Origin of the sequence: Lysinibacillus fusiformis (assembly GCF_003049525.1) — a bacterium.
In the GTDB taxonomy this organism is placed as follows: Bacteria; Bacillota; Bacilli; order Bacillales_A; family Planococcaceae; genus Lysinibacillus; species Lysinibacillus fusiformis.
The window spans coordinates 115,343-230,685 of the sequence record NZ_PYWL01000003.1; the positions used below are offsets into that span (position 1 = coordinate 115,343).

The 115,343-nt window shown below is 37.6% G+C and carries 119 protein-coding genes, 1 other RNA gene, 3 pseudogenes, 1 riboswitch and 3 other annotated features (2 of these 127 running past the window's edge); of the genes and pseudogenes, 97 read left to right on the forward strand and 26 right to left on the reverse strand.

Features of this window, described 5'->3' with window-relative positions:
• Positions 1 to 149, reverse strand: the 5' end (the start) of a protein-coding gene (locus C9J29_RS09430) for a polysaccharide deacetylase family protein (protein WP_089986683.1). It extends 691 nt beyond the left edge of the window; only the first 149 of its 840 coding nucleotides appear in the window; it begins with the start codon at positions 147 to 149; its stop codon lies beyond the left edge, outside the window.
• Positions 150 to 317: 168 nt separating this feature from the next.
• Between C9J29_RS09430 and C9J29_RS09435 the strand changes: the two genes are divergently transcribed.
• On the forward strand, positions 318 to 953 hold the full coding sequence (locus C9J29_RS09435) for a DUF421 domain-containing protein (RefSeq protein WP_043990784.1): 636 nt from the start codon (positions 318 to 320) through the stop codon (positions 951 to 953).
• On the opposite strand, the gene C9J29_RS09440 is transcribed toward C9J29_RS09435, so the two are convergent.
• On the reverse strand, positions 950 to 2,467 hold the full coding sequence (locus tag C9J29_RS09440; protein ID WP_089986682.1) for a putative polysaccharide biosynthesis protein: 1,518 nt from the start codon (positions 2,465 to 2,467) through the stop codon (positions 950 to 952). The two genes, C9J29_RS09435 and C9J29_RS09440, sit on opposite strands and share 4 nt — an antisense overlap.
• A 93-nt stretch (positions 2,468 to 2,560) precedes the next feature.
• On the opposite strand from C9J29_RS09440, the gene C9J29_RS09445 reads away from it, so the two are divergent.
• Both C9J29_RS09445 and secDF read left to right on the forward strand, forming a co-directional pair.
• The gene (locus C9J29_RS09445) at positions 2,561 to 2,869 is read left to right on the forward strand and encodes a post-transcriptional regulator (protein ID WP_107922050.1); all 309 of its coding nucleotides are present in this window, start codon (positions 2,561 to 2,563) and stop codon (positions 2,867 to 2,869) included.
• Between the two features lie 346 nt (positions 2,870 to 3,215).
• A complete protein-coding gene (gene secDF, locus C9J29_RS09450; protein ID WP_107922051.1) occupies positions 3,216 to 5,483 on the forward strand; it encodes a protein translocase subunit SecDF in 2,268 nt (755 codons plus the stop codon).
• Positions 5,484 to 5,582: 99 nt separating this feature from the next.
• On the opposite strand, the gene C9J29_RS09455 is transcribed toward secDF, so the two are convergent.
• Complete coding sequence (locus C9J29_RS09455) at positions 5,583 to 7,271, reverse strand: methyl-accepting chemotaxis protein (protein ID WP_107922052.1); 1,689 nt, start codon at positions 7,269 to 7,271, stop codon at positions 5,583 to 5,585.
• A gap of 319 nt (positions 7,272 to 7,590) precedes the next feature.
• Positions 7,591 to 7,857 (forward strand) — a binding site (T-box leader).
• 116 nt (positions 7,858 to 7,973) lie between these two features.
• On the opposite strand from C9J29_RS09455, the gene C9J29_RS09460 reads away from it, so the two are divergent.
• Genes C9J29_RS09460 through C9J29_RS09500 form a run of 9 tightly spaced genes read left to right on the forward strand, consistent with a single transcriptional unit; the run spans position 7,974 to position 16,901 of the window.
• A complete protein-coding gene (locus tag C9J29_RS09460) occupies positions 7,974 to 9,344 on the forward strand; it encodes a chorismate-binding protein (RefSeq protein ID WP_107922053.1) in 1,371 nt (456 codons plus the stop codon).
• Positions 9,341 to 10,372 (forward strand): anthranilate phosphoribosyltransferase, encoded by a 1,032-nt coding sequence (gene trpD, locus C9J29_RS09465; RefSeq protein WP_107922054.1) that lies wholly within the window; start codon positions 9,341 to 9,343, stop codon positions 10,370 to 10,372. Before C9J29_RS09460 ends, trpD begins: the two co-directional genes overlap by 4 nt.
• Positions 10,369 to 11,160, forward strand: coding sequence for an indole-3-glycerol phosphate synthase TrpC (gene trpC, locus C9J29_RS09470; RefSeq protein ID WP_008181109.1), 792 nt, complete (start codon positions 10,369 to 10,371; stop codon positions 11,158 to 11,160). Before trpD ends, trpC begins: the two co-directional genes overlap by 4 nt.
• The gene (locus C9J29_RS09475; RefSeq protein ID WP_107922055.1) at positions 11,157 to 11,771 is read left to right on the forward strand and encodes a phosphoribosylanthranilate isomerase; all 615 of its coding nucleotides are present in this window, start codon (positions 11,157 to 11,159) and stop codon (positions 11,769 to 11,771) included. Before trpC ends, C9J29_RS09475 begins: the two co-directional genes overlap by 4 nt.
• Complete coding sequence (trpB, locus tag C9J29_RS09480) at positions 11,771 to 12,982, forward strand: tryptophan synthase subunit beta (protein WP_008181105.1); 1,212 nt, start codon at positions 11,771 to 11,773, stop codon at positions 12,980 to 12,982. The genes C9J29_RS09475 and trpB overlap by 1 nt, the downstream gene beginning before the upstream one ends.
• Positions 12,979 to 13,773 carry a tryptophan synthase subunit alpha gene (trpA, locus tag C9J29_RS09485; RefSeq protein ID WP_096365177.1) on the forward strand — a complete coding sequence of 265 codons (795 nt, stop codon included), beginning with the start codon at positions 12,979 to 12,981 and terminating at the stop codon, positions 13,771 to 13,773. The genes trpB and trpA overlap by 4 nt, the downstream gene beginning before the upstream one ends.
• 43 nt (positions 13,774 to 13,816) lie before the next feature.
• Complete coding sequence (locus C9J29_RS09490; protein ID WP_107922056.1) at positions 13,817 to 13,999, forward strand: hypothetical protein; 183 nt, start codon at positions 13,817 to 13,819, stop codon at positions 13,997 to 13,999.
• 37 nt (positions 14,000 to 14,036) lie between these two features.
• Positions 14,037 to 16,358 (forward strand): single-stranded-DNA-specific exonuclease RecJ, encoded by a 2,322-nt coding sequence (recJ, locus tag C9J29_RS09495; protein WP_090002907.1) that lies wholly within the window; start codon positions 14,037 to 14,039, stop codon positions 16,356 to 16,358.
• Between the two features lie 30 nt (positions 16,359 to 16,388).
• The gene (locus tag C9J29_RS09500; RefSeq protein ID WP_008181098.1) at positions 16,389 to 16,901 is read left to right on the forward strand and encodes an adenine phosphoribosyltransferase; all 513 of its coding nucleotides are present in this window, start codon (positions 16,389 to 16,391) and stop codon (positions 16,899 to 16,901) included.
• Between the two features lie 37 nt (positions 16,902 to 16,938).
• On the opposite strand, the gene C9J29_RS09505 is transcribed toward C9J29_RS09500, so the two are convergent.
• Positions 16,939 to 17,397 (reverse strand): MarR family winged helix-turn-helix transcriptional regulator, encoded by a 459-nt coding sequence (locus tag C9J29_RS09505; protein WP_008181096.1) that lies wholly within the window; start codon positions 17,395 to 17,397, stop codon positions 16,939 to 16,941.
• A 192-nt stretch (positions 17,398 to 17,589) separates the two neighbouring features.
• Here C9J29_RS09505 and C9J29_RS09510 point away from each other — a divergent pair, with 192 nt between their 5' ends.
• The 8 genes from C9J29_RS09510 to C9J29_RS09545 all read left to right on the forward strand — a co-directional run bounded on the left by C9J29_RS09510 (position 17,590) and on the right by C9J29_RS09545 (position 27,079).
• A complete protein-coding gene (locus C9J29_RS09510; protein WP_008181094.1) occupies positions 17,590 to 18,849 on the forward strand; it encodes an MFS transporter in 1,260 nt (419 codons plus the stop codon).
• A 99-nt stretch (positions 18,850 to 18,948) separates the two neighbouring features.
• Positions 18,949 to 20,040 carry a carbohydrate kinase gene (locus tag C9J29_RS09515; RefSeq protein WP_008181093.1) on the forward strand — a complete coding sequence of 364 codons (1,092 nt, stop codon included), beginning with the start codon at positions 18,949 to 18,951 and terminating at the stop codon, positions 20,038 to 20,040.
• A gap of 4 nt (positions 20,041 to 20,044) precedes the next feature.
• Complete coding sequence (locus C9J29_RS09520) at positions 20,045 to 20,959, forward strand: pseudouridine-5'-phosphate glycosidase (protein ID WP_025114648.1); 915 nt, start codon at positions 20,045 to 20,047, stop codon at positions 20,957 to 20,959.
• A gap of 205 nt (positions 20,960 to 21,164) precedes the next feature.
• Complete coding sequence (locus C9J29_RS09525) at positions 21,165 to 23,360, forward strand: RelA/SpoT family protein (RefSeq protein ID WP_107922057.1); 2,196 nt, start codon at positions 21,165 to 21,167, stop codon at positions 23,358 to 23,360.
• A gap of 29 nt (positions 23,361 to 23,389) precedes the next feature.
• A complete protein-coding gene (gene dtd / locus C9J29_RS09530) occupies positions 23,390 to 23,830 on the forward strand; it encodes a D-aminoacyl-tRNA deacylase (protein WP_008181087.1) in 441 nt (146 codons plus the stop codon).
• A 72-nt stretch (positions 23,831 to 23,902) separates the two neighbouring features.
• A complete protein-coding gene (locus C9J29_RS09535) occupies positions 23,903 to 24,118 on the forward strand; it encodes a DUF2642 domain-containing protein (protein ID WP_107922058.1) in 216 nt (71 codons plus the stop codon).
• Between the two features lie 106 nt (positions 24,119 to 24,224).
• Positions 24,225 to 25,532 (forward strand): MarR family transcriptional regulator, encoded by a 1,308-nt coding sequence (locus C9J29_RS09540; RefSeq protein ID WP_237068793.1) that lies wholly within the window; start codon positions 24,225 to 24,227, stop codon positions 25,530 to 25,532.
• A 140-nt stretch (positions 25,533 to 25,672) separates the two neighbouring features.
• Positions 25,673 to 27,079 carry a YfcC family protein gene (locus tag C9J29_RS09545; protein WP_008181082.1) on the forward strand — a complete coding sequence of 469 codons (1,407 nt, stop codon included), beginning with the start codon at positions 25,673 to 25,675 and terminating at the stop codon, positions 27,077 to 27,079.
• Between the two features lie 50 nt (positions 27,080 to 27,129).
• Here the strand turns inward: C9J29_RS09545 and C9J29_RS09550 are convergent, their stop codons facing one another.
• Positions 27,130 to 28,710: an N-acetylmuramoyl-L-alanine amidase family protein gene (locus C9J29_RS09550; RefSeq protein ID WP_089986674.1), complete on the reverse strand. Its 1,581-nt coding sequence runs from the start codon at positions 28,708 to 28,710 to the stop codon at positions 27,130 to 27,132.
• Between the two features lie 164 nt (positions 28,711 to 28,874).
• Positions 28,875 to 29,117 (forward strand) — a binding site (T-box leader).
• Positions 29,118 to 29,313: 196 nt separating this feature from the next.
• On the opposite strand from C9J29_RS09550, the gene hisS reads away from it, so the two are divergent.
• From hisS to C9J29_RS09630, 16 genes are all read left to right on the forward strand, one after another.
• Positions 29,314 to 30,582, forward strand: coding sequence for a histidine--tRNA ligase (hisS, locus tag C9J29_RS09555; protein WP_025114383.1), 1,269 nt, complete (start codon positions 29,314 to 29,316; stop codon positions 30,580 to 30,582).
• 64 nt (positions 30,583 to 30,646) lie between these two features.
• The gene (aspS, locus tag C9J29_RS09560) at positions 30,647 to 32,416 is read left to right on the forward strand and encodes an aspartate--tRNA ligase (protein ID WP_107922059.1); all 1,770 of its coding nucleotides are present in this window, start codon (positions 30,647 to 30,649) and stop codon (positions 32,414 to 32,416) included.
• Positions 32,417 to 32,555: 139 nt separating this feature from the next.
• A non-coding RNA gene (ssrS, locus tag C9J29_RS09565) (6S RNA) lies at positions 32,556 to 32,755 on the forward strand.
• Between the two features lie 213 nt (positions 32,756 to 32,968).
• Complete coding sequence (gene nagA, locus C9J29_RS09570) at positions 32,969 to 34,177, forward strand: N-acetylglucosamine-6-phosphate deacetylase (protein WP_008181151.1); 1,209 nt, start codon at positions 32,969 to 32,971, stop codon at positions 34,175 to 34,177.
• Between the two features lie 26 nt (positions 34,178 to 34,203).
• Positions 34,204 to 34,926 (forward strand): GntR family transcriptional regulator, encoded by a 723-nt coding sequence (locus tag C9J29_RS09575; RefSeq protein ID WP_025114380.1) that lies wholly within the window; start codon positions 34,204 to 34,206, stop codon positions 34,924 to 34,926.
• A gap of 4 nt (positions 34,927 to 34,930) precedes the next feature.
• Positions 34,931 to 35,656 carry a sugar isomerase domain-containing protein gene (locus C9J29_RS09580; protein ID WP_008181147.1) on the forward strand — a complete coding sequence of 242 codons (726 nt, stop codon included), beginning with the start codon at positions 34,931 to 34,933 and terminating at the stop codon, positions 35,654 to 35,656.
• A gap of 17 nt (positions 35,657 to 35,673) precedes the next feature.
• A complete protein-coding gene (locus tag C9J29_RS09585; protein WP_008181145.1) occupies positions 35,674 to 35,943 on the forward strand; it encodes an HPr family phosphocarrier protein in 270 nt (89 codons plus the stop codon).
• 105 nt (positions 35,944 to 36,048) lie between these two features.
• Positions 36,049 to 37,224, forward strand: a complete 1,176-nt coding sequence (locus C9J29_RS09590; RefSeq protein WP_089986671.1) for a GNAT family N-acetyltransferase — start codon at positions 36,049 to 36,051, stop codon at positions 37,222 to 37,224.
• 228 nt (positions 37,225 to 37,452) lie between these two features.
• Positions 37,453 to 37,764 carry a PTS sugar transporter subunit IIB gene (locus C9J29_RS09595; RefSeq protein WP_029986797.1) on the forward strand — a complete coding sequence of 104 codons (312 nt, stop codon included), beginning with the start codon at positions 37,453 to 37,455 and terminating at the stop codon, positions 37,762 to 37,764.
• 16 nt (positions 37,765 to 37,780) lie between these two features.
• Positions 37,781 to 38,101 (forward strand): PTS lactose/cellobiose transporter subunit IIA, encoded by a 321-nt coding sequence (locus C9J29_RS09600; RefSeq protein ID WP_008181140.1) that lies wholly within the window; start codon positions 37,781 to 37,783, stop codon positions 38,099 to 38,101.
• Between the two features lie 46 nt (positions 38,102 to 38,147).
• Positions 38,148 to 39,476: a PTS sugar transporter subunit IIC gene (locus C9J29_RS09605; RefSeq protein WP_008181138.1), complete on the forward strand. Its 1,329-nt coding sequence runs from the start codon at positions 38,148 to 38,150 to the stop codon at positions 39,474 to 39,476.
• A 24-nt stretch (positions 39,477 to 39,500) separates the two neighbouring features.
• Entirely contained in the window at positions 39,501 to 40,583 is a 1,083-nt protein-coding gene (locus tag C9J29_RS09610; RefSeq protein ID WP_008181136.1) for a DUF871 domain-containing protein, read from the forward strand.
• An 18-nt stretch (positions 40,584 to 40,601) separates the two neighbouring features.
• On the forward strand, positions 40,602 to 41,615 hold the full coding sequence (locus C9J29_RS09615) for an N-acetylglucosamine kinase (RefSeq protein ID WP_237068795.1): 1,014 nt from the start codon (positions 40,602 to 40,604) through the stop codon (positions 41,613 to 41,615).
• 156 nt (positions 41,616 to 41,771) lie between these two features.
• Positions 41,772 to 42,536 carry a tRNA threonylcarbamoyladenosine dehydratase gene (locus C9J29_RS09620; protein ID WP_008181132.1) on the forward strand — a complete coding sequence of 255 codons (765 nt, stop codon included), beginning with the start codon at positions 41,772 to 41,774 and terminating at the stop codon, positions 42,534 to 42,536.
• A gap of 124 nt (positions 42,537 to 42,660) precedes the next feature.
• Positions 42,661 to 43,047: a hypothetical protein gene (locus C9J29_RS09625; protein WP_008181131.1), complete on the forward strand. Its 387-nt coding sequence runs from the start codon at positions 42,661 to 42,663 to the stop codon at positions 43,045 to 43,047.
• Between the two features lie 212 nt (positions 43,048 to 43,259).
• Entirely contained in the window at positions 43,260 to 43,778 is a 519-nt protein-coding gene (locus C9J29_RS09630) for a hypothetical protein (protein ID WP_090002912.1), read from the forward strand.
• A gap of 209 nt (positions 43,779 to 43,987) precedes the next feature.
• Here C9J29_RS09630 and C9J29_RS09635 read toward each other — a convergent pair whose 3' ends face one another.
• Positions 43,988 to 45,277, reverse strand: a complete 1,290-nt coding sequence (locus C9J29_RS09635; RefSeq protein ID WP_043990780.1) for a replication-associated recombination protein A — start codon at positions 45,275 to 45,277, stop codon at positions 43,988 to 43,990.
• 205 nt (positions 45,278 to 45,482) lie between these two features.
• Between C9J29_RS09635 and cymR the strand changes: the two genes are divergently transcribed.
• The 5 genes from cymR to C9J29_RS09660 all read left to right on the forward strand — a co-directional run bounded on the left by cymR (position 45,483) and on the right by C9J29_RS09660 (position 50,788).
• Entirely contained in the window at positions 45,483 to 45,902 is a 420-nt protein-coding gene (cymR, locus tag C9J29_RS09640; protein WP_008181126.1) for a cysteine metabolism transcriptional regulator CymR, read from the forward strand.
• Positions 45,903 to 46,072: 170 nt separating this feature from the next.
• Positions 46,073 to 47,221 (forward strand): cysteine desulfurase family protein, encoded by a 1,149-nt coding sequence (locus tag C9J29_RS09645; RefSeq protein ID WP_089986669.1) that lies wholly within the window; start codon positions 46,073 to 46,075, stop codon positions 47,219 to 47,221.
• A 75-nt stretch (positions 47,222 to 47,296) separates the two neighbouring features.
• A complete protein-coding gene (gene mnmA, locus C9J29_RS09650; protein WP_089986668.1) occupies positions 47,297 to 48,421 on the forward strand; it encodes a tRNA 2-thiouridine(34) synthase MnmA in 1,125 nt (374 codons plus the stop codon).
• Between the two features lie 74 nt (positions 48,422 to 48,495).
• Positions 48,496 to 49,155 carry a tetratricopeptide repeat protein gene (locus C9J29_RS09655; RefSeq protein WP_008181529.1) on the forward strand — a complete coding sequence of 220 codons (660 nt, stop codon included), beginning with the start codon at positions 48,496 to 48,498 and terminating at the stop codon, positions 49,153 to 49,155.
• A gap of 190 nt (positions 49,156 to 49,345) precedes the next feature.
• Entirely contained in the window at positions 49,346 to 50,788 is a 1,443-nt protein-coding gene (locus C9J29_RS09660; protein ID WP_107922060.1) for an MDR family MFS transporter, read from the forward strand.
• 58 nt (positions 50,789 to 50,846) lie between these two features.
• Here C9J29_RS09660 and C9J29_RS09665 read toward each other — a convergent pair whose 3' ends face one another.
• The 3 genes from C9J29_RS09665 to hisA all read right to left on the reverse strand — a co-directional run bounded on the left by C9J29_RS09665 (position 50,847) and on the right by hisA (position 52,901).
• Positions 50,847 to 51,578, reverse strand: coding sequence for a GTP pyrophosphokinase (locus tag C9J29_RS09665; protein WP_089986666.1), 732 nt, complete (start codon positions 51,576 to 51,578; stop codon positions 50,847 to 50,849).
• Positions 51,579 to 51,849: 271 nt separating this feature from the next.
• Positions 51,850 to 52,137, reverse strand: coding sequence for a hypothetical protein (locus C9J29_RS09670; RefSeq protein WP_008181526.1), 288 nt, complete (start codon positions 52,135 to 52,137; stop codon positions 51,850 to 51,852).
• Positions 52,134 to 52,901, reverse strand: coding sequence for a phosphoribosylformimino-5-aminoimidazole carboxamide ribotide isomerase (gene hisA / locus C9J29_RS09675; RefSeq protein ID WP_107922061.1), 768 nt, complete (start codon positions 52,899 to 52,901; stop codon positions 52,134 to 52,136). The genes C9J29_RS09670 and hisA overlap by 4 nt, the downstream gene beginning before the upstream one ends.
• A gap of 189 nt (positions 52,902 to 53,090) precedes the next feature.
• Between hisA and recD2 the strand changes: the two genes are divergently transcribed.
• The 16 genes from recD2 to mtnN all read left to right on the forward strand — a co-directional run bounded on the left by recD2 (position 53,091) and on the right by mtnN (position 70,858).
• Entirely contained in the window at positions 53,091 to 55,523 is a 2,433-nt protein-coding gene (recD2, locus tag C9J29_RS09680) for an SF1B family DNA helicase RecD2 (RefSeq protein ID WP_096365187.1), read from the forward strand.
• A 125-nt stretch (positions 55,524 to 55,648) separates the two neighbouring features.
• Positions 55,649 to 57,082 (forward strand): 4-hydroxyphenylacetate 3-monooxygenase, oxygenase component, encoded by a 1,434-nt coding sequence (gene hpaB, locus C9J29_RS09685; RefSeq protein ID WP_107922062.1) that lies wholly within the window; start codon positions 55,649 to 55,651, stop codon positions 57,080 to 57,082.
• A 57-nt stretch (positions 57,083 to 57,139) separates the two neighbouring features.
• Positions 57,140 to 57,304: riboswitch (M-box (ykoK) riboswitch) on the forward strand.
• A gap of 244 nt (positions 57,305 to 57,548) precedes the next feature.
• Complete coding sequence (gene corA / locus C9J29_RS09690; protein ID WP_107922063.1) at positions 57,549 to 58,514, forward strand: magnesium/cobalt transporter CorA; 966 nt, start codon at positions 57,549 to 57,551, stop codon at positions 58,512 to 58,514.
• Positions 58,515 to 58,581: 67 nt separating this feature from the next.
• Positions 58,582 to 58,797: a binding site (T-box leader), on the forward strand.
• Positions 58,798 to 58,944: 147 nt separating this feature from the next.
• Positions 58,945 to 61,605 (forward strand): alanine--tRNA ligase, encoded by a 2,661-nt coding sequence (gene alaS / locus C9J29_RS09695; protein WP_096365189.1) that lies wholly within the window; start codon positions 58,945 to 58,947, stop codon positions 61,603 to 61,605.
• 88 nt (positions 61,606 to 61,693) lie between these two features.
• On the forward strand, positions 61,694 to 61,960 hold the full coding sequence (locus tag C9J29_RS09700; RefSeq protein WP_004226839.1) for an IreB family regulatory phosphoprotein: 267 nt from the start codon (positions 61,694 to 61,696) through the stop codon (positions 61,958 to 61,960).
• A 2-nt stretch (positions 61,961 to 61,962) separates the two neighbouring features.
• On the forward strand, positions 61,963 to 62,379 hold the full coding sequence (gene ruvX, locus C9J29_RS09705; RefSeq protein WP_008180957.1) for a Holliday junction resolvase RuvX: 417 nt from the start codon (positions 61,963 to 61,965) through the stop codon (positions 62,377 to 62,379).
• Between the two features lie 18 nt (positions 62,380 to 62,397).
• Positions 62,398 to 62,706, forward strand: coding sequence for a DUF1292 domain-containing protein (locus C9J29_RS09710; RefSeq protein WP_008180955.1), 309 nt, complete (start codon positions 62,398 to 62,400; stop codon positions 62,704 to 62,706).
• Positions 62,707 to 62,882: 176 nt separating this feature from the next.
• Positions 62,883 to 63,410 (forward strand): DUF1292 domain-containing protein, encoded by a 528-nt coding sequence (locus C9J29_RS09715; protein ID WP_008180953.1) that lies wholly within the window; start codon positions 62,883 to 62,885, stop codon positions 63,408 to 63,410.
• A 299-nt stretch (positions 63,411 to 63,709) separates the two neighbouring features.
• Positions 63,710 to 64,837: an endolytic transglycosylase MltG gene (gene mltG, locus C9J29_RS09720; protein WP_025114354.1), complete on the forward strand. Its 1,128-nt coding sequence runs from the start codon at positions 63,710 to 63,712 to the stop codon at positions 64,835 to 64,837.
• 286 nt (positions 64,838 to 65,123) lie between these two features.
• Positions 65,124 to 65,756 (forward strand): O-methyltransferase, encoded by a 633-nt coding sequence (locus C9J29_RS09725; RefSeq protein ID WP_036127267.1) that lies wholly within the window; start codon positions 65,124 to 65,126, stop codon positions 65,754 to 65,756.
• Positions 65,757 to 65,761: 5 nt separating this feature from the next.
• Positions 65,762 to 66,694, forward strand: a complete 933-nt coding sequence (locus C9J29_RS09730; protein ID WP_008180948.1) for a peptidase U32 family protein — start codon at positions 65,762 to 65,764, stop codon at positions 66,692 to 66,694.
• A gap of 14 nt (positions 66,695 to 66,708) precedes the next feature.
• A complete protein-coding gene (locus tag C9J29_RS09735) occupies positions 66,709 to 67,989 on the forward strand; it encodes a peptidase U32 family protein (RefSeq protein WP_008180945.1) in 1,281 nt (426 codons plus the stop codon).
• The gene (gene udk, locus C9J29_RS09740) at positions 67,989 to 68,627 is read left to right on the forward strand and encodes a uridine kinase (RefSeq protein WP_008180943.1); all 639 of its coding nucleotides are present in this window, start codon (positions 67,989 to 67,991) and stop codon (positions 68,625 to 68,627) included. Before C9J29_RS09735 ends, udk begins: the two co-directional genes overlap by 1 nt.
• Positions 68,628 to 68,803: 176 nt before the next feature.
• The gene (gene greA, locus C9J29_RS09745) at positions 68,804 to 69,292 is read left to right on the forward strand and encodes a transcription elongation factor GreA (RefSeq protein ID WP_008180941.1); all 489 of its coding nucleotides are present in this window, start codon (positions 68,804 to 68,806) and stop codon (positions 69,290 to 69,292) included.
• A 154-nt stretch (positions 69,293 to 69,446) separates the two neighbouring features.
• Entirely contained in the window at positions 69,447 to 70,106 is a 660-nt protein-coding gene (locus tag C9J29_RS09750; RefSeq protein WP_096365193.1) for a YrrS family protein, read from the forward strand.
• Positions 70,107 to 70,165: 59 nt separating this feature from the next.
• Positions 70,166 to 70,858, forward strand: a complete 693-nt coding sequence (gene mtnN / locus C9J29_RS09755) for a 5'-methylthioadenosine/S-adenosylhomocysteine nucleosidase (RefSeq protein WP_008180937.1) — start codon at positions 70,166 to 70,168, stop codon at positions 70,856 to 70,858.
• Positions 70,859 to 71,185: 327 nt separating this feature from the next.
• On the opposite strand, the gene sigK is transcribed toward mtnN, so the two are convergent.
• Together sigK and pssA are read right to left on the reverse strand one after the other, a co-directional pair.
• Entirely contained in the window at positions 71,186 to 71,893 is a 708-nt protein-coding gene (gene sigK, locus C9J29_RS09765; protein WP_008180932.1) for an RNA polymerase sporulation sigma factor SigK, read from the reverse strand.
• Between the two features lie 86 nt (positions 71,894 to 71,979).
• Positions 71,980 to 72,480, reverse strand: a complete 501-nt coding sequence (gene pssA, locus C9J29_RS09770; protein WP_008180930.1) for a CDP-diacylglycerol--serine O-phosphatidyltransferase — start codon at positions 72,478 to 72,480, stop codon at positions 71,980 to 71,982.
• A gap of 136 nt (positions 72,481 to 72,616) precedes the next feature.
• Between pssA and C9J29_RS09775 the strand changes: the two genes are divergently transcribed.
• The 13 genes from C9J29_RS09775 (at position 72,617) to C9J29_RS09830 (ending at position 82,422) form a co-directional block, all read left to right on the forward strand.
• Positions 72,617 to 73,399, forward strand: coding sequence for a phosphatidylserine decarboxylase (locus tag C9J29_RS09775; protein WP_008180928.1), 783 nt, complete (start codon positions 72,617 to 72,619; stop codon positions 73,397 to 73,399).
• Positions 73,400 to 73,435: 36 nt separating this feature from the next.
• The gene (locus C9J29_RS09780; protein ID WP_089986658.1) at positions 73,436 to 73,957 is read left to right on the forward strand and encodes a YqeG family HAD IIIA-type phosphatase; all 522 of its coding nucleotides are present in this window, start codon (positions 73,436 to 73,438) and stop codon (positions 73,955 to 73,957) included.
• Positions 73,954 to 75,057 (forward strand): ribosome biogenesis GTPase YqeH, encoded by a 1,104-nt coding sequence (gene yqeH / locus C9J29_RS09785; RefSeq protein ID WP_089986657.1) that lies wholly within the window; start codon positions 73,954 to 73,956, stop codon positions 75,055 to 75,057. The genes C9J29_RS09780 and yqeH overlap by 4 nt, the downstream gene beginning before the upstream one ends.
• A 36-nt stretch (positions 75,058 to 75,093) precedes the next feature.
• Positions 75,094 to 75,924 carry a shikimate dehydrogenase gene (gene aroE, locus C9J29_RS09790; RefSeq protein WP_008180923.1) on the forward strand — a complete coding sequence of 277 codons (831 nt, stop codon included), beginning with the start codon at positions 75,094 to 75,096 and terminating at the stop codon, positions 75,922 to 75,924.
• A gap of 5 nt (positions 75,925 to 75,929) precedes the next feature.
• On the forward strand, positions 75,930 to 76,232 hold the full coding sequence (yhbY, locus tag C9J29_RS09795; protein ID WP_008180921.1) for a ribosome assembly RNA-binding protein YhbY: 303 nt from the start codon (positions 75,930 to 75,932) through the stop codon (positions 76,230 to 76,232).
• Between the two features lie 9 nt (positions 76,233 to 76,241).
• On the forward strand, positions 76,242 to 76,832 hold the full coding sequence (locus C9J29_RS09800; RefSeq protein ID WP_089986656.1) for a nicotinate-nucleotide adenylyltransferase: 591 nt from the start codon (positions 76,242 to 76,244) through the stop codon (positions 76,830 to 76,832).
• Positions 76,801 to 77,373, forward strand: a complete 573-nt coding sequence (yqeK, locus tag C9J29_RS09805) for a bis(5'-nucleosyl)-tetraphosphatase (symmetrical) YqeK (RefSeq protein WP_089986655.1) — start codon at positions 76,801 to 76,803, stop codon at positions 77,371 to 77,373. The genes C9J29_RS09800 and yqeK overlap by 32 nt, the downstream gene beginning before the upstream one ends.
• Entirely contained in the window at positions 77,370 to 77,714 is a 345-nt protein-coding gene (gene rsfS / locus C9J29_RS09810; RefSeq protein WP_008180916.1) for a ribosome silencing factor, read from the forward strand. Before yqeK ends, rsfS begins: the two co-directional genes overlap by 4 nt.
• Entirely contained in the window at positions 77,715 to 78,455 is a 741-nt protein-coding gene (locus C9J29_RS09815) for a class I SAM-dependent DNA methyltransferase (RefSeq protein ID WP_089986654.1), read from the forward strand.
• A gap of 113 nt (positions 78,456 to 78,568) precedes the next feature.
• Complete coding sequence (locus C9J29_RS24295) at positions 78,569 to 78,718, forward strand: hypothetical protein (RefSeq protein WP_170110033.1); 150 nt, start codon at positions 78,569 to 78,571, stop codon at positions 78,716 to 78,718.
• Between the two features lie 99 nt (positions 78,719 to 78,817).
• The gene (locus C9J29_RS09820) at positions 78,818 to 79,453 is read left to right on the forward strand and encodes a helix-hairpin-helix domain-containing protein (protein WP_008180910.1); all 636 of its coding nucleotides are present in this window, start codon (positions 78,818 to 78,820) and stop codon (positions 79,451 to 79,453) included.
• Between the two features lie 108 nt (positions 79,454 to 79,561).
• Entirely contained in the window at positions 79,562 to 80,131 is a 570-nt protein-coding gene (locus C9J29_RS09825; protein ID WP_008180909.1) for a ComE operon protein 2, read from the forward strand.
• A 131-nt stretch (positions 80,132 to 80,262) separates the two neighbouring features.
• Positions 80,263 to 82,422 carry a DNA internalization-related competence protein ComEC/Rec2 gene (locus C9J29_RS09830; RefSeq protein WP_237068796.1) on the forward strand — a complete coding sequence of 720 codons (2,160 nt, stop codon included), beginning with the start codon at positions 80,263 to 80,265 and terminating at the stop codon, positions 82,420 to 82,422.
• Between the two features lie 32 nt (positions 82,423 to 82,454).
• On the opposite strand, the gene C9J29_RS09835 is transcribed toward C9J29_RS09830, so the two are convergent.
• Entirely contained in the window at positions 82,455 to 82,592 is a 138-nt protein-coding gene (locus tag C9J29_RS09835) for a YqzM family protein (RefSeq protein ID WP_004226902.1), read from the reverse strand.
• A gap of 275 nt (positions 82,593 to 82,867) precedes the next feature.
• On the opposite strand from C9J29_RS09835, the gene holA reads away from it, so the two are divergent.
• On the forward strand, positions 82,868 to 83,878 hold the full coding sequence (holA, locus tag C9J29_RS09840; RefSeq protein ID WP_096365201.1) for a DNA polymerase III subunit delta: 1,011 nt from the start codon (positions 82,868 to 82,870) through the stop codon (positions 83,876 to 83,878).
• Positions 83,879 to 83,972: 94 nt separating this feature from the next.
• On the opposite strand, the gene rpsT is transcribed toward holA, so the two are convergent.
• A complete protein-coding gene (gene rpsT / locus C9J29_RS09845; RefSeq protein ID WP_008180898.1) occupies positions 83,973 to 84,221 on the reverse strand; it encodes a 30S ribosomal protein S20 in 249 nt (82 codons plus the stop codon).
• 163 nt (positions 84,222 to 84,384) lie between these two features.
• Between rpsT and gpr the strand changes: the two genes are divergently transcribed.
• From gpr to lepA, 4 genes are all read left to right on the forward strand, one after another.
• Positions 84,385 to 85,401, forward strand: coding sequence for a GPR endopeptidase (gpr, locus tag C9J29_RS09850; RefSeq protein WP_008180896.1), 1,017 nt, complete (start codon positions 84,385 to 84,387; stop codon positions 85,399 to 85,401).
• Between the two features lie 85 nt (positions 85,402 to 85,486).
• On the forward strand, positions 85,487 to 86,329 hold the full coding sequence (gene spoIIP / locus C9J29_RS09855; protein WP_237068797.1) for a stage II sporulation protein P: 843 nt from the start codon (positions 85,487 to 85,489) through the stop codon (positions 86,327 to 86,329).
• Positions 86,330 to 86,743: 414 nt separating this feature from the next.
• Positions 86,744 to 88,627 (forward strand): acyltransferase family protein, encoded by a 1,884-nt coding sequence (locus C9J29_RS09860; protein WP_008179544.1) that lies wholly within the window; start codon positions 86,744 to 86,746, stop codon positions 88,625 to 88,627.
• 257 nt (positions 88,628 to 88,884) lie between these two features.
• A complete protein-coding gene (gene lepA, locus C9J29_RS09865) occupies positions 88,885 to 90,711 on the forward strand; it encodes a translation elongation factor 4 (protein ID WP_008179541.1) in 1,827 nt (608 codons plus the stop codon).
• 109 nt (positions 90,712 to 90,820) lie between these two features.
• On the opposite strand, the gene C9J29_RS09870 is transcribed toward lepA, so the two are convergent.
• On the reverse strand, positions 90,821 to 91,105 hold the full coding sequence (locus C9J29_RS09870) for a tyrosine-type recombinase/integrase (RefSeq protein ID WP_107922067.1): 285 nt from the start codon (positions 91,103 to 91,105) through the stop codon (positions 90,821 to 90,823).
• Positions 91,056 to 91,733 (reverse strand): tyrosine-type recombinase/integrase, encoded by a 678-nt coding sequence (locus C9J29_RS09875; protein WP_164908732.1) that lies wholly within the window; start codon positions 91,731 to 91,733, stop codon positions 91,056 to 91,058. Before C9J29_RS09875 ends, C9J29_RS09870 begins: the two co-directional genes overlap by 50 nt.
• A gap of 6 nt (positions 91,734 to 91,739) precedes the next feature.
• Between C9J29_RS09875 and C9J29_RS24300 the strand changes: the two genes are divergently transcribed.
• From C9J29_RS24300 to C9J29_RS09920, 11 genes and pseudogenes are all read left to right on the forward strand, one after another.
• Positions 91,740 to 92,039 carry a Gp37-like protein gene (locus C9J29_RS24300; RefSeq protein WP_115648617.1) on the forward strand — a complete coding sequence of 100 codons (300 nt, stop codon included), beginning with the start codon at positions 91,740 to 91,742 and terminating at the stop codon, positions 92,037 to 92,039.
• Positions 92,039 to 93,085 carry a hypothetical protein gene (locus C9J29_RS09880; protein WP_107922069.1) on the forward strand — a complete coding sequence of 349 codons (1,047 nt, stop codon included), beginning with the start codon at positions 92,039 to 92,041 and terminating at the stop codon, positions 93,083 to 93,085. The genes C9J29_RS24300 and C9J29_RS09880 overlap by 1 nt, the downstream gene beginning before the upstream one ends.
• Before the next feature lie 19 nt (positions 93,086 to 93,104).
• Positions 93,105 to 93,569 carry a hypothetical protein gene (locus C9J29_RS09885; protein WP_107922070.1) on the forward strand — a complete coding sequence of 155 codons (465 nt, stop codon included), beginning with the start codon at positions 93,105 to 93,107 and terminating at the stop codon, positions 93,567 to 93,569.
• A gap of 21 nt (positions 93,570 to 93,590) precedes the next feature.
• Complete coding sequence (locus C9J29_RS09890; protein ID WP_107922071.1) at positions 93,591 to 93,905, forward strand: hypothetical protein; 315 nt, start codon at positions 93,591 to 93,593, stop codon at positions 93,903 to 93,905.
• Between the two features lie 343 nt (positions 93,906 to 94,248).
• A pseudogene (locus C9J29_RS25115) lies at positions 94,249 to 94,467 on the forward strand (hypothetical protein); the annotation flags it as partial.
• Between the two features lie 27 nt (positions 94,468 to 94,494).
• Positions 94,495 to 94,815 (forward strand): hemoblobin-interacting domain-containing protein, encoded by a 321-nt coding sequence (locus tag C9J29_RS09895; RefSeq protein ID WP_107922072.1) that lies wholly within the window; start codon positions 94,495 to 94,497, stop codon positions 94,813 to 94,815.
• Between the two features lie 158 nt (positions 94,816 to 94,973).
• Positions 94,974 to 95,336: a phage holin family protein gene (locus C9J29_RS09900; RefSeq protein ID WP_107922073.1), complete on the forward strand. Its 363-nt coding sequence runs from the start codon at positions 94,974 to 94,976 to the stop codon at positions 95,334 to 95,336.
• A 37-nt stretch (positions 95,337 to 95,373) separates the two neighbouring features.
• Positions 95,374 to 96,051 (forward strand): M15 family metallopeptidase, encoded by a 678-nt coding sequence (locus tag C9J29_RS09905; protein ID WP_107922074.1) that lies wholly within the window; start codon positions 95,374 to 95,376, stop codon positions 96,049 to 96,051.
• Between the two features lie 123 nt (positions 96,052 to 96,174).
• Positions 96,175 to 97,209 carry an Ig-like domain-containing protein gene (locus C9J29_RS09910; protein ID WP_107922075.1) on the forward strand — a complete coding sequence of 345 codons (1,035 nt, stop codon included), beginning with the start codon at positions 96,175 to 96,177 and terminating at the stop codon, positions 97,207 to 97,209.
• A 236-nt stretch (positions 97,210 to 97,445) separates the two neighbouring features.
• Positions 97,446 to 97,607 (forward strand): hypothetical protein, encoded by a 162-nt coding sequence (locus tag C9J29_RS25220; RefSeq protein ID WP_473808333.1) that lies wholly within the window; start codon positions 97,446 to 97,448, stop codon positions 97,605 to 97,607.
• Positions 97,549 to 97,785, forward strand: a complete 237-nt coding sequence (locus C9J29_RS09920; RefSeq protein ID WP_307723775.1) for a hypothetical protein — start codon at positions 97,549 to 97,551, stop codon at positions 97,783 to 97,785. Before C9J29_RS25220 ends, C9J29_RS09920 begins: the two co-directional genes overlap by 59 nt.
• A gap of 260 nt (positions 97,786 to 98,045) precedes the next feature.
• Here C9J29_RS09920 and C9J29_RS09925 read toward each other — a convergent pair whose 3' ends face one another.
• Entirely contained in the window at positions 98,046 to 98,864 is an 819-nt protein-coding gene (locus tag C9J29_RS09925) for a DUF4393 domain-containing protein (RefSeq protein ID WP_107922077.1), read from the reverse strand.
• A 208-nt stretch (positions 98,865 to 99,072) separates the two neighbouring features.
• Here C9J29_RS09925 and C9J29_RS09930 point away from each other — a divergent pair, with 208 nt between their 5' ends.
• The 4 genes from C9J29_RS09930 to C9J29_RS09945 all read left to right on the forward strand — a co-directional run bounded on the left by C9J29_RS09930 (position 99,073) and on the right by C9J29_RS09945 (position 100,975).
• Positions 99,073 to 99,408 (forward strand): hypothetical protein, encoded by a 336-nt coding sequence (locus C9J29_RS09930; protein ID WP_107922078.1) that lies wholly within the window; start codon positions 99,073 to 99,075, stop codon positions 99,406 to 99,408.
• Between the two features lie 254 nt (positions 99,409 to 99,662).
• Positions 99,663 to 100,187 (forward strand): hypothetical protein, encoded by a 525-nt coding sequence (locus C9J29_RS09935; protein ID WP_107922079.1) that lies wholly within the window; start codon positions 99,663 to 99,665, stop codon positions 100,185 to 100,187.
• 88 nt (positions 100,188 to 100,275) lie between these two features.
• Complete coding sequence (locus tag C9J29_RS09940) at positions 100,276 to 100,566, forward strand: hypothetical protein (protein WP_107922080.1); 291 nt, start codon at positions 100,276 to 100,278, stop codon at positions 100,564 to 100,566.
• Between the two features lie 31 nt (positions 100,567 to 100,597).
• Positions 100,598 to 100,975, forward strand: coding sequence for a hypothetical protein (locus tag C9J29_RS09945; protein WP_107922081.1), 378 nt, complete (start codon positions 100,598 to 100,600; stop codon positions 100,973 to 100,975).
• Between the two features lie 328 nt (positions 100,976 to 101,303).
• On the opposite strand, the gene C9J29_RS09950 is transcribed toward C9J29_RS09945, so the two are convergent.
• The 6 genes and pseudogenes from C9J29_RS09950 to C9J29_RS09970 form a co-directional block, all read right to left on the reverse strand.
• A complete protein-coding gene (locus C9J29_RS09950) occupies positions 101,304 to 102,341 on the reverse strand; it encodes an Ig-like domain-containing protein (protein ID WP_164908731.1) in 1,038 nt (345 codons plus the stop codon).
• Between the two features lie 157 nt (positions 102,342 to 102,498).
• Positions 102,499 to 102,688, reverse strand: a pseudogene (locus C9J29_RS24620) (stress protein); the annotation flags it as partial.
• 103 nt (positions 102,689 to 102,791) lie between these two features.
• The gene (locus C9J29_RS09955) at positions 102,792 to 103,328 is read right to left on the reverse strand and encodes a hypothetical protein (protein WP_107922082.1); all 537 of its coding nucleotides are present in this window, start codon (positions 103,326 to 103,328) and stop codon (positions 102,792 to 102,794) included.
• A complete protein-coding gene (locus C9J29_RS09960) occupies positions 103,325 to 104,056 on the reverse strand; it encodes a YpjP family protein (protein WP_107922083.1) in 732 nt (243 codons plus the stop codon). The genes C9J29_RS09955 and C9J29_RS09960 overlap by 4 nt, the downstream gene beginning before the upstream one ends.
• A gap of 952 nt (positions 104,057 to 105,008) precedes the next feature.
• Positions 105,009 to 105,191, reverse strand: a complete 183-nt coding sequence (locus C9J29_RS09965; RefSeq protein WP_036149169.1) for a hypothetical protein — start codon at positions 105,189 to 105,191, stop codon at positions 105,009 to 105,011.
• A gap of 153 nt (positions 105,192 to 105,344) precedes the next feature.
• On the reverse strand, positions 105,345 to 105,629 hold the full coding sequence (locus C9J29_RS09970; RefSeq protein WP_107922084.1) for a hypothetical protein: 285 nt from the start codon (positions 105,627 to 105,629) through the stop codon (positions 105,345 to 105,347).
• 966 nt (positions 105,630 to 106,595) lie between these two features.
• Between C9J29_RS09970 and C9J29_RS09975 the strand changes: the two genes are divergently transcribed.
• The gene (locus C9J29_RS09975) at positions 106,596 to 107,018 is read left to right on the forward strand and encodes a hypothetical protein (protein ID WP_008179514.1); all 423 of its coding nucleotides are present in this window, start codon (positions 106,596 to 106,598) and stop codon (positions 107,016 to 107,018) included.
• A 49-nt stretch (positions 107,019 to 107,067) separates the two neighbouring features.
• Complete coding sequence (locus tag C9J29_RS09980; protein ID WP_128472300.1) at positions 107,068 to 108,651, forward strand: M20/M25/M40 family metallo-hydrolase; 1,584 nt, start codon at positions 107,068 to 107,070, stop codon at positions 108,649 to 108,651.
• 70 nt (positions 108,652 to 108,721) lie between these two features.
• On the opposite strand, the gene C9J29_RS24940 is transcribed toward C9J29_RS09980, so the two are convergent.
• The 3 genes from C9J29_RS24940 to C9J29_RS09990 all read right to left on the reverse strand — a co-directional run bounded on the left by C9J29_RS24940 (position 108,722) and on the right by C9J29_RS09990 (position 110,078).
• Entirely contained in the window at positions 108,722 to 108,856 is a 135-nt protein-coding gene (locus tag C9J29_RS24940; RefSeq protein ID WP_255250367.1) for a hypothetical protein, read from the reverse strand.
• A gap of 256 nt (positions 108,857 to 109,112) precedes the next feature.
• A complete protein-coding gene (locus C9J29_RS09985; RefSeq protein ID WP_107922086.1) occupies positions 109,113 to 109,520 on the reverse strand; it encodes a GNAT family N-acetyltransferase in 408 nt (135 codons plus the stop codon).
• A 3-nt stretch (positions 109,521 to 109,523) separates the two neighbouring features.
• The gene (locus tag C9J29_RS09990) at positions 109,524 to 110,078 is read right to left on the reverse strand and encodes a GNAT family N-acetyltransferase (protein WP_008179509.1); all 555 of its coding nucleotides are present in this window, start codon (positions 110,076 to 110,078) and stop codon (positions 109,524 to 109,526) included.
• A gap of 198 nt (positions 110,079 to 110,276) precedes the next feature.
• On the opposite strand from C9J29_RS09990, the gene C9J29_RS09995 reads away from it, so the two are divergent.
• From C9J29_RS09995 to C9J29_RS10020, 5 genes and pseudogenes are all read left to right on the forward strand, one after another.
• The gene (locus C9J29_RS09995) at positions 110,277 to 111,041 is read left to right on the forward strand and encodes an SMI1/KNR4 family protein (RefSeq protein ID WP_008179507.1); all 765 of its coding nucleotides are present in this window, start codon (positions 110,277 to 110,279) and stop codon (positions 111,039 to 111,041) included.
• Positions 111,042 to 111,300: 259 nt separating this feature from the next.
• The gene (locus tag C9J29_RS10005) at positions 111,301 to 111,981 is read left to right on the forward strand and encodes a VOC family protein (RefSeq protein WP_107922087.1); all 681 of its coding nucleotides are present in this window, start codon (positions 111,301 to 111,303) and stop codon (positions 111,979 to 111,981) included.
• A 174-nt stretch (positions 111,982 to 112,155) separates the two neighbouring features.
• A complete protein-coding gene (locus C9J29_RS24625) occupies positions 112,156 to 112,341 on the forward strand; it encodes a GNAT family N-acetyltransferase (protein WP_237068798.1) in 186 nt (61 codons plus the stop codon).
• Positions 112,342 to 112,372: 31 nt separating this feature from the next.
• Positions 112,373 to 113,358: pseudogene (locus C9J29_RS10015) on the forward strand (zinc-dependent alcohol dehydrogenase family protein).
• A gap of 233 nt (positions 113,359 to 113,591) precedes the next feature.
• Positions 113,592 to 114,020, forward strand: a complete 429-nt coding sequence (locus tag C9J29_RS10020; protein WP_107922088.1) for a GatB/YqeY domain-containing protein — start codon at positions 113,592 to 113,594, stop codon at positions 114,018 to 114,020.
• An 81-nt stretch (positions 114,021 to 114,101) separates the two neighbouring features.
• On the opposite strand, the gene C9J29_RS10025 is transcribed toward C9J29_RS10020, so the two are convergent.
• Positions 114,102 to 115,343, reverse strand: partial view of a methyl-accepting chemotaxis protein gene (locus C9J29_RS10025; RefSeq protein ID WP_107922089.1) — the 3' portion only. The gene runs 456 nt beyond the window's last position; 1,242 of the gene's 1,698 nt are visible here — the last part of the coding sequence; its start codon lies off the right edge, out of view — the gene reads right to left on this strand; the stop codon is at positions 114,102 to 114,104.

Genomic DNA, 115,343 nt, shown 5'->3' on the forward strand with positions numbered 1-115,343 from the left:
GGTGAAATAACCGTATTATTGTTTATATTGTCCGCTAAATGGTGGTACATAAGAACGGGTATAGTTTGTTCTTCGTATCCATAAGTAAGGAATGGATACGTGAACAGAACGATATAAACAACAACGAAAGCAATAATTTTCCTAATCATTTTCTCACCTTATTTGCTGTTTATAGTTTAAAGTATGTCGTTCTTTATATTTTGTACGAACAACTAAAGACTATTCCTTGAATAAAATCATTTTTCAGCAATATGACACCATCATTCTGTATAAAAAACAAAAATAAGGTCACCTTGATAGTATGGGGGTGTATGCTAATGGAAGAATATTTCCATATTATTTTTAGAACCTGTTTTTTATATGTGTTTATTATCATCGTCTTTCGATTGATGGGTAAACGAGAAGTGGGTGAGCTATCTGTCATCGATTTAGTTGTATTTGTTTTAATTGCAGAAGTGGCTGCCTTTGCATTAGATGATTATAAAAATCCTCTTTTTAATGCTATTCTACCCATTATTATTTTGCTTTGTATACAAATATTAAGTGCTTATTTATCGTTGAAATTCAAGGGAATCCGCGACCTAGTTGACGGTGATCCAGCATTACTAGTAAAAGACGGTGTGATTTTAGAGAGTGAAATGCGGAAACACCGTTATAATTTAGATGATTTATGTCAGCAATTACGAGAAAGTGGTATCGCCTCTGTCTCCGATGTTGCATTTGCCTATTTAGAACCTTCGGGCAATCTTTCCGTTTACAAAAAAGATGAAAAACCATTTGTTTATCCATTGATTATTGACGGAGATATTCAAGAAAGACATTTATTAACGATGCATAAAGATGTGGAATGGTTGAAGAATGAACTAGCTAAAAATAATATTACAGATAGTGAGACAGTGTTTTTTTGTATTTGGGAAGACGAGCGACTGTATATCCAATTAAAAGAAAGCTAAACTTTCTTTGCTAATTTACGGATATAGCGGAAATCCGTTATACGTAATTGATTGGTAAATAATAAACTCGTAAATAGTAAAAATAATGTGACACAGCTATTTAAAATAAATGGTAGTGATAGTAATGGCATAAGGAAGTACTGGGCGATACAAACGGCAATAAAGCAACTATAAGGTACGACAAACATTCTAAAGCCTGCTCGTAAGTTTTTCCGTTGTCTAACAGTTGCTATATGCAAGAAAGACGTCATTAAAACGCCAAAGCCAATAGCTACCACAGCCCCTTTTTCTTGAATACCGGGCTGAGAGGCAAGTACAAACATAACAAATAATTTTCCTAGGCCACCATAGATAGAGTTCATCATCGCAGCCCGAGCTTCGCCAATCGCCTGAAGGATGGAGTGTAAAGGGCTTTGAATATAATAAAAATAAAAAATGGGGGCTAAAATTTTTACGTAACCACGATTTTCTTCTAAATGGAAAAGCTTCATAGCCAATTCATCACCATGTACAAAGAAATATGTAGCGGCAAAACAGCCCACTAAAGAAGATAATCGTAAGGAAACCGAAATCCGCTCCTGTAGCAAAGAAGTGTGCTGACGAGCGACGGCATCACTGACCGCTGGAATAAGAACAATCGATAAAGCTGTTGACACAAACGCAGGAAATAGCAGTAATGGCACTAACACACCTGAGATGACACCGTATAGAATGGTAGCTGCAGATGCCGTTAAGCCTGCCACTGTTAAAGCTTTCAAAAAGATGATTGGTTCTAAAAACCAAGTGAAAGAACCAAAAAGCTTACTGCCTGCGGAAGGTAGTGCTATACGGAGCATTGGCGATGAAGGATACCCTTCGATTTTTGTTTTGCGCGGAATTAGTTTCTTTTTTGAAATTATATAGTGCAGCCATAAATAGAGGAATGCTACTACCTCTGCAGCAAGCGTAATACCCATTGCAGCAGCTGCCGTCACAGCAGCATTATTATAGTTAGCCACATATGGAAGCATTAGTGTAATAAAGCTAATACGCACCACTTGTTCAATCATTTGTGACCAAGCGGTCGGTGTAATTTTAGCGATTCCCTGTAAATAAGCGCGTAATAAACCAGATCCTACTGATACTGGTACGGCAAAGAGTGCAATCCATAAGGTGAAAGTTGTATGTTCATTATGTAAGAGTGTCGTAGAAATATATGGGATAGTAAGTGCAACGAGTGGCATAAAAACGATCATGCCAATAAATGACCAAAGAATAGCAGTACGCATGACGCCAAATATGCTTTCGCGTTTATTTTTTGCTAGTAATTCTGCCACAATTTTAGCTACAGCAATAGGTAGTCCAAGTTGAATGAGTGAGATGAAGAAAATAAAAGCTGGATAGACGGTCATATAAATGCCGACTGCCTCTTCACCAGCAATTCGCATAAATTGCATTCTATAAAAGAAGCCAAAAAGTTTAGATAAAAAAATGACAAACATTAAAAATAAAGTACCCCGTACAAAAGAACTCATGCCATCCGTCCCTTCTCAAGCCGCAAAAATTCATTTACACTATTTGTATGCAAGCATGTCTTACGTTACGACTTTGATTGGAGATGATTCAAAATGAGTATGCAATATGAGCAACTATTTGAAAAAATTCGTCCTGCAATTGATAGTAAGATAGCAGAGTTCAAGTATTTTCATTATGATGCTATAACGGCAGAAGAGCTTTGGCGGTACTGTGTTGAAAAAAAATGGCGGAAAAAGAAAGTAGATCAACTACGCTTATATGAGGTGATTGCGACCATATTCTCGGTATCATCATCTGATATCGTCTCATTTAATCAAGTAGAGTTTTTACAAAGTGATAATTGGTTTGAAGAACTGAATACAGAAGAATTACAATTACTGCTTGGTCCAGTCAGAACATAAATGACGATGTGTCAAATTTTGCAAGAATTCAAAGAAACCTATATGTGTTGAATTGACACCAAGCGCAACCTGTTTCATAATAAGTGTGTTGCGCTTTTTTTATTTTGAAAAACTGTTTACTTACATAAACCGCCCATGCGATGTTACTTGCATTAGGAAGGTTAGTACCTAATAATACAAAGATAAACTTGCGCGTTATGAACGAATGAAATAAGTGAAGCTACCTTTTTGAGACACAGGTAACATGATTCTAAGAAAAAGGAGGATTAATCGTTTCAAAAGGTATTGCTAGTTACTTGTTTGGCGTGTAAGGACAACCCTTACACCATTTCGAGGAGGATTTTCAATGAAACTAAAAAGTCGTATAGTTGCATTCCTATTAATTCTTGTGCTTTTGGTAGCAGGAATTAGTACGACTGTAAACGGCGTCTTAAAGGACATTAAGCTTGGTCTTGACTTACAAGGCGGGTTTGAGGTTCTTTACGAGGTAAATGAATTAAAAGAAGGACAAAAAATCACGCCGGAAGTTGTGGCTGCTACGGCAACAGCCCTTGGTAACCGTGTCAATGCGATTGGTGTTAGTGAACCAAGCATTCAGGTTGAGGGAGAAAACCGTATCCGTGTGCAATTAGCTGGTGTTGAAGATCAGGAATCTGCACGTAAGTTACTATCTACTTCTGCGAATTTAACATTCCGTGATGTGGATGATAATTTATTATTAGATGGGAATGATTTAGCGGAAAATGGAGCTAGTGCTTCCTTTGACCAGCAAAATCGCCCAATCGTATCTTTAAAATTAAAAGATGCGAAAAAATTTGCAGATGTAACAAGTAAAATTGCTGCGAAACCTGTAGGACAAAATTTATTAGTTGTATGGTTAGACTTTGAAGAGGGTGTTGATTCCTATAAAGCGGAATCACAAAAAGCGAAGCCTCGCTATTCATCAGCAGCAACAGTTAGTCAAACGTTAAATACTACAGACGTTATGATAAGTGGTAATTTCTCTGTTGATGAAACAAAAAATTTATCAGGAATTTTAAATGCAGGGGCACTACCTGTTAAGCTTGATGAAATTTACTCCACTTCTGTTGGTGCTCAGTTTGGTGATGAAGCACTGAAAAGTACCATTTTTGCAGGTATTGTCGGCGTAGTAATTATTTTCTTATTCATGTTATTTTACTATCGTTTACCAGGCTTTATTTCCATCATTACACTTGTTGTATTCACTTTCTTAGTCTTGGTTGTATTTGATTGGATAAACGCCGTATTAACGCTTCCGGGTATTGCTGCTATTGTACTCGGTATAGGGATGGCTGTGGACGCCAACATTCTAGCAGCAGAACGTATACGAGAAGAGCTTCGAGTAGGGTATTCTGCTAAACAGGCGTTCCAAATTGGGTCTAAACAATCTTTATCAGCGATTGTCGATGCACAGTTGACGACTCTATTAGCAGCGGGCATTCTATTTTACTTCGGGACAAGCTCTGTCAAAGGATTCGCAACTACATTAATTATTAGTATTTTATTGAGCTTCTTAACAGCAGTTTGGGGTTCTCGCGTTCTATTAGGAGTCCTTGTTAACAGTGGCTATTTCAATAATCCAGCATGGTATGGTATTGCCAAATCAAAACAACATAGTTTAGATGAAAACATTGGCACATTAGATTTATCAACGAAATTTGATCGTTTCGATTTTGTTCACAACCGTAAGAAATTTTATACATTCTCTTTAGCCATTTTAGTGGCTGGGATAGTGGTTATGGGTATTTTCCGTCTAAACCTTGGTATTGATTTCTCTAGTGGTACACGTATTCAAATTGAAGCAGAACAAACGTTAACACAAGAAGAAGTAGCAAAATTCGTTGATAGCATTGGTTTCCCTTCGGAGGATATTGTCCTTTCAGGAGAAAAGAGTACATCTGCAGTTGTACGTTATAAATCCGATTTATCACAAGCAGATATTTTAAAATTCCAAAAAGAAACAACTGATAAATATGGTCATAAACCTACTGTAAGTACGGTATCGCCAACAGTTGGTAAGGAATTGGTGAAAAATGCTATTAAAGCATTGGCACTTTCAGCACTAGGAATCATCATTTATGTAGCAATTCGTTTTGAATGGCGCATGGGCATTGGTGCAATTGTTTCATTATTGCATGATGTATTCTTAATCGTTGCCGTCTTTAGCTTCATGCGTTTAGAGGTAGATATTACATTTATTGCGGCTGTGTTAACCATTGTTGGTTACTCCATTAATGATACGATTGTTACCTTTGACCGTATGCGTGAAAACTTAGATCGTTATGATACAATTAATGACCGTGAAGTATTGGCGAACATTGTAAATAAATCATTACGCCAAACAATGGGACGTTCTGTTAATACAGTCCTAACAGTTATTATTGTTGTTATAGCTTTATTAATTTTTGGTGCACCATCTATTCAAAACTTCTCGATCGCGTTATTGATTGGTTTAATTACAGGTATGTATTCTTCCATCTGTATCGCAGCTCAAATCTGGTATTCATTAAAAATTCGTGAAATGAAAAAATCAGATGGGCAGCTACACAAGAAAGAGAAAAAACAATGGGGTACAGACGAACCTACTGTATAATTTAAATGGGCAGGGGTAGAAAACAAATTGTTTTCTATACCCTGCTTTTATGATGCAAAAAAATCTGCTGGCTTTCTAAAAAGCAGCAGATTTTCTTTCTTATATTTTAAATTGTTGAAGTAATGTTTGTAGCTGCTGGGCATGTTGACTTAACTCCTCAGCGACCGCGTTCACTTGCTGCATTGTTGCGACTTGTTCATCAACAGACTCACCAATTATTTGTGAATTGCTGGCTGATTGATTTGATACACTAGCTATTTCCGTGACAGAGGCTGCAACCTGTTCAGCACTGGCGGAAATTTCCTCAGATGTAGCAGATATTTCTTCAATTTGCTCAGTAAATGCAGTCACGGCTGATGTGATGGAGTAGAAAGCATCCCCTGCCTCGTGAATTTTATTTACGCCATCTTTTACAGACGCTAGTCCATGATCGACGGCAACTGCAACATTGCGTGTATCTGTCAGAATTTCTTTTGTAATGGCAACTATTTGATTGGCAGACTGATTAGATTCCTCAGCAAGTTTACGTACTTCATCAGCTACTACTGCAAAGCCCTTACCGTGTTCCCCAGCTCTTGCCGCTTCAATTGCCGCATTTAATGCCAGTAAATTTGTTTGCTCTGAAATGGCTGTGATAACGGTTGTAATTTGTCCAATTTCTTCTGATTGTTTACTTAACTTTTCGGTTAATGTAGCAATTTCAGAGGTAGCCACAGAAATGATAGACATTTGTTCTTTCGCTATGGAAATAGTTGTTCCTCCTGTTTGTGCGAGCTCAGTCATACTTTCTGCATTGGAATGAAGGCTTTGTGTCGCTTCTGCAATGCGTTGGACACCGGTTGCTGTTTCATCCATTGCTACAGCACTTTGCTGTGAAGCACTAGCGGATGAAACGATATGTGTTGAGTTTTCTTGAATTCGTTGGGCAATATCCTCAGAAGTCGCCGTCACTTCCTCCGTGCTAGCAGATAGCTCTTCAGAGACAGCTGATAGGTGGGAGGCACTATCTTGGATGTTTGACATTAATCCTGTTAGATTGTGCTTTAACGTATTGACAGCCACGGCTAGTGTACCAATTTCATCTTTTGATTGGTGAGTCAGCTCATCAATCGTTAAATCTCCTTGTGCTAATGTATCAGCCGCTCCAATAGCCTGACGCAATGGCTGAACAATCGACCTTTTAACAAAAAACATAAAGTATACGCCAATAACGACACTAGCCAATAGTAGCGTGATGGAAATAATAATTGCTCGTGCAACCGTTTGATTCACTTCAGCATCAACCTTTTGAAGCTGTTCATTATGATACTCTAACATTTCCTTCGTCAATTGGAAGATTTCCTTATTATCTTTTGTCACATCAGTATTTATGTAAGAGAGTGCTAAATCTACATTTCCATTATTGAAGGCTTGGACCGCCTCTTCGGAATGAGTAAGTAAATCTTTTTGTAGTGCTGTGATTTGCTGCATGATATTTTTTGTGTAATCAGAACGAACAAGGGTAGAAAGTTCATTCACCGATTCTGGTAATAGCTTTTCATAGCGCTCTAAATTAGCTTTAGCTGTTTCATCCTTTTGATTTAAAATATAGGAACGTAAAAATAAACCTTGCGATGCGAGTTCTTGCTGAATTTTCACTGTTAATTGCATTTGGACTATACGATGTTGCAGCACTTCTTCTAGATCATTTTGTGTAGCTTTAAATTGAAGAAAGCTCACAATGCTTGAAATGAAGAGTAAACATGTTAATGAAATGAAGCCAAGATTTAATTTTTTACGAACGGACATAGACGTTCCTACCTTCTTTTGTTATATAGAAAAAATAAATGTTCTGAAATTACTATAGCTTGATATTTTTACAAGGTCAATACTCAGAAAATTTTCAACAGCAGGAGTGGTATTTCCTTTTTACGGAATTTTAAAAGGGTTATATACCTATATAAAAAGCTTCTGAAATCCATGTCAACCACTTGATTCTTCAAAATTGATTGACAATTGTATTTGTTTGTCATAGAATTAAGGCTAACTTTTTGTTCGGTCAAGGTAGAAGGCTACGGGAGCGTGGTCAGCCTAAGAACAGATGAGCTGAGTTTAGATGAGAATAGCTGAGAAATTGTTGAATAAGAGTAGTAGCATAGGTGTGCAATATAGAGAGTCAGTGGCTGGTGAGAACTGATTTGTAGCTTATGTGAATGGACTTATGAGAGTCGCCTTTAAAAAAGCGAACGTGAATCCCCACGTTATAGGGAATGCTTGAACGATATATGGCTATAGCTATCTAACTGATTAGCTATGGACGTAGCAGGAGCAGGCATTAAAGTGAGAGCAATATGCTCTAATATGAGGTGGCAACGCGGTCATGATCGTCCTCTGCAATTAGGAATAATCCTTTTTGCAGGGGATTTTTTTATTTTCATTCAACAGTGCAATTTTTCTTCATTCGACTAGACATTAGCTAAAGGAAATCTTTGGAGAAGGAGATTGAAAGCTATGCAAACAATGAGTTCAAGAACAAAAATGAAAACCATCAATGGCGATTCTTTAACACCGATATTAATTTTTAGACGTTTACAAGGTAAGCATAAATTTCTGCTGGAAAGTTCAGCCCAGCATGAGGGTGCGGGAAGGTTTTCCTTTATCGGTGCGAATCCAAGAAAAACATATAAAGGTGTCGGGCAAGAAATTCAGGAGTATTCCTATCAAACAGGAAAAACCTATGTCCATAAAGGTGAGCTCTTTGCTCTACTGAAAAGACTCATGCCACGCATTTCCCATACGACTGAATTTCCGTTCTCTGGTGGTGCCGTTGGTTATATAGGTCATGGAGGAACATCGATGCTGCCAACCGATGAAAAGGATCTCCCAGATGTTCATTTTCATGTCTATGAAACAATCATTATGTTTGACCATGTAACGGATGAAGTGACACTGATTCATACAAATATAGATGTGGAAAAACAAGAGCCTGACTTGGAGGATTTAGCCCAACAGTTGTTACAGGGGCAAGCAAGTGAAGAAGCAACTTACATCTATCAAACGCTTGATACTTCTACACAGGATCAATTTACAAATGCTCTACAAAACATTCAACGTAATTTACAAGGGGAAATGACAAGAGTCGTATTACCGAAGCGCTATATGGCAAAGTTTCAAGGAGACGCTTTTTCGTTATATAGACAGCTCCGTAAAAAAAAGCCAGCTGCCTATATGTATTATGTAGAATTTGAAGATTATGTAGTTTTAGGAACATCTCCTGAAAGTCTAATACGAGTGACAGGAGAACGAGTAATTGCAACCCCGACAGAGGGAACATACCCACGAGGAGGAACGAAAAGCGACGACTTAGAAAATGAACGAAAACTATGTAATCATCTAGAGATTAGAAAATCACATGCCCTCCTTGTGAGCGCAGTGCAGAAAGAGCTACAGTCAGTTTGTTTTCGGGATTCCCTTCAGGTGATTGATGCTATGCGTATTGAGAGATCGAAGCAAGCTTTACACATGACTTCTAGAATAGAGGGACGTCTGTTGCCAATGCTTCATGCCCTTGATGTATTAGCAGCAATGCTACCACCATATTCAACTACAGGGATACCTAAGGAACAGGAAACCTATTATTTGGAAAAATGGCATCATAATGCGGGTATTTTTGGCGGAGCTCTCGGCTTCATTGGTTTTAATGGGCAGTTGGATTTTGCTTTAGCTGGGCAATCCATTGTGGTGAAACAGACAATGATGCATTTGCAATCGACCATTGCGGTTACAAAATATACGGACGTATTAAGAGTTTTACAGCAGGTGGAAGAGGAAGAACGAGTATATTTACAGTTATTGGCGAATAATGGAGGGCAAAACGAATGAAGCATTTACAGCGGAAAGTGTTGCAAGGAGAGCATTTAATGTATGAAGAAATGCTGGAGGTGGCGCAATGGATATTTCAGGATGACACCCCTAAAGATGAAATCGCAAGCTTTTTAACAGCCCTATCTATAAAGGGGGAGACGGCTCATGAAGTAGCGGCATTAGCAACAACTATGCGGTCATTTGCCCGTGATGTCCCGGTAAAAGAAGGGGATTACATGGATAATTGCGGTACTGGTGGTGATGGTCTTCATACATTTAATATCAGTACTGCCTCTGCATTCGTGCTAGCGGGAGCTGGTGTTAAAATCGCCAAGCATGGAAATCGTAAAATTTCGTCTTCCTCTGGCAGCTCGGACGTTTTAGAGGCATTAGGCATTCATACAGATATGACAATTCCACAAACGGTAGATTTATTGGAGAAAGAAGGCATTGCTTTTTTATATGCACCGAATATCCATCCTAAACTAAGAAGGATTGGGGAGGTGCGACGTGCACTAGGTCGACCAACCATCTTTAATCTAGTTGGCCCTTTAACAAATCCTGTAACCCTTTCAACACAATTTACAGGCATTAATCGTCCCCATTTTGTCATGGAGTATGCTTCTGTTCTACAAATGCTAGGACGGGAGCGTGCCATTGTAGTATCAGGTCCTCAAGGGCTAGACGAAGCTTCCTTAGCAGGGCAAAATACATTGGTTTTACTAGATAAAGGAGATTTGATTCCATTCTCATTGACCGCAGAGGATGTCGGTCTTCGCTCGGCACCATTAGAGGCCATTCGTGGTGGCAATGCTGATGAAAATGCGGTAATAATGAAAAAATTATTGGCTGGGGAGCAGAGTGCCTACTTAAATACGGTATTGTTAAATGCCGGAATTGGATTATTCGGTTATGGTCAGGCAGAAACGATTAAAGAGGGTGTGGCTATGGCGAAAGACAGTATTAGCAGTGGGCGAGCCCTACAAAAATTAGCAAAGGTTGTAGCTTATAGTGAGCAATTAAAAGGAGTGAAGGTTGGACAATGAATATTCTTCAAAAAATACTTCAGCAAAAGAGGATAGAGGTAGGAGCATTATTAGAGCAGCCTGATCCTTTAGCGAATTTTTCAGAACAGCAACGCCCTTCGTTATTCCAATCATTACGGCAAGCAAACACATTGCAAGTGATTGCTGAAATGAAACGTGCTTCACCTTCCAAAGGGTTAATTGCTGGTGGGGCAGACCCAGTTGCCCAAGCAAAAGTTTATGCTCAGGCAGGAGCAGCAGCTATTTCTGTATTAACGGACAAGGAATTTTTTAAAGGTTCCTTTGAAGATTTAGCTGCAGTTGCTCGTACTGTGGATACGCCACTTCTTTGTAAAGATTTTATGGTGGATCGAGTGCAAATTCGATTTGCGAAGGCAGCAGGCGCATCAATAATTTTATTGATCGTGGCAGCATTAACGGATGAAGCTTTACGTGATTTATATAGCTACGCAACGAGCTTAGGCTTAGAGGTTTTAGTGGAAGTGCATGATAGTGAGGAGCTCGAACGTGCCCTTGCAGTCGATGCGAAATTGATTGGCGTTAATAATCGAGATTTACGCACTTTTGAAGTCAATTTACAGCGAACAAAGGAGATTGCAGAAGCCTTTCCGTTTGATGAGGAACATCTATTAATTAGTGAAAGTGGTATTTGGTCGCAGGACGATGCGAAACAAGTGGCGGCTATGGGCGCTAGTGGCGTTCTTGTTGGAGAAGCATTAATGCGGAGCGGAGATGTAGGGCTAGCACTCAGACGTTTACAAGTTCAAACCGAGGAGACGTCAGTATGACAAAAGTTAAAATTTGTGGATTACAAGAATTAGAACATATCCAAACAGCAATTCATGCTGGTGCAGATGCTGTGGGCTTTGTTTTTGCACCAAGTAAACGTCGTGTATCCATTGAACAAGCACAGCTGTTAGCAAAGCAAGTGCCACAAGGTATTTTGAAAATTGGTGTCTTTGTCAATCCAACTCCTGCTGAATTACAGGAAGCAGTTGAGCGAGTGCCTTTAGATTACGTGCAATACCATGGAGAGGAAACAGCAGCATTCATTGTTGAACAAGGTTATCCGGCTATAAAAGCATTATCTATACGGACAAAAGAGGATGTGCAAGCCGCTGCTAATTATCAGGTGGACTATTATTTATTCGATGCCCCTGGGACTGATTTTAAGGGTGGAAGTGGTCGAACTTTTGACTGGACTTTACTTGATGAAGTGGGAATTCCACGAGAAAGATTAATACTTGCTGGTGGATTGAAGGCGGAGAATATTGAAGGAGCCATTACAGATGTAGACCCTCACATGGTGGATGTATCCAGTGGTGTAGAAACAAATGGCATAAAGGATCATAAAAAAATACGGACATTTTTACAAATGGCAAAGAGGGGGCATAGATAATGACAGTTTCGATAGCCAATAGTGTACCAACAAAGGATGGGCGGTTCGGCCAATTTGGTGGGCGGTTTGTACCTGAAACATTAATGACAGCCTTGCTAGAATTAGAGACTGCTTATGAGGAAGCAATAAAAGATGCAGCGTTTACAGAGGAGCTATCCTATTATTTAAAGGACTATGTGGGACGTGAAACCCCGCTTTATTTCGCAGAAAATTTAACAAAGAAGCTTGGTGGAGCGAAAATCTATTTAAAGCGTGAAGATTTAAATCATACAGGTGCTCATAAAATTAATAACGCGATCGGCCAGGCCCTCCTTGCCAAACGAATGGGGAAAAAGAAAATTGTTGCGGAGACAGGAGCTGGGCAACATGGAGTAGCAACGGCTACCGCTTGTGCCTTATTAAATCTTGAATGTGTAGTTTTTATGGGCGCTGAAGACATCAAACGTCAGCAGTTAAATGTTTTTCGTATGGAGCTACTTGGAACGAAGGTTCAGTCGGTGGAAAGCGGGTCAAAAACTTTAAAGGATGCTGTAAATGCTGCTTTGCGCTACTGGGTAACAAATGTGGAGGATACGCATTATATTTTAGGCTCTGCGTTAGGCCCACACCCATTTCCAAAAATTGTCCGGGACTTTCAGCGTATTATCGGGGTAGAAACAAGGACACAAATTTTGCAAAAGGAAGGTCGTTTACCAGATGCAGTTGTAGCTTGTATTGGTGGAGGTAGTAATGCAATTGGCATGTTTCATCCATTCGTTGACGATGAATCAGTTGCCTTATATGGTGTAGAGGCAGCAGGAAGTGGTCTTGAAACGGGGCGGCATGCTGCAGCCATTGCAGGTGGACAATTGGGTGTATTACATGGTGCTTACATGTATTTATTACAAGATGAAAATGGCTTTGTTCAAGAAGCACACTCTATTTCAGCAGGATTAGACTATCCAGGAAAAGGGCCGGAACATTGTTATTTACATGAGATGGGTCGAGCGCAATTTGACTCTATCACAGATGCTGAAGCATTAGAAGGCTTACAATTATTAAGTCGAACAGAGGGCATACTTCCCGCACTGGAAAGTTCCCACGCTATTGCTTATACAGCAAAGCTTGCTAAAACTATGCCGAATGACAGCATTATTGTGGTGTGCTTATCTGGCCGAGGGGATAAAGATGTACACACGGTTCGTGCGGCACTAGGGGGGGATCTGAAATGACGACTTTACAACAGGCGATTGACCAGACAAAGCTTGCAGGACATAAGGCTTTTATACCGTATATGATGGCAGGCGATGGGGGATTAGAAACAGTCAAGCCAACGATCTTAAAGCTACAGCAGCTGGGTGTAACAGCTATTGAAGTAGGCATTCCCTTTACAGACCCTGTTGCAGATGGTCCAACAATTGAACGGGCTGGAGAACGAGCATTAGTAGCGGGTGTAACGTTGAGGAAAGTATTACAAGCTCTCGCTTCATTTAAAGAGGAAATAACTGTCCCATTAGTCATCATGACTTATTTTAATCCCGTATTAGCATATGGCTTGGAGGCTTTTGCTCAAGCTTGTGTAGCTGGAGGAGTCAAAGGAATAATCGTACCCGATGTGCCATTAGAGGAAAGTGGGATTTTACGAGAGGCCTTAAATCCACATAGCATTGATGTCATCCAGCTTGTATCATTAACAAGTCCTCCTGAACGCATTACTCGTATTGCTGCTGCAAGCCAAGGATTTGTTTACGCAGTCACTGTAAATGGAATTACAGGGGAACGATCCAATTTTGCTACTAATTTAGAACAACATTTTGCAAGCTTGCGTCAGGCAAGTCCAATCCCAGTACTAGCGGGATTTGGCATTTCAACGCCAGAGCAAGTGAAAAGTATGGGAATGTTGGGAGATGGGGTCATCGTTGGAAGTGCCGTTGTGACAGCCTTACATGAAGGCAGGATGGAAGCAATAGAAGCATTAATAGCCGCTTCAAAAGGCATTTATGAAAAGTCTACTCTTTACTAGAGTGGGCTTTTTTGCTGTGTAGTGGATAGCGTGGGGGGGAGTGATGGATAGAAGGGTCAAAGTGACGGATAGCAAGGGGGAAGTGACGGATAGCAGGAGCAAAGTGACGGATAGCAAGGGGGAAGTGACGGATAGCAGGAGCAAAGTGATGGATAGCATGCTGAAACAGAGACATAGCCTTACTTGGATAAAACTATCAATCTTACGGATAGTGCGTATCGTGTAGAATTTCGGTATAATAGCTTTCGTAAGGAAGTGAGAAGATGATTCTATCGAAAAAAAGATGGCAAGTGGAGCGCCCAGACGTAAATCTTGTACAAGCATTACAAAATGACTTACAACTTTCTGCGATTGCAGCAAAAATTTTAGCAGCGCGAGGCTGTGAAACAACAGCTGATGCAGAAAGCTTATTAAATATGACAGAAGCGAATGTCCATGACCCTTTTCTCATGCACGGTATGACGGAAGCGGTGGCACGAATTGAGCAAGCTCTTGATAATGGAGAGAAAATTTTAGTCTACGGCGATTATGATGCCGATGGTGTGACAAGTACGACGGTCATGCTAAATGTTCTATTAAATCTTGGTGCTGATGTATCGTTTAAAATACCGAATCGTTTTATTCATGGTTATGGGCCACATGAGGCTCTTTTCAGGGAAGCATATGAGGAGGGTGTGCAGTTAATTATCACTGTGGATAATGGGATTTCGGGGATTGAACCTATTCGTGTAGCGAAGGAGCTTGGGCTGGATGTCATTGTGACCGATCACCATGAACCAGGGGAGGAATTACCACCAGCAGATATCATTTTACATCCACGTATACCTGAAGGGCATTATCCTTTTGGAGAGCTTGCTGGTGTAGGTGTAGCTTTTAAGCTTGCACATGCTCTATACGGAGAACTACCAACTCATTTATTAGAATATGTTGCGATTGGCACGGTGGCTGATTTGGTGCCATTAGTGGATGAAAATCGTTATCTCGTTAAACGAGGGATAGAGGAAATGCGTCGTTCTCTTAGTCCATGGGTACAAGCCATGTGTGATATTGCGAGTACGGAGCAAGCAAAAATTAATGAGGAAACGATTGGCTTTTATTTTGGTCCACGCTTTAATGCAGTGGGGCGTCTCGGTGATGCATCGCCAGGTGTCGAATTATTAATGGCAGAGGATAGCGCAAAGGCAACAGCATTGGCCAAACAGCTAAATGCCTGCAATACCGAGCGTAAGGATATTGTCAAAAGTATAACGGATGAAGCCATTGCCCTAATTGAAGCAGAGAAGAAAATTAGCGATTCTTTAGTCCTTGTTGTAGCAGGAGAAGGCTGGAATGCAGGGGTTGTAGGAATCGTTGCTTCACGTCTTGTTGAACAATATTATCGTCCGACGATTGTCCTTTCACTTGACCCTGATAAAGGCACAGCAAAAGGCTCTGCACGCAGTATTGAAGGCTTCCATTTATATAATGAATTGGCCAAAAATCGTGATATTTTACCTCATTTTGGGGGCCATCCGATGGCAGCGGGGATGACTTTATCAATTGAGCATGTGGATGTACTACGGTCACGCTTGGATACACAGGCAAGAGCATGTTTAACAGAAGAGCAGTTAACACCTGTGGTACACATCGATATCCCTCTAAGCCTAGATGAAATTTCTGCAGATGCTATTGAAGAAATATCAACACTTGGCCCGTATGGTACCGATTTTCCGAAGCCAGTTTATGTGCTTGAGGACGTTGAAATATCTTCGATGCGAAAAATTGGAGCAGCTGAGAACCATATAAAAATGGAATTAACGAATGGCTATGACAAATTAGATAGTGTTGGTTTCCATAAGGGCCATTTACATGATGAATTAACGTATGGCATAAAAGTGTCCTTTATTGGTGATTTGCAAATTAACGAGTGGCAGGGTCGTAAAAAAGCTCAATTTATGATTGAAGATGTTCAAACCACTGAATGGCAGCTTTTTGATATTCGTGGTATTCGTCAAACGGCTCGCTGGCTCAATACAGTGCCAAAGGAAGAGGCGACATTTATAGCCTTTCGTCCAACAACAATGACCTATTATCAATCGTTAATTGATGTTCCTATAATAGTCGTTGATCCAACTCTTTCAAACATCGGACAAAGTGAATATATTGTTCTTTTAGATTTGCCTGAAAACATTCAAAAGCTAGAAGAGGTTTTACAGAAGACAGCCCCTTCACGCATCTATGCGCATTTTTATATGCCAGATTCACAATACTTTAATGTTTTACCTACCCGAGAGCAATTTGCATGGTATTATAAATTCTTGAAAAATCGACCAGCATTTCCACTTGATATGCATGTAGCGGACATAGCTAAGCATACTGGATGGCCATTAGAAACATTAAAATTTATGACACAGGTGTTTTTTGAGCTTGATTTTGTTAAAATGGAGAGTGGACTGACGACTGTCAACGTGGATGCTCCAAAACAAGCATTGACCGAGGCACCGTCGTACAAACAACGTTCAGAACAGATTGAAATGGAGCAAATGCTTGTCTATGCTCCTTATATAGAATTAAAACAATGGTTTGATGAACGAATACATGACTAGACGAATACGTTTCGTAGGAGGAGCAATAAAATGGATTTAAAGCAATACGTTACAACGGTTGAAAACTGGCCGAAAGAGGGTATTACATTCAGAGATATAACTACAATTATGGATCATGGACCGGCATACAAATATGCAACAGATCAAATTGTAGAATATGCAAAAGAACTAGGTGCAGAAATTGTAGTGGGTCCTGAAGCACGTGGTTTTATTATTGGGTGCCCAGTTGCCTATGCCCTTGAAATCGGCTTTGCACCTGTTCGCAAACCGGGTAAATTACCACGCGAGGTTATTAGTGCAGACTATGGTCTTGAATATGGCAAAGATACATTAACTATGCATAATGATGCGATTAAGCCTGGTCAAAAGGTACTAATCTGTGATGATTTACTAGCAACAGGCGGTACGGTAGAAGCCACTGTTCGTCTAGTGGAACAATTAGGTGGTCAAGTAGTGGGTTGTGCCTTCTTAATTGAACTTTTAGAATTAAATGGTCGTGACAAGCTGGGCGACTTAAATATTAAAACTCTTATTCAATATTAAGAGCATTGAAAAAAAGCGCCATCACATGGGCGCTTTTTTATTGTTCGTCGTAGGACTGAATGATCTTTTGCATTGTTCGCAAAGTATCATAGAAATCAGCATATTTTTCGACACCAATATCATCAACGATTTTATCTTGAATCGTTTTCCAAATGGGTGCAGCCTCATGCAGCTTCTCTAACCCTTTTTCAGTGAGCATTATATTTTTAGTGCGAGCGTCATGGGGATCACGCTTTAACTCGACGTAGCCATATTGCTTTAATAGATTGATATTACGTGTCACGGTCGTTTGGTCAAGCAATAAAATTTCACCTAAACGACTAATGGAAACAGCTTGTTGGAGGTCGATATGTGCCAGCATAGAATATTGAGTCACTTTTAAACCGGTAGGCTGAAGTAATTTATCATATAACTGCGTCACGACCCTTGTTTTTTTTCGAAGGTTTGCACAAACACATATTTGTGTGTAATCGATAGTATTCTGTTGATTTTTCATGGTCAGTACTCCTTTGAGGGATTCTACTAATTTTAAGTATACACCTAAGCGCTAAAAAATACTTATTGACAGCTATCTAATGGAATGGTTACTATCATTATACATGTATATACATATAAATGAACGAATATACTCTAAAGCATGTATATACATGCTTTTAGAGTGACTTTGACAAGAAAAGTAGGTGGAATAATGAAGCGGATTCATTACAGTTGGTTTATTTTAGTGGTCACGTTTTTCTCCATTATTGTTGCTGGAATTACAATGTCATCATCTGGTGTGTTTATTGATCCTTTAGAAAGGGAGTTTCAATGGGATCGATCGACGATTGCGCTAGCATTTGCCGTCAGCTTATTTTTATATGGCATCTCTGGACCATTTATGGCAGCTTTGCTTGAAGTGATAGGTTTAAAAAAGATGATGATAAGTGCTATGTCTACATTAGTGTTAGGAATGTCTTTAACATTTTTCATGAATCAATCATGGCAATTAATCATTATTTGGGGTGGAATCATTGGTCTCGGCGCAAGCCTCTTTTTAACGGTGCTCAGTCCTTATGTAGCCAATCATTGGTTCGTCAAAAGAAGAGGGCTGGCAGTAGGGATTTTAACGGCTAGTACAGCCACTGGTCAGCTTATTTTATTGCCAGTGCTTGCTATTATCATTGACCACTATTCATGGAGATGGGCAATCGGCTTTATTCTACTTTTGAGTATAGTGATGTTAATCATAATTGCTATTTTTATCAAAAACAAACCGCAGGATTTGGGCTTAACGCCTTATGGACAGGATGAGATATTTGAAAATCCCCATGTGCAGCTCAAGAAAAATCCAATTAGTATGGCCTTCAATGGCTTATTAGAAGCGGTTAAAGTCAAAACTTTTTGGCTGTTAGCAGGGAGCTTTTTCATTTGCGGTCTTTCAACGAGTGGTTTAATCGGTACTCATTTTGTCTCTTATTGCATTAGCTTTGGTATTCCATTAGTAACCGCTGCATCGCTCCTTTCTTTTATGGGTGTATTTAATTTACTAGGTACTACTGCATCTGGTTGGCTATCAGATCGCTTTGATAATCGTTGGTTATTATTTTGGTATTATCTGTTAAGAGGAGCTTCCCTCCTGTTACTCCCATATGCTTTGGCACAGGGCTCCTTTGTTTTATTAACTATTTTTACTATCTTTTATGGCCTTGATTGGATTGCAACAGTGCCACCTACGATTAGTATTGCCCGACAAACTTTTGGCGTACAAAAGAGTAGTATTATTTACGGATGGATTTTTGCCTCTCATCAAGCGGGAGCGGCAGTCGCTGCATATGGTGGTGGGTTGATTTATAAATTTTTCAATTCCTATACATGGGCTTTTTTTCTTGCAGGGGCTTTTTGTGCATTGGCGAGCCTATTCGTTATCATAGTCAAAAAACAAACTTCTAAGCAAGCACAAACGAACTAAACGTGAAAAGTTGAACCTCCGTATGAAAGGTTCAACTTTTTTTTGACAAAACTCAAACAAAAGTTTATAATGTAAACAAATATAATAAAAGGTGATGCTATGAATGAAAGAGAACAGGCGGTGCTTGCTTTAATTCGCCAAAATCCGTTTATGTCTCAGCAAGAGATGGCGGATGCCATGAATTTATCTCGTCCCGTACTTGCTAATTTAGTGTCTAGTTTAACAAAGGAAGGAAAAATAGTAGGTCGAGCTTATATTTTACCCGAGGCAAATGAAATTATTTGTATCGGTGGAGCTAACTTAGACCGAAAATTCCACGTGAAGGGCAATGTTCAATTTGGAACTTCTAACCCTGCTAGTTCTTCCTTTAGTGTAGGTGGTGTCGGTCGAAACATTGCTGAAAATTTAGGCCGATTAAACCATCAAGTGACATTGCTCACAACAGCTGGTAAAGATGCGGATTGGCAAGTGATCCAAGATGCTTCAGAATCGTTTATGAATCTACGATATGTGGAGCAGTTACCAGAAGCTTCAACTGGTTCTTATACGGCCATTATGGATGAGCAAGGCGAGCTAGCACTAGCTGTAGCCAATATGGAAGTATATGACTTATTATTGCCTAACTTGTTAAAAAAGCATGAAACGATGCTTGTGAACGCTGGCTGCTTTATTTTGGACTTAAATTGTCCGAAAGAAACGGTGGCTTATATCCAGCAAGTAGCTATTGCTCGTGAAATTCCACTGGTTATTGTGCCAGTATCCTCGCCTAAAATGAATCGACTACCTGAAACATTACAAGGCGTAACATGGTTTATTTGTAACACGGATGAAGCAGAAACAATTGTAGGACATACAATTGAAAACGTGAGTCATTATGAAAAAGCATTACAACAGCTCCTACAATTAGGTGCTGAACATGTAATTATCACAGCTGGCAGTAAGGGCGTATATGCGGCTTCAACAACAATTGCGCCTAGTCATTTTGCTGCCAAAGTAATTGATAAGATTGAAGATGTGACAGGTGCAGGAGATGCCTTTGTCAGTGCTGTTATTCACGGCTGGCTGACAGGACAATCCTTTGCGACATGTCTTGATGCAGGGTTAACCAATGCAAAAAATACCTTAGCATCTCCTTATACAGTGAGACCTGAATTATCTGTAGATTTGTTAAAAAGTGAAATGGAGGAATAACAACATGAAAGAATTCATCGTATTATCAGAAGAAGTAAAAGCAGGACAAGCAAAGGGCTTACCAATCGTGGCTTTAGAATCAACGATTATTTCACACGGGATGCCATACCCACAAAACGTACAAACTGCTCGCGAGGTTGAGCAAATTATTCGCGATAATGGTGCGGTACCTGCAACAATTGCATTAATTGATGGGAAAATTAAAATTGGTTTATCAGATGAAGAGCTTGAAATGTTCGGTAATGCACAAGGTGTTGCTAAAGCTTCACGCCGTGACCTAGGCTACTTACTTGCTACAAAAAAACTAGGAGCGACAACAGTTGCAGCTACAATGATCTGTGCAGAGCTAGCAGGTATTGAAATCTTTGTAACAGGTGGTATTGGTGGCGTTCACCGTGGTGCTGAAACGACAATGGATGTCTCTGCTGACTTAGAAGAATTAGCACAAACAAATGTTGCTGTCATTTGTGCTGGTGCAAAATCTATTTTAGATATCGGCCTTACATTAGAATATCTTGAAACAAAAGGTGTACCTGTAGTTGGTTATGGTACGGATGAATTACCAGCATTCTACACACGTCAAAGTGGATTCGATGTAAACTTCCAGCTTGATACACCACAAGAAATTGCAGAAATGCTAAGTGCGAAGTGGGCATTAGGTTTAAAAGGTGGAGCTGTTATTGCTAACCCAATCCCTGAAGCTGAAGCTTTAGAGCATGCGTTTATTACGAATATAATTGAAAAAGCTTTAGCTGAAGCTGAAGAAAATGGTATTCAAGGTAAAAACGTGACACCATTCTTACTAGGTAAAGTAAAAGAATTAACAGAAGGTAAAAGCCTTGATGCCAACATTGCATTAGTGAAAAACAATGCAGTAGTGGGCGCGAAAATTGCTGTAGCTTTCAATCAATTACACTAATTCTCTTGTCGAAACAAAGACTCTTTGTGACATAACGTCGCAGAGGGTCTTTTTTATTAAAAAGAAGAATATTTTTTCCATTTTTAATGCTGTTCACGAGATTAACTAAACTAAATGACACAGTCTCTTTACAATAGGCTACAAAATTTTATACAATTAAGTTTATATCTAATCTGAAAAATTTGACGAGCAAGGTGGACATGTTATGGCGAAAGAGCAAATTTTGACTCCTGAGGACGTTTTTGAGTTAGTCAAATCCTACATGAATGATGAAAATGTCGCATTCGTGAAAAAAGCATATGAATTAGCAAGGGATGCCCATATTGAGCAATTCCGTAGCTCTGGTGAACCGTATATTATTCACCCAGTACAAGTAGCGGGTATTCTAGCTGAATTACAAATGGACCCAGAAACTGTAGCGGCAGGTTTTTTACATGATGTTGTCGAAGATACAGATTTTACGCGGGATGATTTGGTACGGGAATTTGGCGAAGAAGTAGCAGTACTCGTGGACGGAGTTACAAAATTAGGGAAAATTAAGTATTTATCAAAAGAGGCGCAGCAAGCAGAAAATCATCGAAAAATGTTTGTAGCCATGGCGCAGGACATCCGTGTCATTTTAATAAAGCTAGCAGACCGTCTTCACAATATGCGTACGCTAAAGCATTTGCCTGCCGAAAAGCAGAGACGTATTTCGAAAGAAACTTTAGAAATTTTTGCACCGCTTGCACATCGTCTTGGAATATCGACTGTCAAATGGGAGCTTGAAGATACAGCACTTCGCTATTTAAACCCACAGCAATATTATCGTATTGTCAGTTTGATGAAGAAAAAGCGAGATGAGCGTGAGGCATATCTAGACAATGTCATGGCTGAAATGAAATCACAGCTGAATGAAGTTGAAATTGATGCAGATGTATATGGACGTCCAAAGCATATTTACAGTATTTATCGAAAAATGGTGCTACAAAAGAAACAGTTTAATGAAATTTATGATTTGTTAGCCATTCGTGTATTGGTCGATAGTATTAAAGATTGCTATGCCGTATTAGGGATTGTGCATACGTTGTGGAAGCCAATGCCAGGACGTTTTAAAGATTATATTGCTATGCCAAAACAAAATCTATATCAATCCTTACACACAACTGTTATTGGTCCGTATGGAGATCCATTAGAGGTACAGATTCGTACAAAGGAAATGCATAAGATTGCTGAGTACGGGATTGCGGCACACTGGGCGTATAAAGAGGCTAGGAAGGTTGACCATCAAAAGCAAAATGTCGACCAAAAATTAACATGGTTCCGTGAAATATTAGAATTCCAAAATGAGTCTTCCAACGCGGAAGAGTTTATGGAATCCTTAAAATTTGATCTGTTTTCAGATATGGTGTACGTCTTTACCCCTGAAGGTGACGTCATTGAATTACCTGCTGGTTCAGTCCCGATTGATTTCGCCTATCGTGTCCATTCTGAGGTCGGAAATCGTACAATAGGGGCGAAAATTAATGGCAAAATGGTGCCGCTTGATACACCGCTGAAAACGGGCGACATCATTGAAATTTTAACATCTAAGCAATCCTTTGGACCAAGCCGAGATTGGCTGAAAATAGCACAATCCTCACAGGCAAAAAATAAAATAAAGCAATTTTTCAAACGTCATTTACGTGAGGAAAATATTGTCAAAGGTAAAGAGATGATTGAAAAAGAAATCCGTGCACAGGATTTCGATTTAAAGGAAACAATGTCAGCTGAAAATCTAAAACGAGTATGCGATAAGTTTAATTATACGAATGAAGAGGACTTATATGCAGCTGTTGGTGTGAGCGGAATAACGGCACAACAAGTTGTGAATCGTTTAGCTGAAAAACGCCGAAAAGAGCGTGAACAGGAAGAAGCCTTAGAAAAAATCGAACAAAAAATGAAAAATCCGATCCCACAAAAACGTACGGAATCAGGTGTCATTGTGAAGGGCATTGATAATATGCTCATTCGACTTTCGCGCTGCTGTACGCCTGTTCCAGGAGATGACATTGTTGGCTTTATTACAAAGGGTCGTGGTGTATCCGTTCATCGTGCAGACTGTCCTAATATTCAAATTGAGGATGAGCAGGAGCGTTTAATTGAAGTCGAGTGGGAGCATGGTGTCATCCCTGAGAAAAAAGAATACCCAGTGGATATTGAGGTTTCTGCTTTTGATCGACCTGGTATTTTAAATGAGATTATGCAAATTGTTAGTGAAACTAAAACAAATATTTTAGCGGTAAGTGGCCGTGCTGATCGTGATAAAATGGCCACAATTCATTTAACAATCTCTATTTCGAATATTTCGCATTTGCATAAGGTTGTGGAGCGAATTAAACAAACACCTGATATTTATTCGGTGCAACGAGTTATCAATTAAGCAATAGTTAGAATTGGGGTTATTGACGTATGAAGGTAGTATTACAGCGTAGTAAAACAGCTTCTGTAACAGTTGACGGAACTGTTACAGGAGCCATCGATAGTGGCTATGTTCTTCTAGTTGGTATTACACATGAAGATACGCAGGAAGATGTCGAATACTTAGCGAAAAAAGTAGCCAATTTACGCCTTTGGGAAGATGCTGATGGAAAAATGAATCATTCTATTTTGGAGCAAGGTGGCGCTATTTTATCCGTCTCGCAATTTACGTTATATGGGGATGCAAAAAAAGGGAATCGTCCAAGTTTCACAAGTGCTGCAAGACCAGAAGTAGCAGAGCCGCTGTGGGAAGCTTTTAATCAAGCATTACGGGAACACGGTTTACATGTGGAGACAGGCATTTTTGGTGCAATGATGGATGTTGCACTCATTAATGATGGGCCAGTAACAATACTTCTAGAGTCAAAATAAATGGTACATTTCCTATCATTCCTTCATATACTTAAGAGTATGGTTAGTTTTATAGGAGGGAGTGTCAAGAACATGGCGCAGATAGGAAGTATATCCAATCCATATTTATACGAAACTCTTAAATTGATGGTTGGTCAGGCTATTGTAGTGCAAACAGAAAAAAATATTCAACAAGGTATTTTATTATCAATATTACCTGACCATATTATTTTAGAGATTAGTCGTACACCATTCTTCATACAGTTGGAGGAAATTGTGTGGGTTACATTGGAAACAACCAAAAAATGAGTATGTGTGAACCTTCGATGATGGAAGGTTCTTTTTTTATATATTTACGTTATAATGAATGAACTTAATTATTAGAATATTTGATTTATTAGAGAGGTTGAAAATTATGCAAACAATAGCAATTTTAGGTTCTTTGTTTTTTTGGAATAATATAAAGGAGCATTTCGCAGTATTTCCTCACGTACAATTTATTCATTTTCCATATACGCATCCTGAACAGTGTGTGGATTTTATTGAAGAAGCCGCATCTCAATCGGATATTGTATTATTTGCTGGCTCCATTCCCTATTACTATTGCTACGAAAAAATAAAGGCATTATCTATACAAGCGACATATCTCCCTTTTGATGAATTGACTTTAGCCCTTTCGCTATTATCCCTACACCATCATGAACGAGTAGGATTGAGCGAATTATCGATAGATTTGCCTAAAATGAATAGCTTTTATCAAGTGATGAAGGAGGCAGGAATTGCATCTACAGATGTGTATGTAAAAGATTATGCATGGGTCCATGAAAAACCTGAAAAAATAGCAAATTTAAATATGGCTGATTATGTTCATTATCATAAGGAGTTATACGAAGCTGGAAAGACTAAAGTAGCTCTTACTAGCCTTCATGCTGTTTTTATAGAGCTTGAACAATTAGGGATACCTGCGAAGTATATGGTTGAAAGCAAACAAACGTTTGCAGCGGCGGTTACTAGAGCCTTAGATGCGTATCATCATCAATTATTGGCGTCCTCGCAAATTGCCGTTGTCTCCATTCATTGCCAAGAAAATTTATCACACCTTCATCCAGTATTTCTAAGTACTTTAGAAACATTAAGCGATCGTTTGCATGCAAAGGTCATGCCAGCACAGCAGGAGCCTTATTTAATTATTTCAACAAGAGGGGTAATTGAAAAGCTTGAACCTTCTTATTTACGTTCCCTAAAAGAACAGTATGAACAGCAATTTGGTACTATTTTCAGAGTGGGTGTTGGCTATGGCTATTCTTTACATGAGGCGGAGGCACATTCATCACAGGCTTTGTTTTTTACAACCAAATATAGCGAGACTTCTACGGTAATGTGCTTGGTGGATGAACAGAATCGATTATATGGACCATTATTTGAAAATAATAATAAAGTAGCTTTAAGTAGCAATAATAAACATATTTTAGAGATTGCTGAAAAAGTGAAAATGAGTGCTAAAAATATTAACGTTATGAAGCAATTCATGTTGGTAACCAATAATCGTCCTTTTTCCGCTGCTGAATTAGCAGACTATATGAATCTGTCACGTAGATCTGCTGAGCGCATTATTAATCGTTTAATTGAACAGAACTATTTTACGTTTGCAGGGGAGGAGCACCCTTATCATCAGGGCCGTCCTAGGAAGCTTTATAAGGCAACGACAAAATGGGAAATCTGAAATAATAGAAAATTAATACTTTACAATAAATTTGAACTAATGTATATTTATTTTCAATTAACGACATATAGCGACAAAGTAGGAAGGGGGCTTTGATAGAGTTTGCTAGTGTCAAAATCTATCAATAGGTTGGTGATATTTTGGAAAATGAACAGCGTGTAAAAAAGAAGAGTTGGCTGAAAGTACCTCATACATATACGATTATTTTTGCTATTATTTTTCTAGCAGGTATTGCAAGCTATATTATTCCAGCAGGTGAGTTTGACCGAGTAGAAGATCCAGAAGGACGTATGCTCGTTGTGGATGGAAGCTATCATCATATTGACAGTAATCCAGTTTCCATTTTTGAAATGTTTACAGCAGTACCGATGGGCCTTGAAAAAGGTGCTCAAATTATCTTCTATATTTTCTTAGTTAGTGGTGTATTTGGTATTATTCGTTCGACAGGTGCTATCGAAGCTGGTGTTTATAAAGGTGTGAAAGCATTAGAGGGTAGAGAAAAGCTCTTAATTCCACTATCTATGATTCTATTCTCTGTTGGTGGTTTTACAATGGGGATGGCGGAAGAAACGATTATTTTCGTACCAATTGGCGTAGCAATCGCTCGTGCTATGGGCTTTGATGCGGTTACAGGAACTGCCATGATTACACTAGGAGCAGCTAGTGGATTTTTTGGGGGGATGCTTAATCCCTTTACGGTTGGCGTTGCTCAATCATTAGCAGATGTACCTTTATTCTCAGGGATTGGTTTCCGTGCAGTTGTCTATATTTTTGTATTAAGTTTTGCTATCTTCTATGTGTCTCGCTATGCTTTTAAGGTGAAAAAGAACCCGCAGGCAAGTGTGATTTATGAAATTGAACAACAGGCTAAATCCAATGTATCTGCGATTGACATTCCTTCATTAACAGGAAAACATAAGCTAGTATTTATTGTAATGGCATGTGGCATTGGATTTAATATTTATGGTGTTTTTAATTGGGATTGGTTTTTAACACAATTAACGGCTTCATTTTTAATTATGGGCTTACTTGCAGGCCTAATTGGCGGTTTAAAACCTGGCACTATTTTCGACTCCTTTATTGATGGGGCAAAGGCTGTAACATTCGGTGCTCTCATCGTAGGTTTTGCACGTGCTATTACAGTCGTTTTAGAGCAAGGGAAAATCATAGATACAATTGTTTATGCAGCATCAGAGACAATCGGACATTTACCGCATGCTATTAGTGCAATCGGTATGCTGTTTATTCAAGCCCTTTTAAATTTATTTATTTCATCTGGTAGTGGACAGGCGGCAGCAACCATGCCAATTATGATTCCGATTACTGATTTATTAGGATTAGAACGACAAGTAGCAGTCTTAGCATTCCAGTACGGAGATTCATTAACAAACTCCATTATTCCTACTTCATCTGCATTAATGGCGTATTTAGCCGTAGCAGGTATTCCATATGAAAAGTGGATTAAATTCATTTGGAAGATGATTCTTGGCTGGGCATTGATTGCATGTGTAGCATTAATAGCTGCAGTAGCATTAGGTATTTCTTAAAACATGAAAAGAGCTGTGGAAAATGATGATCATTCCACAGCTTTTTTGTATTATTCTTCATTCGCATTAAAGTAATTTAAGATGCCTTGATAAATACCAAGAGTAGCCTGTTCACGGAATTTAGCCGTGGTGATGGCCCGCTCTTCACTAGCATTACTTAAGTAACCCAGCTCAATAAGCACGGCTCTTTGTCGATTCTCACGTAGTACTAAATAGTTGCCTTGTTGGGTTCCACGATCTCTCAAATCAATTTTACTCGAAAGTCCATCATGTATTGCCTCCGCAAGCCCTTTTTGATTACTATTCATATAATAGGATGTGAAGCCGTTAATAGAGCTATCATCGGTAGCGTCATAATGAAGACTAATAAAAGCGTCTGCCTCATACTGGTGGGCAATCGAGACACGCTTCCGCAATGCCACATATTCGTCAGACTCTCTTGTCATAACAACATTGGCACCCGCTGCACTTAGCTTAGAAGCAAGGAGAGTAGCTGTTTTCAAAGTAATCCCTTTTTCTTCTGTTCCACGTTGACCTGTTGTTCCATGGTCATTGCCTCCATGCCCAGCATCTACAACAATGGTTAATCCATTTAATGTTCCCTTTTTACGAGGCTCTTGTTGATCCTTTTGTGGGATAGAAGTTTTATTGGAGCTCGTTGTAACAACCCAATTCGCAACAAACGCTGTTTCTTTGTCTAGTTGAATTTCGTAAAAATCATTTTTTACGCCGACAATAGGATAGGTTTTACCAGCGTCTACTCGCTCCACAACTTCAGCAGCAGTTGACGCATCAGTTCGTAAGTTTGTCCCATTATAAATAATAGTAACGGATTCTAAATCTTTTGAAGAGGACGATTTAGATGTGCTCTTTACTTTATTTGAAAAAGTACCGTAAAAACTATAAACCCATCCAGCTTTTTTATCATTATACTGAATTTGTACCCAATTGTGCTCATGTGCAAGGACCTTGTAAGCCTTTCCCTTTGTCACTGTGCCAATTTTTTTGGCATTCAAATCAGGTTTTTTACGAACATTCAATGCATCCACCAATATCGTAAAAGTAGTATCTTTATTAACAGGTGTAGTAGTTGTAGATACTTCTACAGAATCCTCTTTTGGCTCTTTTTCTTTTTTAGGACTGTCATTAATCGTTACATAATCCTTAGAAACCCAACCAGATAATCCGTTCCAATCAATTTTAGCCCATTCATTATTTTCCTCCAGGAGGTTTGCTTGGTTGCCCGTAGAAAGCTGTCCAAGAACAGCAGAAGATATATCTGGATCAGTGCGAATATTTAAACGGTCAACCTGTGAAATAACAGTTTTATCAATGGTTTTTTGAGTGCTTGTAGAGGTAGTTAACCAGGATGCTACCCAGCCTTCATAGCTACCTGCTTTTACCTGTATCCAATCACCTTCACGAGCGATTGAAGTTAAAGGATCACCTTCATCTAAAGTCGTAATAATTGGATAAGACAATCCAGGACCCTCACGTAAATGAAGAATCGTACCAGATACTTTTAGATCACTCGTATCAGCGGAAGCATATTGAATAAAGTTCTTATTTGGAATCGCAATTGTTACTATTAGTACGAAGATGATAATACTATGTAAAATTTTTGTCCTCATCAGATTCCTCCTATTCCTTGTGCTATTTTACCATGCTTTTGTATTAAAATTCGTGGTAAAAAGGTAATGGAATTTGTTATTTTCGTTACTCTCTTATGAAAAATACAAAAATAGTTGACATTGGGTTAGCTAGTGACTAACATAAAGGGTAATCGAAAAATGATTAATCGCTTATGACCAAGCAAGTAGCGTGTACCTCTATTGGAACAGAGAAGGAAAGACTTAGGCTGCAATCTTTCCTACAAAAATGTATAACGTGAATAACACTTGAGAGGCTTTTTTCTGAAAAGCAGTGCTTAGTAGGAAAAAACGGAATCGGCCGTTATCCGATTACGAGGAGGACACATGTAAAAATTTGTGTCAACTAGGGTGGAACCGCGGAAGCTTATATAGCTCTCGTCCCTTGCATAGGCAAGGTGACGGGAGCTTTTTTGTGTTGTCAAAAACATGGAATGCTAGTAGTGAGGCAGCTTACTTAATATGAGGATGTCCGCCACTTACGTTGGAGGAGGGTCAGATGGAACCTCGCTCAACATAAGTAGAACCCACTTAGTCTCGATGAAAATGGCTCAATCATAGGCAATCAATATAGGAGGGAATTACATGAGTTTTAAAGTGCCAAGAGGGACACAAGATATTTTGCCAGGTCAATCTGAAAAATGGCAGAAGGTTGAAGCGATTATTCGTGATATTTGTCGCGTCTATCGCTACAACGAAATTCGCACACCGATTTTCGAGCAGACTGATTTATTTGCACGTGGTGTAGGGGAAACAACGGATGTTGTTCAAAAAGAAATGTATACATTTGAGGATCGTGGCGGTCGCTCACTAACACTACGTCCTGAAAATACAGCTGGTGTTGTACGTGCATATGTGGAACATAAAATGTTTGGCGCTCCAGATCAACCTGTTAAGCTCTCATATCTAGGGCCTATGTTCCGCTATGAGCGTCAACAAGCTGGTCGCTATCGCCAATTTGTTCAATTTGGTGTAGAGGCAATTGGTTCAGCAGATCCTGCAATTGATGCAGAAGTCATTGCACTTGCAATGGATGTCTATGAATCAGCGGGCTTAAAGGATTTAAAATTAGTGATCAATTCACTAGGTGATAAAGAAACACGTGATACGCACCGTACAGCTTTATTACAACATTTTGAGCCAAATATTCATGAATTTTGCTCAGATTGCCAAAATCGTTTACAAAAGAACCCATTGCGTATTTTAGATTGTAAGGTGGATCGTGAGCACCCACTAATGAAAACAGCTCCTGCATTAACAGAGTTCCTTACAGAGGAATCGGCTGCTTATTTTGCCCAAGTGAAATCATATTTAGATACTCTTGGCATTACGTATGAGGTTGATCCAAACCTTGTAAGAGGACTGGATTATTACAACCATACGACCTTCGAAATTATGTCAACGGCATCTGGCTTCGGAGCTATTACAACACTTTGTGGTGGTGGACGATACAATGGTCTAGTGCAAGAAATAGGCGGTCCAGATGTTCCTGGTATTGGTTTCGCTTTAAGTATTGAACGTTTGTTATTAGCGCTTGAAGCAGAAGGTGTTGAATTAGATACGGCTTCTGGATTAGACGTTTATATTATTGCCATGGGCGATGATGCAAAGCAAAAGGCGGTAGAGTTAACTAGTACTTTCCGTGCAAAGGGCCTTGCAACAGAGATGGATTATTTAGATCGTAAAATGAAAGCCCAAATGAAATCAGCCGACCGTCTAGGGGCCAAGTATACAATTGTCCTTGGTGAAACAGAGCTTGAAGAGCAAGCAGCTGCCGTAAAGCATATGGAATCTGGTGAGCAGCACAAGGTTGCATTTTCAGAGTTAGTCAATCATTTATCACAACAATCCTAAACAAAGATATGGCATTTCTCGTTAAATGCTACATAAATTGAATATATTTTGGAGGAATTTAACAATGGCTACAAGAACACATGCTAGTAACGAGCTTTCAGAAACGTTACAAGGCGAAAAAGTCGTATTAAAAGGATGGGTACAGCGTCGTCGTGACCTAGGTGGATTAATTTTCATTGATTTACGTGACCGTACAGGGATTACACAAGTAGTCTTTAGTCCAGACGTTGCAGAAGCGCATGCATTGGCGGATAAAGTGCGTAGTGAGTACGTAATTGAAATAGAAGGAACAGTTATTCTACGTACAGAGGACCAAATCAACCCGAATGTACCAAATGGTAAAATCGAGGTGGAGGCGACGAATTTAGTCGTCATTAATACAGCAAAAACTACACCATTCCAAATTGAAGATCGCACTGACGTATCAGAAGATCTACGTTTAAAATACCGTTATCTTGACCTACGTCGTCCAGTTATGTTCGATACGTTCAAAATGCGTTCGGACGTTACGCGTACAATCCGTAACTTCTTACAAAACGAAGGCTTTTTAGAGGTTGAAACTCCGATTTTAACAAAATCAACGCCAGAGGGTGCTCGTGACTATTTAGTACCATCACGTGTCCATGAAGGTGAATTTTATGCTTTACCTCAATCACCTCAGCTATTTAAACAATTATTAATGGTTGCTGGCTTTGAGAAGTATTTCCAAATTGCACGTTGCTTCCGTGATGAAGACTTACGTGCTGACCGTCAACCTGAGTTTACACAGGTGGACATTGAAACAAGCTTCTTAACACAAGAAGAAGTTTTAGAAATGAACGAGCGATTAATCCAAGCAGTCATGAAAGAAGTAAAAGGGATTGATATTCCTGCACCATTCCAACGTATGAAGTATCAGGAAGCAATGGATCGTTATGGTTCTGATAAACCAGATGTACGCTTTGGATTAGAATTAGTAGCTTTAAATGAAGTTTTTGAAGGCTGTGGTTTCAAAGTGTTCGCTGATACAGTGGCACAAGGAAAACAAGTTAAAAGTATCAATATTAAAGGTGCGGCTGACAAATACTCTCGTAAAGACATGGATGAACTAACTAAGTTCGTTGGTATTTACGGCGCTAAAGGACTTGCTTGGTTAAAGGTAACAGAGGAAGGCTTAAATGGCCCAATCGCAAAATTCTTCGATGAAGCGTTAGCGGCAGCATTAATAGAACGAATGGGTGCAGAAGTTGGCGATATTCTAGTATTCGTTGCGGATAAAGCATCTGTTGTAGCGGCTTCTTTAGGGGCACTTCGTTCGAAATTAGGTCAAGACTTAGAATTAATCGACGAATCACAATTTGCATTCCTATGGATTACAGACTGGCCATTATTTGAATACTCTGAGGAGGACGGTCGTTATTATGCAGCTCACCATCCATTTACACGTCCGTTTGACGAGGATATTCCGTTAATGGATACAGATCCAGGAGCTGTTCGTGCACAGGCATATGATATCGTATTAAACGGCTATGAGCTTGGTGGTGGTTCACTACGTATTTATGAACGTGACCTACAAGAAAAAATGTTTGAATTACTTGGTTTCTCCGAAGAAGAAGCTCAAGCCCAATTCGGTTTCTTATTAGAAGCATTTGAATATGGTGTGCCACCACATGCTGGACTTGCATTTGGTCTTGATCGCTTTGTGATGCTATTAGCAGGTCGTCACAATTTACGTGATACAATTGCATTCCCGAAAACAGCAAGTGCAAGCTGCTTAATGACAGAAGCACCAAGTGAAGTATCTACTGAGCAACTTAGCGAATTAAGCTTGGCAATTAAACCTTTTAGAAAATAATTTATAATGCAAAATACCTGGATTTCCTAGCAAAAATTGTTGGGAATCTAGGTATTTTTTGCGTTTTCTCAAGAAATTATAGATTATTAGATAAAATCGTTTGAATTATCAGAAAAGTGGTGCTATGATAACTGTAATACGAATCCTGATGTGTTTGTCTAACTGCTAATTCTACTTCACAGTTTTGACCGAACACTATCGAATCGGGAGCCTTCATTTTGTGGTCGCAAACATGCCCCTAGCGGAGCGGGACGTTTAAAGCTGCAAAGCAGGCACCCCCCTGCAAATTGCGGGTTCAAAACGAATGTTTCTTGGCATTACGGCACAATTGGGATTCGTCCTATACATAGGAGTGAAAAGGAGCTTATAAAAAAAGCTCCTTTTTTATGTGCAAATGAATATATACCAACCCCTCACGTGTTTTAGCTTTTTTATTCAGAACTATTTCAAAGGACAAAATAATGTATGAAAAATTTAGAAAATAGAAAAAATAGCTTTTTATTTTTGGTAAATGAGCATATAATTGGTATAGACAACTATACCTTATAAGAAATGGTGAAAATTCCTCAAAGCTTTAAAAATTTAGCTGGAGGTGAAATTTTGAAGGATACGCTATTAATCTCCCATGTCACAATGATTAATCCTGAGGGGAAACCATTTGAGGGTGATCTCTTTATTCAGGACGGAGAAATTGCTCAAATAGGCCGTAACTTAAATATCGAGGCAGCTCACTATATAGAAGGTACAGATCAGGATTGGTTTTTGCTTCCAGGTTATATTGATATGCATATTCATGGATCAGCAGGCCATGATACGATGGATGCTACTCAACAGTCTTTACATGCGATGGCTCGCTCTTTAGTGCAAGAAGGTGTTACAAGTTTTCTTGCTACGACAATGACACAATCCGTCAGTAAAATTGAAAGCGCTTTATTGAATATAGCGGAATTCCAATGTCATGAAGGAGAAGCCAATGTATTGGGTATACATGTGGAAGGTCCATTTGTTTCGAAAATTCGCGCTGGTGCCCAGCCAGTAGCTTACATGATTAGCCCTACGATAGAGCAATTTGCCCATTGGCAAAATATTAGTAACCATCAAATAAGACAAATCACGATAGCACCAGAAATAGAGGGTGGCTTTACATTTCTTGAAGCACTAAGAGACTTTCAGGTCATTCCATCTATTGGTCACTCTGACGCTTCAATAGATGAAGTCCATAAAGCAGTAGCTTTAGGAGTAAATCAGGCCACTCATTTATATAATCAAATGCGGCCTTTTCATCATCGTGACCCTGGTGTTGTCGGTGGGGCTTTACTAGATGAAAAGATTAAAGTTGAACTCATTGTCGATTTTGTGCATAGTCATCCTCAATCAGTCATGTTGGCTTATCGTTTGAAAGGTGCAAAGGGCATTATTCTTATTACGGATGCGATGCGCGCGAAAGGATTACAGTATGGCGAATATGATTTAGGCGGGCAAACAGTGTCTGTGAGTGAAAAAGGTGCTCATTTAGCAAATGGTGCATTAGCTGGCAGTATTTTAACGATGGAACAGGCAGTAAAAAATATGAAGGCTGTTACAAATTGTTCACTTCAAGAAATAGTCGCCATGTCCTCTACAAATGCTGCGGAGCAGTTAAGGTTGTCCAAGAAGGGGCGAATCAAAGAAGGTTTTGATGCAGATTTTGTATTGCTTGATCAAAAATTAAATGTGCAAAAAACTATTTGTCGAGGTAAAGTTGTATTTGAGAAATCATAAATGAGGCGATAAGGAAGGTGCAAGAATTGTTAGAGAAAAATTCTCATATACCTATCTATATACAAATAGAAGAGATTATTAAACAACGAATTTATTTAGAAGAATACAAAATTGGAGAAACAATACCTTCAGAACGAGAGCTTTCTGCACAGTTTGATGTTAGTAGAATGACTGTTCGTCAATCCATTACCAATCTAGTGAATAGCGGTTTGCTATATCGTGAAAAAGGAAGAGGTACTTATGTTGCCAATCCAAAATTAGAGCAACCGTTAAAAGGCTTAACAAGTTTTACTGAGGATATGCGAGCAAGAGGAATGGAACCGAGTAGTAAAGTATTACGTTTTGAAAAAATTATACCGCCAGTGGATATTGCAAGGGATTTAATGATGGAGCCCGGAGAAGAAGTGTTTTTTGTCGTGCGAATAAGAAATGCTGATTCCAAGCCAATGGCGATTGAAAAAACGTATATACCTGTGAAAGTATATCCAGAGTTGGATGAGAAGCAAATAATGGGCTCGTTATATGCATTAATCGAAGCAAAATTCCATCAGAAAATTGGTAATGCCGTCCAACAAATGGAAGCAGCGATTGTGTCGAAAGAGGATGGAAAGTTTTTGCAAATTAATCAAACAGCGCCTGTTTTAATTATTAAACGTACGAGTTATCTATCTGACGGTCGGCCATTTGAGCTTGTACGTAGTACGTATCGTGCGGATCGTTACAAATTTATAAGTGAAATAAAAAGGTGATTATATGGATGCATATTTTTCTGAAATTGAAAAGCTGATCCAGGTTGTGAAGGAGCAGGAGTCTGCTTGTATAAAGGAAGCGGCACAAATTATTGTGCAACGCCTTCAAAAAGGTGGGATTATCCAATTATTCGGTTGTGGTCATTCACAGCTATTAGCACAGGAGGCATTTTATCGTGCGGGTGGTTTAGTACCTGTACGTCCGATTTTTATTGAACCTCTAGCATTACATGCAGGAGCTATAGCCTCTTCTATTAACGAAAAGGACCCAGCAATTATTGAACAACATAAAGAGCAATTTGACTTTCGTGAAAATGATATTTGTATTGTGATTTCAACTTCTGGTAGAAATGCAGCACCGATTGATGCAGCTTTATTAGCCAAACATGCAAACGTATTTGTCCTATCTCTCCAATCACTTGATTATAGGGAGCAGGCAACACGTCATCATTGTGGACTACGACTGGAAGAAGTGGTAGATCTAGTTATTAACACTCATATACCTATTGGTGATGGAGTTCTACATGCACATGCTCAAAACATGCAATATGCACCTGCATCGACAGTGATCGGTTCGCTGCTATTGAATGCTTTATTCAGCGAAGTTATTGAGGAAATTGCCAAGACTTCAACCGAGCTGCCCATTTTTGTTAGCAATAATGTAGACTCCGATTGGTCACATAATGAGATAATGATTGCCAATTATCAAGATCGAATAGATTTTACATGAAAATGGAGGCATTATGAATGAAGAAAATATATAAAATTACTACACCCGAAGGAATACATGCAAGACCCGCTGCATTACTAGTCACTGCGGTTACACCATTCGAAAGTGATATTACCTTAACTTTTCAAGAGAAGGCCGTAAATTTAAAGTCTATTATGGGTGTTATGTCATTAGGGGTTAAACCAGGAAGTGTAGTGGAAATATCAGCGGATGGACCAGATGTTGAAAAAGTATTTCAAACTATAACAGATATTATGGTATCCAAGGAAATAGGGGAAATGCTTTAAGGATTCTAGCAGTGGTTGATTTACAAACCACTGCAGTTGAATCTCCTTTAACAGATTTTTAGCTATTTAATTATAAGAATATTCAGTTCTAAAAGGGGTGGTTATATGGACATTCGTATCGTCTCACCGAACGATTATGGGCAGATCCATCAATTACGAGATTATTGTTTTCCAAATAAATACACTGGGCCACGTAGAGAGGATTTTCACTATTGGATTGAGCATAGTGCAACACTAGGTGCCTATGATGCCAAAAAGGTAGTGGGGCAGCTATTAATTCTACCACTCAATATGACCGTGCATGGTATTAGCTACAAGATGGGAGGCATAGGGTTTGTCGCTACCTATCCTGAGTATCGTCAGCAGGGAATTATAAAAAAATTGATGACAGAAGCTCTACAAAATATGCGTGAAAATGGGCAAATCATTTCTGTGTTAGCACCATTTTCTGTGTCCTTCTATCGTCATTTCGGATGGGAGTTGTTCTTTGAGAAATTATATTACACAATACCACAATCGATGTTCCCTTCATTTGGGAAGCAATTAGATGTCGTCAAACGTATGAGCTTTGAATGGCCAGACTCCGAGCTTTTCGAAAAGATCAAGGAATTTCATCAGGCAATGGCTATTGCTCAAAATGGTGGTATGATTCGTGATGATGCATGGTGGAAAAGAATTGAAAGAAGGAACCCTGATAGTCATTTTGCTGCCTATTTTAACGAGGGTCATTTAGAGGGATATATCCGTTATACGATTCAGCAGGGTACGTTTGACATTCAAGATTTTATCGTAGCAAATTATTCAGCAGAACAAGCTATGTGGCGTTACATGACATCTCATGCAGCGAGTGTCAGTAGTATGAAAGGGGTTACTTCCAATCATAGGCCATTTGGCTTTTATTTCGAAGAGCCACAATTTAAAAAGGAAGTTAAACAGGATGTGATGGTCAGAGTAGTAGATGCTCATGCATTTATGAAGCAATATCCATGGAAGGATATTCAAGAAACATTGTATGTCTGTATTGAAGATAAGTATTGTCCTTGGAATGAACAGATCTATCAAATAAATAAAAGTGGCCATGTCTCAATAATTGAGACAAATTCGATCAGTGACATGCATATGTTAACATTACCTATTAATCTTTTTTCTGCAATGATGGTTGGCTATCTGTCAGTAAAAGATGCTGTTATATATGCCAATCAACCTATAGAAGAGAAGATTATCCAGCAATGGCAGTGGGCATTACCTACTGAAAAACCAGCGTTTTATGAGTATTTTTAAGGAATGAATAGTCAGGAAAATTAAAATTTTTTTGAATTCTTTTGTGGACTATACCAGTTAAGTAGAATCGTTTATTTTTCTATAAAAGTGCAATAGCCCAATTTTGTAAACACTTTCATAAGGAGAAAATTACTGTAAAAAATATATTGTGGTATATACCAATAGGTGCTATTCTCAGATTAAGTAAGCGATTACACTGTTGGAAAATGAAAAAAAGGAGTGTTTGAAATGAAAAATATTATGTTAGTGTGTGTAGCTGGTATGAGTACTAGTTTATTAGTATCCAAGATGCAAAAAGCTGCACAGGAGCAAAATATTGAGGCAGATATTTATGCAATTGCAGAAGGCGAGGTTGAAAAAGTACTAGCGACTAAAAAAGCTGATGTGCTGTTATTAGGTCCTCAAGTACGCTATTTAAAGGGCTCATTTGAAACAAAATTCAAGGACATGGATTTCCCAATCGATGTTATTAATATGGCAGATTACGGCATGATGAATGGCGAAAAAGTCTTACAGCAAGCATTACAATTAATAGGTTAAAGGAGGCTCAAGGGGGATGGAAGAAACTGCATTAATGGAATCCATTATGGGGCTTATCGTTCATAGTGGACATACAAAAAGTGAATGCATGGAAGCTCTACAATTGGCAAAAAAGGGACAGATAGACGCAGCAAAGGAAAAAATTAAATTAGCGAATGAGGCATTAATCGAAGCACACCATTCTCAAACAGGTTTATTATCGCAGGAAGCAAGGGGAGAAAAAGTCGAAGTATCGATGTTATTAATTCATGCGCAAGATCATTTAATGAACGCTATTACATTTCGTGATCTAGCGCAGGAAATGATCGAATTATATGAACGAATCAAAGGGGAGTAACATCAAATTTTGATGTCACAATAAAAAGCAAAGGGAGTGTATGAGAATGTTCCGTTTTTTAGAAGAAAAATTTGTACCGGTTGCTGCTAAGGTTGGGAATCAGCGTCATTTAGTTGCCATTCGTGATGGATTTATTACGATCATGCCTTTGACGATTGTAGGATCACTGGCTGTACTTATTAATAATTTGCCTATCAAATTTTATCAAAATGCACTCGATGCCATTTGGAAACATGAGACATGGACACAGTTTGGAGGCAATGTCTGGGGCGCAACATTTGGAATCATCTCACTATTATTAGCGTTTTCCGTTGCCTACCATTTGACAAAAAGTTATGACAAGGATGCATTATCCGGAGGGGTTATCGGACTTGCCGGTTATATGACATTTGGTACGTTTGGGGAAGGTGGTTTAACGGGATTAACGACAGGTACGGGAGGAATATTTGTTGCCCTCATAACGGCCTTAATTTCCGCGGAGCTGTTCTCACGATTATCTGGCAACTCTAAACTATTGATTAAAATGCCTGCAGGTGTACCATCGGCTGTATCCAAATCTTTTGCTGCTTTACTGCCTGCAATTATTACGATTGGATTATTTGCATTAGTTCGGACGATCATTTCGGCTGGCTTTGATGTACCAGATATTATTGGATCGTTTTATTCATCAATTCAAGAGCCATTTATGGGCTTAACAAATACATGGGTAGCTGGTCTTATTTTAGCTTTCATTCCTACGTTTTTATGGTCATTTGGTATACATGGCGCAAATATTATCGAGCCATTTATGCAATCCATTAATCTTCAAGCAATCGATGCGAATGTTGCAGCTATTTCTGCTGGCAAAGTAGCACCGTATATTATTAATAAACCGTTCTTTGATGCATTTATTAATATGGGTGGTTCAGGTACAACGATTGCCTTAATTATTGCCATCTTCATTATTGCTCGTAAAAACAAACAGTACAATACAGTAGGTAAGCTATCAGCTGCTCCTGGATTATTTAATATTAACGAGCCATTATTATTTGGTTTACCAATTGTATTAAATCCAGTTTTATTTGTACCATTTATTTTAACACCAATGGTCAATGTGACGATTGCATTCTTTGCAACAAAATGGGGGTTTGTGCCTGCAGCAACAATTGCGGTCCCATGGACGACACCACCGATTATTAATGGTTTCTTAGTAACACAATCTTGGCGTGGAGCAGTATTGAGTATCGTATTAATCTTAGTAGCTATATGCATTTACCTGCCATTCCTGTCTATGGCAAATCGCATGGCGAAGCAAAACGAGCAAAAAGCTGCTTTAGCGGCACAGAATGAACAATCAACTGTAGCCCAATCAGAAGGTCAAAAGGTAGAAGTATAAGCGTTTACTAACGGAGGGTTTGAAGTGAAGAGATTAGGTATTTCGCTGTATCCACAGCATAGTACATTAGACGAAATGAAGCGCTATGTTCAGCTAGCTCATGACAACGGTTTTGATCGTATTTTTACATGTTTGATGTCATTAAAGCAGGAAGAAGAACGGCAGAAATTACAGCAAATTAATCAATTCGCACAGCAGTTAGGGTTTGACATCTCTGCCGATATTGCGCCAGCCGTTTTTCAAGAGCTAAATTTAACCTATAGAGATATAGGGTATTTGAAAGAGCATTATCATTTGGCAGCATTACGTTTAGACATGGGTTTCTCAGGTCAGGAAGAAGCATTCATGTCACTTGATGAAAGTAATCTAAAAATTGAATTAAATATAAGCAATGGTACGAAATATGTAGACAACATTTTATCCTACCGTCCAAATAAAGAAAATATTATCGGCTGTCATAATTTTTATCCAAGACAATTTACAGGCTTATCTCGTCAGCATTTTTTACAAACCTCTCGACAGTTTAAAGCAAACAATATTCGAACGGCTGCAATGATTTCCTCACAGTATGGAAAGTTTGGACCATGGGAAGTAACGGAACAAGGTTTACCAACATTGGAGGAGCACCGTCACCTTTCTATTACGGTGCAAGCAAAAGATTTATGGCACACGGGGTTAATCGATGATTGCATCATTGGTAATATGTATGCATCGGAGGAAGAAATACGAGCTTTAGGACAATTAAATCGCCATAAGCTTGAATTAAAACTTGTTCAGTCAGCTGACACGAGTATTTTAGAGGAAACAATCCTTTATAAGGAACCACATTTTAATCGAGGGGATGTATCTGAATATGTGATTCGGAGTACACAATCTCGCGTGAAATATAAAAATGGGGACTTTCCTGTACATGATACACGACCATTAAAGGTGGGCGATGTCACGATCGATAATAATTTGGATGTTCGTTATAAAGGAGAGCTACAAATTGTACGAAAGGAAATCCCGAATGCTGGGTCAAGTAATGTTGTTGCAAGTGTTGTGGAAGAAGAACAGTTTTTACTAGCACACATTCAACCGTGGTCGTCATTTGGGTTTACGAAATGAAAATAAGAGAGGAAGGGATTGAGTCATCAATCTCTTTTTCTTTATGAGAAAGGATATGGTGTTATGTATGTTTTAGCCATTGATGGTGGTGGCACAAAAACGGCGGCGGTTATTTGTGATGAAAAAGGTCAATGTTTTGCCCAAATCGAAACGACTCGCAGTAACCCTACAGCTATGGATCAACCATATTTCGAAGCAACTATCCATTCAATCATGCAAAGCTTGCAGCAACAAAACCATCAAATAGTGGCAGAGATTACTAGCTGCTTTGCGGGTATGGCGGGTGTCAAGGAGCTTCAAGCCGAGAGCATTGTGGAATCTATATTGCGGCAATATGTATGTAGCTCCGCGTCCATTACAGTCGATAATGATGCGTTGATCGCTCTTTATGCGGGTACACTTGGAAAGGCAGGAATTGTGCAAATCGCGGGGACAGGCGCTATAACGATGGGATATGATAAGCAGCAGCATTTTCATCGAGTAGGTGGCTGGGGGTATCTTTTTGATGATGAAGGAAGCGGCTATGATTTAGGCGTTCAGCTACTAAAGGCTGTGCTACAAAGCTATGATGGCAGAGCACCAAGTACTATATTGACAGAAGCTGTGCTGAAACATTTCTCTGTAGAACATGTGCCACAATTAATCGCCTCTGTTTATGGAGAAGAGCATCCACGCACAATTATCGCGCCATTGAGTGCCTATATTGTTGCAGCGGCTGAGGATGGTGATCTAGTAGCTAAGAGAATCATTGAAGAAGCCTGTAAAAACTATTTTAAGGCCATTAAAGCATGTTATTTACGAATGGTGTGGGGGCAGGAAAAAGTGCCTGTCGTCCTATGTGGGGGCGTGTTTACGAATGAAAATTATTTTGTTCCAAGGCTTCAAGCGATGGCAAGGGAGGAAACATTACCGTTCCGTTTTAAGACCCCTGTATTACCCCCAATAGGAGGAGCTGTTATTGCGGCACTTCAACAAATGAACGTCCAATTTAGTAGTTCTTTTGTAGAGACCTTTCAAAAAAATTATGTATAATGAAGCATAGAGCAATTGAATCGATTCAATTGCTCTATTTTTTTCTTTATAATTTTCACTTGATGAATAACATGATAAAATGTAATATAGGTTTTGATTTTATCTTAGTATTTAACTAGGTTTACTAATAAAATTTCATAGATGGAGAGTGTCAGGATGTTACATCAATTTTCACGTAACGAGCTCGCTATAGGAACAGAGGGTCTCGAAAAATTAAAAAATACAACGGTTGCTATTCTTGGTGTAGGTGGCGTCGGTTCATTTGCTGCTGAAGCATGTGCACGAAGTGGTATCGGCCGAATTATATTAGTCGATAAGGATAATGTAGATATTACTAATGTGAACAGACAATTAGTGGCGTATCTATCTACAGTTGGACAATCTAAATCAGCTATTATGAAAGAGCGCATTGCAGATATTAATCCTGACTGTGAAGTCATTGATATGCATATGTTTTATACGGAAGAAACGTATGAAGAATTTTTTGCACAAGGCATTGATTATGTAATCGATGCAAGTGATACAGTCATGTATAAAATTCATATTATGAAGGAATGCTTAAAGCGTAATATTCCTATTATTGCTAGTATGGGTGCAGCGAATAAGATGGACCCTACTCGCTTCCAAATAGCAGATATTTCTAAAACACATACAGATCCACTAGCAAAAATTATTCGTACAAAGTTACGTAAAGAAGGCATTCATAAAGGTGTGACGGTTGTGTTTTCAGATGAAAGTCCGATTGTTGTACGTCCAGATGTTGTTGAACATGTAGGGAAGCCGGATGCTGCAATTCGTAAAGCGAAGATGCCGCCTTCTTCCAATGCCTTTGTGCCATCAGTAGCTGGATTAATTGCAGCAAGCTGGGTTGTTAATACGATTTTAAAAGATGTGAAAATCACACGCGTACAAGGTTATTAGTCTATAGGATTTCACAAAACAGCATAATGAATCAAATTCATAGAAGTAGCCGCCTTTATTGTTTGTAGGGGGGCTACTTTTTCTATGTTACAATAAGACCGTTATAAAAAGGAGGCGTATACAGATGGATAAAATTTATCAAATGGAGTATAGAGGTTTAAACCTTTTCGATGAAATAAGCACTGTCGAGTTAGCTATAGATGAAGAAAAGCAAACGATACATATTTATGATATTGGACAGGTTGTAAGCCCCATTTTTAATTTTGATGTATCTGCCTATGAATTGTCAGATGGCTTTTATAAAATGGCCGATATTTTGCGGCATAAGAACATATTAACGAATCAACAAGCTGATAGCGACCTAACATTAAGTGAATGGTTAATAAAAAACAATGCTTATTTTTATATCCCTAATAAGCGTATTAAAAAATATGTCCAGGGAAGCATTGTGGAAATTGTTGATCGAACTATGGAACAAGCGTTATTTGACGATTATGTACAAAGGGTATAATTTTACCAAAATAGTTCTTCTTATGTGCATAAAATGCTATTAATTCACGAAATTGTCTTATTTTTTTCATGTCTCCACTACTCTAATTGGTTTATTGCTATAATTTGAATAATTCCAATAGATAATCGATCAGTTTGTTTGGGATGCTTTGAGCTAATCAAAAATAGCCATTAAGTGCGGAATCAACAAATGACAAATGGGAGAGTGGGAAAATGGAAATTCAAATTATTCGAGATCATTTAGATATTGTCAAGCTTCAAGAGAAAATGAATGCCATTGTATTTGATTACTTAGACACATCTGATAATTATCCGAAAGCGATGCGAGAATTAAATCCTTTATATATACAAGTAACAACTTTTTATAAGGAATATATCGATCATCGGGCAGGGGAGATTCCTAGTGCAAATACGTATTGGCATTTGTTTATCGACTGTAGTGCCAAGTTATGTTATTTTTTAGCGGCTTCAACGTTCTATTCATCTAATGCTTTACAAAAGACGCCAGACAAAATCGAGAAGTTATTACATATTGCTGCTACTTCTTTACCTAGTATCGATCAAGAGGAAAATGAGCAATTATTAACAGATATTTTTGCCCTCATGTCTGAAGTCGTAGAGGATAAAGAAAAAGTGACTACGTTGCGCAATGAAGTGCTTGTACAAAAGGGTGATGTGAAGCAATGTCTTCAACAGTTTAAATTATTTGTTGATCATGAAATGAAAGTCTAGACAGTGGAAGACACTCTATTGTCTGAAAATAGACTATACAATAGGAATCTACGTGAACTTTTGTAATTATTTCTAGTTTTTCAACCGTGGTAAGTGTTGGAAAGTGGATGTATTTGCCCATTAAAGTTTCGTGGGTTCTTTTTTATGGTATCGCTAAAAAAAGCAAAGTCTCTTCTAATGGTAGAAGTAATGACTTTGCTCTAGGAAAACTACTTTATATTTTGATGAAAAGATTTAAGTTTTTCATAGATACTAGCCATACGTTTTTCCTCACCAGCAATAACGGGTTTATAAAACTCGGTTCCTACCAGCTCATCAGGTAAGTATTGCTGATCTACCCAGCCGCCAAATGTCCCGATTGGTGTGTTATGAGGATATTGATATCCAACATGACCTAAATCTGTTGCCCCAGCGTAGTGAGCATCACGCAAATGATGAGGTATATCACCCGTTTTACCATCATGAATCGCCTTTATCGCGTCATCGATTGCCAGGATAGCTGAATTAGATTTTGATGCTAAACACATTTCAATAACTGCACTTGCAAGTGGGATGCGTGCCTCTGGTAATCCAAGACGTTCTGCTGCCTGTATCGCGGCGAGCATATGAGAACCCACCTCAGGGTTGGCAAGGCCAATATCTTCATACGCCATGACAAGTAAACGTCTGCTGACAGCCACTAAATCACCCGTTTCTAATAAATGTGCTAAATAATATAGCGCGGCATTCGTATCACTGCCACGGACAGACTTCTGCAAGGCAGAAAGTAAATTATAAAAATGTGAGCCCTTTTTATCACCATAAACACCAATTCGACTAATTAAGTGATCAATAATATGGTCAGCTGCAATCGTTTGCCCCTCTACTTCATCACTTGCGTAGTAAATGGATTCAAGTAACGTTAATGCCTTTCGGGCATCTCCGTTAGCTGCCTCTGCAATATGCTCAATTTGTGAAGGTGTTAAGACAAAATGATATTTACCTAAACCTCGTTTTTCATCTGCAAGTGCTTTTTCTACAAGCTCCATTAGATTTTCCTTCGTTAATCGTTTAAGTTGATAAATCTCACCACAGCGAGAGCGAATCGCTGGATTGACATCGTGGTAAGGATTTTCAGTTGTTGCACCGATTAAGACAATCGAGCCATTTTCCACATGTGGTAGCAAAGTGTCTTGCTGTAATTTATTGAAGCGATGAATTTCATCTAAAAAAAGTAGAACTTTTCCTGAGATTCTAGCTTCTTGGACAATATCTTCCACATCTTTTTTGCCAGCTCGTGTCGCGTTGAGTGCAAAGAAAGGGAGCTGAGAGCTTCCTGCAATTGCATTTGCAATAGAGGTTTTGCCGATGCCGGGTTCTCCGTAGAGCAACATGGAAGGGACATGTTCATTTTGAATCATTTTATATAGAGCTGTGTTTGGACCAATAAAATCTTGATGACCTACAATTTCATCAAGTGTTAAAGGACGCATTCGAAAAGCAAGTGGTTCATTGTGCAAAATAAATCCCCCTTTCAGTCGTTGTCATTTTTTATTTATCCATTTTTTTGCACTAAAATTCAGCGCTACTAGTGGATCGTTGAACAATGTTGAATCGCATTATTTAGTATATCATATCCTTCTAGGTGTATTTCCGAGTTCATCAAGAGGAGATTATGATATACTGTTGGTAGTAATTTTGACTAGACTAATTGAGGGTGATAAAATGAAAATTTCAACAAAGGGCCGTTACGGGCTTACGATTATGATTGAATTAGCAAAGCATTACGGAGAGGGTCCTATCCCTTTACGTAAAATTGCTGCCGAAAAGGAGCTTTCAGAGGCGTATTTAGAGCAATTAGTGTCACCGCTTCGTAATTCAGGCTTAGTAAAAAGTGTACGTGGCGCTTATGGTGGTTATATGCTAGCAAATCCACCGAGCGAAATTTCTGCAGCCCATGTTATTAGTGTACTAGAAGGGCCAATTCAGCCAGTAGAGGGTATTGAAAACGAGGAAGCACCACAACGTGAGTTATGGTTGCGCATTCGTGACGCAGTAAAAAATGTGTTAGATACAACAACAATTGAAGATTTAGCACAATACACAGAAGAAAATGTAGCGGAAGGCTATATGTTCTATATTTAAAATGTTTAAGCTAAAGCGCTGCTCCCCATACGTATCATAGTTGAGTTGAAAAATAAACGGTGAAATCAAACACTTAGCTGTTTGTATTGAATTTCATGCTGAATGTTTTTCATAAAATTATGATAAATAATGTGGGTTCCAGCGTTTTTTATTAAAAAGGAGTTTTCAACATGAATTCATATATCTATCTCGATCATGCTGCCACATCACCGATGAATGGCCAAGTTATAGAAGCGATGACGTCTGCTATGCAACACGTATTTGGCAACGCATCCAGTATCCATGGGGCAGGTCGAGAGGCGCGCAAATATCTTGATGATGCTCGCGACATTTTAGCCAAGTCTATTGGTGCTCATGCGGGAGAAATAATCTTTACAAGTGGTGGTACTGAAGCTGATAATACGGCCATTCTGGGGACTGTCTATGCACGAGCTAAAGAGGGAAAGCACATCATTACAACACAAGTAGAGCATCATGCGGTGTTACATACATGTGAGAAACTTGAACGAGATGGCTTTGATGTGACTTATTTACCCGTGGATAAGGCAGGGCGTGTAGCTGTAGAGGATGTCCAAAAAGCACTTCGTGATGATACGATTTTAGTGACAATTATGTATGGGAACAATGAAGTGGGTACTATTCAGCCTATTGCAGAAATTGGTGAGCTATTACAAGGACATCAAGCTACCTTCCATACAGATGCCGTTCAAGCATATGGTTTAGAACAAATTGATGTGGCTCAATTAAAAGTAGATTTATTGAGTGTGTCCGCTCATAAAATTAATGGGCCTAAAGGAGTTGGGTTCCTTTTCCAAAAGGCTGGAACACCTTTAGCTACTTATGCATTAGGCGGTGCACAAGAAAAAAAACGTCGTGCAGGAACTGAAAATATACCAGCAATTATTGGCTTTGCGACGGCTATACAAGTTGCAAATAAGTTGCGTGAAGAAAAGCGTTCACTATACAATCACTTTAAGCAAATTATGCTGGATGTATTTTCACAGGAAAAATTAGCGTTCCATGTTAATGGTGATGAAGAGCAGTCATTGCCACATGTTTTAAATATTAGCTTTGAGGGCATGGAAGTAGAATCATTTTTAGTGAATCTTGATATGGCAGGAATCTGTGTATCTAGTGGTTCTGCATGTACCGCTGGGTCGATTGATCCATCACATGTGTTAGTAGCGATGTTTGGGCAAGGTACAGAGGAATTACGAAACTCGATCCGATTTAGCTTTGGTCAGGATTTAACGGAAAAAGATATACGTGACGCAGCTGAAAAAACAGCACAAATCGTGAAAAAACTAGCTAAAAGATAATTTGTGAAGAACATGTTAGGTTTCTACAATTTATGAAGCATTAACTGTAAATAGATAAAAGAAAAGGTGACCACAATGAAAGAAACACGTGACCCCTCTCAAATTCGCGTTGTTGTCGGCATGTCTGGTGGGGTAGATTCGTCGGTGGCTGCGTATTTGTTAAAACAACAAGGGTATGAAGTAATCGGGATCTTTATGAAAAACTGGGATGATACTGACGAAAATGGTGTTTGTACAGCAACAGAAGATTATGATGATGTCATAAAAGTATGTAATCAAATCGGCATCCCCTATTATGCTGTGAATTTTGAGAAGCAATACTGGGATAAAGTTTTCACATACTTTTTAGAAGAATATAAAGCAGGACGTACACCAAATCCTGATGTAATGTGCAACAAAGAGATTAAATTTAAAGCGTTTTTAGAGCATGCGATGAGCCTTGGCGCTGATTATTTAGCAACAGGTCATTATGCACGTATCGATCGTAGCGGTGATGGAGAAGTGCAAATGTTACGCGGTGTGGATAATAACAAAGACCAAACATACTTTTTAAATCAACTATCACAGGAGCAATTGGCTCATGTGATGTTCCCGATTGGCGATATTGAGAAAAAAGAAGTACGTAAAATTGCTGAAGAAGCAGGATTGGCAACAGCGAAGAAAAAAGATTCTACAGGGATTTGTTTCATTGGGGAACGTAATTTCAAAGAATTTTTAAGTCAATTTTTACCAGCTCAACCAGGCAATATGGAAACAATGGATGGCGTTGTCATGGGAAAACATGACGGTTTAATGTATTATACACTTGGGCAACGACATGGTCTTGGTATTGGTGGAGATGGTGAGCCGTGGTTTGTGTTAGGGAAAGACTTAGAGCGTAATGTTCTACTTGTTGGACAAGGTTTTGACAATGAGCATTTATATTCTACTTCATTATCTGCTGTAAAAATGAACTATACTTCGACAAAAAAATTGCCTGGGAAATTTTCTTGTACGGCGAAATTCCGTTATCGTCAAACGGATACACCAGTAGAAGTTGAAATATTAGCAGATGGACGTACTCATATTACATTTGCAGAGCCTGTCCGTGCTATCACTCCAGGACAAGCAGTTGTTCTCTATGATGGAGAAGAATGTATTGGTGGCGGAACGATTGATGAAGTCTTTAAAAGTAATGAAAAACTAACATATGTTGGATAACTTGCGCTAAGACTGCTTTTATTGCCGTATGGCTTCATGGAAGCAGTCTTTCGCTACATAGAGGTGAAGAAATAATGAATTATAATGAACAGGGCATTCAAGCATTTCAAGATAAGCGTTATGAAGAGGCTGCACAACTATTTACAAAGGCGATAGAAGCTGAGCCAGAAAATGCTATTGGTTATGTAAACTTCGGCAATTTATTAGCAGTCTTAGAGGATACAGAACGTGCAGAGCGTTTTTTCCAAAAGGCTATTACGGTAGATGAGACAGCAGCTACAGCTTATTATGGCTTAGCAAACCTTTATTACAATGCGGAACGCTATGCTGAGGCTGTAAAGCTTTATGAACAAGCACTCAAGCATCATATCGAAGGCGCAGATGTGTACTATATGATGGGGAAATGTTTTGAGCGTATGGAGAATCCAAAATTAGCATTGCCTTATTTACAAAGAGCCGTGGAAATTGCTCCTGAAGATACACAGATTCGATTAGCCTATTCAATTGTACTATGTGCATTAGAGATGTTTGAGCAAGGGAAGAAGGAACTGGATCTTTTAATTGAACAGGACTGGAACAATGCAGATGCCCACTATAATTTAGGTGTACTGTATGCAGTGTCTACAGAGCAAACAGAGGATGCGATGTATCATTTAAAACAGGCCTTTACCTTACAGCCAGAATACGATCAAGCTCGTTATATTTATGATATGATTGCTCAGCGATTTAACTAATAGATAAAAGCAGCAAGTGTGATTGGATGAACTTGCTGCTTTTTTATGCAGTTCTATAGTAGGGTGTCGATGTATTGTGGATCAAATTTTTATGATCATTCGATATTTTTTATAAAAATTATCCCATCCTCTTTTATTTTCAGGTTAAATTTGTTAGTGTATGTCATGCAGGAAAGGAATAGGTGACACGATGAATAAAGTATTTATGGCACTATTACTTGTAACAGCGCTTGCGGCAATTGAAGGAACGATTGTTAGTACAGCTATTCCAAGTATAACGGCAGATTTGTTAGGCGTAGACTTAATAAGCTGGATTTATTCCGCTTATTTATTAGCCTCTGCTATCGCTGCGATTATTTTTGGTAAGCTAGCCGATTTATTTGGGCGTAAACGGATGATTATTACGGGTATTATTATTTTTTTATTAGGTTCCATGTTATGTGGGTTAGCACAGTCAATGGAACAATTAATTGTCTTTCGTGCGATCCAAGGGATAGGTGCAGGCTCGATTTTACCAATTACATTAACGATGGTTGGTGAACTATTTACGACTGAAAAAGCACGTGCTAAAGGACAAAGCTATTTAAGCATGGTATGGGGCGTATCAGGCGTAGTTGGACCACTATTTGGAGGTTTTATTGTTGACCAAGTATCATGGCACTTTATCTTTTTCATTAATGTACCATTTGGTTTAGCTTCTATTTATCTAATTGTTAAACATTACAAAGAACAGCTTGAAGTAGTGAAGCGGAAAATTGATTATTTAGGTGCTGGCCTATTTACGGTCGGAATGGTTTCGCTCTTATATGTCATTATCGAAAACAGTAAGACACAAGCATGGTTATCGAGTCAATCGCTCATTATGTATGCCGTTGCAGCTGTATTTTTAGGCGTTTTTATATGGGTGGAGCTACGTGCAGAAGAGCCAATTATTCCGTTAACATTGTTTAAAAATGGTCGTCTTATGGTGATTAATTCACTCACATTAAGTACGATGTCAATTGTTATTGGTGTGACGGTCTATATTCCGATATATGCGCAAAGTGTTCTTGGAAAAAATGCCACGCAAGCTGGCCTACTTCTAACTCCCATGTCCATTTTCTGGACGATGAATTCCATTGCAGCTGGCTATTTAATCGGACGTTTAACGAATAAACGAATTATCCAAATGGGGACGATTTTATTAGTTACGGGAACGATTATGCTGGCTAGACTATCTTCAGGCTCTAGTGATTTAAGTGTGTATCTTGGCTCTTCATTAATCGGGCTTGGTATGGGCTTTATAATGCCAATGTTGATGATTTCCATTCAAAAGGTGGCTAATCCGAAGCAACTTGGTATTTCAATTGGCCTCAATTCCTTCACCAATACATTTAGTCAAGCGGTAGGTGCAGCGCTATTTGGTATGGTTTTTAACCTTGCGACGAGTGAAAAAATGGCTTCATTAGGCAAAGGAGAAATTCAGCTTAATGGTGAGTTTGCAAAAGGTGGCTTTAGTCTAGAAGAAATAAGCTTTTTAAAGGGAACCATTGCGAATGGTGTAAGCTGTGTATATATAACAACTTTAGTATTTGCCATTTGTGCCCTTATTTTATCTTTCTTTATTGTGACGAAATCCAAAGAAAAGGCTTGATTATGAATGAAAATCCACTTTGCTTCCAAGCAAGGTGGATTTTTTTGTTCAAGAGGATTTAATCATTATGATTCAGGTTTGGAAGTTGTGCAAAATATTTAGCTAGCTGTGATATAGGTGTACTATCTAATAAAGTGGGCTCGGCCTCATTTTCCTTTAATATATTAATCTCTTTATTGAGTCGCTCCATTTTTCGATCTAACTCAGCAGCTTGTAGTGCGGCTTCTTTTAATTCAACACGAATATGTTCTGGCACTTCTTTATTATATTTATAATAAATTTTATGTTCCAGGCTGGCCCAAAAGTCCATCGCAATGGTCCTGATTTGAATCTCTGTATAGACCTTCTCCATATGATCTGACATGAAAATAGGGATTTTTATAATAAGGTGTAAGCTTTGATAGCCATTGTCTTTAGGACTAGCAATATAGTCCTTCACCTGTACAACCTCAATGTCATGCTGTGCCTGCAACATGGCACTAACTTTATAAATATCCTCGACAAATGAACAAGTAATGCGAGCACCTGCAATGTCACGAATGTTTTCGCGTACGTCTTCCATCGTAGGAGGAAGTTCCTTTTTTAACATCTTTGTTAAAATGCTTTTTGGTGACTTTACGCGTGTTGAAATATGCTCAATGGGATTATATTCATGAATAAGCTTAAATTCTTCTTGCAAAATATTAATTTTAGTTTCCACTTCCTGTAAAGCAAATTTATAAGCTAAAAAGAAGCGTGTTAACTCAGTTTGAAATGATTTTAAAGAGTTTACTTCGAGTTCGGTTTTCATATTTAAAAAATCCTTTCCCTTATGTCTGTCGATACTTAATTATGTTCCACTTCTCATTCTATGTAGAATAGTCCTTCATCTCAATAAAATAGCAGCCAAAGAATTGGCATGGTTTAAATGTTAGGATAGTTTTTCATAAGGATAAAACCTTTCTACATCATATATAACTCACATAAGAGGTAAAAGGTTTCAAAAAGGCTAAAATGGATTGTAAAAGGTGAAGGAGGGGGAGTATTGTTGCAAACAAAGGGGAGAAAACTACCCCTTTGTGTTAACTAATAATTTCAGCATTTAAGTTATACCGTTTATTAAACTCATCCACAAATATTTGTAAGTCAATAGAGGTTCCTATATAGGGCTCTGTTTCTTGATCGCGTAGGAAACCACAAGTTGCCTTTAACGATTTAGAAAACTCTAGTAGCATTTGTTCATTATCAAGTTGAACATGAATTGCAAGAGAATGATCTTTTTTATTTACTTTGAAATACTTGCCATCAATGATACGTTCTAAATTCGTTTCTTGAAATGGAAAAACATAATCTTTATAAATGAGGTTCACATAATCCCGCCTTTTTTACAATATTTCACGACATCTATATAGGGCAACTCTCCTCCAAAAATAGAGAGAGCACTCCCGATTGTGATATGAAGCTTTCCGTTGGCTAATTGTTTAAACTTTTCTAAGTCTTCTATTGAACGAATGCCTCCTGCATAAGTGGTTGGGATGGAGGTCCAGGCTGCAAGATCACGTACCAAACTTTCCTGCATCCCCCCTTTTTTTCCTTCCACATCGACTGCGTGAATTAACAGTTCATCACAATAATTTTCAATATCTTGAATAGAGGCCGCATTGACTTCGAAGTGACTAAATTTTGTCCATTTATCCGTCATGACAAACCACTTACCATTTCGCATTTTGCAGCTGAGATCAATGACAAGATGTTCTTTACCGATCAATTTGTTTAAATGTTGTAAACGTTCTAAATCGAGTTTGCCATCATGAAAGATATAGGAAGTGACAATCACATGTGAGGCACCAGCATCAATATATTTTTGGGCATTTGCAGCAGTAATGCCACCACCGACTTGTAACCCTTGTGGAAATGTAGCTAAAGCAGCTAGGGCAGCATCTTCATTTCCCTGACCAAGCATGATGACGTGTCCACCTGTTAAGTGATCCTGTGCAAACATTTGTGCATAGTAGCTAGAATCATAACTAGAAATAAAATTCTCAACGACTGTTTGATTGGTAGTACCTAAAGTACTCCCGACAATTTGTTTTACTTTGCCTTCATGTAAATCGATGCAAGGTCTAAATTCCAATAACTTCACGATCCTTCCGTGCCACTAATTCTTATTTATCATAGCATGGAAATATGGATAAAAGCTGAGAATTGTCATTTGTCGAAATAATGTAAAAATAATAAAGAAGAAATATTTTTATCAACGATATTTCGAAAGGTCTATGGTAAAATAAAAAGATTGAAAACAATTAGAAAGGGCGGACCGAATATGACAGATCATCTCGATTTATTTGAACTCAATAAATTTTTTATTCTCGGACGTCCGATTGTCTCTATTTTTCATAACACACAAAATATGTATTCCATTATACGAGTAAAAATTCAAGAGACAAACTTACAGTATGAAGATAAAGAAATTATTGTTGTTGGCTATTTTCCACCGTTACAAATGGATGAGCAATACCGTTTTACAGGTATATTAAAACAGCATCCTAAATATGGTGCACAATTCCAAATCGAGACATTTACAAAAGAGGTACCCGCTACTGAACAAGGAATTATTCATTATTTATCTAGTGACTTATTTGTAGGAATCGGGAAAAAAACGGCTGAAACCATTGTTGAAAAACTAGGTGCTAATGCATTACGTCTTATATTAGAAGATCCGAGTGCACTGGATGCTGTTCCACGTTTATCATCTGAAAAAAAAGAAGTGATCCATCGCACGATTGAGCAAAATCTTGGTTTAGAACGGGTAATGATCCAGCTAAATGAATGGGGCTTTGGTCCACAGCTTGGAATGAAAATATATCAAACCTACCGAACTGAAGCCATTGAATTACTAACCGAAAACCCATATCGCTTGATAGAAGATGTGGAAGGGGTAGGGTTCTTACGAGCAGATGAGCTTGGTGCCAAATTAGGCATTACCGGAAAACATCCTGATCGTGTTAAAGCAGCGATTTTCCATATTTTAAATACGGCTGCACTATCTGACGGGCATGTTTATCTAGATGCGGAGCATGTTCTACCACTTGTAAAGGAAATGCTTGAACAAAGCCAACGTCAGGAAATTCCGTTTGAAGACATCTCAAAAGCATGTATCGAGCTACGAGAAGAAGGCAAAATTTGTGGGGAAGAAACAAGATTATATTTACCCTCTCTTTATTTTTCAGAGGTTGGAATTGCCTCCAAAATATTGACGCTTGTTGAACGAAATAGCAAGGCTGAACATTTTAGCAAAGATGAGATTCGTAAAGCGATTGGTGAAACTGAGGAACTACTCCATGTGACTTATGCTGAAACACAAGCAAATGCCATTGAACAGGCTTTAAATTCAGCCGTAATGATTTTAACAGGTGGCCCTGGTACGGGTAAAACGACTGTTGTACGTGGGGTTGTTGAAGTTTATGCGAAGCTTCATGGCTTATCATTAAATCCAAAAGAGTATGCTCAAAAAGAGGAGCCTTTTCCTATTATCCTTTGTGCACCTACTGGTCGAGCTGCTAAGCGCTTAGCTGAATCGACTGAACTACCAGCTATGACTATTCATCGTTTACTCGGCTTTACTGGTCAAGAAAAAGAAGAAGAGACTGAACGAGAGGTCACAGGTAAGCTTATTATTGTAGATGAAATGTCAATGGTGGATACGTGGCTTGCTCATCAATTATTAAAAGCTTTACATGAGGATGTACAGGTTGTCTTTGTAGGGGACCAGGACCAATTACCGCCTGTAGGACCAGGACAGGTGTTAAAGGATTTATTAGCATCCAAGCAGCTTCCAACGGTGGAATTGACAGATGTTTACCGACAAGCAGAGGGCTCTACAATTATTGAACTAGCCCATCAAATCAAAAAAGGAACCATTCCGAAAGATTTAACATCGAAAACTACTGATCGCTCGTTTATTAAATCATCCGTCAATCAGGTTGGAAATGTTGTGACACAGGTAGTAAAAAGTGCTGTTGCTAAGGGGCAAGAAATTCGTAATATACAAGTATTAGCTCCGATGTATAAAGGTCCTGCTGGCATTGATAATTTAAATAAAATGATTCAAGAGCTTATTAATCCTAATGATACAGGGACAAGAAAGGAACTTGTCTTTGGGGACGTAACATATCGAATAAAGGATAAAGTTCTGCAGCTCGTTAATCAACCTGAAAGTAATGTTTTTAATGGTGATATGGGAGAAGTCATTAGTATTATTAAGGCAAAAGAGACAGTAGAAAAACAAGATTTACTGATTGTCTCCTTTGATGGCATTGAAGTGACCTATCAACGAAGTGACCTCAATCAATTAACCCTAGCTTATTGTTGCTCCATTCATAAATCTCAAGGTTCAGAGTTTCAAACCGTCATTATGCCTGTTGTCAAAGGGTATTCAAAAATGCTGCGGCGTAATCTTTTATACACAGGGATTACAAGAGCGAAAAACTTTTTGATTTTATGTGGGGAACCAGATGTCCTGGCAGAGGGCTTGCAGCGCACAGACGATTTACAGCGTTTTACTTCGTTGCGCGCTCGATTAAATCCAATGGATGTCGAAGAAGTCATTGTTGAAGTCGAGGCAGTTCTAGTAAAACAAGAGATTGTGCAAGAAGCGGCTATCGAGGACCATAAATTAACAGTAGAAACAGCTCCTTATATTCATCCAATGATTGGTATGGATGATGTCTCCCCCTATGATTTTTTGGAAAAGTAAAGGTTGTACCCGATTAGATTTGTTGCTAATCGGGTTTTTCTAATTAACAGTATCGTCACCTAATATTTTGACATTTCATATACTACATAAGTACAAAAACATAGGAAATGTTTAGGAGTGACAACATGCCAATAATGACAGGACAGCAGTATATGGAACGTATCGATGCTTTAAACACGTATATTTCGATTGATGGGGAAGTTGTGACGGGCAAGGTGTCAGAACATCCTGCATTTAAGGGAATCATGCAAAGTCAAGCAAAGCTCTTTGATTTACAACATCAAGAAGCATATCTTGAAAAAATGACATATGAATCGCCAACTAGCAAAGAGAGAGTCGGCATGTCTTTCCTTCAAGTCATGAGTCCTGAGGATCTAGTAAAAAGACGTATGGCCGCAAGAGAATGGGCTTTACAAACAAACGGTTTGATGGGAAGAAGTCCTGACTACATGAATACGACATTGATGGCTTTGGCATCAGCATCGAACTTTTTGAAAGATAAGCCAAATTGTTTTCCAGACCATTTGCTGAAGTTTTATGAATATGCCCGTGAAAATGATATTTCCATGACACATACCTTTATAGAGCCGCAAGTAAACCGCAAGCGTTATTACTATGAGGATGAAGAAGTAACAATAGCTGCTAAAATTGTTGCAAAAACGGGCGAGGGCTTAGTCATTAAAGGAGCTAGATTACTAGCCACACAGGGAGGAATAACGGATGAACTTCTTGTTCTATCAACAAATGGCTATGATGAAGGAAAAGGTTTTGGCTTTTCTATACCGAGTAACACAAAGGGCTTAAAGTTTTTATGTCGGCAATCTTTTGTCGGAGGGGATTCTAAGTTTGATCATCCTTTAAGTGCACGCTTTGAAGAAATGGATGCAATTGTTGTTTTTGATGATGTAGTTGTTCCGTGGGAGCGTGTATTTTATTATGAAAATGTTGAAGTAGCCAATCAATTTATGAATGTTAGTGGCTTCCAAGCGTATACATTGCATCATGTGCTGTCACGTCAAATTGCTAAGACCGAATTCGTCCTAGGGATTGTACAAACGATTGTGGATACCATAAATATCGGGGATTACCAGCATGTCCATCAAAAAGTGGTAGATGTCATCGTAGCATTAGAAACGATGAAAGCACTGCAATTAAAATCAGAGATTGAGGCACAAAGGGATTCCTTTGGCTTTATAAGACCAGACCTATCGACATTACAGGTTGCTATTCATATTTTTCCGAAAGTATATCCTGCCTTTACAGATATCATCCAGTTACTTGGAGCAAGTGGATTAATGTCCATCCCTAGTGCAAAAGCTTTTGCAACGGATAATGGAGATCTTGATCATTATCTGCAATCATTTCAAGATAAAGGGGAGGAACGAGTTAAAAAGTTCCGTTTAGCTTGGGATTTAACGATGAGCAATTTTGGCACAAGGCAAACTCTATATGAACGATTTTTCTTTGGCGATCCTGTTCGTCTGTCAAGCCTACTCTATCAATCGTATAAGCGCGATCATTTAGTACAAAGAGTAGAAGACTTTTTGAAAAATGATTGATTAAAAGTTTGACAGTTGTGAAACTATCCGTTATTATGTACAGGAATAAAAAAATAAGACTCCCTTCGTTAGGTGAGGCTCCTATGTGGAGATACGCTACTACCCAAAAATGTCGAGAGACGCCAATGGGTCAACAGAAATCATCGAAATAAGGTGTTTTTTAACGTAGCTGGATAATTTCCTATGCCGCATAGTGCTAAAACTCAACGTTTGAAGGTAACAAATATGCAAAGTTTTTTTGCTATTTTTTGATATGTGTATTCAACACGCCTTCATTAGTAGAAGGCGTGTTTTTGTTATGAAAGGAAGGTGATGAGAAATGGATAGTAGTCCTGAACCGAGTAAGCATGGGGTAGATAGTCAGCATTTATGGAGACAGCCGTCGTTTCTTATCGCCGGCACCGACAGAAGGTTTTAAACAATGACCTTTTGTTACTTTTTATAATAAAACACGAGGTGAAGTAACATGATTAAAATTCACTATTTCAATCACAATAGCAAAACAGTTCAACACGATTTCAAAATGAATGATTTAAGACTTCCCATTCATAGCGAGGATTTATTATGGGTGGATTTATATGCGTATAGTCATAATGAATTAAATAATATAGCAGATGTATTTGGCTTTCATCCACTAGCAGTGGAAGATTGCTTAAATGAAGGCTCACGCCCGAAAATGGATAGTTATGGGGATTATAAATTTTTCGTTTTCCATGCACCTATCTACAATGAAAAAAGTAACAATGAAATTACAACGGTCGAGTTAAATATTTTTATGGGACCCAATTATATTGTTACCGTCCATAAACAAAAATTACAATGGCTTGGCCATATAGAAAAAGTTTGTTTAAATAGTGCGAAATATTTGGAAAAAGGCACTGATTTTTTATTGCATACAATCATTGATGGAATTACAGACGAGTATTTCCCTGTATTAGAGCGAATTCGGGCGCGGATTGATGAGCTAGAAGAAGAAGTTTATGATTATCAACCGAAAGTAGTTACAGAAGAATTCCTTTCATTAAAACGAACAATTATTTTAATTCGTCAGGCTATCATGCCGCAACGAAGAATTTTTTCTACAATTAATGGACAATGGAAATTTGATATACAAGAGGAAAATATCCCTTTCTATAAGGATTTAAATGATCATCTTGAACGGATTGTCGACTCCACTGAAACGTATCGAGACTTAGTTAATAGCACATTAGATACGTATTACTCGATTATTAGTGGCAAGTCTATTGAAAAGCTGAACTTATTAACCGTTATTTCTACAATTATGTTGCCTTTAACTGTTATTACTAGCTTCTTTGGCATGAATGTACCATTACCTTATCAAGATTCACCTATTACAACGATTGCACTGAGTGCCTTTTTAGTGTTATTTACTTGGGGAATGTGGGCATACTTCAGAAGAATGATTGCTTAGTTATGATTTGTCGTATTAGTGCCAATTGACAGGTGAATAGATTTTTCTTATAATTTCGTTAGAAAAAGTAAACACGACGATGGAAAAAGTACGTAATTGCACGTGTAGAAGAAAAGGATTTCTTGGCTGAAAAAATCCTCACAGTGCAAATACCGAAAGCTACTCCGGAGTGCAGTTAATCCCTGCCGTTCACTGACGTTACAAGTGCTAAAGAGGTAAGTAAGAATTTTTACTTACAACTAGGGTGGTACCGCGAGACAGATGATAAGTCCTCGTCCCTTTTTGGGGATGAGGGCTTTTTTATTTTTATTTAGTAAAATAATTCCATTTATAGTTGTTGGTACCAATGTTTGTTTGCAGGGAATAGATGGGGCGTCAAGGTCTGATTCATATCGTGATTTTACAATATAAACTAGGAGGAATTTATCCAATGAAAGCAGTAGATATTCGTCAAATGTATTTGGAATTTTTTAAAGAAAAGGGGCATCACCATGAACCGTCTGCGCCTCTAGTGCCAATCAATGATCCATCCCTACTTTGGATTAACTCAGGTGTTGCTACACTTAAACCATATTTTGACGGTCGTGTTATTCCTGACAACCCTCGAATTACAAATGCACAAAAATCAATTCGTACTAACGATATTGAAAATGTAGGTAAAACGGCGCGTCACCATACTTTCTTTGAAATGCTTGGAAACTTTTCTATTGGGGATTACTTCAAAAAAGAAGCTATTCATTATGCTTGGGAATTTTTAACGGATAAAAAGTGGATGGGCTTTGATCCTGAATTACTATCTATCACAATCCATCCTGAAGATCAGGAAGCGTATGATGTTTGGCATCAAGAAATTGGTATTCCTGAAGAACGTTTAATTCGTTTAGAGGGGAACTTTTGGGATATTGGAGAAGGTCCATCTGGTCCAAACTCAGAGATTTTCTATGACCGCGGCGTAGAATATGGCTCTGACGAAAATGACCCAGAAATGTATCCAGGCGGGGAAAATGAACGTTATCTAGAAATTTGGAACCTAGTGTTCTCTCAATTCAACCATAATCCTGATGGAACGTATACACCACTACCAAAGCAAAATATTGATACTGGTATGGGACTAGAACGTATTGTTTCCGTGGTTCAAAATGTACCAACGAATTTCGATACGGATTTATTCATGCCTATCATTGAAAAAATTGAGGAATTTGCCAACCGTAAATACAAACGCCCAAGTGAAGTAGATTTAAATGAAATCTTCGGCTCTGAAGAAGATATAAATACGCCATTTAAAGTTGTTGCAGACCACATTCGTACGGTAGCGTTTGCTATTGGTGACGGTGCCCTTCCTTCAAACGAAGGCCGTGGCTATGTATTACGCCGCTTACTACGTCGTGCTGTACGCTATGCAAAACAAATTGGTATTGAGAAACCATTTATGTTTGAATTGGTCCCAACAGTGGGCAAAATCATGGAAGGCTTCTATCCAGAGGTAACGGAAAAAAGTGAATTTATTCAACGCGTTATTAAGAATGAAGAAATTCGTTTCCATGAAACATTAGATGGTGGTCTTGCAATCTTTAATGAAGTAGCAGAATCACAAAAAGCGGCTGGTCATGATTTTATCCCAGGAGCAGATGCTTTCCGTTTATATGATACTTACGGTTTCCCAATCGAGTTAACGGAAGAATATGCAGAAGAAGTAGGAATGAAAGTCGATCATGAAGGCTTCGAAACGGCGATGGAGGAACAACGTGAACGTGCGCGTGCGGCTCGTCAAGATGTTGACTCTATGCAAGTACAGAATGAAGTATTAGCAAACTTAACGGTTGCCAGTGAATTTGTTGGCTTTGACACATTAGTAGCTAATACTGAAATTGCTGCAATGATTGTGAATGGTCAAGTAGAAAAAGTAGCATCTGAAGGCCAAGAAGCTTTAGTTATTTTAGCTCAAACACCATTCTATGCTGAAATGGGTGGTCAAATTGCCGATAGCGGTATCATTTCTAATGATAGCTTCACTGCTGTAGTAAAGGATGTTCAAAAGGCACCAAATGGTCAGCCGCTCCATACAGTAGTTGTTGAATCAGGTGAAATGCATGTGGAAGATGCTGTCCAAGCAATTGTTAATCGTGATGATCGCAATTTAATTATTAAAAACCATACAGCGACACATATTATGCAACGTGCGTTAAAAGATGTATTAGGTGATCATGTCAACCAAGCTGGATCATATGTAGGCCCTGATCGTTTACGCTTTGACTTCTCTCACTTTGGTCAAGTGACTAAAGAGGAATTACAGCAAATTGAACGTATTGTAAATGAAAAAGTGTGGGATGATATAGAGGTCGTTATTGAAGAAATGGCTATCGATAAAGCGAAAGAAATGGGTGCAATGGCGTTATTCGGCGAAAAATATGGCGATGTTGTACGTGTCGTTTCAATCGGAGACTATTCCATCGAGCTATGCGGTGGTATCCATGTAAAACGCTCTTCTGAAATTGGTTTCTTTAAAATTGTTTCAGAAGGTGGAATTGGTGCGGGTACTCGTCGTATTGAAGCAGTTACAGGTAAAGTGGCTTATGAAGTAGTCAAAGAAGAAGAAGCTCTTTTAAATGATGCGGCAGCATTGTTAAAAGCAAATCCTAAAGATATCGTAACAAAAGTACAAGCCTTACAAGGTGACTACAAAGAATTACAACGTGACAATGAAGCATTATCTCAAAAAATTGCCAATGCTCAGGCTGGGGCAATTGTTGATGCAGCACAAACAATTGGAGATGTCACAGTTCTTTCTACAAAGGTAGAAGCAAAAGACAATAACCAACTGCGTCAGATGATGGATGATTTGAAGGTGAAAATGCCAAAGGCTGTTATCGTTCTTGGAGCAGTGGATGGTGATAAGGTTATGCTATGTGCTGGAGTATCCAAAGAATTAGTTGGTGGCAATTACCATGCTGGAAATATCGTGAAAATGGTTGCAGAAGCTTGTGGTGGTAAAGGTGGCGGTCGTCCTGATATGGCGATGGCAGGAGCAAAAGAAGCTTCAAAACTTGATGAAGCACTACTTTCTGTGTATGATTATGTTAAATCCATTTAATTAATTCACCAAAACATGTTATAATAAAGAGAAATTGGAGATGAGCTTGTTCGCACATCTCCTTATTTCTGAAAGCGAGGTGCTGGTCATGAGTTCATTTGATCAAACGATGAAATTTAATTTTCCAGAAGAATCAATGGAACAGGAAGTCAAGCAGGTAATGTTGAAAGTTCATTCTTCATTAGAGGAAAAGGGATATAACCCTATCAATCAGATTGTTGGTTACTTACTTTCTGGTGATCCGGCGTATATTCCTCGCCATCAGGATGCTCGTAATTTAATTCGCAAGCTTGAGCGTGACGAAATTCTAGAAGAGCTTGTTAAATTTTATATCAAAAAGAATAACGAGGATTAGAAATGAGAATTATGGGATTAGACGTTGGGTCGAAAACCGTTGGCGTTGCTGTCAGTGACGCACTTGGCTGGACTGCCCAAGGTATTGAAACCGTAAAAATTGATGAGGCTAATGGCGAGTTCGGTATCGATCGTATCGCTGAGCTAGTAAAGGAATATGCAATAACAGAATTTGTTGTAGGCTTCCCGAAAAACATGAATAATACGGTTGGACCGCGTGGAGAGGCTTCTGAAAACTATAAAACGTTATTGGAAGAAACGTTCTCACTACCGGTTAAATTATGGGATGAACGTTTAACAACGATGGCAGCGGAACGTATGCTAATCGAAGCAGATGTGAGTCGCAAAAAGCGCAAGCAAGTCATTGATAAAATGGCAGCTGTGATGATTTTACAAGGCTATTTAGATAGCAAAAATTAATTGATGAGGTGACTATACATGGCAAACGAGCATAACCATGAAGAAGAATTACACGTTCAACACATTACAGTGATTGATGAAAACGGAAATGAACAGCTTTGTGAAGTGATTCACGTACATGAATCTCCAGAGTTTGGAAAATCATACGTATTTTACTCAATGGTAGGCGCAGAAGAGGATGAAGATGGCTCAGTTGAAATTTTCGTTTCTTCATTCGTACCGTCTGATAACGGTGAAGATGGTGAACTAACACCTATCGAAACGGAAGCAGAATGGGATATGGTAGAAGACGTATTAAACGCTTTAGAAGATGAAGACGAAGAATAAGAATAATCTTCTTTCTTAAAGCTTGGAACAAGGATCGCAGCTTGCAGTCCTTGTTCCTTTTTTATTGAAAGTATGTAAATATCCGAATAATGGTGAGAATCTGCTCGAAGATATTTAGTACGTGTAGAAGTAACTACTTAGTATATGACATTATACTGTCAGAAGGAGATAATCGAATGAATGAAGAAACACAAGAATTTATGATAATTGATGAAAATGGAAAGGAACAACGTTGCCATGTGGTCTTTACATTTGATGCAGAGGATAAATCCTATGTGCTATTCTCTTTGTTGGATGCCAATGGTGAAGAAATTCCAGGAGATCTATCAGCGATGACTTTCGATTATGACGATAACAATGGCGAAATGACCAATCTACAGCCTGTCGAAACGGATGCTGAATGGGAAATGATTAATGAGGTGGTATTAACACTTCTAGATGAATTTGAAGAAGATCCGCAGCTTATTACCGTGACAAATGAAGATGGAACGGATCAAGTTTGTGAGGTAATTCATACTTTTGCATCCGAGCAATTTGGTAAATCGTATGTATTATATGTGCCTGCAACAGATGAGCCAATGGATGAGCGTGAAATTTTCGCGGCTCAATATCTGGCTGGAAATGACGGTTCCATCGAAGAGCTATTACCAATAGAAACAGATGAAGAATGGGTGTACGTTGAAGATATATTAAACGAACTATAAGAACTCTGAGTGGTTAGGAGCCACTCGGAGTTTTTTAGTTTTAGTAAAGAATCTTTCCATCAAGTTTAAACATTTCTATTACAATAATCGAACATCTTAGAAGAGCAATAATTACAGTCTGATAGTATTGTAAAGTAGTGATATTAAAGCTATTTCACAAAGCTTTTAGCAAGACAATCTGCTGGCAAAAATAGCTGGCAGATTTTTTTATTTATGCAAATTCTCCTGAATTGTCGATTTCTGTTTGTCGTGATAGTTGATTTCTAGTATGATATTGGATAGTGATAGGGGGGAAACCCGTGGATAACGGTACTAAAAAACAAGAAATGTTTTCAAAAATGCAAGAAAAAAAATCAGAGGTAAAAATCGTGAGAAAAATCGTTGCCATTGTGGCAATTGTTTTTGTCCTCGTTATAGGGATTGTCGGTTTATTCGGGTACAATTATGTTAAGGGTGCTTTAAAACCACTGGATCCTGACGCGACAAAAGCAATTGCAGTAGAAGTACCAATCGGTTCTAGCTTGAGTTCAATTTCTACATTATTAGAGAAAAAAGGTGTTATTAAAGATGCGCGTGTTTTTAAATACTATGCAAAATTTAAAAACGAATCTCAATTCCAAGCAGGGAATTACGATTTAACGCAAGCGATGACATTTGATGAACTTATCGAAAGCTTAAAAACAGGGAAGGTATACCGAAAACCTGTCTTTACAATGACGATTCCTGAAGGCTTAACAATTGAGCAAATTGGGAAAGTTATTGAAAAGAAAACGCCATATACACAAAAGGAATTTATGGATTTAGTAACAAGTGACACATTTGTTCAACAAATGATGGCCAACTACCCTGAGCTAGTAACGGATGCAGTGTTAGCTGACAATATTCGCTATGATTTAGAAGGCTATTTATATCCAGCTACTTACTCGTACTATGAGGAGAAACCATCTCTAGAAGCGATTGTTGAAGAAATGATAGGGGCTATGAACAATGTGGTGAAAAATTACAGTGATGTTTTAGTGGAAAAACAAATGTCCGTTCACCAACTGTTAACATTTGCATCATTATTGGAAGAAGAAGCTACGGCTCAAACAGATCGAGAGACAATAGCAAGTGTCTTCTATAATCGTATTGATGAAGGGATGCCACTACAAACAGACCCAACTGTTTTATACGCGCTTGGTGATCATAAAGATCGTGTGCTGTATGAAGACCTAGAAGTAGATAATGCCTATAATACTTACAAAAATAAAGGCTTACCACCAGGCCCAATTGCGGGTGCTGGAAAGACTTCTATTGAGGCGACATTAAACCCTAGTCAAACAGATTATTTCTATTTCTTAGCAGATAAAGAGGGTGTCAACCACTTCTCGAAAACATATGATGAACATTTACAGAAAGTAGCAAAATATTTACGAAAAGAAGAATAAGCGTTAGCAAAGAGTAAATGGCATAGAGCAAACATAGGGAATAGAAGGAAAGAAAAATAGCTTTCCTTCTATTTTCATGCTATTATAAAGTGTGATTTTTGATCAATCCGTTTATTCGGGACAAATATGCGTGGTGGCAATTGTTTGAGCATGTCAAAAACAATTGCTCATTTTTGTATGGCAAAGTACCAAGACATCACGTTTGGTCTTTTTCTTTTTGTTGATAAATGATGAAGTACGGACAACGGCTACATGCGCACGTTGCCTTTTAATTGAGGGTGGAACAATGGAATTATCAGATGCATATATACAATCATTTATACAGCCACGTAATGAATTACTTTTAGAAATGGAAGCATACGCGGAGGAGAATCATGTACCGATTATGCAACTTGCAGGTATTGATGCTTTAAATCAATTGTTGCGCATTCAAAATCCGCAAAAAATTTTAGAAATTGGCACGGCAATTGGTTATTCTGCTATTCGCATGGCAGAAGCTTTACCAAATGTCCATATCGTTACGATTGAACGCGATATAGAGCGTGTGACAAAAGCTAAAGCCTATATTGAACGGTCAACCGTATCTGATCGAATTAAGGTCATTGAAGGCGACGCTTTAGAGGTAGAAGATAAGGCCATTGACACAGAGTTCGATGCAGTATTTATCGATGCCGCAAAGGGACAATATCAGCGCTTCTTTGAAAAGTACGCGCCCCTCGTAAAATCAGGCGGAGTCTTGTATATCGACAATATGTATATGCATGGCTTGTCAGATCTAGATTTGAAGGATGTCCCACGTCGAAAACGTACAATGATCCGCAATTTAAAAAACTTCACAGAATGGATAATGCAGCACCCAGATTACACTAGTGCTTTTTTACCAGTAGGTGACGGTTTATTACTATGTTTGAAGAGGTGACTACTATGAAAAAACCAGAATTGCTTGTGACACCACAATCATTAGAACATATTAAAGCACTTTTAGACGCTGGAGCGGATGCTTTTGTTATTGGTGAACAACAATTTGGTCTACGTCTAGCAGGAGAATTCTCAGTAGATGAGGTGGAAGAGGCAACGAAGCTCATTCACGCGGCAGGTAAAAAAGTTTATGTTGCAGTGAATGGCCTTTTCCATAATGAAAAACTGGAGGCGCTTGCCGACTATTTAAAAGAAATGCAACGTATCGGTGTGGATCGTTTAATTTATGGCGACCCAGCAGTATTAATTATTCGTCGTGAGCAAGGCGTAACAATTCCATTGCATTGGAATCCTGAGACGACTGCAACAAACTGGTTTACGGCTAATTATTGGGGAAAACGCGGCGCGACTCGTGCAGTGTTAGCACGTGAGCTTTCTCTTGATGAGGTTTTAGAAATTAAAGAAAGTGCAGAATTAGAAATTGAAGTACAAGTACATGGTATGACTTGTATGTTCCAATCAAAACGCCCGCTTCTTGGCCATTATTTCTTATATCAAGATAAAGTGATGGAAATTGAAAATCGTAAAGATAATCGTAACATGTTCCTACATGATGATGAGCGCAATAATAAATATCCAATTTACGAAGATGTAAACGGTACACATATTTTTAGTCCTAATGACATGTGTGTTATTGATGAACTTGGCGAATTATTCGAAGGTGGCATCGATGCCTTAAAAATTGAGGGTGTGCTACAAACTCCAGAATATGTGGTAACTGTGACGGAGGCCTATCGCAAAGCCATCGATGCATATTTTGACTTATCCGAAGAAGCATATGATGACATAAAAGATGAATTATTAGCAAAAATTGAAGATATTCAACCAGCCATTAGACCATTAGATACAGGCTTTATCTTCAAGGAAACTGTTTACTAAGAGGGGGCAATAACATGGCATTAGCGTTAGAACAAAATGACAAAATCCGTGACATTGTCGACGGTAAACGTGTCATTACAAAAAAACCAGAGCTACTTGCCCCAGCGGGTAGCTTAGAAAAATTAAAAGTAGCCGTGCATTACGGAGCGGATGCTGTATTTATTGGGGGACGAGAGTTTGGTCTACGTTCCAATGCAGATAATTTCTCTATAGATGAAATGCGTGAAGGGGTAGAGTTTGCTAATCAATATGGTGCGAAAATTTATGTAACGACAAATATATTTGCACATAATGAAAATATGGCAGGCTTGGAGCGATATTTAAAAGATATTGAGTCGGCAGGTGTGACAGGTATTATCGTTGCAGACCCACTAATTATCGAAACATGTCGTACAGCTGCCCCTAAACTTGAAATTCATCTTTCTACACAGCAGTCATTGTCCAACTGGAAGGCAGTGCAGTACTGGAAGGAAGAGGGCTTACATCGTGTTGTATTAGCACGTGAGGTAGGCGGAGAAGAAATGAAAATGATGAAGGAAAAAGTTGATATTGAAATCGAGGCTTTCGTTCATGGCGCCATGTGTATTGCTTATTCTGGCCGTTGCGTTCTATCTAACCATATGACTGCTCGTGACTCTAACCGTGGCGGTTGCTGCCAATCATGCCGTTGGGATTACGATTTATATGAATTAGAAGATGGGGAAGAAAAAGCACTGTTTGATGATAATCACGCATCCTTTGCTATGAGTCCAAAAGATTTAAAATTAATCGAAGCGATTCCACATATGATCGAGCTTGGTATCGATTCTTTAAAAGTAGAAGGGCGTATGAAATCGATTCACTATGTGGCAACCGTTGTATCCGTATACCGCAAAGTTATCGATGCTTACTGTGCTGATCCTGATAATTTTAAAATTAAACGTGAATGGCTAGAGGAGCTAGATAAATGTGCAAACCGTGATACAGCTGAAGCATTCTTCCATGATGCACCTGGCTCAGAGGAGCAAATGTTTGGTATTCATGGCCGAAAAACAACATATGAATTTGCTGGTTTAATTTTAGAACATGATCCAGAAACAAAAATGGTTACGATGCAGCAACGAAATTATTTTAAACCTGGTGACGAAGTAGAGTTCTTTGGCCCAGAAATCGAGAATTTCCGTCTGACAATGGGAGAAATTTGGGATGAAGATGGCAATAGCCTAGATGCAGCACGTCATCCATTACAAATTGTTAAATTTAAATGTGACACACCATTAATGCCGCATAACATGATGCGAAAGGAGAATAACTAATGGAAGTGAAGCGTCCTGTTGTTATCGGTATCGCTGGTGGCTCATGCTCAGGTAAAACGAGTGTGACGCGCGCCATCTATGATGTTTTCCGAGAGCATTCAGTTGTTGTTATTGAACAAGACTTTTATTATAAAGATCAAAGTCATTTAACATTTGAAGAGCGATTAGGAACAAACTACGATCATCCGTTAGCATTCGATAATGATTTATTAATACAGCACATCAAGAAACTTTTAGTGCGGCAACCAATCGAGAAGCCAGTTTATGATTATGTGCAGCATACTAGAGCAGCAGAAGTGATCCATGTTGAGCCGGTAGATGTTATTATTCTAGAAGGAATTCTCGTGCTAGAAGATGCTGATCTGCGTGATTTAATGGATATTAAATTATTTGTAGATACCGATTCTGATTTACGAATTATTCGTCGTATTATGCGCGATATTAAAGAACGTGGACGTACAACAGATTCAGTTATCGATCAATACTTATCAGCGGTTCGACCAATGCATAATTTATTTATTGAACCTACAAAACGTTATGCTGATATCATTATTCCTGAAGGTGGGGATAATGAGGTAGCAATTGATTTAATGGTAACGAAAATTAAAACTATTCTTGAAACCGACAACGTATTGTAATAAGATAGAGTGGTATTGACAATATTTACATGCATATTTAAAAAAAGCATGCATACTATTAGGTCAAAGCGTAATTTGAAAAACGTTTAAAAATAATAAAATTCGATTAAATGCACCTACCAAGCATTTAGTCGAGTTTTATGTTTTTATATTGAAGAAACAAGGAGTGAAGGACTTTGGCAAATGAAAAACAGTACCCTATGACAGCTGAGGGAAAACGTAAATTAGAAGAAGAATTAGTGAAATTAGAAACTGAAACACGTAAAGAAATCGTTGAACGTATAAAAATAGCTCGTGATTTTGGTGATCTTTCTGAGAATGCTGAGTATGATTCAGCAAAAGAAGAACAAGCCTTTTTAGAAGGTCGTATTTCAACTTTAAAATCAATGATTCGCAATGCAGTGATTATTTCTGAGGATGAAACAGATAACAGTGTGGTATCACTTGGGAAAACGGTTACATTTGTAGAAATTATTAATGGTAAACCATCAACTGATGAAGAATCTTATACAATTGTAGGTTCGGCTGAGGCAGACCCAATGGAATTCCGTATTTCAAACGAATCACCAATTGCGAAAGGCTTACTTGGCCGCGCTGAAGGCGAAGAAGTAGCTGTTCAAACACCTGGTGGCGAAATGAAAGTTAAGATTGTTTCAATTAAATAATGTGTAAGTGGACAAGCAGCTGGTCTTTCTAATTCAGGGAGGCTAGCTGCTTTTATATTTCAGGCTGAAATGCCACGAAATAAATTAATGAGTATAATTGTTTTGCAAGTGCTGTCGAACTTGATAGAATATTTGCTAGAGAGGGGGAGGAAATATGAGTGAACGACAAACTCGTAGTAGTCGTCATTTGCAGCCATCTCGTAATAAAAAGCTAGATAAACTATTGAATGTTTTAATTGGTGTAGTAGTTGTACTAATTATTATCACAGCAACTTATGTGTTTAAATGGCAAGATGATGCAGAACAAACAGTGAAAGATGAACCGGCTCAAGAGGAAAAAGACGACAACAAAGAAGTGGATAAAGAGCCTGTGAAAGAGGATGAAAAGGATCTGGCAGTAGAAGAAGATCAAGCTTCAGAGGAAGAGGATGGATCACACCCTGAAGAAAATCAGCAGGAACAAGGTGTGCCAGAAGAATCAACTTCAGATAATCCAAACGTAGAGAAAGTTATCACAAATAAAAATTGGCAGCCAACACCTACAACTCAAACGGGACAGCATGTGTCTTCCTACGACTCTTCATCCATAGACTGGTCTGAAAAAGTAGCAACTGTTACAGGTGTAACGGGTATTAATCAAGATAATTTGATTATTTGGCGTATGCAAAATAACGGTGGTCCTAATTCTTCAATTGCCACAGTTTCAACAAAAGATAAATCACAGATGTACCGTGTCAGTATGGAATGGGTGGATAATGAAGGATGGTTGCCTGTAAAGCTTGAGCAGCTGAATACATTAGAAGGCGCCTATTGACGAAAATCACTCTTTTGATTATTTTTAATAGAGTTGATAAAGAAGGGAAGTAACATTACATGAAAATTGCAGTAATTGGCGCAATGGAACAGGAAGTAGAATTACTACGAGCATCTTTAAGCAATGCACAAAGTACAACAATAGCAGGTAGTGAGTATACAACAGGAACATATGAAGGCAAGGAAGTCGTGTTATTAAAAAGTGGTATTGGTAAAGTCAATTCGGCTATGTCCACTACCATTCTTTTGCATGAGTTTAAGCCCGATGTTGTGATTAATACAGGTTCTGCAGGTGGTTACGACGAAGCCCTTGAGGTGGGAGCTGTAGTCATTTCGGATGAAGTCCGTCACCATGATGTGGATGTCACAATTTTTGGTTATGAAATTGGACAAATGGCTGGTATGCCAGCAGCTTATAAATCAGATGAACGATTAATGAAAGTAGCTGAGGAAGCTGTTAAGGCAGTTGGAGAGCATCAATACGGTATTGGTTTAATTTGCTCAGGGGATGCATTTATGAATGATCCTGTGCGTGTAGAAGCAGTTCGTCATCATTTCCCTCAAATGAAAGCAGTGGAAATGGAAGCGGCTGCGGTTGCGCAAGTTTGTTATCAATTTGCTACACCTTTTGTAGTAATTCGTGCTTTATCAGATATTGCAGGTAAAGAGTCAAACATTAGCTTTGATGAGTTTTTACCAGTTGCTGCAAAACACTCGACACAAGTTGTCTTACAAGCGATCGCCTCACTATAATACACAAAACGGTCAAAATGTGTAGTTTCTAATGTGAGAAAAATCACAGTGAATGAATAGTATAAATGCTACACTAGCTGTAATAAATCTCTTCATATTAAAATGGGAGGCATTCATGATGCTATTATTAACAGTGGGTGTAGTGATTATCACTACTTTAATAGGTACATTGATTACGGCAGAATTATCAGAATCAGCACATTCATAAAATGTAAAAAGTTCCTTTGCGACATAGCAATGTCGCAAAGGGCTTTTTTTATGCCATAAAATCGGCACATTCTCCGCCAAAGATACATTGAATTTTCCTAGTGAACATTTTACAATATATTACTCAATTGACTTTTGGTCTCGTTTGTATAATTGATAGAGTTTAATGAGTGCCCGTTTTTCAATCCGAGATACATAACTTCGAGAAATATTTAAACGAGCTGCAATTTCCTTTTGTGTGAGGGCATCTTGTTGATTTAATCCATAGCGAAGTGTCACAATTTCTAGTTCTCGTTCATCAAGCATGTGCAAGTAATGATATAGCTGTGCCACATGTTCTTTATGTTCGATTTTCTCGGTTGCACTTTCTTCATCACATTGAAGTAAATCTCGAATTTGAAGCGCATTGCCATCTTTATCTGTTCCGATGGGCTCAAATAAAGAGACGTCCTTCTGCACTTTTTTCTGTGTGCGTAGATGCATTAAAATTTCATTTTCAATACATCGAGCTGCATATGTGGCAAGTCTTGTTTTTTTGTCCGGGGTATAGCTTTCTACTGCTTTCATTAGCCCGATCGTCCCGATGGAAATATAATCATCTAGTTGTTCATGTTTTGGATGGAATTTTTTTACGACGTGTGCGACGAGCCTCATATTGCGTTCTATTAGGTCCAGGCGTGCTTGCTCGTCGCCACCTAAAAATCGTTCAATACAAGCAGCTTCCTCTTCTTTTGAAAAGGGTTTATGGAATGTTTGCCCCTTTAAATAGCCAAGTAACGCTGGGATCTCAAGCCATAACTGCAACATTGATGTAAAAATTCCGCTCATTGAATGATTTCATCCTTTCCCCATTTTTCGACAGTATATGTTTCAAAGCTGTGGGAAATGAAAAAAGTGCAACAGCAATTGTGCTGTTACACTTTTTTTAACGTAAATGTACTAATCATGAGGAAAGCTAAAATTGGAAAAAGGAAAAGATAAAAGGCCGGATGGAACGTAGTCGCTACAAAATACGTTAAAGTTAAGAACGTACCAGCAGCTGTAATAGGTAAACCTGTGAAATAGCCATTTGCTTCACTAATATTAAAGCGGGCTAATCGCATCGCACCACAAACGATAAACAGGACGGCCATCATCATGCCGACAAAACCAAAATCAACTAGAACAACTTCGTACATTAATAATGCAGGCGCCACGCCAAATGATATAATATCACTCATAGAATCTAATTGTTTACCTAACTCAGACACTTGTCCGAGTGCTCTAGCTACCTTACCATCATAGCGATCAAGTAGAGCTGCAATAAAGATAAACAAGACACTATAGCTATAGTACTCATGTAAAGTGGCCATTATAGCCGCGCCTCCAAAGGACATATTACTAATTGTAATGAAGTTAGCTGCGTGCGATTTCATTTTCTTAACCGTGGTATCCACCAACTTGTGATAAAAAAACAAGGGGGATCACTCCTTTGCACTTAAGATATTGTACCATTATACTTCGAATGCGAAAAAATTGACAGTCTAAATTAATGGATAGGGGTTTTTACTAATGAAAGAAAAACTATATCAACGCTTGATAGAACTAACGAATGGTAAGCAATCCTCCAACCTTTTGCAAGCTATTGCGAAAGCTAAGTGGAGTAAACGTATAATTCCAAGCTACATGAAGTTATACGATATAAACCTTGAAGAAGTTTCAAAAAAACAACAACAATTTGCAAGTTTACATGATTTTTTTACAAGAGAGCTTTTAGAAGAAGCACGACCAATTGAAAAAAATCCGATGGTGTATGTAAGTCCTGTAGATGCCAAGGTAGAATCCTTTGGAAGGATTGAATGGGATATGACTTTTCTTGTAAAGGGTAAGCCATATGCACTTGAGGATTTACTTGGTCATTCGGAGCGAGCAGCCAACTATGTAGACGGCCATTTTATTGTCTTTTATTTAAGTCCTGCTGATTATCACCGTATTCACAGCCCGATTGATGGGGAAGTACTAAGACAGTATACGCTTGGTCAGAAATCTTATCCTGTGAATCAAATAGGTCTTACATACGGTAAAAAGCCAATTTCCCATAATTACCGTTTAGTGACAGAGTTGAAAACTGCACATAATCAGCAAGTAGCGTTTATAAAAGTGGGTGCGACCTTCGTGAATTCAATTGTGCTCACGAATAGAACAATACACTGGTATAAAGGGCAGGAAGTCGGTTATTTCTCATTTGGTTCAACAGTTGTGATGCTGTTTGAAAAGGATTCAATTGAGTTTACTGAAAATGTTGTTCAGGGCAACCCAATTCGAATGGGTGAAGCCTTTGCAAATATGCTATAATGGTCGAATAATACGTTAAGATTAGGGGTCGCTATTTTGTATAATTTTTTATTACCAAACGAATTTGTGACGAATATTTTCGAAATTACACCTGAAAAACTACAAGAATTAGGTATTAGAGGGATCATTACCGATTTAGATAATACCCTTGTGGAGTGGGATCGTGAGGATGCAACAGAGGAACTGATTATCTGGCTGCGCATCATGAAGGAATCCGGTATTCGTGTTATTATTGCGTCTAATAACAAGGAGGCACGTGTTAAACGCTTCGCAGAGCCTTTAGGTATTCCATATATTCATAAGGCAAAAAAGCCAATGCGAAATGCTTTTTATAATGCCCTTATTCAATTAGGCTTGCGTCCTAATGAAGTAGTCATGGTAGGCGATCAGCTTCTTACAGATGTAATGGGTGCGAATCGCTTAGGCTTGCATACAGTGCTAGTAAAACCTGTTGCACAGTCTGATGGCCTTGTAACAAAACTGAATCGATTCATTGAACGTCGAGTGTTTAATGATTTGAAACGAAAAGGAATTATAACTTGGGAGGAACAAGAATGATTGAAATGCCAAATTGTATTGGCTGTGGTACAACAATTCAAACAGAAGATAAAACAGCAGTTGGGTATGCACCCCCATCATCACTAGAAAAGGATGCGGTCATTTGCCAACGTTGCTTCCGTTTGAAAAATTACAATGAAATTCAACCAGTGTCATTAACTGATGACGACTTTTTACGCATTTTAAATGGCCTTGGTACACAGCAAGGCTTAATCGTAAAAATTGTTGATATTTTTGATTTTAATGGGAGCTGGCTACCTGGCCTACACCGTTTTGTAGGGAAGAATCCTGTGCTTTTGATTGCGAATAAAGCTGATTTATTACCGAAATCGGTTAAACCGAAAAAAGTTATCAATTGGTTAAAACGCGAAGCAAAAGCGTTAGGACTTCAGCCTGTTGATGTGCTGTTAGTAAGTGCCCATAAAGGTAAGGGAATGGCCGAAGCAATGGAAGCCATTGATGAATATCGACAAGGGCAAAATGTTTATGTTGTGGGTTGTACCAATGTAGGAAAATCCACATTCATTAACCGCATTATTAAGCAGGCAACAGGAGAGGGTGAGGTTATTACTACATCCCATTTCCCAGGTACTACATTAGATATGATTGAAATTCCATTGGATGATGGAAGTGCATTATATGATACGCCTGGTATTATTAATCACCATCAAATGGCCCATCATATTGATTCAAGTGAATTAAAATACATTATGCCAAAAAAAGAAATCAAGCCTAAAGTCTACCAACAAAATGCGGGACAAACCTTATTTATTGGGGCATTGGCGAGATTTGATTTTATTCAAGGAGACCGTTCTGCCTTTACCATCCATGTGGCAAATGATTTACCGATTCACCGAACAAAGCTTGAGAAGGCAGATATGCTGTATGCAGAACATAAGGGAGAACTTTTGGCACCACCGACTGAAGAGTTTATTGACCAACTTCCACCTTTAGTTCGCCATGAGTTTTCCATCAAAGAAGCCAAAACAGATGTTGTATTTTCTGGGCTAGGTTGGATTACTGTACAGCATGCAAATGTCGTAGTAGCAGCATACGCGCCTAAAGGTGTACAAGTTTCAATACGTCCATCACTTATATAGAAGGTGAAGGATGAAGGAGAGAAGAGGGACTAGGAAATGAAGAAGTGGTTTGCAGTTATTGGTGATCCGATCGAACATTCAAAATCACCAGCCATGCACAATGCTTGGTTTGAGGAAATGTCCATAGATGCGACATATATTCCAATACATGTATCTTCTGAGCAATTAGAGTCAGCAGTTGCTGGCTTGAAAACTTTAGGGGCAAGTGGCTGGAATGTAACAATTCCTCATAAAACAGCAATCATTCCCTATTTAGATGAGCTAGATGAGTTGGCGCAAAAAATGGGAGCAGTGAATACAGTTGTACGAACAACAAACGGAAAGCTGAAAGGCTTTAATACAGATGGTGTCGGCTTTGTGCGTTCACTAGAAGAAGCAGTAGGTTCATCACATAAAGACAAGCCTGTATTACTTGTTGGTGCAGGCGGCGCTGCCCGAGGTATAGCATTTGCTATGCAGCAGCAAGGCTATAATGATTTGACCATTACCAATCGTACAGTAGCCAATGCCCAAGCTATTGTGGATGAAATGGGTATTGGCCGTGCCATTTCATTAAAGGAAGCGGAAGAGACATTGGCTGAATTCAGCATCATTGTGCAAATGACTTCGGCAGGTCTTGCTACGGGCAATTTTTCAATGCCATTTTCCTTAAATCGTCTTGAGAAAGGAGCAATTGTTGCGGATATTGTGTATAATCCATTAATGACGCCTTTTTTACAAGCGGCTGAGGAAAAAGGGGCAACAATTGTGACAGGTTTAGGGATGTTTGTGCATCAAGGAGCCATATCTTTTGAGCACTGGTTGGGCAACTATCCAAATACAAATTCAATGATTGCGCAGCTAAAGGCGCAATTAGGAGGAAACTAATTTTTATGTTAACAGGTAAACAAAAACGTTTTTTACGTGCAGAAGCACACCATTTATCACCAATTTTCCAAGTGGGAAAAGGTGGCGTAAATGATGAAATGACTAAGCAAATTCGTGAGGCATTAGAAGTACGTGAGCTAATTAAAGTGCGTATTTTAGATAATTGTGAAGAGGATAAACATGAAGTGGCAGAAGCACTTGCAAAAGGTGCACATGCAGAGCTTGTCCAATTAATCGGCCTTACAGTTGTTTTATATAAAGAATCACGCAATCAAAAAAAGATTGTATTACCAAAAGCAACGAAATAAGGTGAGACGATGAAAAGGGTCGGTTTACTAGGAGGTACGTTTAATCCTCCACATATGGGGCATTTATTAATGGCAAATGAGGTATTTCATGCATTGCAACTCGATGAAATACGCTTTATGCCGAATGCCATACCGCCACATAAGCATGCACGGTATGATGCCAGTAATGTGGAACGACTTGAAATGGTGGAGCTTGCAATTCGCCCATTTCCTTATTTTTCGGTAGAGTCGTATGAGGTAGACAAGGGTGGCGTATCCTATTCCTATGAGACACTTTCGGCATTATGTAGAAAGGAACCTTCTGTAAAATTCTACTTTATTATCGGTGGCGATATGATTGATTCGCTACATACATGGCATTGTATAGATGACTTAGTAGAGCTTGTCCAATTTGTTGGTGTCAAGCGTCCAGGAACGGCAGCCACTACAGAGTACCCTATATGCATGGTGGAGGTGCCTCAAATCGATTTATCGTCCACGCTGATTCGTGAACGCCTAGCGACTGGAGGAACGGTGACACTTTTACTACCAGAAGCGGTAGAGTCGTTCATACGAGAGGAAGGTCTTTATGGAACGCGAACAGTATTTAGCGGCGATTAAGCCCAGAATGCCGGAAAAACGTTATATTCATACAATCGGTGTTATGGAAACGGCCATCGATCTTGCACGAATGTACGGCGAGGATGAGAAAAAGGCTGAAACAGCTGCAATCCTTCATGATATTGCTAAATATGCAGAAATAGAATGGATGGAGCAAATCGTCCGAACGGAAAAGTTAGATGAACGTCTCATTGGCTGGGGCAGTGAACTACTTCATGGCCCAGTTGGTGCATATATTGCAGAAAGTGAATTCCGCATCAAAGATGATGAGCTGTTGAATGCTATTCGTTTCCATACGACAGGACGACCTAATATGAGTCGTTTAGAAAAAATTATTTTTGTCGCAGATATGATTGAACCAAATCGCCAATTTGCTGGTGTGGATCGTCTGCGCAAAAAGGCGCAAAAAAATTTGGATAAGGCCATGAGTGCATGTGTCCGTCATACATTGGCATTTTTAATCGACACAAGGCAGCCTATTTATCCGTTATCAATAGAATGTTATAACGATATGATGAACAGAGAGGATAGTGAAGGATGACTTCAACTTTATTACAAGCAGCTTACAAAGCGATCGACGACAAACATGGTGAGGATATTGTCGTTTTAAATATGCAAGGAATTTCTCTTTTAGCAGATTACTTTATCATTGCCCATGGTAACTCAGATCGTCAGGTGCAAGCAATTGCACGCGAATTACAGGATGTAGCCGAAAAAGATGGCTATGAAATTCGCCGTGTCGAAGGTTTTGATGGAGCTCGTTGGGTTCTAGTAGACCTAGGAGATGTAGTAGCACACGTATTCCATAAAGATGAGCGTGCTTATTATAATTTAGAGCGTCTATGGGGCGATGCACCACAATTAGACATGCCAGAGGCCTAAGTGAGTAGTTACGAACGCTTCGCCCATGTCTATGATGAGCTACAAACTGATATTCCTTACAATCTCTATGTAGATTGGGTTGTACAGCATGCACCTAGCGGCCAATACAAAAAGCTATTAGATATTGGTTGTGGAACTGGTGTGCTTAGCTTGTTATTTGCACAGGCTGGCTACAAAGTCAGCGGCGTTGATTTATCAGAAGAGATGCTTTCCATTGCGACTGAGCGTTTTACTGATGCAGGATACGAGGCTCCATTTTATTGTATGTCCATGGACGAACTCGATGGCTTTGAGGAAGTCGATGTGGTCACAATTGCCATTGATTCTCTGAATTATGTTGTAGAGGAGCAAGCAGTCTATACTACATTAGAACGGATCTATAAAGCACTACGAGATGGGGGCCAGCTATTTTTTGATGTCCATTCACTATTTAAAATGACAGAAATCTTTTTAGATGGTCCATTTACGTATGACGATGGAGACATTAGTTATGTATGGCATACAGAGCCCGGAGACTTTGAGCATTCCATTATCCATCAAATGACCTTTTATGTGCGTGATGCTACGAGTGATTTATATGAACGCTTTGATGAGGAACATATTCAACGCACGTTTCCTATCGACCAATATATGACTTGGCTTCACGACATCGGCTTTAGTGATCTGGAAGTAACATCAGATTTTACAGACGAAGCACCCGAATATGAAAGCGAACGCATTTTCATCCGTGCGGTAAAGTAAATATGGGAAAGTACCACACTGCCGATTGGTAGTGTGGATTTTTTTTGTGAAGCTGGTGGAGAGAGCATTGAGGGTGATGGATAAAAGCGGAAGCGATGGATAAAGTAGTCAAAGTGGCGGATAGAATCGCGAAAGTGACGGATAGCGCAACAAAAGTGACGGATAAAACAGCGAGGGTGAAGGATAAAGTAGTCAAAGTGACGGATAGAACCGCAAAAGTGGCGGATAGAACCACAAAAATAACCAATCGAGCGATCAAATGAGAGCTTTCCGTCCCTGCTTTCAGGTTTGCAATCCAGGTTTGTTAGTGTATGATGAGGGTACCTCCATATGATGACCTTTTGCATTGAAAGGATGGTACTATGTTGCAATCTTTATGGCAAAAGTACAAAAAAGGTATGCTAATCCCTGGCGTACTAGTAATCAGTGGACTATTTTTTTACTTCTATTTTTCGAGTTCTGACTCTTCACTTCCCCAAGAAGAGCTCATCGAAACCATCCAACCTATTGAAGAAATAAATCAAGTGGTATCTACTGTGGAAGAGGCGGTCCAACAGCAGATATTTGTTGATATAAAGGGTGCTGTTATGTATCCGGGCGTTTATGAGCTTCAGCCAGATAATCGTATTATCGATGCTATTCAGCTTGCAGGTGGTTATATTGAGAATGCGGATACGCAACTTGTTAATCATGCGCAAAAAGTCCAGGACGAAATGGTCATTTATATTCCCATCAAGGGTGAGCATCTTGAAGATGCATCTACAAATCTGCTCATTTCACCTATAGAGAGCGAGAATAAGGATCAAAAAATTAATATCAATATCGCTGATACGGAGACTCTTGCCACATTACCAGGAATTGGCCCCTCAAAAGCTCAAAGTATTCTTAGTTATCGGGAGGAAAACGGACGCTTTCAAACTATTGATGACTTAAGAAATGTTAGTGGTATTGGTGAGAAAACATTTGAGAAATTAAAGGATTCTATTACAGTTAAGTAAAGCTAATAGCATATGACATATTGACGCCCCTTTTCCAAAAGGGCTACACTATAGTAGAAAAGCAACGTGATCGAAAAACTTGTAAGGCAAAATTTTGGAGGTAGTCATATGGAGCGAATTACTTGGGATCAATTTTTTATGGCTCAAAGCCATTTACTCGCATTGCGTAGTACATGTACAAGACTAGCGGTAGGAGCGACTGTTGTCCGCGATAAGAGGATTATAGCAGGGGGATATAATGGGTCCATTACGGGTGATGAGCATTGTATCGAAAAAGGCTGCTATGTGGTGGACAACCATTGTGTGCGTACTGTGCATGCTGAAATGAATGCGTTACTACAATGTGCTAAATACGGCACACCAACAAAAGGTGCAGATTTATATGTGACTCATTTCCCATGTCTCCCCTGTACAAAATCTATTATTCAAGCAGGCATTGAGCGTGTTTGTTATGCAACTGATTATAAAAATAATCCATATGCTCAAGAATTATTTGAAAAAGCAGGTGTGACAGTCGTCCATGTACCATTTGATGAACGGAAAATCGATTTTTTACGAGATGAAAAACTAGCCTTGTATACAGAGATGCTTCATGAACTTCGCGAGAACGGATTGCCAGCAGAAAAATTGCTTCCGTATGAACAGAAGGTGAGTGCACTATTTGGTATAAAGCTTTAAGGCATAAATGGATTTATATAGCTCTCGCTGTACTTGTCGCTTCCTTAGCTGCTCACAAGTCGGCATGGCTACTCGTATTAGTACTTCTTTTAGCCCTGTGGCTCATCTTAAAGGGTGAGTCACGTTTCTTAGTGATAATTGTGTTAATAGGTGGCTTATTATCGCATATTTTTTTTGTGACAATTCAATTAATAGCACCTACCCCACTGCCATCCTCTTTCCCTTTAACTTGGTCAAACGACTATAAAATAAGCGGCCAAAAGCTCCGTGGATTTGCTACAACTACAAATGGTCAAAAGTTATATGTAGTATATACATTTTCCTCAGAACAAGAAAAAGTTAATTATGAACATACATCTATAGCAGGAATGACGTATCTTGCGAAAGGTGAGTTTGTGACTCCTTCTCCATCAGTCCATGATTACGCCTTTTCTATGTCAACTTATTTAACGAGTAAGGGGGCAACTGGTATCGTTGAAATCACTAGTTGGACCTTTATGGAGAAGCGCAGTTCCCCCACCATATTTCTCGCTAAACTGAGACAACAGATGAAAAGACATATAGAAATGACATTTCCCCAAACACTAGTAGCGGAGGCTCAAGCCCTTCTCATTGGAGAGCAGGATCAAATGGATGATGAGCTACAACGAGCCTATCAAAAGCTAGGAATCACTCATTTATTTGCAATCTCTGGTTTACATGTAGCACTGATGTCATGGTTATTTTTTGAAGGCTTGCTACGCATACGTATTCGCAAAGAGATGGCGACTGTGGCCTTGCTCATTTTACTACCGATCTACGGGGTCATTGCGGGGGGTGCTCCGTCTGTATGGCGAGCAGTCTCAGTCGTAGAATTAATGATGTTGCTCCGTTATTTGAAATGGGAGCTGTCAATCGATGACGCACTTGCTATCAGCTTTACAGGGTTTGTTTTACTTGAACCGGGAGTAATCTTTCAAATTGGTTTCCAACTGTCCTATTTAGCAGCGGCTAGTCTAGTTTATTCTAGTTTTATTTTTACCCAGACTAGCAATTGGATATCCCGTTCTTTTTTCGTCACATTCGTCTGTCAGCTACTCGTCTATCCTTTATTACTTCATCATTTTTATGAACTTTCCATTTCCTCGTTTTTTGTCAATATTATCTTCGTTCCTTTGTTTTCCTTCGTTATTTTACCTTTTAATATGGTAGCGTTAGTTCTTACGTATATTTCCTTACCATTAGCAAACCTTTTATTTGCAGGCTACGAGCCTCTGCGAAATGGGCTAACGAATGTCATTTTTTCAATACAAGCACTGCCTTTTCAATTATGGTCACCAGGTAAACCATCCATCTGGCTTTGTTGTTTAGCGATGCTAAGCGTTCTCGCGTGTTTCTATTTCTTAGAAACAAAACGTTTTGGGCATGCGATTGTTGTTTTAGTCATCCCAGCGATCTGGATTCATGTTTACCCAATGCTTTATAGTGACACAAAGATAACGTTTTTAAATGTAGGGCAGGGTGATTGCATTGTGATTGAATTGCCATTTAGGGAGGCTGTATATGTCATTGATGCTGGTGGCCTTTTACGCTTTGAACAAGAGCAATGGAAGAAGCCAAATAAAGTTTACGAGGTGGGGAAACAAGTGGTAGTCCCATTTCTGAAAGGGAAAGGAATACGAACCATTGATATTTTTATTGTTTCGCATGCAGACGCTGATCATGTGGAAGGAGCCGAGGAGATTTTACAAGAGATTGGGATGAAAGAAATTCACGTTACACCTGGTTCGTTGGGACAGCCTATTATGAGAGATTTGTTAAGGGAAGCCCAAAAGCAAAACGTTCCTATAAAAGAAAAGATGAAGGGCACTTCATGGCAGAAAGGCGAGACTAGCTTTTCTTATTTATGGCCTCAGGATACCTATTACGAGGGTAATGATGACTCCCTTGTTTTATACATGCGTCAGAAGGCGTTTACAGCGTTATTTACAGGTGATTTAGAGAAATATGGCGAACAACAGCTTATGATGCATTATGGACCTCTAATAGCTAATATAACCCTTCTGAAGGCTGGTCATCATGGCAGTAAAACATCTAGTATCGAATCATTTGTAGAGCTCGTACAACCTCAATTCACCGTTTTCAGTGCTGGGCTTCAAAATCGTTATGGTCATCCACATGAAGAGGTAGTTGAGCGATTTGTCAATCGGAATTTAGCTACTTGGACAACGGGGGTGGATGGCACAATCGAAGTACGTATTCAGGGTAATCGTTGGACAGTCACAGCAAAAGAAAAAGACCTTGTCCAATGATCAAGGTCTTTTTCCTTCGTATTTAAGTCTGATTACTGTGATACGAACTCTACTATTGTCGCGATAATAAACATTAGTGTGAAAACGCCAAATGATACACCGAAACCAACACCTGAATCGATTGCATCGTTACGTCGACATTGTATGTTTTTTCCTTCAAATGGATTCATTGTTATCCCTCCAATTCTGTTATTTATTATAAGACAACATGTACATAAAAGCTATATCGAAAAGGAGAATTCCCCGGCTGGCAAGGAATCGACACAATTCGGTCAAACTCACTACAGGACACCTAAGATAGCTTGGTGATTGCTCGACAGAGCCGTAATCTTGGATTGGCTTACCAAATGAACGCCATATAAGTATGGCATCTATCAAGGTTGTAGCCTGCTCAATCCAGATAAAATCATGTATACTTATAGTATTGCTAGATGGAGGGAAAATTATGATTTCAACGGTTTGGAAAACAATAAAAAAAGGTGAGCTGGCACCAGTATATCTACTAGTTGGTGAAGAAAGCTATTTTATAGATGAAACCATTAAGCGTATAAAAGAAGCAATGGGACCAGAAGACGAGCTGGAAATGAGTACTTTTGATTTAGATGAAGTGCCTGTTGATGCTGTTATGGATGAAGCGGATACCATTCCCTTTTTCTCTGCGCAAAAGCTCATTATTGCCAAAAATGCTTCATTTTTAAAGGCGACAGAGAAAGGCAAAGAAAAGATTGACCATGATGTGAAACGACTGGAGACATGGTTGTCCAACCCTTCTGATTTTTCCGTAACCGTTTTTATTGCTCCATATGAAAAGTTAGATGAGCGTAAAAAAGTGACAAAAATGATGAAAGAGCATGCATTACTGGTCGAAGCAGAAACACCTAAAGAGCAGGATTTAGCTGTTTGGATTCAAAGTAATGTTAAGGCACAGGGCAATAGCATTACACAGGATGCGATCGAGCTTCTTGTGACGATGGTTGGGGCGAACATGCTTCAATTACAAATGGAAATAGACAAGCTTACCCTTTATCTTGGTGAAGGCGGAGAAATTACGGTATCGCTAGTGGAGGATTTAGTGGCAAAAACATTGGAGCAGGACGCCTTTAAAATGCTCAACGCCTATTTGGCCAATGATTCGGTCAGCGCTTTGTCGATTTATCATGATTTATTGCGACAAAAGCAAGAGCCGATTATGCTTGTTGGACTACTAGCATCCAATGTTCGCACGATGTCGAATGTTTTTTATTTATTGAAAAAAGGGTACCATCCGCAGCAAATCGCCAAAAATTTAAAAATACATCCGTATCGTGTCAAATTAATGACGGAGCAACGTAATCGTCCGTCAGAAGAAAGCTTACTGAGAGCATTATATCAACTAGCGGAGGTCGATTTACAGTTGAAATCAACAGGTGGTAATCGCGAACGATATTTGGAGCTCTTTTTACTTCGTCAACTTTAATACAAAAGCTGTCCAATAGCGGACAGCTTTTATGTTTTCGATAAAAATTAAAAAGACCAGCTACTCTTAATAGAGTATCTGATCCTTTAAACAATTACGCTTTTTTAGCAAGGCGAGACTTTTTACGAGCCGCCGCGTTTTTGTGGATAAGTCCTTTTGAAGCTGCTTTATCTAATGATTTGAAAGCTGCTTGTAAAAGTTCTTGTTTGTTTTCAGCATTGTCAGCAACAGCGTTTTCAGCTTTTTTCACTGTAGTACGCATAGCAGATTTAGCTTGAGAATTAGCAATGTTAGCTTTTTCGTTAACTTTTACGCGTTTAATCGCAGATTTAATGTTTGGCATATATTTCACCTCCTAAATTAGGTACGAGATGATATCTTCTCATTGATTTCTTGTGTCAATACAACAAAAATCATTTTAACAAACGCTTGGCTAAATTGCAATAGATAAATGCAAAGAATATTTACTTGACAGTTTGAACAAACTACTGCTTGAGGTGATTTGTATGCAAAATTTTAACTGGTATCGGACAGATTTAATCGATGAATCTGAAGAGGTAGTTGTCCATCAGACGAAAGAGCAAAAAGAAAAGCTTAAACAATCGAGTGGCGTTCAAATTGAGGACCGAACAGCCGGACGAGTGAAAATTACGGATGTGCTAGTGGATGGAGAGGGTGAGAAGCAAATTGGCAAAAAAGAAGGCCAATATATTACCCTTTCTGTTCCGACACTGACATTAGAAGATCAGGACGGATTTGTACAGTTGGAGCAAGAATTGCTAGAGAATTTTAAAAAATTACATGAATCGCTCTCCTGGCAAGAGGACGATAAAATTTTAATTATTGGTTTGGGTAATCGCACGATTACACCTGATGCGATTGGTCCGTATCTGATTGATCATTTGCATAGTTTAGATGTGATTGATGATAAATTTGTTATGTATGCCCCAGGTGTCACTGGACAAACGGGTTATGAAACGGGAGAGTTTGTAGCCGCAATTGCTGAGCGATTAAAGCCAAAATTAGTCATTGTCGTTGATGCGCTTGCGACAAGAGCTAGTAATCGACTTTGCAAAACCATTCAATTAACGAATACAGGTATACATCCAGGGTCAGGTGTAGGGAATCAAAGGCAAGAAATCTCCTATGAAATGCTTGGCATTCCTGTAACAGCCATTGGTATACCGACAGTGGTAGATGCGCCTGTTTTAATTGCTGATGCGGTAGAAGTTATGCTGCGATCAATAGCGGCTCGCGTAGCTGAACGTAGTAATCCTTCATCGAAGCTATCATTATCCTCATGGCAGCCAAATATCGACAAGGAGCTAGATATGTCATTGGTTGAACCTATTTTCGGGGAATGGGCAACATGGACGAGAGAGGAACGTCAGCAATTGTTTGAAGAAACTTTTGCAGCCTCACATAGACAATTGATGGTAACGCCTAAAGAAGCGGATTACTGGATTGATCGTTACGCAAATTTAGTCGCTTCAATGCTGATGAACTGGGCCAGTGATTTATAAAAATTAGCTAACATTATGCATAAATCAGGAAAAATTTTTACGTTCTAAATGACACCCCCCCTCCATACGATATGGGGAGGAGGGTGTGACTTTGCTAAAAAAACTACAATGGTCATTTGGTATATTATTGTTCTTTTTCGTATTACCTGTCATTGCTGGGCAACTTCCGTTCAACAAGCAAGCATCGACTCCGATTAAACAACCTGAAGATAAACAAGTCGTGTTTGCCGCTACTAATCTAGAAGAACAGAATGTACTTGAACAAACGAAAGAGCCCAAACCAGATTTAGATCCGTTTAAGGTGTTAGTATTATTTACGCATACGCATGAAGCATACGAACCGATGGTGAAAGCTGTGAGTGGTAAGGTAGCGACTTCTCATGAAACGGTCAACATTATGAGCTTGAAGGATAAGATTGTGAATCATTTTAATGTCAATGGTTTAAAGACGGATATTCTTGATGTAGATACTATGAAGGAATTACAAGCACAGGGGAAGGGCTATCATCAATCCTATGATGTGATAAGACCTTTTCTTAGTAAACATTTAGAAACCAATAATTATGATTTAATACTAGATTTACATCGTGATTCCTTAAAACATGATCTTACAACGATCTCATATAATGGGGAAAACTATGCGAAAATCGCTATCGTCGTTGGGGCAGAGCATGCTAATTACCGCTGGAACACAGCTTATGCAGAAAGTTTATCTTCCACATTGAATGCCATCGTTCCGAAAATATCAAAAGGTGTTATTTCCAAAAGTGGAGATGGTGTCGATGGGAGATATAATCAAGATTTAGCAAAGCAAATGATGATTATTGAAATCGGTGGGATTGGCAATACAGAAGAAGAGGTAAATCGAACGATTGCGGTAATCGGGAAAGCCATATCAAAGGCATTTGTTAATGATTCAAAAAAATAAACATAGTAGTCAAAAAGTGAGTCTCCTATAGGCTCGCTTTTTGATATTTTATTATAATAAAAATTTCCAGAAAAAAATCTAATTATTGGGCTTTCCATTGCTCAATTCTTGCCTTATAATTTTCAAGTTGGCTCACGATTTTATAATGAATGAAGGCATATGCTAACAGGGTGAAAGAGCTTTTGTAGTATCTACCATTTATGGTAATGCCTTTTTAGAAATACATATGTAGAGAATGAATTTTATAAGAGACTAGAAAAGTAATGACATTCAATATTTCTCTAAAACTTTTATCGTTTCTCAAACGTCAAACATATAAGTGAACAAACTAATCATTTGAGAGGGGATGGTTTTCAATCAAGGTTTCACAATACTTGACAATAGGTTTTATAGATTATTGAAGGAAGGAATAGTATGTCAGGCAAGTCATTAAATCATCGTTACATTCCTGGACTAGACGGGATTCGAGCATTAGCTGTATTAGCAGTTATTGCTTATCATTTTAACTTCAGTTGGGCTAGAGGTGGCTTTTTAGGAGTTGATATCTTTTTTGTGCTATCAGGCTATTTAATCACCTCTACCATGTTACCTTTAAAGGGCAACCAATTAACAGTCAGTCTAAAGAAATTTTGGATTGGACGATTTAGACGGTTACTACCGGCTGCCTACGTTATGATTATTACATCATTTGTTTGGGCAATGCTCTTTCATAAAGAGCTCCTTCATACATTACGTGGAGATGCACTGTCTTCTATTTTCTATTCAAGTAATTGGTGGTTCATTTTTCATAAACTTTCTTATTTTGATAGTTTCGGTTCTCCATCACCCTTAAAAAATTTATGGTCATTAGCCATTGAAGAACAATTTTATGTTATTTGGCCATTACTTTTAATGATAGGACTGTATGTTGTAAAAAAACAAAGTAAACTAGCAAAGATTGTTTTTATTGGAGCTATTTGCTCGGCCCTATTAATGGCAATACTTTACCAGCCAGGTGCTGATCCGAGTCGTGTATATTATGGAACGGACACACGCTGTTTTGAATTATTAATTGGCTGCTGGTTAGCGCTTATTTGGCCAATGAAAAGACTATCATCACAAAAATTATCAATAAACCATATGAAGAAATTAAATAGTATTAGCTTTATTTCGTTTACTATTTTTCTTGTCAGCATTATGTATGTGGATGAATTTCAAACATTCCTTTATAGAGGCGGAATGTTCCTATTTTGCTTGAATGCAGCCGTATTAATTGCTTGTGTTTGTCATCCAGTTAGTATTTTAGGAAGAATACTTGCGTGGAAACCACTATGTTGGATTGGCTCACGATCCTACGGTATTTATCTTTGGCACTACCCCGTCATGGTATTAGGCACACCTATTCATGAAATTGGAAACCCCTCCTATTGGCGAATTGCGCTTCAGTTAGTACTCATCGTGACGATTGCAGAATGCTCCTATCGCTTTATTGAAATGCCGATCCGTAAAGAAGGATTCTGGGCATATTATCGGAAATATTTCGTATTCAATAAAAAGAAATGGGGGAGCCTCACATTTTCAAGAAAAGTATCTACTGTCATGGCTCCACTTTTCCTTCTTGTATTTTTCACAGGGATTACAGGGGTCGTGGGAGAAGGCCAGCAAAGTTCAAAGGATTCGTATCCAACTGCCATTAAAATTAATGGTGATGAACCTACTGCTAATCCAATAAAAGAACCGGACAAAACAACTGACAATCCTTCACCTAGTAAGGAAGAAGAAGTTGATGTTCCAGATATAGAAACACCAAAGCCAGAAGAACACGAAACAAATGTTGTGCCTGAGAAAGAGGATGCTTATCAAAACATACTAGCAATTGGTGATTCTGTTATGATCGATATAGCAACGAGCTTACATAAGGTTTTTCCGAACATTACAATTGATGGGAAGATAGGTCGTCAAGTTTCACAAGCTGTCAAGCTAGCACCAAATTATGCGAGTTTTAATCAATCTAATAATGCGATAATAATCCAATTAGGGACAAATGGCTATTTTACGAATGACCAAATAGATACACTTCTTGCTGCATTTGCTCATGCAGATATTTATTTAGTAAATACACGTGTGCCTCGTTCATGGGAAGGGAAAGTGAATGCGTCTTTACTCCAAAAGTCAGAGGAACATGAAAATATTACACTCATTGACTGGCATGCGGCAGCCCTTAATCATCCAGAATACTTCGCTCCAGATGGTGTTCATTTAGAGAAAAAGGGTGTAGAAGTTTTAACAAATCTTATTCAACAATCCATCAACAAATAAATGAATAAAAAAGTCAGTATATACAGCTTTTGTCTGTGTAGCTGACTTTTTTTATTTCGTAGAATATAATGTTTTTTTCAATCAATTCTTATTGAGGAGTCCAATCCCACTGTATTTATATACTTAAAACTATGAAATTTAATTGCGGTAGCAAACATCCAAAGTATTGATATTATAGGCTTTCTAGTCTAGTTGCTGTTGTACTTTGAGTAGCGTTCATAGTATAATTCATTATAGTTTAATTAGGAGTGGAAAAGATGAACCGAGAAGCACGTTTAAAACGACAAGAGAATATACGGAATTTCTCTATTATTGCACATATTGACCACGGGAAATCAACGCTTGCAGACCGTCTTTTAGAGCAAACAAAATCATTAACATCCCGTGAAATGAAAGCACAGCTCCTCGACTCAATGGATTTAGAGCGTGAGCGAGGCATTACGATTAAATTAAATGCAGTTCAATTAAAGTACGAAGCAAAAAACGGTGAAGTATATACATTTCATTTAATCGACACACCAGGACATGTCGATTTCACATATGAGGTTTCCCGTAGTTTAGCTGCTTGTGAGGGCGCCATTTTAGTAGTGGATGCTGCACAAGGTATTGAAGCGCAAACACTGGCAAATGTTTATTTAGCTCTTGATAATGATCTAGAAATATTACCTGTTATTAATAAAATTGATTTACCAGCAGCAGATCCTGAACGCGTACGTCAAGAAGTGGAGGATGTCATCGGGTTAGATGCATCTGAAGCAGTATTAGCTTCTGCTAAGGCAGGAATTGGGATTGAGGATATTTTAGAGCAAATCGTTGAAAAGGTACCAGCACCAACAGGTGATCCAGATGCACCTCTACAAGCCTTAATCTTTGACTCAATTTATGATGCCTATAAAGGTGTTATCATCTCCATTCGTGTTATCAATGGAACTGTAAAGCCTGGAGATAAAATCCGCATGATGGCAACAGGAGCGGAATTCGAAGTTATTGAAGTTGGGGTACATACACCAAAAGTTGTGCCACAATCTGAATTAACGGTTGGGGATGTAGGCTATTTAACAGCATCTATTAAAAATGTAGGGGACACACGAGTAGGGGATACAGTAACCTATGCAAACCGTCCAGCTACTGAGCCACTAGCAGGGTACCGTCGCTTAAATCCAATGGTATACTGTGGTTTATACCCAATCGATACAGCCAAATACAATGATTTACGTGAAGCTTTAGAAAAATTAGAGTTAAATGACTCGGCTCTACAGTATGAGCCTGAGACATCTCAAGCACTTGGTTTTGGTTTCCGTTGTGGATTCTTAGGATTACTACATATGGAGATTATTCAGGAGCGAATTGAGCGTGAATTTAATATTGACCTAATTACAACTGCGCCTTCGGTAATTTACGAAGTCCATATGACAGATGGCTCTTCCATCAAAGTAGATAATCCTTCCTTTATGCCAGATCCACAAAAAATTGATCGTGTAGAGGAGCCCTATGTAAAAGCTACAATTATGGTGCCAAATGATTATGTAGGAGCGGTCATGGAGCTATGTCAAATGAAGCGCGGTAATTTCATGACAATGGATTATATTGATACAACTCGTGTAAGTATTATTTATGAAATGCCTTTATCAGAAATCGTGTACGATTTCTTTGATTATTTGAAATCAAATACAAAAGGCTATGCATCATTTGACTACGAATTAATCGGTTACAAGCAATCAAAATTAGTGAAAATGGATATTTTACTAAATGCTGAGCAAGTCGATGCACTAAGCTTTATCGTACACCGTGATTTTGCCTATGATCGTGGTAAAATTATCGTTGAAAAATTAAAAGAATTAATCCCACGTCAACAATTTGAAGTTCCAATTCAAGCAGCAGTTGGCCAAAAAATTGTGGCACGTTCAACAATTAAAGCTATCCGTAAAAACGTGTTAGCGAAATGTTACGGTGGGGATATCTCACGTAAACGCAAGCTTCTTGATAAACAAAAAGAAGGTAAAAAACGTATGAAACAAGTAGGTTCAGTCGAAGTCCCACAAGAGGCATTCATGGCTGTACTGAAGATGGATGATACGAAGTAAAGTTGATGTAACAGCGTTTATAGGGGTTTTAAACAATTGATTTTATATCAATTTGGTGGGGTTCCCCACCAATTCCCCACCATAAAAAAATAAGTTAGAAATTCTTTTCTTATATATCTTGAGCAAATGAGTCAAAGATGTTTGCGGCATCTCGGGCCATTTTTTCAGTGAGGTGGACATAGCGATCTTCTGTTACGGCAGCTCGACTATGTCCTAATCTTTTTTGTACTGTTTTAACAGGTGTACCGTTTTCGATTAAAGTTGTAGCATGTGTGTGGCGTAGGAAATGAAAGTTAAAACTAATATTTAACTTTTCGCTTATTTTTCTAGTATTATATTTAATTTCACTTGGCGTACAATGTTCGCCATTTTTCTTTTTTACATACATAATCATGTTCAGGATCCTGTAGATAAAACTCACCGTATTTTAAACGATTTTCTAATTGTGCTTTTTTAATACGTTTAAGCATTTCTGCGAGTGTATTACCAAATGGAATTGTTCGATAACCAGCCTTTGATTTTGGAGGTCTAGGTTGCCATTGTGCTTTCCCATTCTCATCTTTAATGGCAACTAATTGTTGTTCAACCTCCAATGTCATTTCTTCAAAGTTTATGTGTTTCCATTCGAGTCCACAAACTTCTCCTACCCGCAACCCACAATGTAACCCAATATGAAATGGTAAATAAAAAGGGTGTTCTTCATCTAAAGAACTATTAATAAGCCTTAGATTTTCTTTAGTTTGTATCTTTAATTCCTCACGAGTTGGTTTCCGTTTCTTATCTTTCATTAACTCAACATAATGCATGGGGTTTTCTTTAATGTATTTGTAGGGGTATACTGCATGATTCAATGCTTTGCTTAAGATACCTATGATTATACTTAATGTTTGCCGAGCGTAACCTTCACGTGTTTTTAAATTAATGAATTGTTGCAACACATGGGGAGTGAGTGATTTAACTTTATACTTTCCTAAGTGTGGAACGATATGATTTCTAATAGTTGATTCATAGTTATAGATCAAAAAACGATGACTCCAGCAGAATATGATGAGGCACTTCGAAATCGTGGAGATGAAAAATTGTCTGAATATCAAATCATAGAAACGTTTGAAAGTGAAGTAGATATGTATAGTCAATTTACGTACAACATTGATTATAAGCTTGGTGATCGAGTAAGTGTACGAAATGACGAGATACAACGCATTTTGCATCCACGTGTTATTTCAGCCACTTTAACAAGCAATAAGGAAGGAATAACGCTTAGTATTAACTTTGGTAGCAATATCCCAACTATCTACGAAAAGATAATAAAGAAGGTGAATAAGTAATGACGATATATAATGGTATTTTTAACAGTGTCAACGGTGATCGTAAATACAATGCATGGTGGTTCGCCAAATATTTTGCTACCTTTATAGGTAATGGTGTTTTTCCGAATCCATCCTCGAACCTTCAAGTAGCTGCATATCAGAATATGAAAGTAGTCGTTAAACCAGGAAGTGGCTGGATTGACGGCTATTTTATTTTTAGTGATGGAGATCATGTGTTGTCATTAGATGTTGCGGATGGTGTTTTAAAGCGTATTGATCGAGTTGTTATGCGCCTAAATCATTTAACTCGAAAGATAGAAATCGTAGTCAAAAAAGGTACATTTGCAAGTAGTCCAGCAGCTCCTACATTACAACGCGATGCTGACGCTTATGAGCTAGCCCTTGCTGATGTTTTGATTAATAATGGTGCTACTCAAATTACACAAGCTAATATTACCGATCAAAGGTTAAATAGCACTCTGTGCGGAATCGTACATGGCACAGTAAATCAAGTTGATACAACTACAATTTTCAATCAATATCAAGCTTGGTTTAACGACATTAAAGGCAGTGTTGCAGGAGAACTTGTTGCTTTTCAGGAGATACAAGAACAAGAATTTTTAACTTGGTTTGAATCCATTAAGGATATTTTAGATGGAGATGTTGCTGCTAACTTAGCAGCTAGGGTAGCCAATTTAGAACAAATAGTTAACCCACATATAGCTGATTTAGTTAAACATAATAACTACGGAATTGCTACTGGTACAAATACATTAGTTGTCACGTTAACGCTTGCACCGACTACTTTAACAGAAGGTTTCACCTTACGATTTAAAAATACAATAGCAAATACAGGCGCAACCACTTTGAATGTTAACGGTCTAGGTGCCAAACCCCTCAGAAAAAATGGTGGTATTGCATTAAGTGCCGGAAATTTAAAAGCTGGTGGAATATACTCTGTCACTTATGATGGAGCATCTTTTCTCTTAGCGGATGAAGGGGGGGGAGTATGGAACAGTTACAGCAAACGATGTACGACAAGGCAAGACGTTTGGTTCACCTGATGGAGTGAAGTCAGGTACATTGAATTTATCTCAATTGATTCCTGGAAACATTAAAAATGGTGTAACTATTGATGGTGTAACAAGTAATCTTATTGGTTCACCAACGCCTAGTGTTGGTGATGCGGCTGTTGTAGCATCAGTAGGGTATACAGTGCAATACACGAGCGATTTTAAAAAAATCAAAGAAATTATATGTAATTTCAGTGGCAGAGTCAGAATTACATTTGATCTGTATGGCTCAGGAACTGGAAAAGGTTATGAACATGTCTATGGTCAAATATATATCAATGGCGTACCAAAAGGTATTATAAGAGACAATAATAGTAGTTCAGGTACTTTCTATTCAGAGGATTTTGATATAAATAATGGTGATCGAGTGCAATTATACGCCCGTGGGAGAACAAATCCAGATACGTGGGCAACTAGTGATGTACTTGCTATCTGTTTCGCTTCCAATCCGTTAGGTACAGTCGTGCAAATATAACAAGAAAAAGGAGTGAATAAGATGTTTTATTTAGAATACGATGATGATACAAAGTTAGTGATTAAAATTCACGAAACAGTGCCAGAGTCGGTGGTTGAAGGTCATTCCATTGCTAAGAGTGATAGTTTCGATATCGGTATGGAACTTGAATTTATTATTACTGTTGATAGAGTAGACCAAGATGGAAACGTTACTGCATCATTTACAACAAAGCAGATTGTACCAGCTTATCAATTATTGAAGAAAATTGATGAATTAGAAAAAGAGAATCAAGCACTAAAAGGTAGTGTAGCTGATCTGTGGGAAACAATTTTAGTATCAGGAGGTAATGCATAATGGAGACTGTATTCACACCTAAATTACGAGGGTACTTATTCTTAATTGATATGCATCGGATAACGATTGTAGATGTACCTGAACCATATAAACAAGCAATTTTAGATGAACAGTAAACAAGTAGACGCAGCATAAGCTAGCGCTCTTTTTATTGTATAAAACTTTGAGAGTTTTTTGAGAGATACCTTTGCTATATTAACTGATGGGGAAATGAGTTTATAGAAATTATCGTTGACGGATCGCCGTATGCGATGAAAGTCGCTCGTACGGTGAAGGCTCGTTATAAAGCCATAGGGTATAAGACGAGAATAGCAATCAAGCACCAAAAGCAAATAATGTAACTATTAGCGGAAAAGCAAAAGTAGGACAGACGTTAACTGGAGACTACACGTATTCAGACAATGAAAATGACTCAGAAGGTACATCTACATTTAGATGGTATCGGGCTGACGCTGGTGGTTCAAATAAAACAATTATTATTGGCGCAACATCAAAAGCATATCAATTAGTAGCAGCGGATGAGGGGAAATTTATTTTCTTTGAAGTAACTCCAATTGCTAATGAAGGTGAATCAGTAGGGGCACCGATATTGAGTTTAGCAACATCTAGCGTAGAACCGGAAATACTAACACCATCTACGTATACAGTGATGACTAATGTAACAGGTGCTATACCTCATGTTAGAATAAACACATATGATGTAAATTATGAACAAGCCATAACAGAGGTAATTTTGCAACGAGAAAGTGATACTCCAGTAAGTTACAAAGTAGCTAACGGAGATTTTACAGTTCAAAATAGCAATATAGCTCTTTTTGTACACGGAACATATTCTATTACTGGCAAGTATATCTGGACAATAAAAGCAACTGGATATACAGATGCTACGGTATCAGTTGATGTAAATTAATAATTTGTTTTACCTCGCCTATTTCGGGCGAGGTCTTTCTTGTATATCTATTTTAAATTATGGAGTAACAAATTAAACGTAGCATTAAGCTAGCGTTATTTTTTATGCCTTCCACAGATTGTGGAGGGCTTTTATTATGCAAATAAGGAAGTGGTCAAATGGAAAAATGGGTTGCTGCAGTAAGTGGAGCAATTGGCACAATCGTTTCATATTCAGTGGATGGTCTAGGAATGGCTGTTACTGTTTTGATTGGCTTTATGGCTATTGATTACCTTACAGGAATTATGGGCGGTATTGTTAATCAAAACTTAAACAGTCGTACAGGCTTCAACGGTATCATTCGAAAGATTTATTATTTAATGTTGGTCGGTTCCGTTTATTTATTATCCGTTGTGATACCTGGCATTGAGTATGCAGGGGATGGGGCAGCCATTGCATTTAGTGTACTTGAGTTTATAACTATTACAGAGAATGGTACAAAAATGGCTTACCAATGCCTGACTTCATTAAAAATATTTTAGCAATCGTGAAGGATAAAACAGGAGAGGGTGAAGTTAAATGACAAGCATTACAACAACCTGCCGAGATATTTCTGAACTATTACCAGTTGCACAAACAGCCTGTCGATTGTTATTCCATGAGTGCTTTAAGGCAGGCATTAAGAACGTCTTTATTACTGAAATATATCGCTCACAAGAACGACAGAAGTACGTTTTTGCACAGGGAAGAACTCGACCAGGGCAGATTGTTACTTGGACACTAGACAGCAACCATAAGTCTCGATTAGCTTGGGATATTGCTGTTGGTCCTCCACAGTCTTTATATGATGTAGCAACCCTAAGCCGAGTAGGAGCTATTGCACGTAAGCTAGACATTGAATGGGGTGGGGATTGGACAGGTAATATTGATCGTCCTCATTTCGAGGTCAAGCCAAATTGGATTATGCCAAAGGGGTACAAAATTGAAGGACAAGTGATTATTCCAACCAATAGCAAATACCAAGTTCAGTTAACTGTGGAAGGCAATACAACTAAACCAATTGCAAAGGATGATGATAAAATGTTATTCACTAATGACACAACTAAAGCAGCTGTACGTGATTACATTAAACAATCAGTGGATAAAAAGAAAATCGATAAGTCGTGGCTTGATAAATTCGATCAAGGTACGATGACAAGTGGTGATTTTGAAGGTTTGAAAATCATTATTGCTCAGCGTATTAATGAAAAGTATTAACCTATATTTGTTATATGAAGAAATATATATTGAAATATGTAATAAAATGAATAATAATTAAGTCGATTATATTATTTTTTAAATAGGATAATTAATCTATTAATATCACTTTGGAGGATTACTATGAAAAAGATTTTAATAATAGTATCAGCAGCTATAGCTATACTATTTAGTTTCTCACTTCTAGATATCGAGGGAAACAAAGCTAAAGCAGCTACTGTTGGAGAGCAATTAAAAGAACCTGAGTCCGGCTGGCAGAGATTTGATGACACACATTCTGCAATTAAATATACCAATTTTCCACATTTGGGTTACAAAGTAACTCAAGCGTACAAAGGAACTACAAGCTTTAACGCGAACTACTCAACTCATGGAGAGGTACGATTTAAATTTAAAGGTAAAAACCTTAGAATTATTACACCTACAGGGGCGCCAGACTATAGAGCAAGTAGTGTGGACATTACTATAGATGGGATTACAGAATCTTTCTCGATGGTATTAAACAACCAATACATGAACCTATCATACGAGAAATTAGGTTTAGATGACAAAGTTCATGAAGTAGTTATTGATAATTTCAAAGGAGGAAGAAGTGGATGGTCTTTATTCGGTTTGGATGCTATAGACATTGATACTGATGGTACACTTATTCATCCAGATTTGGAATTAGCTGAATCTCTAAAGCTAAACAAAGAAACACTTGAATTAACAACAGGTTCTAGTGAAACCTTAGTAGCAACTGTTACGCCTGATAGTGCTGGATTAATTTGGACAAGTAGCGATCCTGAGATTGCTTCTGTTGATAGTAATGGGAATGTAATTGGGAAAAAAGTTGGTAAAGTAACAATTACTGTGGCGACTACAGATGGAAGTAACTTAACAGCAACAGCCGAGGTTACTGTAAAAGAAGATGGAACAGGAGAAATTGGCACTAGAGCAATTTTAAGACTTACTATGACAAATAAAGATATTCATGAGTATGATTTATCTTTATCAGAAATTGATCAGTTTATGAATTGGTTAGATGGTCGTGAAGTTGGACAAGGGAAACCGTACTATAAATTTAAATTAAATGTAACGACTGGAAATATTATTTCAAGAACAGAGTATATTATGTATGACAAAATTGTTAGCTTTACTGTTGATAATTATAAGTAATATAGTATTTTGCAGTTAGTCTTTTATAGAATTTAATTTGGATATGGTTTATTCAAACACATAACAGGTGCTCATTATTAATTGAGTGCCTGTTTTTTTATTTCCACAAATTAATGCTTGTCAAAACAGAAAAGTTTGTTCTAAAATAATGCAAACGAATGTTCTTATCGAGAGGATGGATTTGTATGTTGAATCCTGAACAACGGCGACTATTTCATAAATTTTTAATTCTAGAAATGGCAGTTCAATCATTGCAATGTGATTTCTCAGTAATTGAAAATTTGAAAATGAGTAAAGTTTATTTACCAATCCTTGATAAGTTACTAAAAGACATAACACATGATTATTACGATTCAAAAAGGTTATTGGCGAGTAGAACGCAAAGCGAGTGTAGATGAGATTGTAGGAAACTTAGGTAAGGACGAGCGTATACGCTTTGAAAACGAATTTATTCGAGCGCAGAATATGCCATTCACAATCCTTCTTGAAGATCCAGAAGGCTACCAAAAAATAATAAATGGAAACTACAGAAGTAAATACGACCCACTTGCATTACTTGGCTCGTTACGGCTTTGAAATTGTCTACTTAGATAATAAGTTTAGTGGGAATTTTATTTACTACCATTTTTATCATCAAATGAAGAACTACCTAAAGAGAGGGGCATTTTGACCATCGTTAATATACGAAATGACTGTAATAGTAAGTGTATTTTCTATTATTACAGTCATTGTTATAGTATGTCTATTATTCGTGAAATTCATAACTAAATTAGAAAAAAATAGAAAAACAGTTTATGAGAGAAATTGAACAAACACAAAATAAAAAAAATATGCCCTTATAAACATGTATCAATGAAATCTTTGCCTAATGGTGTTATTCCAACTGAACCTTTTTGAATATACGGTTGGACATCATCAAAACTTATACTTAGATCTTTTAGAATTCCGATAAAATCTGCATCATGTTCATTAGTTTTAATTGATTCTGATATATCAGTGTATAGCTTATGATCTTCATATCTTTTATATAATTTATTATCATACAAATGCTTTGAGGAGTCTATAGAGATTAAACCTAATCTTTGTAAATTAATTAGCGAACTAGCAATTGCGTCTGTATCACATTCGAGATTAGGTAAAAATACATGTTTATGAAGTATTTTGTGTCCTTCAGAACCATAATTTATACCATAATTTACAATTGGAAAAGCACCGTTTGAACCTTTTGTATCATTTGGATTTTGAAAAACTTTTATGTTTTGAGCATCAAATGGTGAAAGTTGTTTTATTATTTCTACAAACGCAGGATGAGTACTTTGAGACTTTCTAATATCGATTGAAGAAGCAATCAAATTTGCAAACATTTCTCGTAGTTCTTCAGAATCGATATAATACTTAGAAGCTTCTATCACAGGGCCTATAATATGTAGTTCTGGCTCTTTGATATATTCATCTGGAATTTCTTGTGTTTTATCTTCTACTTTTTGTATATAACTTTGAAGATTTTTTTGTTGACGTATTTCTTGTTTTTTTGTCCAAAGAGAAACATGATTTCCAATTGTTAAACTCCAAAGGTCAGTTAGAGTATTACCAACTGCTTGTGCTGGAGCACTTGCAGCTTCATCAATAAATTTAGGTATTATATTTATTTCCATTATTTATCCACCTTTCCAAATATATTATAGGAGATTGTAACTATAGAAACAATACAAAATCATCCCATTTTAATTTCATGTTCTATTTTTAAACTAGGGTTTTGGAAAACAGTTGCTTGTGGGCAGATAAATTCTTAAAGTAAAAAATGATTTAATTGGAATTAATTTGAAATATGTTAAAAGATTGAACTAAAGGTAGGTGCTGCACATGCCTACGTTATCGCGTAGTGATATACAGACAATTGAACGATATTGGATTGAACTGGAGCAAAATAGGAAGAAACTAAAATATCGTGAATGGGAACTGTTGCATCCACATAATGAAGGTGGCGAAATGGTTGGAGGTCGTAGTAATGCGATTTCTGACACGACAGCCAAGAAGGCAATGCTTCTAGCCAATGATGACTACTACCAAAACCTAAAACGTATCATTAAGACTGTGGAAGACCTATACAACGAGTTAGACGAGGGATATGCGTACCATTGTAGATTTGCGTTACTGGGATACGGATGGCTGTTACGAGTGGGAAGACATAGTCGATAAGCTGTATATCTCACGTCATAAGGTGCTAAGGAAACGTAACATTCTGATTGATAAAACAGCGGAAAGAATTGGATGGGTATAAAAGTGAACTTCTTAACACTAGGGAAGTTCGCAAAAATCTGTAGTAAATTGATATTGTGATAGTTTTTCAAATATAGTTATTAATCGCGAAATCCTCCTTTAGGCATGGGACCATACTTTTTTTTGTATGGTCTTATGTTATCATTTACAATGAGGAAAGGAGGAGAATAGCAATGTTTGAATTATTTAGGAAAAAGAAAATGAGTTTAAATCGAGGTTTGTATGACGTTAAATTTATTTTAAAAAAATATAAAACAGAAGAAAAAATGAAAAAATTAAGTAAAGAACAATTAGAAAAAATAATTAGCACCCTAGAAATAGAATTACATTTTCAAAACAATAGAAGAGGCGCCATTTTAACATTCATAGGTTCAATTTTAGTTGTAATGTTTTTTATGATACCAATTATGACTAACAGTATTGGAAGTGGTTATTTCCAAAACTTTAACGGCGACATGTATCAATTAGAAAGTGTGGAGTTGGAACTGTTGTGGAATGAAGAAAGACAATATAATGACAATGTAATGGGTACATTCAAGCAATATAATGGCAGTCAAAAAGAAATTTTTGCTCTCAAAATGGGTTTATTTATATATGTAGGAATTTGTTTAGTTTATTTCTCTTCGTTATTTTACATAAACAGAATTTACAAACTTTACAATCAAGCAAGATATATACATTCATTAAAAATCATTTAATACGAGACTACTAAATTGGTAGTCTTTTTTTTATGATGACAATCTGTTCCATTTATCCTATGATTTAGGTAGATGGGAGGTGTTATTGATGCTTATTAATTTGATTTTAAAATTTAGTGAGAATTTTACGTTTACTGAATTCGATGACAGTAAAAATTTCTCACTATATAAAAGCCTTGAAACTGATCATATTCCAAGAAAAAATGATTATGTTTATGATTCTGGATTTAGGAAAGACTTTTTAGTTACAAGTGTAGTTTGGAATTTCGAAAATGAACAATGTAATATTTATTTAGATCGCTCTAGCGTTGGTAATTTTGAAGAAATAAAAATCCAAGCGACAGACGCAGGGTGGAAAGCAATTAAAGGTCACATCTAACCAGGTGTGACCTTTTAACCGGAGGGAATAAATGGAGCAAAATAAAAGGTATTATAAAATTTATAACTATAAAGAAATTCATTCAGAATTTAAATCTCATTTACAGGGTAAAAATATCAAAGAAGATACAACTGTAAAGGATTATATTAAAGGTAATATGAACAAATACTCTTATAATGAATTGGAAATTATGAGTGAAAGCACCTTAAAATATAAAGATCGAGTTACCTTCGATGCTACTATTGGAATTGCTGCATTAACAGCTATTTTTACTCTATTCGCGATTCTAGTAGCTGTTTTTTCAAAGACTATAGAGTATGATTCACCGATAATTATTATAATCTTATGTATATATGTATATATGTATATATGTATTAATGATTTTGTGGATTGTTACTTATTCTTTTAATAAATATACTCAAATTATAAGAACAGCAAATTTATTGGATATTGCTATTAGATTAAGAAAGAATAAAATTTAAATCTCCTTAAATACATAATTCAGTCTATACTCCAAAAAGTGTAGGCTTTTTATTATGCATAGGAAGATAGCTTGTACGTGTATGTTGGAAACAAGTAGTTACCTTCTTCAAACAATTGAAGGATATGTAGTTTTAACTCGAGTGGATGTTTGCTTCGACCCATAAAAAATACTCCCCTTAGATAAACAGATTTTATTTTTTCATCTGTCTACCTAATAGGGAGCATATCATAGTGAGTACCTGGTCATTTTTTGTTTAATATTCTCTTACTTCAAATGAAGCGATTTTATCATGAACAATATATTCCGTTACTTTTTTATAAGGTGAAATTGTTTTAGTAAATTTGAATGTTGATGTACCTTGTGCACTTTCAAACCAATTTAAATAATTGTTTAAAACTGTATTTGTAACATCATATTCTTTTGTTATACCGTTTACTAATGTAATGCTTAAAATAGCATTTGAAAATTCATTGTTTGGTTTCTTAACAATTACTGTACTAGTGGCTGCAATATCAGTACCTTCAATTTTGGCAGTAATTATTGCTTCACCTTCGTGAAGTGCCGTGACGTTACCATCCTGATCTACAGTAGCAATTGATTCATCACTTGATGACCATATTACTTTTGTAGTATCAGGTGTAGTTGTTGCTATTAGCTTATCTTGGCTACCTTCAAGTAATTCTAGCCTATTTTTGTCTAAAGTTATGGATTCAATATTCGGAACATCATTTTCTGATATTAATAATCCGTCCACATCAATAGCATCTAGAGCAAAAGTATCGTTGTTTACATTATTTGTTATGTTTATCTCTACTTTGTGTTTACCATAAGGTAAATCTACTTTTTTATAGTATATAGACTGACTTTTTATACCATAACCTTTTGCCGTAGCTGCTTCAGAAACACCGTCAATAGTAATTGTGAAATCCGCCCTATTATAAGCAATGTAATCTAATAACATAAATTTAGTTCCCACAAAATAGAAGGTTAAACTCATATCTTTATTATAACCTTGTACTCGACTTTTTTTGTACAAGTCTTCGTGCGAAAATCGATACATGTTTGTATAATTTATTAATGGGTTTGAATCATCATATCGCTTCCATCCTTTTTCAGGTTTAAGCAACTGATCACCGATTACCGCACTGTTTTCAGGTGTATTATTTAAATTAGTTACCCCTTCTTCATAATCTACTACTTCTGCTGCCGATGCACTTTCAACACTAATACTAACTAGTACAAAAAACGTTAATGCTAGATAAATAAAACCATTTTTCAATAACTTACTCACTTATGTATCCTCCTTTAAGATTATTTAAGGCAATTACTTAAAAAAACCTATAAAAACAACTTTAAACAATGAAGGACTTATTTACCATAATAAAAATTTGTTATTTTTGATAATAAAAAAAGCCCCTCATTTGAATGACTAATTTTTGAAAATAATATTATTTTAATGCTTCGTCCATTGAATTTTTAAACTTCTCAAATTCAGCATCTTTCATATCACCATTCATTTGTATTAAAAACAGCCCTTTTGCATGTGTGTGGTGAGTAAAGTAAAGGAGACTCTTTACCTAATTCATCATAATATGATTTTGCTTTTTCTAATCCTTTTTTATCTTTGAAGGAATAAAGATTATTATTTCACAGGGCAAATAATATAAAGACCAAAACAGCTTAAACGTGCTATTTTGGTCTCATTGATTTATCTTTATATTGTAATAGTTAATAATAGCTATTAACTTATTTCATTAATAATGCTTTTTATCCAATTAGAAATTAACATATCACTCTCTTCAAAAGTCAAATCACTCTTTATTTTTAAATAATGTAAATCTTTTCTTAACACCGGTAACTTTTCTCTTAACGGATAATTGTTTTCAGATTCTTCATCGATAAAAACTAATTTTTGACCGCCATCTAAAGTTTTATATACTCTACCTGTATACTCAAGGTCATCAATATAGACATAAGCATGCCCTCTAGCTCGGGGATTTAAGTAAATATGATTCCCTTTTAGTTTAGAGAGTGAATACATAAAAGCTTCTAATCTTGTTTTATTAATATAAAATTTATGTCCATAGTAGAGTTGTTTGTGTTTCTTTGGATTGATATCAAATGTCTCGTATCGAACACAAATATCAGTTTCTTTAGGTTGTTTCTTATAGGTCCAATGAGAAAATGGTAATAACCGTTCTTTTACTAAATAATCAATATTACTATGGTCTAAATCACAACCATAACTTAAAATAAAAACTTCATTTAATTCATTCAATTTGGAGTTCCCCAATTTGGTAAACTTCTATGTCTCAAGAGTATTTGTTCATGATGGTCTACAAAATTGTCATATTTAAGATGGTAATGCCAATTAGTAACTGCCTTATTTTGTTCAAGGCCTACATGTCCTCTTATGATAGAATTACCATTTTTTCCGTAAATTTCAAAAACATGTTCCCCTTGTCTGATTCCATTTGCCCCAGAACCTTCTGGTCCTACAAATTTAGAATAGCCATGTTTATCAATTTCTTTTTCAGCTGCTGCTATCCATTTATCCTGTACTTTATCTTTTACTTCATCACCAATCTCTTTTTTTATTTTATCACCCATTTTCTTTTTAAGTGCATCTTTTATTAATACTCTGATTAATACATTTGCTACACGTGGTTGAATGTTATCATTGTTACTTACATTCTGTGAAACAGCAAAAGCATGTAAAGTTATTGATGGATAATTAATATCATAAAAATATTTTAGTAATGCAATATTTTGATCTTCAAGACCATATGAATTAAGAACATTAACATCAGCATTTTCAAGAAATAAACTGCTATGTTCAGAAATAATATCTAAACTTAGTTGTATATCATCTTCTGTTAAATTTGTTTCTTGTCTAATTAAATCTAACTCATTTTGAGTGTTAGCGGAACTAGTTAAAGGTAAAGTTAACTGAAGCATTAATGTAAATATTATTAAGATTGATAATTTGTTAAGTATTTTTTTCATTTTCGACTCCTTATTTTTTAATTATTTAGTATTCCGGAATATCAACTTGATTTTACCATATATTACAACATCATCAAATAAAAACCTTAAAATGAGATAATTCCTAATATTAAAACTATTTAATGAAGATGACTTGATCTAACCGGGACGCCTGCAAGCATGGTAACAACTTTATCTGTTAATGAAATGGGACTACTCGATACTATTAAGTATTTGTTTTTAGGTGATGTGGACAGAAATAATAGCGATTTAAAAATGATTTCTACAATTCGTATCACAATGGGATATTATGTTTTCGAGTACTGTTATGATAATGTCTTTAAAATAACTCCAACAAAGTGCAGGCTCGCTTCAATTAGTAATTATTCTTAAGTTAATGTGTTGCTTTAATTGAATAATTTATAAAAGACCACTTCGCTAGGGTGCAGTTCATGATGGGTGGTCTTAAATTTTCCCCATCATATCTCCACCAGTCGTAGAAAATAAAGCTCGATAAATCAAAATATCCATGATTAAAATTAAATAAAAAAACAACCGACAAACCCTTACATATCATAGGATTGTCGGCTCTATAGAAGTATAAAAAGATACGCCTGAATATAGCATTTCTATAGGAAGCATTCATGGCTGTACTGAAGATGGATGACACGAATTAATATTGATATAGCAGCGTTGGATAAAACAAGTGCTTTTATATCAGTAAGGTGGGTTTACCACTATAAAATATTTAAGCAATTCTTATAGAGCTTGAGTGAATGAGTCAGAGATGTATGTAAAATCTTTGTCCACTTTCTTACTGAGGTGGACAGCAATCTGTTATGGTAGCTTGCTATGTCAATGTCTGTTGCTATTAGTAGGTTCCTTTGACTGATTAATAAAAATTAATTACTAATGTAAAAAAAGACCACTTCAAATGAGCGGTCTAAATAGATAAACGTTAAATAGTCTTAGATTATAATGAAGTGGACTTACCTTTTTTCTCATTCATAATAAGGTCTTCTTTATCTGGGTGAGGGAGTTCATTACCCTTACCCCTATTAGGTTCTTTAATTTTTCCTAGGTCTGCTCCACTAGAAAATGATTGTTTTGTTGGCTCATCTGTTGCAAATTCTGTATTTTTTTTATCTCTTTTCATTTTTGACACCTCCTACAGATATTATTTAACTGATCCGATTAAATATCCCTCGTTTATTTCAATTTAATCGATAAATATTTAAAATGACCTCCCTTTGGTGGTCATTTGATTACTTTTTTCTGAAAATACTTTCATTATGTGCTATAAAACAAATTACGAAAAAAAACGCACATAGCCAATAATTTTCTTGAAAATCCATATCAAACTTTTAATAACAAAATAGAAAAAAATAATGTTAACTATAAAACCCATACCTAAAAAACTGAAACCCTTATTAGCATATATATGTAACCAATCAAATGGAAATCCGTAGATACCTATTAAATTTTCCAAATTATCATTATAATTTTCCCTTTTTCCAATAATAAAAGGCAAACAAATAACTAAAATAATACTTAAAAATATGATCCATAAATTCGGCTTTTTGTCATTATTCACTTTCATTCTCCTCATGATGTTATATCTGTATTTAAAAAAACTAAAAAACTGACTTTATTCGCAAATATGTTGTTGGTAATACTGCATTGGCATTAACAAAAGCTAGGGAACTCATTTTTAAGAATTTAACATAAATTGGAAATGTGAATTATTCTGTTTCCCGTTGGAACGCTACTATTTATTTTAAAATAGAAAATTTTGTAAAAAAACTAAGGCTATAAAGTATTTATTAACTCAGTTTATTATTCCAATGGGTAAATTTAGTTCATAGTTGATTTGTTGACAGCCTTGTTAAGCCGTCAGTAAATCCTATAAAGTGCTACTCAATCTGTACTTTCTATTGATGTTTAACTTACAAAATTTGTAATTCGCTTTATTACAAACATAATTTCATGCGTCGAAGTAATTTTGCAAATGTATTATCGAATGAGTTTTGGAGGTTTAGATTTCTAAAATTTAATGAAACACCATTTATGAAAATTATCAGCTATTTGTAAAGGATGCTTCGAATATGAAAAGGCGGTTAGCATGGTCTAAATGGTTAAAGAATATACTAGATGTAATGTAAAGGGTAGAAAAGGGGATGGGGATTATTGGATTATTAAATATTATTATGAGCGCTTTTGGGATTACTATGATAACTTTATTTCTTTTTCTTTGGTCACTTGATGAAGACAAATGGAGTTTAATGGGTATTTCCTCTTACATAATTCCTGCCATATTAATTTATTTTGTTGTTTTTGTGTATGTGTAGAAATTAGATAATTCTAGCAGTGAACTTCATGTATAGTAAATGAATATGAATACTTTTTATCAGGAGGTCACAGAAGGTCGAAAAATCTATGGACAAGTATACTTATACAAAGATAAAATATTCATTTTCTTTATGTAGAAAATTCAAAAGTAGTAATCCTAGCGCTAGAGTGATTGCTTCAAAATTTATTACTAGTATGGAAGTGAAGATGAATGGCATTCATAAAAGATAGATCATTTAGTGCCTCGAAAACAAGTATGGAGTTTAAGATAGTGGAAACGGGTTCTGTTTCTAGTACAATTAATATTAGTTTTAATTGTGGTAATAATCATTTGGGTTATACATTTTTCGTTTTACGAAGTGACCTGATGATGTTACATACGTTAATTCTAAGAAATTGGGATGAATTTTTAGAAGCAGGAGTATGGGATTCAACGGATCCTTCCTTTTCGTTGTCTATCTCGGCAAACAAAAGTGAGTTGATTGAAGAACAAATTTACCAATTCCAATGTTGGATAGATGCTGGTGAATATATGTCAAGTCGATCTACTCGTTCTGGGATTGGAATTACCATTTATCAAGATCGAAAAACGATTGAAGATTTTGCATTACAGATAAAGCATGAACTAAATTAGGTTATTATATGTGATTGATTTAACGCATGTGCCTGCAGATGGGCAGATCATGGAATTTCCTAGATATGCAGAAGATTTACTTAAAAATTCGCTGGAACAGTTCCAGCATACGCAAAACCTGAATACAACCCCTAAGCTCCATTTGCTTCTGCGTGAATTACTCGATACCATTTTTGAAAGAAAGAGTATTGATAACAGTTTTGTGACGAACGATCAAGCAATTCAACAGGCTGTTCCATATATCAAACAACATTTTGCAGCACCGCTAACGCGTTCTTTTATGGCTGATATGACTGGTTTTAACGAAAGCTATTTCTCATCGCTGTTTAAGAAGGAAACAGGGTGGAGCTTTGCTGAGTATGTGAATCAAATTCGGGTAGACCAAGCAAAGCTTCTACTACTAGGAGCAAATGACAAATTGCAGGATATTGCGTTGAAAACAGGATTCGCTGACGGTTCATATTTGGGGAAAACCTTTACTAAATATGTTCATCTTTCACCTAGTAGTTTTCGTAAGAGGAGGCATTCTCATCGTATAGTTAGTATACAATTTCATGGGGCATTGGTAGCATTGGGCATTCAACCCCTTGCTACTACACGGAAGTTGCTTCAATCTTCTAAGCTATTGCATAAACGATTACCGACCATTGTGGAAATAGAGTCCTTTGATCTACTCGAAGAGATACGCCAGCTCGAACCAGAGTTAATTGTGGCACCAACTTATTTTTATAACTATCCTGATATAATGAAAACACTCGAACAAATTGCCCCTGTTTTAACAATTCCTTGGGGGCAGTTGGACAAGCTGGAAGAGGTAAGACTGCTTGGAACACTACAAGGGCGTACACAACAGGCTGAAGAGTGGATTAATAATATATTCTTTTTATTCCAACATGCCGAGGAAACTGGTGATGGTGCTGTAGAATGTGCCGTCTTAATAGAAGAAAAGAAAATTGATGAGATTTTTGGCTGGCATAATATGAGTGGCATTAAGGAAAATACGGTTTATGTTATCAATGGAACAGCTCAGTATGCATCAAAAGGAATGTCTATCTATATGGAGGGGGTACCTTCTCATGCAAATGAACCCGAGAATGGCATAAACCCTGCTTTTGCCATAGCAAAAATTATTGATAGCATTCCAAGCTTTATTGATTCAACAGCGAATAAAGGTAATGTATTATGTACCGTCGTTCAAGTTGATATCGGAGAGAAAGCATTTGGTGTCAACGCAAGTAAGGGTACATTACGATTGACTATCCGAGCTCTATATGAGGAAGAAATGGGTAAACTTCAGCATAAATTGGAAAATGTAGCACAAGCAGAAGCAGAAAAATATGGGCTGAAAATTCGTTTTGAATATCAGGATGAATTCCCTGAAACGGCTAACCACGAAGAGAGCTCCGATAAAATACGTCAGGTTTGTGCAGATAAAAATATACCAATGCTCGAGTTAAAGGAGGCTTTCCGTGCTTCAGAGGATTTTGGTCATTATACAAAACTGACAAAAGGCTCTTACTGCTATATAGGGAATGGAGAGGATTATCCAAACATCCATACCTTTGAATATGTTTTTAAAGATGACCTGATCGTAACAGGAGTTGAATTGTTTAAAGGGCTTGCTGAGCTATAGACATAGATGAATAAGAAAACAAAAAGGAATCACCGTAAAGCGGGTGATTCCTTTTGGTGTCGCCTGCAATTTATTGAAACAATAAAAAGAATTTAGCCAATAAAAAGATAGGGACCCCTACAATTATTACGCCTGCCAAGAAATAACAAAATAGCATAAATACATCGAAAATCGCACCGGCTAAATCATCAATGAATTTTAACATTTCATTTCCCTCCAAACATAATAAGTATAGGCACTTACAAATTGCGAAAAGAGAAAAGCCTCAACGTCACTGTTGAAGCTATTAAATCTTACATATTTTTTACTATTTCACTATTAAAAACTAAATCTGTATAAACAATACTAACATTCATCGGAAAGTATAACAAATATTTAGGACTGCTCACATAGATGGATCACTCAACATCAAAGATTTAATCTCGGCTTGCCTCATCAAAATCATATTGTAAAGTCTTTTTTTAATAGTAATGTTTAAAATCTCTTCCTACTTGATCGAGGGTCCCATAAATTTCATAATCATGATTTTCATAAAAAGTTAACGCTTGAAAGCTTAAGGTGTCAACCTTAATAAAATCGCACTTATTCTCTAAAGCAATTTCCTCAATAGCTGCTAACAATTTTGAACCATATCCTTGACCACGAAATTTTTCATCGACCATTAATGTGTGTATTTCTAACCAGTTCCAGCAAACCTCCCCTAATATGCCACCGAAAATTTGACTGTCTTGATCCGTTAGAAATAAATTAATTTCCTTATAGCGCCCTTGTAGGTCTTTTGGAAAGTGTTCTACATTATATTCATAAAGCATGTGATTAACATAAGATTTATTTTTTGCATCTAATTGTTGTGTGATTTGTAAGGACATCTTTTACTCCTTTAGTTGAAATGGAAAATCGCGTTTCCAAATCATATGATGATTATTTGTTCCCCAAAAATGTTCAAGAACATAGTTTGGCTGTCCGAATTTTCTCTGCCAAACTAGTTGTGCTTGTTTATAGCCACTGTCTAAACAAAAGCTAGGGATGTTTTTCATTTCTAACGTTGTTAGCATTTTCTTCACAAGTCTCGTTCCAATCCCACAACCTTGGTAGTTTGGATGAACATAAACGGTCCCGATTTCTGGACAATTTGACAGGTCTTCCATAATCGTTTTTTGAATGAATTCATTTGACTCACCATACTCGATGGTGCCTATGATTTCTTCTGTTTCGCCATCCTCAGCCAGCCAGAAAAATCTTTTTTGGCCCTGACTTTCAAAGTCAGCAGCTAAGTATTGTTTTTTCGTTGTCCATTCATGTTGTTGATCGTCCACCAGCTCGGCAAGACCTTCTTTAGCGAAAGTATCCTGAATGACATGTAAAAAGAATTGATGTAGTACAGGAGTATCTGCTGGCTCAGGGCGTCTGATGATTATATTTCTCAAAAGAGATTTCTCCTTTTACTGTTTTTAATAGATCTGATGTATGTTTTTAGTATGGTGACGGCTTGGATAAAAGTCATAAGATTACAGACGGATATACGAAATAATTATGGCTGTGCACTTTAAAATTATAACATGTTCTCCTTCATTGGGTAATGATGGGGTATGATAAAATGCAAAGCAGTAAGGAGGGAACTACCTATGAATGAAGTATTTAAGGACATAGATGAAGTAATAGAGAACATGCGTAGTTTTATTTCAGAGATTCAACAACAAGATCCTTCATTTTATGCCATATACCCAATGATTTTTCACCAGCCACTAGAAGAAGATGGTAGTCAATTAATGGATAGCCATTGGCAATTACCGGATGAATATATCTACTTTTTGAAACATTATGTCGTGGAAGGAATTACATGGAATACAGGTGACTATATAAACCTACAAATATACGGGGCTACGGATTTAGTGCGAGGACAGGATGGTTACAATTATAATCCAGTCACAGAAGAAATCATTTCTGATTGGCCACAACATTATGTAGTCATCGCTACGGATGAGGGAGATCCATATTGTATAGATGTATCGAGAGGGGATACGGCCATTTTCACTGCCTATCATGGCACAGGTAGTTGGGATTTTGAAATGGCTTATGATCATCTCGTAGCGTTTCTTCAGAGTGTTCTTGTACCACCTAATTTAGAGGAGGAGCAGTTGGAAGATCATTCTTACAATTACTATGAGATGTATATTACCGGCAATGGAAAGGATAAGCTTAAAACTTTATTACTGCTTAAAAAGAGACTGTCCTGTGATTATTCAACAGCTAAAAAATCTTTAGAGCAGTTGCCGTTATTAATTTATAGAGGTATCGAAGCGGGTGCAGTTCAATTAGAAAAAGAACTACAACAGATTGGCGCAGATTATCAAAAAAAGAAAATAAGCTTATCAGAATTTTTAACATGAGAGATTTGGCAAATTTCATTACATGAAATAAAAACACGACGGTTTGATTTAATGAAACATGAAAATACCATCAAATCAGCCAACAGATGAGAAATGATTCGCAAAGGGATGTAGAATTTTTGATTAGTTCTCAGACAACTAGCAAAGGAAATCGAGAGCATCTGTAAGTTATCTAAATAAACTTCATTCTTTTGCACGAAGTAAAATGCCCTGTATGACCAGTATAGTAGAGTTAACTACAAGCAAGGGGTGGATTTGAATGAAAATTACGAGGGTTAAACTAGTTGTTCATGATGTACAAAAGATGCAGCAATTTTATTGTGAGCAAATGGGATTTGCATTGGTCAAAGGTACAGAGGATTATTTTACAATAGCTGTTGGGGATAGTGAGATGACTTTTGAGAAGATCTCTTCTCAAATCCAAAAACAGTATCATTTTGCTTTAAACATTCCAAGTAATTTATTTCAACAAGCAAAGGATTGGGCGAATTTACGAGTCGGCCTACTTTTTTCGGAAGGTCAGGATGAAGTTTATTTTCAATTTTTAAAGGCCTATTCATGTTATTTTTATGATCCAGAGGGCAATATAGTGGAGTTTATTTCTAGACAGGAAGTGAATCCAAAGCTCAATACAACGACTTTTTCAATCGATCAAGTGTTACATATTGGTGAAATTAATTTAACAACAGATGATATTTTAGCAGTAGCAGGAGAGTTAAATGAATATGGTATAAAGCCTCTTAATAACAAAAATATTCAACAAGATTCCCTGAATTTTCTAGGCAACTATGAAGATGGAGCCAACATTTTAGTAGGACCTAGTGCTCGTCTGTGGTATTTTTCAGATAAGATTGCGCAGGTCAGTCCAATATGTATAGAAATAAATGGCACTCTCCAATTAATAATGAACGAAAAGGGGCATCTAACTGTCGTACAATGACAGTACCTTAAAATGTAATAGGTGAGTCTCTTATCCAACGAAAAAAGCGTATCAAGCATGACACCAAACAATTGGCTGGAATGCAAAGGGGCTTTATTTGTATGAACGACTAAACAAGGCAATAGTAATAGTTGACTTAGTATAGGCATCTATCGAACCTTTATCTGTGATGTGATGGTGCACACAGATTTTCAGCGAAAAGGAATTGGTACAATAGGGATGGAGACCTTGTTAAAGCATTGTCAGCACGAAAATATTAGATGGGTTCAATTATTTTGTGCTAAAGGGAGCAATCATTTTATCAGAAGCTTTGGTTTAAGAAACGTGACGCAAAAATGCCCCTGGAATGATGCTGTTTAATCGTTAATCCATAAAGGAGCTAGAAAGAATAGTGAAAGTAAAATCTCTTAAAATATATGAATATGGAAATCCAAAAGAGGTAATAAGGGTTGAAAATAAAACCATTACACCTCCTACTCCACAGGAAATTCTTGTGCGTATGCTAGCAAGGCCGATCAATCCATCTGATCTTATACCAATATGGGGGAAATATGCTCATCGAATCACTTTACAGTACCTGGCTATGAGGGCGTTGGAATTGTTGAAGCTGTCGGATCGCTTGTTTCGCCCAAGCTTCTTGGTCAGCGAGTGCTACCTCTACGGGGAGAGGGGACTTGGCAGGAAATGGTGAAAACCCAAGCTGAATTAGCTGTAGCTATCCCTACTGACATGGATAATTTTACTGCAGCACAAATGTATATTAATCCTCTTACAGCTTTAGTAACTTGTACAGAGGTTCTAAAATTACGATCGAGTGATGTTTTATTAGTGAACGCTTGTGGCTCAGCTATCGGACATATTTATGCGCAATTTGCGAAATTATTAGGTTTCCAGCTAATTGCGGTTACAAGAAATGGTCGGCATACGGAGGCCTTACAGCAACTTGGTGCCAACTATGTCATTGATACATCCTACATGCCCCTGAATGAGACGGTGATGGCATTAACAAATGGGCGAGGTGCAGATGCTGCCATTGATTCCATAGGAGGAGATGCTGGCAATCAACTTGCATTTTGTGTGAAACCTGGTGGGGAATTTTTAGCTATTGGCCTTTTATCAGGAGTACAGGTGGATTGGGCAAACATTGTGAAGGAAGCAAATGTCCAGGCAAGGATGTTTCATTTACGACACTGGCAACTTCAGTCGACAACAGAAAAATGGCAACAATTTATGCAACATCTAATCAACCTCGTACATAATGGGTCATTAACAATGATGAACGTAAATGCGTACTTTCCTTTATTAGACATTCACAAGGCAATAGACTCCGTTGAATTTAGCCATACTAATAAAGGGAAGGTTTTTTTAACAACCTAAGGAGAACACATGAACAACACTAGGCGAACTGCTGAATTTTAAGCTAGTTTTGTTAGTGTGTTTTTTATTGGAGAGAATTTATTGCGCGAGGAAATGGCTTAACAGGAGCTCATTTCTTATCAGGGGGAACTAAAAGGAATGCTCCATTATCAAGTGAAGTTCTGATTAAAAGTGTTCAGGCTAGTTTTGTGGTATAATTTTTTGGAATATAAAGGCTTGAAGGAGTGAGGTCAATGTTAAAAACAGAGGTATTTGAACAATTAAAAACAGCAATGAAAGAAAAAGATATTTTGGCAAAGGGTGTATTATCTCTTTTAAAATCGGCTTTAGATTTGGCTGAAAAAGAAAAGGGAGAGGCTTTAACAGCTGAAGAAGAAATGGCCATTGTAAATCGGGAGGTCAAACAAACAAATCAGGCTTTAGAGGGTGCTCAAAAGGCTGAACGAGCAGATTTAATTGAGAAAGAAGAAGCTAAATTAGTACTCTTGAAATCATTCTTACCAAAGCAATTATCGGAAGAAGAGATTGCTAAAAAATTAGTAGCCGCTGGTGTTAAAAAAGGAATGAATATGGGAGAGGCTATGAAAATTGCTAAACCATTACTTTCTGGTCAAGCTGAAGGTGCAGTGATTTCAAAAGTTGTGAAAAGTATTATTGCTTAATCTTCTACCTTCTTGGTAGAAGATTTTTTTGTTCTACTAAAAAACCGCTACACCTTCTTCAGGCATAGCGGTTATGTTTATTTATAATTTAAATTTCTGGATGATATGGCGAAGTTCCTGGGCCATCTCAGCTAAGTTATTTGAGGATGCAGTAATTTCTTCAATACTTGCAGATTGCTCCTCGGAGGCAGCTGCTACGTTTTGAATATTGCCTGATGATTGTACAGCTACGACTCCCACTTGCTCAACAGAAACAGCAATACTGCTAACTCCTTCGTTGATATTGGCCATAATGTTATTCACATGATCCATTTCCTTCGTCAGGTCTGTGATATGGGCATAAATATCAGCAAATGCTTCACCTGAGGCATTGAAGGTTGTAGAGCTTTCAGCAAGATTGCTACTGCTAATCGCCATTGATTTTACGGCTTGTGCAGATTCCTCTTTAATCGTTTCAATACGTGTACGAATACTATTTGTTGCATCTAATGATTGGTCTGCTAGTTTACGTACTTCCTCTGCAACGACCGCAAAGCCCTTCCCATGTTCACCTGCACGAGCTGCCTCAATCGAAGCATTTAATGCAAGTAAATTGGTTTGATCAGTAATCTGTGTAATTAATGTTACAATATCTCCAATTTCATTCGTGTACGTACTTAAGCGTTCCACAACAGTTGCAGATTCTTGAATAGCTTGAGATGTAACAGCCATTTTTTCAGTGGCATCTTTAATCGTAGTATTGCCTTTTTCTGAAATAGCTGACGCATCGAATGCCTTTTCAGTCACATCCGTAACGCTTGTAACAACCTCAGACATTTTGCCTGAGATGGATGTAATATGACTTTCGACTTCTTCAATCGAATAGGTTTGTTTTTCTGAACCGGCCGCAACTTCTTGCATAGAAGAAGTAATTTGCTGTATGGATGCACTTGTTTGCTCAGAGCTTGCCGTTAATTCCTCAGACATGGCAGCCACTTGCTCAGCATTTTGAGCAATTTGCTTAATCAATATACGTAGATCCTCTGTCATATTCTCAATGCCAGATGAAAGTTGAGCGATCTCATTGGAGCCCTTTATTTGAAGCGGTTCAACTGCTAATTCTCCCTGTGCAACTTGTCCTACATACTGAGTCATTTTTTTGATTGGTCTCGTAATGCCTACGCTAATGAAGTAAGCAACGATAATGCCTAAAATCACAAAAATAACCGTCATAATAATACAAAGCCAAAGTGTTTCTGTTTGAAGTTTAGAGATAAAGGAAGCGTCCATATCTAAACCAAAAATAATATCTGTATCTTTGAATGGGATGAATATAGATTTATG

Excerpts from the sequence above, each read along its gene's own strand:
- mnmA (WP_089986668.1), top strand. The coding sequence starts at position 47,297 with ATGAAAGAAACACGTGACCCCTCTCAAATTCGCGTTGTTGTCGGCATG.
- C9J29_RS09520 (WP_025114648.1), top strand. The coding sequence starts at position 20,045 with ATGAAAGAATTCATCGTATTATCAGAAGAAGTAAAAGCAGGACAAGCA.
- C9J29_RS09660 (WP_107922060.1), top strand. The coding sequence starts at position 49,346 with ATGAATAAAGTATTTATGGCACTATTACTTGTAACAGCGCTTGCGGCA.
- yhbY (WP_008180921.1), top strand. The coding sequence starts at position 75,930 with ATGTTAACAGGTAAACAAAAACGTTTTTTACGTGCAGAAGCACACCAT.
- aspS (WP_107922059.1), top strand. The coding sequence starts at position 30,647 with ATGGCTACAAGAACACATGCTAGTAACGAGCTTTCAGAAACGTTACAA.
- C9J29_RS09775 (WP_008180928.1), top strand. The coding sequence starts at position 72,617 with ATGAAAGAAAAACTATATCAACGCTTGATAGAACTAACGAATGGTAAG.
- alaS (WP_096365189.1), top strand. The coding sequence starts at position 58,945 with ATGAAAGCAGTAGATATTCGTCAAATGTATTTGGAATTTTTTAAAGAA.
- C9J29_RS09945 (WP_107922081.1), top strand. The coding sequence starts at position 100,598 with ATGGAGCAAAATAAAAGGTATTATAAAATTTATAACTATAAAGAAATT.
- C9J29_RS09475 (WP_107922055.1), top strand. The coding sequence starts at position 11,157 with ATGACAAAAGTTAAAATTTGTGGATTACAAGAATTAGAACATATCCAA.
- corA (WP_107922063.1), top strand. The coding sequence starts at position 57,549 with ATGATTAAAATTCACTATTTCAATCACAATAGCAAAACAGTTCAACAC.
- C9J29_RS25220 (WP_473808333.1), top strand. The coding sequence starts at position 97,446 with ATGGCAGTTCAATCATTGCAATGTGATTTCTCAGTAATTGAAAATTTG.
- C9J29_RS09600 (WP_008181140.1), top strand. The coding sequence starts at position 37,781 with ATGGAAGAAACTGCATTAATGGAATCCATTATGGGGCTTATCGTTCAT.
- C9J29_RS24300 (WP_115648617.1), top strand. The coding sequence starts at position 91,740 with ATGACTCCAGCAGAATATGATGAGGCACTTCGAAATCGTGGAGATGAA.
- trpC (WP_008181109.1), top strand. The coding sequence starts at position 10,369 with ATGAATATTCTTCAAAAAATACTTCAGCAAAAGAGGATAGAGGTAGGA.
- hpaB (WP_107922062.1), top strand. The coding sequence starts at position 55,649 with ATGCCAATAATGACAGGACAGCAGTATATGGAACGTATCGATGCTTTA.
- C9J29_RS09585 (WP_008181145.1), top strand. The coding sequence starts at position 35,674 with ATGAAGAAAATATATAAAATTACTACACCCGAAGGAATACATGCAAGA.
- yqeH (WP_089986657.1), top strand. The coding sequence starts at position 73,954 with ATGATTGAAATGCCAAATTGTATTGGCTGTGGTACAACAATTCAAACA.
- C9J29_RS09510 (WP_008181094.1), top strand. The coding sequence starts at position 17,590 with ATGAAGCGGATTCATTACAGTTGGTTTATTTTAGTGGTCACGTTTTTC.
- C9J29_RS09505 (WP_008181096.1), bottom strand. The coding sequence starts at position 17,397 with ATGAAAAATCAACAGAATACTATCGATTACACACAAATATGTGTTTGT.
- lepA (WP_008179541.1), top strand. The coding sequence starts at position 88,885 with ATGAACCGAGAAGCACGTTTAAAACGACAAGAGAATATACGGAATTTC.
- hisS (WP_025114383.1), top strand. The coding sequence starts at position 29,314 with ATGAGTTTTAAAGTGCCAAGAGGGACACAAGATATTTTGCCAGGTCAA.
- C9J29_RS09540 (WP_237068793.1), top strand. The coding sequence starts at position 24,225 with ATGCAAACAATAGCAATTTTAGGTTCTTTGTTTTTTTGGAATAATATA.
- C9J29_RS09735 (WP_008180945.1), top strand. The coding sequence starts at position 66,709 with ATGGCATTAGCGTTAGAACAAAATGACAAAATCCGTGACATTGTCGAC.
- C9J29_RS10005 (WP_107922087.1), top strand. The coding sequence starts at position 111,301 with ATGAAAATTACGAGGGTTAAACTAGTTGTTCATGATGTACAAAAGATG.
- C9J29_RS09440 (WP_089986682.1), bottom strand. The coding sequence starts at position 2,467 with ATGAGTTCTTTTGTACGGGGTACTTTATTTTTAATGTTTGTCATTTTT.
- C9J29_RS24625 (WP_237068798.1), top strand. The coding sequence starts at position 112,156 with ATGGTGCACACAGATTTTCAGCGAAAAGGAATTGGTACAATAGGGATG.
- C9J29_RS09725 (WP_036127267.1), top strand. The coding sequence starts at position 65,124 with ATGGAATTATCAGATGCATATATACAATCATTTATACAGCCACGTAAT.
- C9J29_RS24940 (WP_255250367.1), bottom strand. The coding sequence starts at position 108,856 with ATGTTAAAATTCATTGATGATTTAGCCGGTGCGATTTTCGATGTATTT.
- cymR (WP_008181126.1), top strand. The coding sequence starts at position 45,483 with ATGAAAATTTCAACAAAGGGCCGTTACGGGCTTACGATTATGATTGAA.
- C9J29_RS09965 (WP_036149169.1), bottom strand. The coding sequence starts at position 105,191 with ATGAAAAGAGATAAAAAAAATACAGAATTTGCAACAGATGAGCCAACA.
- C9J29_RS09940 (WP_107922080.1), top strand. The coding sequence starts at position 100,276 with ATGCTTATTAATTTGATTTTAAAATTTAGTGAGAATTTTACGTTTACT.
- C9J29_RS09455 (WP_107922052.1), bottom strand. The coding sequence starts at position 7,271 with ATGTCCGTTCGTAAAAAATTAAATCTTGGCTTCATTTCATTAACATGT.
- aroE (WP_008180923.1), top strand. The coding sequence starts at position 75,094 with ATGAAGAAGTGGTTTGCAGTTATTGGTGATCCGATCGAACATTCAAAA.
- C9J29_RS09645 (WP_089986669.1), top strand. The coding sequence starts at position 46,073 with ATGAATTCATATATCTATCTCGATCATGCTGCCACATCACCGATGAAT.
- nagA (WP_008181151.1), top strand. The coding sequence starts at position 32,969 with ATGGTGAAAATTCCTCAAAGCTTTAAAAATTTAGCTGGAGGTGAAATT.
- C9J29_RS09920 (WP_307723775.1), top strand. The coding sequence starts at position 97,549 with ATGATTATTACGATTCAAAAAGGTTATTGGCGAGTAGAACGCAAAGCG.
- trpB (WP_008181105.1), top strand. The coding sequence starts at position 11,771 with ATGACAGTTTCGATAGCCAATAGTGTACCAACAAAGGATGGGCGGTTC.
- C9J29_RS09860 (WP_008179544.1), top strand. The coding sequence starts at position 86,744 with ATGTCAGGCAAGTCATTAAATCATCGTTACATTCCTGGACTAGACGGG.
- C9J29_RS09825 (WP_008180909.1), top strand. The coding sequence starts at position 79,562 with ATGGAGCGAATTACTTGGGATCAATTTTTTATGGCTCAAAGCCATTTA.
- C9J29_RS09870 (WP_107922067.1), bottom strand. The coding sequence starts at position 91,105 with ATGATTATGTATGTAAAAAAGAAAAATGGCGAACATTGTACGCCAAGT.
- C9J29_RS09975 (WP_008179514.1), top strand. The coding sequence starts at position 106,596 with ATGGCATTCATAAAAGATAGATCATTTAGTGCCTCGAAAACAAGTATG.
- C9J29_RS09525 (WP_107922057.1), top strand. The coding sequence starts at position 21,165 with ATGGCGAAAGAGCAAATTTTGACTCCTGAGGACGTTTTTGAGTTAGTC.
- rpsT (WP_008180898.1), bottom strand. The coding sequence starts at position 84,221 with ATGCCAAACATTAAATCTGCGATTAAACGCGTAAAAGTTAACGAAAAA.
- C9J29_RS09715 (WP_008180953.1), top strand. The coding sequence starts at position 62,883 with ATGAATGAAGAAACACAAGAATTTATGATAATTGATGAAAATGGAAAG.
- C9J29_RS09435 (WP_043990784.1), top strand. The coding sequence starts at position 318 with ATGGAAGAATATTTCCATATTATTTTTAGAACCTGTTTTTTATATGTG.
- C9J29_RS09820 (WP_008180910.1), top strand. The coding sequence starts at position 78,818 with ATGTTGCAATCTTTATGGCAAAAGTACAAAAAAGGTATGCTAATCCCT.
- recD2 (WP_096365187.1), top strand. The coding sequence starts at position 53,091 with ATGACAGATCATCTCGATTTATTTGAACTCAATAAATTTTTTATTCTC.
- C9J29_RS09890 (WP_107922071.1), top strand. The coding sequence starts at position 93,591 with ATGTTTTATTTAGAATACGATGATGATACAAAGTTAGTGATTAAAATT.
- C9J29_RS09700 (WP_004226839.1), top strand. The coding sequence starts at position 61,694 with ATGAGTTCATTTGATCAAACGATGAAATTTAATTTTCCAGAAGAATCA.
- C9J29_RS09550 (WP_089986674.1), bottom strand. The coding sequence starts at position 28,710 with ATGAGGACAAAAATTTTACATAGTATTATCATCTTCGTACTAATAGTA.
- C9J29_RS09710 (WP_008180955.1), top strand. The coding sequence starts at position 62,398 with ATGGCAAACGAGCATAACCATGAAGAAGAATTACACGTTCAACACATT.
- pssA (WP_008180930.1), bottom strand. The coding sequence starts at position 72,480 with ATGAAATCGCACGCAGCTAACTTCATTACAATTAGTAATATGTCCTTT.
- C9J29_RS09750 (WP_096365193.1), top strand. The coding sequence starts at position 69,447 with ATGAGTGAACGACAAACTCGTAGTAGTCGTCATTTGCAGCCATCTCGT.
- C9J29_RS09595 (WP_029986797.1), top strand. The coding sequence starts at position 37,453 with ATGAAAAATATTATGTTAGTGTGTGTAGCTGGTATGAGTACTAGTTTA.
- mtnN (WP_008180937.1), top strand. The coding sequence starts at position 70,166 with ATGAAAATTGCAGTAATTGGCGCAATGGAACAGGAAGTAGAATTACTA.
- C9J29_RS09985 (WP_107922086.1), bottom strand. The coding sequence starts at position 109,520 with ATGTCCTTACAAATCACACAACAATTAGATGCAAAAAATAAATCTTAT.
- C9J29_RS09445 (WP_107922050.1), top strand. The coding sequence starts at position 2,561 with ATGAGTATGCAATATGAGCAACTATTTGAAAAAATTCGTCCTGCAATT.
- C9J29_RS09930 (WP_107922078.1), top strand. The coding sequence starts at position 99,073 with ATGCCTACGTTATCGCGTAGTGATATACAGACAATTGAACGATATTGG.
- gpr (WP_008180896.1), top strand. The coding sequence starts at position 84,385 with ATGCAAAATTTTAACTGGTATCGGACAGATTTAATCGATGAATCTGAA.
- C9J29_RS09590 (WP_089986671.1), top strand. The coding sequence starts at position 36,049 with ATGGACATTCGTATCGTCTCACCGAACGATTATGGGCAGATCCATCAA.
- rsfS (WP_008180916.1), top strand. The coding sequence starts at position 77,370 with ATGACTTCAACTTTATTACAAGCAGCTTACAAAGCGATCGACGACAAA.
- holA (WP_096365201.1), top strand. The coding sequence starts at position 82,868 with ATGATTTCAACGGTTTGGAAAACAATAAAAAAAGGTGAGCTGGCACCA.
- C9J29_RS10020 (WP_107922088.1), top strand. The coding sequence starts at position 113,592 with ATGTTAAAAACAGAGGTATTTGAACAATTAAAAACAGCAATGAAAGAA.
- ruvX (WP_008180957.1), top strand. The coding sequence starts at position 61,963 with ATGAGAATTATGGGATTAGACGTTGGGTCGAAAACCGTTGGCGTTGCT.
- dtd (WP_008181087.1), top strand. The coding sequence starts at position 23,390 with ATGAAGGTAGTATTACAGCGTAGTAAAACAGCTTCTGTAACAGTTGAC.
- secDF (WP_107922051.1), top strand. The coding sequence starts at position 3,216 with ATGAAACTAAAAAGTCGTATAGTTGCATTCCTATTAATTCTTGTGCTT.
- C9J29_RS09730 (WP_008180948.1), top strand. The coding sequence starts at position 65,762 with ATGAAAAAACCAGAATTGCTTGTGACACCACAATCATTAGAACATATT.
- C9J29_RS09460 (WP_107922053.1), top strand. The coding sequence starts at position 7,974 with ATGCAAACAATGAGTTCAAGAACAAAAATGAAAACCATCAATGGCGAT.
- C9J29_RS09995 (WP_008179507.1), top strand. The coding sequence starts at position 110,277 with ATGAATGAAGTATTTAAGGACATAGATGAAGTAATAGAGAACATGCGT.
- C9J29_RS09625 (WP_008181131.1), top strand. The coding sequence starts at position 42,661 with ATGGATAAAATTTATCAAATGGAGTATAGAGGTTTAAACCTTTTCGAT.
- C9J29_RS09655 (WP_008181529.1), top strand. The coding sequence starts at position 48,496 with ATGAATTATAATGAACAGGGCATTCAAGCATTTCAAGATAAGCGTTAT.
- C9J29_RS09665 (WP_089986666.1), bottom strand. The coding sequence starts at position 51,578 with ATGAAAACCGAACTCGAAGTAAACTCTTTAAAATCATTTCAAACTGAG.
- C9J29_RS09900 (WP_107922073.1), top strand. The coding sequence starts at position 94,974 with ATGGAAAAATGGGTTGCTGCAGTAAGTGGAGCAATTGGCACAATCGTT.
- trpD (WP_107922054.1), top strand. The coding sequence starts at position 9,341 with ATGAAGCATTTACAGCGGAAAGTGTTGCAAGGAGAGCATTTAATGTAT.
- C9J29_RS09580 (WP_008181147.1), top strand. The coding sequence starts at position 34,931 with ATGGATGCATATTTTTCTGAAATTGAAAAGCTGATCCAGGTTGTGAAG.
- sigK (WP_008180932.1), bottom strand. The coding sequence starts at position 71,893 with ATGAGCGGAATTTTTACATCAATGTTGCAGTTATGGCTTGAGATCCCA.
- C9J29_RS09905 (WP_107922074.1), top strand. The coding sequence starts at position 95,374 with ATGACAAGCATTACAACAACCTGCCGAGATATTTCTGAACTATTACCA.
- C9J29_RS09800 (WP_089986656.1), top strand. The coding sequence starts at position 76,242 with ATGAAAAGGGTCGGTTTACTAGGAGGTACGTTTAATCCTCCACATATG.
- recJ (WP_090002907.1), top strand. The coding sequence starts at position 14,037 with ATGATTCTATCGAAAAAAAGATGGCAAGTGGAGCGCCCAGACGTAAAT.
- C9J29_RS09630 (WP_090002912.1), top strand. The coding sequence starts at position 43,260 with ATGGAAATTCAAATTATTCGAGATCATTTAGATATTGTCAAGCTTCAA.
- C9J29_RS09925 (WP_107922077.1), bottom strand. The coding sequence starts at position 98,864 with ATGGAAATAAATATAATACCTAAATTTATTGATGAAGCTGCAAGTGCT.
- C9J29_RS09620 (WP_008181132.1), top strand. The coding sequence starts at position 41,772 with ATGTTACATCAATTTTCACGTAACGAGCTCGCTATAGGAACAGAGGGT.
- trpA (WP_096365177.1), top strand. The coding sequence starts at position 12,979 with ATGACGACTTTACAACAGGCGATTGACCAGACAAAGCTTGCAGGACAT.
- C9J29_RS09880 (WP_107922069.1), top strand. The coding sequence starts at position 92,039 with ATGACGATATATAATGGTATTTTTAACAGTGTCAACGGTGATCGTAAA.
- C9J29_RS09980 (WP_128472300.1), top strand. The coding sequence starts at position 107,068 with ATGGAATTTCCTAGATATGCAGAAGATTTACTTAAAAATTCGCTGGAA.
- C9J29_RS09910 (WP_107922075.1), top strand. The coding sequence starts at position 96,175 with ATGAAAAAGATTTTAATAATAGTATCAGCAGCTATAGCTATACTATTT.
- C9J29_RS09500 (WP_008181098.1), top strand. The coding sequence starts at position 16,389 with ATGGATTTAAAGCAATACGTTACAACGGTTGAAAACTGGCCGAAAGAG.
- C9J29_RS09960 (WP_107922083.1), bottom strand. The coding sequence starts at position 104,056 with ATGAAAAAAATACTTAACAAATTATCAATCTTAATAATATTTACATTA.
- C9J29_RS09535 (WP_107922058.1), top strand. The coding sequence starts at position 23,903 with ATGGCGCAGATAGGAAGTATATCCAATCCATATTTATACGAAACTCTT.
- udk (WP_008180943.1), top strand. The coding sequence starts at position 67,989 with ATGGAAGTGAAGCGTCCTGTTGTTATCGGTATCGCTGGTGGCTCATGC.
- C9J29_RS09515 (WP_008181093.1), top strand. The coding sequence starts at position 18,949 with ATGAATGAAAGAGAACAGGCGGTGCTTGCTTTAATTCGCCAAAATCCG.
- C9J29_RS09605 (WP_008181138.1), top strand. The coding sequence starts at position 38,148 with ATGTTCCGTTTTTTAGAAGAAAAATTTGTACCGGTTGCTGCTAAGGTT.
- yqeK (WP_089986655.1), top strand. The coding sequence starts at position 76,801 with ATGGAACGCGAACAGTATTTAGCGGCGATTAAGCCCAGAATGCCGGAA.
- C9J29_RS09935 (WP_107922079.1), top strand. The coding sequence starts at position 99,663 with ATGTTTGAATTATTTAGGAAAAAGAAAATGAGTTTAAATCGAGGTTTG.
- C9J29_RS09490 (WP_107922056.1), top strand. The coding sequence starts at position 13,817 with ATGGATAGAAGGGTCAAAGTGACGGATAGCAAGGGGGAAGTGACGGAT.
- C9J29_RS09835 (WP_004226902.1), bottom strand. The coding sequence starts at position 82,592 with ATGAATCCATTTGAAGGAAAAAACATACAATGTCGACGTAACGATGCA.